The sequence below is a fragment of the Paenibacillus sp. DMB5 genome, assembly GCF_001517085.1.
Classification (GTDB): domain Bacteria; phylum Bacillota; class Bacilli; order Paenibacillales; family Paenibacillaceae; genus Paenibacillus_AQ.
The window spans coordinates 1-99,552 of record NZ_LRAC01000138.1; the positions used below are offsets into that span (position 1 = coordinate 1).

Genomic DNA, 99,552 nt, shown 5'->3' on the forward strand with positions numbered 1-99,552 from the left:
CTCGCGCAGCCGCGAGAGCCATCCGGGCGCCCCGCTCGCGGACGTGGGCGTCCCACGGAGCGGGCCACTGGCCGTGCGGCTCACCGTCCGTGGTGCGCGCAGCGGCACAAGCGGCGGTTTCATCGCGCTTGTCCTGAAGCAGCAGCTGCAGCCGCCAGTAAGGCGACTCCTCATCCGGCTCAAGCAGCTGCAGCGCCGGCCGGAACGGCGCGGTATCAGCCTTCCAGCCGATCGACATCAGCCAGCTCTCCTCGTCCAGGCCGGGCGCGGCCGCGCCGCCTGCACTGAATAGCAGCGGGAATTCGCTGCGCAGATCGCCGGCTTCGGTCTCCGTGCCGTAATAGCGCTGAAAGACCGCTGCCGAGAAGGCGGCTGCAAGACCCGCCGCAAGATCAGGCCGTCCGGCCAGCCCCTCCAGCGCTGCAGCGAGCCCGTCATTGTCTTCAGCCAGCAGCCGCAGTGCCTGCTGGTCCCAGCTCCACTGCAGCTGGCCTTCGCGGTATGCCGTGAAGTCGGGGATATACTGCTTCTCCGCCAGCAGACCGGAAACGGCCGGAGCCAGCTCGGTCAGCAGGGCGGCATCACCCTGCCAGCCCCAGCCGACATGCATGAGCAGCCGCAGCTCAGCAAAGAACGGCACAACCTGTTCTGCTGGCAGGACAACCAGATCCACGCCGTCTGCATTCTGCAAGGTCAGCTCTGTTCCATAATAGGATTCCTCGTGCCAGGCGAACAGCATCTGCTTCAGCTTGACGCCGGGAACATATTCATTCCTGCCGTCAACGGCGTAAATCAGGGCATCGCCGTACCGGGTCAGGGCAAGCTGGATTGTAATATTCTGTATATGCTTGCTCATGGGATCAGCTTTCCTTTCCGCAGCTCTTCCTGCAGGGCGCGCAGCCTGCTGTTCCGGGAGGTGAAGGCATCCAGAAATGCTTCCCAGCGTTCGTCGCGCTTCAGTTTTTTATACAGCTTGGCCAGCCGCTTGATCAGCTTGACAGCGGATTTATAGCTGTGCCGGTTCTTCTCCAGGACGAACCGCTCCACAGCCTGGTGATAGAAGGGCAGCAGCAGCTCCGGCGCGTTCTTCTCCAGCGGCTGGAGATCGCTGACACGGAAGTCGGCCGGCGTCTTGCCGGAGGCGAGCTGGTAATCCATCCATTCCTGATACTTGCCGTGCTGCAGCAGCAGCTCCTCGTAGATTTCCCGCGAGAGGGGCAGCATGGCGACCAGGGTATCCCACATGAGCGGCTCCGTCTCCGGTACATGCCGCACTGCATCCATCCAGTGCCGGGCGTAATCGCCCAAGTTATATAACCGGCTTGTCAGCAGCGGGCCGGTCTCGGCGAGCCAGGCCGCAAGGCGTGACCACTGCCCGTCCCCGCTCAGCGGGGCGAGGAAGCTAAGCAGCTCGTCAGGGTGAATGCCGGGCCGTCCGGAGGCTTTGCGGAGCAGCTCCCATGCCGCCCGGTCATCGCCCAGCAGGAAATACATCCGGCTCTCTGCCAGCAGCAGCGCCTGCCGGGATTGCGGGGCCTCGAGCTCTCCCTCCGCCTGGCGCAATGCCTCCAGCTCATCCAGGTAAAGAGCCGTACTGTCCGCATTAGGGGAGAGCCAGCGTCTCCACAAGAGGTCGTAGCAGGCCGAAAAATAAGGCTGCTCCCGCGAACGGTCCCGCCCCTCCGCCAGCATCTGCCGGCGCAGATAAGATAAGGTTTCCAGCACCCTCGGCCATTCTCCGGGCTCTGCCTGAAGCGGCAGCGGCTGCTGCATCAGCCCGGTGATGTCCGTCTGCAGCTCGGAAACGGCAATGGCCGTGTAATAGCCGAGTGAATAGCCCAGGCCGGCGTTGGCCGCTCCGGGCAGGACAGGCTGCAGCAGCTTCTCCAGAATAAATAGATGGGAATGCAGCCTGAACAGCCTGCCGGCAGCGGGTGAGAGCGGCGGCTGGGCTTCATGAATGGCAGTCAGCGCCCGGCTTGCATACTGGGGATTGCGCACCGCATGATCCAGCGGTGCCGCAAGCAGCTGCATATACTCATGCCACTGGGCTATGGTCGCTTCAGGAATCAGCCCGCTGAGCTTCTTCAGCAGGGCGCTGCGGCCCCCATTGTCTGCCGGATCGGTTGCCGCCGCCTTGGGCCGGTTAGCTGTTGCCTTGGCGTTCGCAAGGAGAGCAACCGACCGTCCCTGGGCATTTGCATAGTGCATCAGCACCGCAGCGATATGCTTGCACAGCCCGTCTGCGGCACAATCACAATAGCCGCCGGAGAATTTGTCCAGATTGATATAAACGCTGAAATCCTGCCCGTCCTCAACCACTGCGCGCATTTTGCGGGGTTCGCTGATCGAGAAGGTCTGAACGCGCTTTTGCTTGAAATATTGAAATCCCCGTTTCAGGGTCAAATCATCGAAATAATGGGCCGCATCTGAAATAAGCTTCTCCCATTCGGCCTCATCCAGAACATAATTTGGCTGCATCACAATTGGTCTCCTGTAGGCAAAAATGTGTGGTTCAATTTGTTCCCCCCATTATACCATCTCTGCGAGAGTTGCCTGTTATCTTTCACGTACCTTTTACAGGGTGCCAATATGTATATTTTTCAATAATTAAAGCGAATCTATGACAATTTAATTTAAATTTTTAAAAAAAGACGCCGGATATGACATGCCCCATATTGCAGCAGGGCCATCCATGCTACTCTAAGGTTCTGAAACTTAAGGGAACTAGCGGAAGGATGAAGCTGTAACGATGCTGCGATTCAAACTGAAGTACCTGCTGAACAACAAACAGAACCGGCTGATTCTGTTTCTTACCATAAGTGTCTCACTCTGTATTACACTGATCGGCTTATTCTCCTACCGGGAATACCGCCAGGCGCTTGATACGGAGCTGAACACGCCGAACGTCGAGCTGCTGCAGATTAATGTGGATGTGACGAACCGGGCGTTCCGGGAGGCGGACAACAAAGCGGTCGACCTCTCCTTTAATCCGGCTGTGCTGGCGTTCCTGTCTGCAGATGCGGATCATGCGGCGGAAGCGGCTGCGCAGCCCCAGAATGTGCTGAGGGCGCTGGTGTCGGAGCCGGACATTCATGACATCAGCGTCATTAATTTTCAGGAACACTCTGTAGTGTCAAGCCGGTATGGCTACAAATCCGACTGGGAGGAAGCGCCGGAGCATGACTGGAGCGGATGGCTGGAGGAAATTAAGGAGAAGCCGCTTCTGATTAAAAGAAGGCTGTACACCGGTTCCGATACACAGCTGAGCAATACGGAGCTGCTCTCCCTGGCACGTCCGGTCATCCGGAACGGGAACGTTACCGGGGCAGTGCTGATCGACCTTGATTACGATACGCTTTTCTCCAAAATGTACACCCATTTATCCAGCTACCAGTTTGTATACAATCTGGAGGGGGAGCTGATTTATCCCAAGATCAATCTGCCTGTACCGCTTGAGGAGATGAAGGACGTGCTGACGGAGATTGATGTAAGCCCGTTTGCCCATGTCAAAATAAACGGCCAGGCTTATATGGCCAACCAGGCCTTCTCCAACGTCACCGGCTGGCGCCTTGTTTCGCTGGTTCCGATGGAGCAGCTGCTGAAGAATGTAACGACAGCCCGCAATATGATGCTGATGCTGTCGCTGATCTCGATAGCTGTCGGCTGGTCTGCGATCTACTATTATAACTTCGCCGCCTTCCGGCCGCTCAAGCGGATCAACAGGCTGCTTAGCCCGGAGCAAAAAGGGGCGGGACACGGCAATCTCTACGATCTGGAGCCTGTCATCAGCAAGCTGGTCGGCGAGTTCCGGAGCAAATCGCTGGTGGCTGACTGGAGCCTCCCGGAGCTGCGCTCCAAATTCCTCGGCGATCTGATTACCCGGAATATGGGCAAGCAAGAGACCGGGACGAAATGGGAGCATTATTTTGCCGGCTGGCAGCAGGGGCCATTTGAGATGCTGGTCATTTCCATCGACCGCCATTCACAGTGGGTGGCTGCTTATACAGAGGAAGACCAGCAGCTGCTCAAGTATGCGATGAACAATATGGTATCCGAATTCTTCAGTTCATCCTGGCGGACGGTTACGGCATCACCGCGCAAGGATAGCCTGGTTCTGCTGCTTCAGTCTGCTGATGGGGAGAATGCGCGGAGTCTGTACGAAGATACCCTGAAGCTGGTTGGCATTGTGTCCGATGTGCTGGGCATATCCGTGTCTGCCGGAATCGGTTCACAGGCAGCGAAGATCAGTCAGGCTGCCCGCTCCTATACGGAGGCAGAGGTCGCTTTATCCTACCGTCTGTACGACGGATACGGGCGTGTCCGCCTCTATTCCGGGCTGGAGAACAAGCTTGATGAGAGCAGCACAGCAGCCGATGACACCTGGCAGCAGGAGGTGCTGCAGGCCCTCAAAAGCTCAGACGCCGTTACCGGGCGCCAGCGGGTGCACAAATGGGCGGCAGATGTACGCAAGAGAGGTCTTCAGCCGCAAAAAATGATCCGCATACTGGATGATCTGCTGGAGGAAATTATCCGCATTGCCGCCGCAGGAGGACATGTTTTGCCTCCGGAGCTGGCTGACTATACCATTCACCAGGTATCTACACTCGATTTGACGGATATTGAAGAGATGCTGTGCCGTATCATTGAGCAGATGGCGCATGCACTGGAAGTGCACCGGCAGTCCAAGGAGTATGTGCTGGTCCAGCAGCTGATTGCTTATATGGAGGAGCATCTGCAGCATAATATTGGCCTGCAGGATATCGCCGCCCATGTTAATCTGGGGGTCTCCTCGGTCAGCAACCTCTTCAAGGAAGAGACCGGAACAACTCTGTATGACTATTTGACCAACCTTAGAATCGAAAAAGCCTGTGAACTGCTGCAGGGCAGCAGCCTGAAGGTGGCCGAGATTGCACAGCTTGTCGGCTATCAGAATGAGAACAGCTTTATCCGGGTCTTCCGGAAGAGCAAGTCCATTACACCGGGCAAGTTCCGGGAGAACAGCAAATCTTCCAATCAGTATGCAGATCTGCCAAAACCGCATGGTTCCGGCATTTCTGACGATTCAAAATAAGATAATACGATTGCTGCATACCCTCTGAATGCTTTAGAGTTCTATTTGAGAAAACTTTCACATCCCCGCACGCTGCGGCTGATGTGCAAAATATTCAGGGGGTGGAGCGCTCTATACAGACTAAGAAAGAGGGATAGCCGTTGAAACGGACAACAAGGATCGCGTTAGGAATAGCAGCAGTTATGATAGCTGCACTTCTCTTTATTGGAGCCCGCATAACCGGATATCGGGGCGACAATGGCGTCAGCGCCGATTTTCCCGATAAACCGATCACCCTGATCGTGCCTTATGCCGCCGGCGGAGGAACAGATACAACCGCACGGGCTTTGGCTAAAGCTGCGGAGAAGGTGCTCGGCCAGCCGGTAATCGTACTGAACCGGACAGGCGGCGGAGGTTCCGTCGGACTGATGGAAGGTGCGAATGCTAAGGCTGACGGCTACACGGTCACTTTTTTGCCGGCGGAGCTGACGATTTTGCCGCATCTGGGACTGCTGCCGATTACTTATGAGAAGTTTAAACCGATCGCCCAGACGAATTTTGATCCTTCCGCCATTACCGTAAGAGCCGAAGCGCCATGGCAAACTGTGAATGAATTTCTCGACTTTGCGAAAGCGCATCCAGGCGAATTGAAAATGGGAAACGCAGGAACGGGGAGCATATGGCATTTAGCTGCCGTAACATTGGAACGGGAAACAGGTGTGAAGTTCGCCCATATCCCCTTTGAAGGTGCGGGGCCGGCTGTCTCAGCTTTGATGGACGGCTTTGTCGATGCGGTACCTGTAAGTCCGGCCGAGGTGAAGAAGTATGTGGATGAAGGAAAGCTGCGGACACTGGCAGTCAATGCCGACAAGCGCTCAGAGGCGCTGCCTGATGTGCCCACACTGGAGGAACAGACCGGAGTACATGTGAACTTTACCGGTACGTGGAGAGGGCTTGCAGTACCTAAGGATACGCCGGATGCCATTTCGGAGCTGCTGGCAGAGGCCTTTATTAAAGGGACGGAAGACCGTAACTTTCGCGAAGCTATGACAATGAACGGGCTTGGACTGCTGGTTAAGGACGGTAAGGCGTTCTCGCGGCAGCTCAAGGAAAGCGATGATTTATTCTCACGGATGATTCCGGAGCTTGGACTGAGCCGTAACTGATATAAAGGTGCGGCCGGGCAACAACATAAGATGAAAGGTATGATTAATTAATATGAAAATTAAAAAGACGCTCGACCGGATTCCCGGCGGCATGATGCTGGTACCGCTGTTCCTGGGGGCAATTATCCACACGGCTTTCCCTAATGCGGGCGAATATTTCGGCGGTTTCACCAAGGGGCTTATGACCGGTACGGTGCCGATCCTTGCTGTATGGTTCTTCTGTATGGGCGCAGCGATTGACGTGCGGGCGACTGGAACGGTACTGCGCAAATCCGGAACACTGGTATTGACCAAAATTGCTGTGGCCTGGGTTGTGGCCATCATTGCCATTCAGTTCCTTCCTGAAGGCGGCGTTAAGAACGGATTCTTCGCCGGCTTGTCAGTGCTTGCTATCATCTCGGCAATGGATATGACCAACGGCGGCTTGTATGCCTCCATTATGCAGCAGTACGGCACCAAAGAAGAATCCGGCGCGTTCGTGCTAATGTCTCTGGAATCCGGGCCGCTCGTAACGATGCTGATCCTCGGCAGTACCGGTGTAGCCGTATTTGAACCGCATGTATTCGTAGGTGCTGTGCTTCCGTTCCTGGTCGGCTTCCTGCTGGGTAACCTTGACCACGATCTGCGCGCTTATTTCGGAAAAGCTACACAGACCCTCATTCCGTTCTTTGGCTTCGCACTCGGCAGCTCGATTGACCTTGGCGTCATTCTGGATACAGGTCTGCTGGGTATTCTGCTCGGTCTCGCTGTTATTGTAATCACCGGTATTCCGCTGATCTTTGCCGACAAGTACATCGGCGGGGGCAATGGTACAGCAGGACTGGCCGCATCCAGCACCGCCGGAGCAGCTGTCGCGAATCCTATGCTGGTGGCTAACCTCAAGCCGGAATTCCTGCCTGCGGCCGAAACCGCAACAGCGCTTGTAGCCGCATCTGTTATTGTGACCTCCATTCTGGTTCCAATCATTACGGCCTACTACTCCGATTATATGAAAAAGAAGAAACCGCCGGTGTCAGAAGGGCCTTCTGATGTTGGAACTCCGAAAGCTGCTATTTAAGTAATTCTTATAACAACGCTAATAATATACTTTATAAATTGGATCTATTTGCTGAACAACCCTCCGTACGCATAATGGCGTGATGCGGAGGGTTCTTTTTGTGCCCGGTTACCCCCTGTTAAAGTTGGTACAGCCGCTTCAGCCTGCACTGTCGTAATCTTGCTCTCCTGTTCCGGAAACCTGCATAAGCCGGGGGCAATCGTTTATACTGGCGGTATGAGGTGATGAGATTATGGAGCAGGCATTATTTGAGCGTATTTATGCTTCAGTAGTTAACCGCGAGCCCACCTATGACGGTGTTTATTATACGGCAGTGCTAACGACCCGTATCGTCTGCCGCCCGTCCTGCCGGGCCAGGACGCCTAAAGCGGAGAATGTGGAGTTTTATCCGTCTTTGGAAAAAGCAGTCCGGGCGGGCTTCCGCCCGTGCAAGCGGTGCCGGCCCGAGGAAGGGGGCGTCCTCCGCCCGGATGCGGTGCTCGCCGCCCGGGCGGATGCCGTTATGGAGGCCCGGCTGGCTGAGAAGCTGACGCTGGCGAAGCTGGCTGAGGAACTTGCGGTCAGCCCGTTCCATCTGCAGCGGACGTACAAGCAAGTGGCCGGTTGCTCGCCGGCCGCGCGGCTGGACCAGCTGCGGTCGGATAAAGCGTGCGAGCTGCTGGCCCGTACAAATATGCCGGTTGCCGAGATCGGCAGGGCGGCGGGCTTTCAGGGCGCATCGCATTTTGCCGCCTGGTTCACGCGCAAGAACAGTCTGTCACCAACGGAGTACCGTAATCAGATTAAGGGAGGGAAGGCTCATGAGCGGAATCACGAATAAACCGGAAACGGCCGGAAACCGGAGGAAGGCTGCTGCCCGGCCAGTCACAATCTATCATCATACCGTGAATCTTGGAGGCAGGGCATGGACGCTTTGGGCAAGCGCGAAGGGGTTGATCCGCGTTTCTTATGAACAGGATCAGGGTCAGCTTCCGGCAGGCTGGCTGAACCTCCATGCCCCTTCCGCAAAGGTTGAGGAGAATGCAGGCGTTTTTGCGGAGATGGGTGTTACGGGTCTGCTTGAACGCTATTTCGCGGGTGAAGCTGTCAGCTTCGGCAGTCTGCCGCTTGACCTGTGGGGAACCGCCTTTCAGCAGGAGGTCTGGAAGGGACTGATGCAGATCCCGCACGGGCAGCTTGCTACCTATAAGGAGCTTGCGGTACAAATCGGCCGTCCGCTTGCGGTGCGTGCCGTAGGTGCGGCCAACGGACAAAACCCGATACCGGTTATTGTGCCGTGCCACCGGGTAATCGGGGCTAACGGCACCCTGACCGGCTACCGGGGCGGGCTGAAGCTGAAGCAGGAGCTGCTGGAGCTGGAAGGAATTACACATGTGGGGGCGCAGGGACATGAACGATTTGCTTTTTGAGCTGCCGCTGCCGGATTATTTTGACTTGAATGCCTGTCTGGCCTATATGAACCGCTCCCCGCTGGAGTGCCTGTTCCGTCCGGACAATGATGGGGTTAACCGGCTGTTTATGCCGGAAGGGAAGCCGCTTTTGGTCCGTCTGACAACGGCGTCGAACAGCCTCCGCGTCTGCAGGTTACACTGCTGAGCGGGGCTGTTCCGGGAGTGGAGGCCACGGCCGGGCTGATCCGCTATATAATGGAGTGGTTTGATCTGGACCGTGATCTGGCCCCGTTCTACGGGATTGCGGACCGGGACCCGCTGCTTCAGCCGCTGGCGGTTAGCGAGCGGGGCCTGCGGATTATCGGCATCCCGGATCTGTTCGAGGCCTTGTGCTGGGCCATTCTCGGCCAGCAGGTCAATCTGGCTTTCGCTTACAGGCTCAAGCACCGGCTCACTGCCGAATACGGGACTTCATTAGTATATGAAGGACACACGTATTATCATTTCCCTGCACCTGAGGTGTTCCTGACGGTGACCCAGGAGGAGCTGTGCAGCCTGCAGCTGACCCGCAACAAAGCGCGGACGGTGCTGGAGGTTGCTGCCCTTATCGCCGGAGGCGGGCTGAGCCGGGAGGAGCTGCTGGCCCTGCCCTCGCCGGAGGAAGCGGAGGCGCGCCTGCTGAAGCTCCGGGGAATCGGCCCGTGGACCTCGCAATATGTGCGGATGCGCTGCCTGCGCGATACAACCGCTTATCCTACAGGCGATGTCGGCCTGCAAAATGCGGTCAAATTCCTGACCGGTATGGACCGCAAGCCTACGCCTGCGGAGCTGCTGGATTTAGCGGTGCCCTGGAAGGGCTGGGAAGCCTACGCCACCTTTTATTTGTGGCGGGCGCTTTATTGAGCCAAGCCCTGCTAACCCGGCCAGGCGTTTACTTCAGCAGCGGCTCCGCCAGCCGGACCATCTCTTCCTTGCTGAAGAACTGCCCGCTCATCTCGTCTATCTGGTATTGATAGGTAGCCCCATCCGTGCCTCAGCAGTCCAGGTCAGGCTGTTGCCGCCTTTGTAGCGGGTGTAGATCAGATCAGTGCCTCCGGAAGTCAGCTTCTCGGCGGTGAACGCAACCTTTTCATCTACGTATGCTGTAGCTGTTCCTTCCGTTTTGCTTATGCTAACAGTGACTTCGTCATCTCCCTGCCGGTAAGCGGCTTTCACGTTAAGCAGCTGATCTGACAGCCCGACAGGCTGCATGGCATAGCCCTTACCTGACTCTTCTGCCTGCTTACGCAGCTTGTCTGTTATAGCTGCCGCTTCTTCAGGAGCGGGCTTGAGCGGCTCATATCTGACAGTGGCGCTGTGGAAGGCGTAGCCGTCCGGAAGCTGCTCGGCAAGTCCGGTCTCCTGTCCGGCCAGCTTGGCCTGCAGTACAGACCAGTCATGATAGACCACCGGCTTAAACTGCGTGTCTGTTACCCCTTCCGGGTTGTGCGCAGTGACATAAAAAATCGCCGCCGTACCGTCCTGAAGCAGCTGCTCCCCGAGCTCACGGGTGTAATCCAGCCGCTGAACAGCTTCCTCCTGCTGTGCAGGAAATTCTGAAGCCGGCTTAACCTGATAGGTCAGCTCTCCGTCCTTATTCTTCAAACTTTGATAATGTACTGCGGCAAATCCGGAGGACGCTGTCAGCAGCAGCCCCGTCATAACCAGCACGCCTACTTTGTATTTCACAAAGAACCTCTCCTTCGTCTGCTTAGTGGCATATAACCGTTCCATCACCCTGCCGGACACATCCATTTCTGCTGGTGCGGCCTTAAGAAGGATGTCTTTCAATTCCTTGTCGTTGTAAACCGGCATAGCGGTCCTCTCCCTTCGCATTTGAATAGTATTTGCGGAACTTCTCCGCTGCGCGTTCGTACTTCTTCCGCAGCCGGGCACTGTTCTGCTGCAGAATCAGGCTGATATCCTGATAGCTCATCTCCTCCACCGAGCGCAGGATAAGCAGGTTGCGTTCCTCTGCCGACAGCTTGGCCATAGCCCGCTGAACCTTTTCGTCCAGATACTTGGCTTCAATCTGCTGGTCTACCGGCCTGTGCTGCGTCTCATCCTGATAAAACAGCTTGAGCGCCTTGCCCAGCTTCCGTTTGCGGAGCACATCAATGCACTGGTTGTAGGCGATTTTGTACAGCCAGGCTCCAAAAGGCACTTCGGGATTATACTTGTCCAGGGAGCGGTAGGCTTTGAAAAAAACCTCCTGAACGCTGTCCTCTGCCTCCGGATGAGAGCCGAGCATGTGATAGCAGTAGAGGATAATCGGTTTCTGGTAAGCAAGCACGATGCTTTCAAATTTTCCGGTATCCCCGGCCAGAACCTCACCGACCGTCCGCTGCAGTTCTGTATTTTCCAAGGCTGTTCACCTCCTTTCAATCTGTACAACGGAGCAGGCAGCGGGAATGTGACATTTTTTCTGAAAAGCATATCTGCATTTGCACAATACTGTAGTCGTTTTAAACGAACTTTAAACTTTCAGCGCTCCGGATTTTAACCTTACTCTTATACACTAAAGAAAAGAATGGGGATAAGGAGCAAGGGATGCAATGAAAACGAAAAAAAGATTTAAATGGATGAGGCTCATCCGAAACATCATACTATCCGCTGGTGCAATTCTGCTGCTGGTAATGTCGTTTAACTGGTTAATGACCCGGTATGAGCACAAACAGTATCCGGCATGGGGCCGGTATGTAGAAGTGAAGGGTAAGAAAATGCATGTGTACACCAAAGGGACGAAGGGCAACACCATCGTAATGTTGCCGGGACTGGGGACGGCTGCACCTGTGCTTGATTTTGAACCTTTGATTAACGAGCTGTCCAGGCAAAATAAGGTTGTAGTGGCTGAGCCCTTCGGATATGGCTGGAGCGATTTGACCGATGAAGAGCGGACGGTGGACAACATAGTGGAAGAACTGCGCAGCGCACTGCGGCAAGCGGGCATCGAGGGGCCGTATACCCTGCTGTCTCACTCAATGTCCGGTATTTACAGCATGTATTATGCCAATAAGTATCCGGATGAAGTTGAAGCGATTGCCGGGATTGATATTACCCTGCCTCAGGCCGTGGAGTATTTCGGGGAATCTGTCCCGCAGATGCCTGGATATATGAGTCTGATTGCGCCCGGTGGTCTGGCAAGAATGGCTGCGTATATCATTCCGTCAGAGATCGTCCCGATTGCAGAAAGCGGCACTTATTCCGCCAAGAATCTAAAGCTGACCAAAATACTCACGGCCTGGAAGGCTTACAACAGCAATGTAGTCAATGAAGCCAATCAAATTGAACATAATATCCGTGTCGCGCAGGAGATGGCTTATCCGCCCGATCTGCCAGTGATCCTTTTTGCAGCAGAAGCAGATAAAAGCAAGGTAAAGGCGGACGGCAAATCCAATATCACCTTCTATGAATTACAGCTCAGGAATGTACATCACCATAAGCTGATCACGCTGAAAGGGCATCATTATCTGCACTGGACGCACTATAAGAGAATAGCCGATGAGGTGAATGCCTTCCTTAGAGATTCTTTGGGGCACACTGGTTCATTGAGCGGCAAGTAAACGTAAAAAAAGACGACCTTACTCCCCGGGAGGTAAGAGCCGTCTTTTGCTGTATTTGTTTACCCCTGCCGCTTCGTGAAAATCTGGAAGGTTACGCCGAACTTGTCGGTCACCATGCCGTAAGCGGGGCTGAAATACGCCGGTCCCAGTTCGATGTCAACCTGTCCGCCTTCTTTCAGGACGCTATACAGCTGCTCTGACGTTTGCGCCTCACTGGTGGAGATGCACAGATTCAGGCCGTTGCCGGTCTGCCGCGTCTGTCCCGGTTCCAGGTCTGCTACGAACATTGTGGTTTCACCGATGCGGAGCACGGAATGGGCAATCCGCGCCTTGTCTTCGTCAGACAGAGGCGTATCGTGATCAAGCGGGCCTTCCCCCACAGTCTGCATAAAAAGCAGCTTCGCGCCAAGACTCTCCTGATAAAAGTTAATCGCCTCGCGTGCTGTTCCTTCAAGCATAATAAACGGATTTACTTCTATAGACATTATAAATCGCTCCTCCGGCGGTAGATTTGCCCGTCCATCCGGGCTATGCTCTTATTGTAGGCTGTGATAGTGACAACTATTGTCACAAATAAAAAAATAGGAATGGAGATTATGTCATGTCCAAATCCAAAAGGCTGCTGGACCTGATGATGACGGTCAACCGCAAACGGAAATTCAACGTCAGGGAGCTGGCCGATGAATTTGGCGTGTCCACCCGGACCATTCTCAGGGATCTGCAGGAGCTTGGCGAGCTGGGTGTTCCGCTGTATTCCGAGACAGGACCGCATGGGGGCTACCAGGTGCTGAATGAACGGATTCTTCCGCCGATTGCTTTTACGGAGGAGGAGGCGGTGGCGATTTTTTTGCCAGCCATGCCCTGCGCCATTATGAGTATCTGCCCTTTAAAGAAGCGTCGGTCACCGCATTGCGCAAATTTTATCACTATATGCCCGGCGATGTGCGGGACCGCATTGATGAGCTGAAGAACCGGATTGATTTTGTAACCCCTGCGCGTCAGGCGGAATTCCCTTACCTGTCTGTCCTGCTGGAAGCGGCCATAGACCAAAAGGTGCTGCTTATCGGCTATGAGTCAAGGGGAGAGCGCAGGCTGCGTCCGGTTCAGCCGGTCGGCATTTATGCGAGCAACGGGCTGTGGTACTGTCCGGCCTATTGCTTCCTTCGCGGAGGAATCCGCGTGTTCCGCTGTGACCGGATTGATGCCGTAGAGGAAGAGGCTTCCGGCTATGAGCCGCTTGATCTGCGACAGGTTCACTTGGGGAACAGGCATGAGTATACGGCAGAGGGGCAGCCGGGAGGACAGTCTGATGGGGCGGAAGCGCAAAAAAACCGGAACAAGGTCCGGCTATACGCAGAGCTGACAGCTGAAGGGGTGCAGGCCTGCGAGGCGGAGCTGTGGTCCGCTTCACTGCTGCATATCCGTGCCGATGGCACCGGCTGGCTGGAGGGAGAGGCGCCGGCGCAGGATCTGCGCTTCTTCGCCCGGTTCTTTACCGGGCTGGGCAATGAGGCGACGGTCCAGGAGCCGTCTGAGCTGGTGGAAGAGCTGAAGACGATGCTGGAAGAGATGCTGCGAAAATACAGCTGAGCGGCCGGACGCAAGACAAGATAATGCAGCACAGCAAGCTGGGCGGTCTGTTCAGCACAGCCATACCTCAGCCAGCCGGCGGATGCCTTCGCCGATCCGTTCTTCCGGGATTGCCCCGAAGCCCAGGATAAATTCAGGGGCGTCGTTCCTGTGCGCCTCTGCTCCGGATTGCCCCCACCACGTATACGACATCGGGGTCACGCGAATTCCGGCAGCTGCAGCGGTGTCTGCCAGCAGGCGTGAGTCACCTTCGCGGTTCAGCCGGAGCAGGAGGTGAAAGCCTGCTCCCTGCCCGCGTATTGCCGCCTGCTTCCCGAAGTGTAGATGGATGGCCTGCAGCAGAGAATCATGCTTCTTCTGGTAGAGCAGCCGCATCCGCCGCAGATGTCTGGCGAAATGCCCGCGCTCCATGAAATAATGCAGCGCGATCTGGTTCAGCCGCGAAGCGGAGTGCTCCAGGTAAAGCTCCCTTGCCAGGTTACGGTAAGCCGGAAGCAGCTCCTCCGGCAGCACCATGTAGTGTACGCAGAAGGCCGGGGCAACCGATTGGGCAAAGCTGCCCATGTAGATCACCCGGCTGTTCTCCATAAGCCCCTGCAGCGAGGGAACAGGCCTGCCGTGATAACGGAATTCGCCGTCGTAATCATCTTCTATGATGTAGCCGTCCGTGGCTCTGGCCCAGTCCAGCAGGGCATGGCGCCTCGCTATGGACATAATCATCCCGCAAGGAAACTGGTGGGAGGGCGAAATGTATACAGCGCCAGCGCCGCTGGCACGCAGCTGTTCTATATCAAGCCCGTCTTCCTGCAGCGGAACAGGAATGATCTCATAGCTGTTTCTGGCAAAAGCGGCCGGCAGCAGATGGTAGCCCGGATCTTCAATGCCGAGCCGCCGGTTACTGCCCGGCAGAATATGGCACAGCAGCGTGCAGAGCAGATGCTGGTCACCGCCGATCACGACCTGCTCCGGGGTGCAGCGCAGCCCCCGGAACTGCCGCAGATGAGCTGCGATACTGCCGCGCAGGGCCGGCTCGCCCTGCGGGTCCCCATACTGCAGCAGATCGGGATTGGCCAGCTGCTCCTGAAAGAGGCTGCGCCAGATTTTGTGGGGAAACAGCGAGAAATCATTTTTGGAAATATGAAAATCATAGAGGTACGGCTGCGGGTCACGGGGTGTGATCGGCGGAGCAGGCAGGGAGGAGCGGCCTGCGTCCGCATCTGCAGCATCTGCTCTTCCGCTCAGCACATGCATCGGCTGTACAGCATACCCGCTGCGCGGCCGGCTGGCGATAAAACCTTCGGAAACCAGCTGCTGGTAGGCCAGCTCAACCGGAGTGGCGCTGATATTCAGCTGTCCGGCCAGGGCGCGGATGGAGGGCAGGCGTGTGCCTGCAGGCAGTGCGCCGCCGAGGATCTCTTTTTTGAAATAGTCATACAGCTGGATGTAATACGGAAGTTTGCGGTCTTCGCCAAGCATGGGGTTTATCAGCATAAGGTCTCACATCTGTCCTTTATAATTAGCTTGTTTTGTATATTTTACAGAATACAGTTTTGCAATACCATAGAGCTATTAATGAAGACAGGGGATGACCGAATGGGCAAGCATTCAGGGTTATTGACAGGAGAACGGGTGTATCTGCGCCCGCTGAACAGGGAGGATGCCGAGGTATATTACCATATGTTCTTCGGGGAGGAGACACGCCGGCTTACGGGAACGCAGAAGCACATCAACAAAGAGCAGATCAGTGCCTATATCGACCGCAAGGCGGGAGATGACAGCGGGGTGCTGCTGCTGATTGCCCTTAAAGAGAACGATGAGGTCATCGGCGACATTGCAATACAGGATATGGACCGGGGCAACCGGACCGCCAATCTGCGGCTGGCTATCGGTGAAGAGCGGCATCAGAACCGGGGATACGGGCGTGAGGCGCTGCTGCTGATGCTGGAGTACGGGTTTGGCATTTTGAATCTGCACCGGATTGAGCTGGAGGTCTACACCTTCAACAGCCGTGCTGAGCATGTTTACGAGAGCGTCGGCTTTGTACGGGAGGGCGTGCGGCGGCAGACGCTTTTTTATAATCATGAGTACCATGATGTAGTAATGATGAGCATGCTGGAGCAGGAGTACCGCGAGCGATATGTACAACAAAGGTCAAAATAGGTCAAAAAAGTTGAATGGTAAAAATAAGCTTTGAAAAACAAGCCGAAATGCCGGAATTTCCCGGTTTTTCGGTTTTTTCCGGTTTTGAGCCTGCGCCGGGAGCGCGCTATAATAAAGCCATAAGAAAGATCAAATAAAGTCAAAGTCAAAAACAGCAAACAAAAGTCAAAGAGAGGAGAATGAAACATGTTTGATTTGGTCCCTTTTGGAAAACGCAGAGATGATGTATTCGGTGCACTCACAAAGTCTTTACATGATGTCTTTAACGATGAGTTTTTTGCCCCGATGACCGGCGGCAGCGCCCTGTCTTTCCGGACAGACATACGCGAGAGTGAGCAGGCCTATCTGATTGAGGCTGAACTGCCGGGCTTCAGCAAGGACAACATCGACATTGATTATTCGAGTCCTTATCTGACGATCAAGGCGGTACGCAAGGAAGAAAGCAGCCGGGAAAATGAAGACCAGCAGGTTGTGCGCCGGGAACGCCGTTATGGTGAATATATGCGCCGCTTCTATGTACAGGATATTAACGGGGATGAGATCCGGGCTTCACTGAAGGACGGCCTGCTGAGACTTGAAGTGCCTAAGCGGCAAAAACCCTCGGGCAAGCGGATCAAAATTCAGGATCACGGAAACGCCGGGCAACAGCTTCAATAAGCTGTCCAAGTCTGCGCGGAGTGCTGAAGAAGTACGGGGTGCGGGATAGCGGCTGTATGCCGGATGTCCCCTCTGGGCTCCGCAGCATCAGCGGCTTCACCGGGCTTTTTATATAGCAGTTCATACAAAGGCGCATTGTAGTGGGGATACCGGCTATAGTGCGTCTTTTCTGAATAAGCTGAAAGAGATGAGATACAGAGTTTTGAAAGGAGCGGATTGCCTTGGCGGCCAAAAATTACTACGATGCGCTTGGCGTAAGCAGGCAGGCGGGCAAGCAGGAGATTAAAAAGGCTTACCAGAAGCTTGCGAAGCAGTGGCATCCCGATGTGAACAAGGCTCCGGAGGCGGAGGCCAGATTCAAGGAGGCCGCGGAAGCCTACGAGGTACTGGGCAATGAAGAGAAGCGGGCAGCCTATGATGAGGAGCTGCGCTATGGAGCTGCCGGCAGCTGGCGTGCCGGCGGTCCGTCCCCGGGCCGGCAGTCCGGCTGGGAGTCTGCGTTCGGGTCAGGCCGGGGAGCTGCGTATTCCGCTTCCGGCAGCGGGATTGATGAAGAGGACCTGTTCGGGATGTTTTTTGGCAGCCGGGGGGCGGCGGACCGGGCAGGGTTTGATTTTTTCGGCGGTTTTGGCGGAGGCCAGGGAATGGCCCAGGCCAGCTGGAGATTAGTCTTGAGCAGGCCTATAAGGGCGGCAATGTAACCGTGCAGGTCGGCGGCCGGGAGGTGACGGTCAGCATTCCGCCCCGCTCATCCGAGGGAACTGTCATCCGTGTACCCGGCAGGTCCGGCCAGAGCGATGAGCTGCTGATTGTCCTGCAGCTTGCTGCTCACCCTATCTACGAGACGCAAGACGGGGATCTGCACGGCACGGTTGAAATTGCGCCATGGCAGGCTGTGCTTGGCGGGGAAGCCAAAGCGCCGCTGCCCGACGGCAGCAGCATCAGGCTGAAGATTCCGGCCGGAACGGCAGGCGGCCATACGCTGCGCATACCAGGCAAGGGGCTGAAGCACAAGAACGGAACGAACGGCGATATCCTGTTCCGGCTGGAGATTGTCATTCCGGCGGAAACCGGCGAGGCGGAGAAGGCGATCTACCGGAAGCTGGCTGATGCAAGCAGCTATCAGGCCGGAGTTAAGCGCGGCAGCAGCGGGAAACGGCGGCAGAATGCGGCTAGGGGCTGACCGGCCGGGCAATGATTATAGAAGGAATAAGGATCGAATGACATAAGAAATCGTTCTCTCATGAAAGGTGATGAAGGCATATGGACTTTAACAAGCTAACCCAAAAGCTGCAGGAGGCGGTTGCTGCAGCCCAATCGCTGGCGGCTGCTGCCGGGCATCAGGAGATCGACAATCTCCATCTGCTGAAGGCACTGCTCCAGCAGCAGGAGGGCCTGCTGCCAAGGCTGCTGCAGAAGCTGAATGTTCCCGCAGCCGAGCTGCTGCGCGGTACCGAAGAACTGCTGCAGCGGAAGCCGAGCGTGAGCGGCTCGGGCGCCGGCACCATGCGGCGCTATGCGTCAGCCTCCTTAATTGAAGTGCTGGAGCAGGCGGAGAAGGAAGCGGCCGCGATGCATGACGAGTTCGTGGCCGTAGAGCATGCCGTGCTGGCAATGGTATCGGATACGGGCAGCGGCAACCGGGAGCTGCGCGGCTTATTTACCAGCCGGGGCATTACGCGTGACAAGCTGCTGGCTGTACTGGCGGAGATCCGCGGCCACCAGCGGGTGACCAGCAGGGAGCCGGAGGCTACCTATGAGGTGCTGGAGAAGTACGGCCGTGATCTGGTCGCCGAGGTGCGGGCCGGCAAAATCGACCCCGTTATCGGCCGCGACGGCGAAATCCGCCGGGTAATCCGCATCCTCTCCCGCAAGACGAAGAACAATCCGGTGCTGATCGGGGAGCCAGGGGTCGGGAAGACGGCGATCGTCGAAGGCCTGGCCCACCGGATTGTCCGCCGGGATGTGCCTGAGGGCCTGAAGGACAAGACGATCTTTTCGCTGGATATGAGCGCGCTGGTCGCCGGTGCGAAGTACCGGGGCGAGTTTGAGGAGCGGCTGCAGGCCGTGCTCAAGGAAATCCGCGAGAGCAACGGGCGGATTATTCTGTTCATCGACGAGCTGCATACCATCGTCGGCGCGGGCAAAACCGAAGGCGCGATGGATGCCGGCAATATGCTGAAGCCGATGCTGGCCCGCGGCGAGCTGCACTGTATCGGTGCGACCACGCTGGATGAGTACCGCAAATATATTGAGAAGGACCCGGCGCTGGAGCGCCGCTTCCAGCAGGTGCTGGTCAGTGAGCCGGACGTTGAGGACACCATCTCCATTCTGCGCGGGCTGAAGGAGCGGTTCGAGGTGCATCACGGGGTCAAAATTCATGACAGCGCCCTGGTCGCTGCGGGCGTGCTGTCGAACCGTTATATCACCGACCGCTTTCTGCCGGATAAGGCGATTGATCTGGTGGATGAAGCGTGCGCGATGATCCGCACCGAGATCGACTCGATGCCGGGCGAGATGGATGAGGTCACCCGCCGCCTGATGCAGATGGAGATTGAAGAAGCGGCGCTCAAGAAGGAAACGGATGACGCAAGCGCACGCCGGCTGGAGAATCTGCAGCGGGAGCTGGCCGATCTGAGGGAGAAGCATCTCACCATGACCGCCCGCTGGGAGAAAGAGAAGTCGGCCATCCAGGGCATCCGCGACCTGAAGAAGAAGCTGGAGCAGGCCCGCAAGGAGCTGGTCGATGCCCAGGAGGTCTACGACCTGAACAAGTCGGCCGAGCTCAGCTACGGCATCATCCCGGAGCTGGAGAAGCAGGTGAAGGCTGCGGAAGAAGCGGCGCAGCAGGATCAGGAGAGCCGGCTGCTGCGCGAAGCTGTAACTGAGGAGGAGATCGCCGATATCGTGTCCCGCTGGACCGGAGTCCCGGTCAGCAGGCTCGTAGAAGGCGAACGGGATAAGCTGCTGCGGCTGGAGGAGACGCTGCATGAGCGGGTTGTCGGCCAGGAGGAGGCCGTTTCGCTGGTGGCCGATGCCGTGCTGCGCGCCCGGGCCGGGATCAAGGATCCGAACCGTCCGATCGGTTCGTTCCTGTTCCTCGGGCCGACCGGGGTCGGCAAGACCGAGCTGGCGAAGGCGCTGGCGGTCTCGCTGTTCGACCGGGAGGACGGCATGATCCGCATCGACATGTCGGAGTACATGGAGAAGCACAGCGTCTCCCGTCTCGTGGGCGCACCTCCGGGCTACATCGGCTATGAGGAAGGCGGCCAGCTCACCGAGGCGGTCCGCCGCCAGCCGTATACGGTTGTCCTGCTGGATGAGGTCGAAAAGGCCCACCCGGATGTGTTCAACATCCTGCTGCAGCTGCTCGATGACGGGCGGCTGACCGATTCGCAGGGCCGGATTGTCGATTTCAAGAACACGATCGTCATCATGACCTCCAACATCGGTTCACCGCATCTGATCCAGGGGACGGATGACAACGGTGATCTGACCCAGGCGGTCAAGGACCGTGTGATGAAGGAGCTGAGCGGCCATTTCCGTCCGGAATTCCTCAACCGGGTGGACGACATTGTCATGTTTAAACCGCTGACGATGGCGGAAATCGGCCAGATTGTCGTCAAGCTGGCTGACGGCCTGCGCCTGCGCCTCGCTGAGCGCGGCATCGGGCTTACGCTTAGCGATGCCGCTGTGCGCTTCATCGCTAAGGAGGGCTTCGACCCGGTATACGGGGCCAGACCGCTGAAACGGTTCATCCAGCGCAGCCTGGAGACACCGGTCGCGCGGGCGCTGATCGCCGGGCAGGCGGAGGAAGGCTCGGTGCTGGCCGTCGATGAGGCGGACGGCCAGCTGAAGGTTGCTATCCGCCAGCCGGAGCCTGCTGGGGCTGCGGGCAAGGTGTGAGCGGGCTTATGGCCGGCTGGTGATCGTAGCGGATTTGCGGCTGCCCCGCTGCTGATCTAACGGATATTAGCGGCAGCCCGGCTGGTGATCGTACCCTGCGCCTGTCCGGCTGGAGAGCAGCCGCAGGGTACAGGCCGGGAGCTGGAGGCACCGGTTTCTTCTGACTTTTATGGTAAGGAGATTCCTGCTTTCTATTGTAGTGAATAGTTGAGCAGTCCATGGAAACGGCGGGGGTAACGTACACTCCGGTAGTTTCCATGTGGAATAGCTGCATTTTATACAACTAAACAGGCTGTAAACCCGGCTCATTCGGATATAACTGCACTCCGTGCAGCTATTCCTGGAGTTTTCAGCCCAAAAAGCCCGTTAGCGATACTTTAATTGCACAAACTGCAATAAAAGTCCGCTGCGGGCTTGTTTTGGTTGGGAATAGTTGCACAGAGTGCAGCTAAGTTGCAGATTAGGGTGATTGGTCCGCCGTATTAAGCGATACGTGGCTGGCCGATACCGTCATTCCACCCAGGGAACCAGCTTGGGCTGCTGGTCGAGGATGGACTGATACTGCTCCTTCCAGCCGTATTGGCCGTCGGGGTCCAGCAGCATGTAGCGCAGGTACTTATCGAGCCGGTACTCCGGCTTGGACCAGCCCAGATGCTTAAGCCGCAGGTTGCTGAGCTGATGGGGCAGCTCAAAAATATTCTCCGGCAGCCGGCCGCAATGCTGCGGTGTATCATTCCAGACATAGGCGAACTCCTCCCGGTAACGCAGCAGGAACGGCCGGTAGCTCTGGTGGGAGCGCCAATAATTGTCCTCGCGGTAATGGTTGTCGTCCCAGAAATCATACAGCCGGAAGCAGAACAGGTCGCAGCTCTCCTCCTGCAGCAGAAGCCCGATGTCACGGGCGAACCGGTCTTCAAACACCTCGTCGGCATCGAGGCTCAAGATCCATTCGGGATTGGTTTTGATAACTTCCTCCCACTGCTGCATGCGCAGTGCAGCTTCGTTATGGAATTTGGAGACATCATTGCGCACCAGATGAAGCGGGATACCATGCAGCACTTCACGGCAAATGTCAGCCGTATTGTCGGTGCTGCCGTCATCAATAATGACGGCCTCGTCAATATATTTGCGGTGTTCCAGCAAAACCTGCCGCAGGAAGCGCCGGCTCTCGTTTTTGACCACCATCGTCAGCGTGAGCTTGGGCCGTCCGGCTGCCGGCGGGGCATCTCCGGCTGCCGCCGGTTCCGCCGTCCCGTCCGGACTGTCCGCCGGGGGAGTCTTGCGCAGCTGCTCTTCAGCCTCTGCCGCAGACCATAACCCGTCAGCGGACGCAGCCTCCCGCTTCAGCGGCGGTTCCGCCGCAGCGCAGCTGCCTCCACCCCCGTCAGCCGGGCCAACTCCGCCATCCGCCTTGCTTCCACCCCCGTCAGCCGTGCTAAGGCCATCCGCCTTGCCCCCGCCTAACATGTCACCGCTGTGGGCAGCACTAGATCCGCCCGCAGCGCCTTACGCCCTGTCTCCTCCATACTGTCGCTGCCTGCGGCCGCTTCACGCCCGGCCTTTTCCATACTATCCCCGCCCGCCGCCAGCCCCGCTGTTGTCTGCCGGATATAATCCGCGACCTTCTCCAGGTCGCTGTCCCGGTACAGATGCAGCGCCGGGTAGTGGGTGTCCACATACAGCGGGATGCCGAGTGCAGCGGCGCGGATGCAGAAATGGCGGTCCTCGCCCCAGTACGAGATGTTGCGGATCATATCATAGCTGACCCCGGAGCTGATCGCCCGGCGGCTGATCAGCGTGCAGGCGCCGAGGCCGCCGACCTCATAGATTCCCGGCAGCTGCAGCTTGGCCAAAAAGCGTGAAACCGCCGGTTAATCTCCGCCTGGCTGGGCTTCTCTCCCGGCAGGATCTCCCACTGGTTGTATTCATCGTGCATCCAGACCTGCGGCTGCAGCATCGTACCGGGCTGCCACTGGGTCCAAAAGACCTCCGAGATGATATCTTTACCCGTCCCGATCAGATGCAGCAGGGTATCGGGGTGGAGGATCAGATCGGAATCGATCAGGAACAGATGGTCATAGCCAAAGGCGTCGGCCCGGCGGATCATCAGATTTTTAAACCCGGCGACCTTCCAGACCAGATCGGAGTTCCAGTAATGGGTAGTGTCATTGCGGATATAGGCATCATGGAAGCCTGAGGACTGCAGAAAAACCTCACTGCCGGGCGGGGCGAACTGCTGCAGCAGCAGGCTGGAGGCGCTATCCTCGTTGTCATCGATAAAATAAAAATCCAGCGCTATTCCGTCACGGCGGAGGCGCAGAAGGGAGTTCAGGAACTGCTCCAGGACTTGCGGTTTCTGATGAATCGGGCTGCCCAGCAGCACGCGGATATTCGTCTCACTCATGGCCTGGCACTCCAGTGCAGGGTTATCATAATTGTACATCCCCTCGTATATGCAAATAGATGATATGAAATATATGTATTCAATATATTGAGAGAAGTACTAGACTAATCCTGATTTTTTGCAGCTGTCAGGAAATTTATGGATTGGTGCTTTGGGAAAGGCTGTTGTAAAATACCGCATAGGCAGACGTGAACCTTACATAGGGATGAGAGGAGTGGGGGGAATGGAGCAGTCACCCCTGAAGGTGGAGCAGCTGATCAAGCTGCTGCTGGCGATGAATCCGCGCGCCGAGGTGTACTGGCATGATGCAGACGGGAAGAACAGGGCGCTTTTGGATGAGGACATAGAAGAGATCTACGCACCGGAGAAGGCGGCCAAGACGATCGTTCAATTCGGTCCCCGCAAGTCCGGGCCAGTGGAGGATACAGTATGAAGCGGGCGGAGATTACGCTGGAAAAAGGGCAGGTTATCGGGCTGGAGCTTTATGAGCAGGATGCTCCCGGTACAGTAGCCAATTTTGAAAAGCTGGCGAACAGCGGCTTCTACGACGGTCTGGCCTTTCAGCGGGTGGTCCGGAATTTCGTAGCCCAGGGCGGATGTCCGGATGGTACGGGACGCGGCGGTACGGAGAAGATTCCCTGCGAAACACAGAACAATCCGCATAAGCATGTACGCGGGGCGCTGTCGATGGCGCATTTCGGACCGAATACAGGCAGCTGCCAGTTTTTTATCTGCTATGACACCTTTGATTATCTGGACCCGTGGCATACCGTGTTCGGAGGCGTGATTTCCGGGATGGAGCATGTGGATGCCCTAAAGCGCGGCGATATTATACGGGAGATCAGAGTAATAAAAAAATCAATGATTGTAATTCCGAGTATTCCGATATATAATTCAAAAACAGCAAGTGATATTGCTCACACTCATGAAGGAGAGATACATATGAAAAGAGGGTTATCCGGAATTGCCGTTCTAATGCTGTTAACATTTTTGATTAGCGCATGCTCCGGCGGAAACAACGCGGCATCGACCAATACAAACGCATCTCCGGCGGCTACTGAAGCAGCTGCCAGCACAGAGCCGAAAGACGGCGGCAGCCTGATTATCGGAGTAGCTTCCGATCCGCAGGTGCTGAATCCGAACTACGCAGGCGACCGTGTCAGCCTGACTATTGACCAGGCGCTGTACGCGCCGCTGTTCCAGGTGAACAATGGGGAGAAAACCTTTTACCTGGCAGAAAGCCTGACCCCTTCGGAAGACAACCTGACTTACACACTGAAGCTGAAGGATGGCCTGACCTGGCATGACGGCGAGAAGCTGACTGCTGATGACGTGGTATTCACGATCGACAGCATTCTGGACGAGAAGCAGAACAGCTTCTTGCGCGCCAACTTCCTGATCAACGACCAGCCGATCACAGCTACCAAGGTGGACGATCTGACGGTTGAGTTCAAGCTTCCGCAGGTCAGCCCGGCGTTCGAAGCAACCCTGGTGCAGGTATCCCCGATTCCGAAGCATATCTTCGAGAATGAAGCCGACATCGAGAAGAGCACGAAGAATGCTGCTCCTGTAGGCTCCGGACCATTCAAATTCAAAGAGTACAAGGCTGGCGAGTATCTGACGCTGGAGCGTTTTGATAACTACTTCGGCGGCAAGCCGCATCTGGATTCCGTAACGTACCGTATTGCCAAGGATGCCAACGCGGCTAACCTGGCCCTGCAGAACGGCGAAATCAATGTGCAGTACCTTGATCCTAAAGATGTAGCGACGATCCAGGCAACCAACAACTTTGAAATTCTGCCTTACAGTGAAGGTCGTCTGGCTTACCTGATGTTCAATGCGAACAGTGATACTGGCGCACTTGCCAAAAAAGAAGTCCGTCAGGCGCTGTCCCTGGCTCTCAGCCGCGATGAGCTGATCCAGACCGCATATACCTCCAGTGAATATGCAGATCCAGCGAAATCGTTCCTGACCCCGGATGCCCTGTACTTCACCAACGACGTAACCACCTTTGATAATGATGCTGCAAAAGCTAAGGAACTCCTGGCAGCTGCCGGCGAAAGCAACCTGAAGCTGAGATATATCGTGCAGAGCGGCAACAAGGCACAGGAGGCCATCTCCCTGTATGTTCAGCAGAAGCTGAAGGAAATCGGCGTTGAAGTTGAGCTGCAGAACATGGATTCCTCCGCATGGGTACAGAAGTTCATCGACCTGAAGGCTACTGATTATGAGCTGGCTCTGACCGGTTACATTATGGGCTATGACCCGGATGCATACCGCATTCTGTTCACAACCGGCGCTTCCTCCAACTACTCGCATTACTCGAATCCTGAAGTGGATAAGCTGCTGAATGAAGGTGCTGGCGAAGCGGATGCAACCAAACGCGGCGAGATCTACAAGCAGGTTCAGGAAACCATCGCTGCAGATGCACCGATCTACCCGATCGCTTATACTAAGACTGTTGTAGCAGTATCCAAAAACTACGGCGGCATCGACGAAGCTGTCCTGAAGCCGGTCGTTATTTTCGAAGACCTGTCCAAGATCTATCAGAAATAAGCACAATACAAAATAAGCACGGCAAAAAATAAGCTGGACCTCCAGCTTATTTTTTTGCCGATCATGAGCTGGGAGAATCACGTATGAGACAACTCATCGTCCGCAGGCTTGCGCAGACCATTCCGATGCTGTTTTTCGTATCGGTTGTCTGCTTTGCCATGATTAAGCTGGCGCCGGGAGATCCGGTGCTGTCCTTTGTTACACCTAATATGCATGCCGATGATATCGAGCGGATCCGCCATAACCTCGGCTTGGACAAACCGGCCTATATTCAATATTTTATCTGGTTAGGCGAGCTCGTTCAGGGAAATTTCGGCTATTCCCTGGTTAACCATCAGCCGGTGCTGGATCAGATTCTGGAACGTCTTCCTGCTACAGCGGGCCTGATGGGCAGCGCAATTGCGCTGGCCGTGCTGCTGGCGGTTCCGCTCGGCCTGATAGCCGGAGCGAACCGCAACCGGTGGGTGGATAAGCTGGTTAATCTGATTGCCTACATCGGCATTTCCGTTCCGCTGTTCTGGCTGGCGATTCTGCTGATGTACCTGTTCGCGATCAAGCTGCACCTGCTGCCGAGCATGGGCATGCGCACGATTGGCGTAGAATCCGCCGTTGACGTGCTGAAGCACGGCATTCTGCCCTGCACCGTCCTGGCCTTCGGCTTCCTTGCAACCTATGTACGCTATATCCGCTCCAGCACAATCGGGCAGCTCAAGGAAGAATACGTGCAGATTCAGTATGCCTTCGGATCGAAGAAATCGACGATCCTGTTCCGGCATGTCCTGAAGCATGTTCTGTTGCCGGTTATCACGCTGCTCGGTATGTCTATGGGTGATCTCGTAGCCGGAGCCATCGTGACGGAGACGGTCTTCAGCTGGCCGGGTATCGGCTCACTGGGAATGACGGCTGTCCGGGGGATGGACTATCCGGTTATTATGGGCATTACGCTGTTCTCGTCGCTGATGCTGATCATCGGCAATCTGGCTGCGGATATTCTCTACAGCTTTGTAGATCCGCGCATCAAATTAAAGGGGTGACCTCATGAATCGCAGTAAATGGAAAAACCTGCAGTCCGAGCTGTTTACGAACGGTCTGGGTGTCGCCGCGCTCGTTATATTGGTTGTCTTTACGCTGGGGGCGATTTTTGCCTTTCTGTCCGGCTATGATCCGAATGCAATGGACGCGATGAACAGGCTGACACCGCCGGGCGGCGCCCACTGGTTCGGGACGGATGATTACGGCCGCGACTATCTGGCGCGTGCGCTCTACGGGGGGCGCGTCTCCCTCTTGGTCGGCTTTGCTTCAATGATTGTTGCCACCGTAATCGGCGTGGCCGTAGGCGTTATCAGCGGCTATTTCGGCGGCTGGCTGGATAATCTGCTCATGCGGATGCTGGATATTATTATGTCGATTCCTTCCTTTCTGATTCTGCTGCTGCTCAGCGTGTTCCTGAAGCCGAGCGTCGGCAATATCATCATTATTATTGCCCTGCTGATGTGGATGAGCGTGGCCCGTGTCATCCGGGCGGAGACGCTGACGATCAAGGAACGTGAATATGTGCTGTACGCCAAGGCCTCGGGCCAGAGCGCTTCCGGCATCATCTGGCGGCATATTCTGCCGGGCCTGATTCCGGTAACGATTGTAGGGGCAACGAACAACATCGCTTCAGCCATTATGATGGAATCCTCGCTGAGCTTTCTCGGCTTCGGTGTACAGCCGCCGAACGCCACCTGGGGCAGCATGCTGAACAGCGCGCAGGGCTATATTGCCCAGGCGCCTTATCTGGCGCTGTTCCCGGGGCTGATGATTCTGCTGACAGTGCTGAGCTTCAATGTGCTGGGCGATATTTTACGGGTCGGCTTTGAACCTAAGCTGATCCGGAGATAAGGGAGTGAAGACATCATGAGTGAGCGGCTGCTCTCTGTTGAGGATCTGCAGGTATCGTTCTCCACCCGTGACGGTGAGAATCAGGCTGTGCGGGGCGTGAGCTTCCATATCAATGCAGGCGAAACCGTCGGGATAGTCGGAGAATCCGGCAGCGGTAAAAGTGTTACCGCTAAAGCGATTATGTCGCTGATTACCGCGCCGGGCCGGATCACCTCCGGCAGGATTCATTTTCAGGGCAAGGAACTGACCGGTCTTTCCGAGAAGGAATGGCGGAAGCTGCGCGGCAACCGGATCGCCATGGTCTTTCAGGACCCGATGACCTCGCTGAATCCGGTCAAGAAAATCGGCCAGCAATTAACGGAAGTCATCCGCAGACACCGCGGATTAAATAAAGCGGACGCCAATAAGGAAGCGGCTGAAATGCTGCGCCAGGTGGGCATCCGTGACCCTGAGCAGCGGCTGAACCAGTATCCGCATGAGTTTAGCGGGGGGATGCGCCAGCGGGTCATGATCGCGATGGCACTCTCCTGCCAGCCGGAGCTGCTGATCGCCGACGAGCCGACCACGGCGCTGGACGCGACCATTCAGGCGCAGATTCTCGACCTTTTCAAGGAGCTGAAGGGCAAGTCGGATACCGCAGTCGCGCTGATCACCCACGATCTCGGTGTCGTCGCACAGGTCTGTACCCGGGTTGTCGTTATGTACGGCGGGCTGGTCATGGAGGAGGGGACGGTCGAAGACATCTTCTACCGCCCGCAGCACCCGTACACGCAAGGGCTGCTGCGCTCTATTCCGAAACGCGGCGGCGGCTCACGCGAGCGGCTTATTCCGATCGAGGGCACACCGCCCGATCTGCTGAACCCGCCTCCGGGCTGCCCGTTCATGGAGCGCTGCCCGCATGCCTTTGAGCGCTGCAGCCAGCGCCCGCCGGTGACCGAGCTGTCGCCCGGGCACCGCTCGATGTGCTGGCTGGCCGATGGAGCGCAGCCGGCAGCGCCGGCTGTGGAAGGGGGCGTTACACGGTGAGTGAGAACAAGATATTAGTAGATGTGAATAATCTGAAAAAACACTTCTCCAAGGGCAAAGATCTGCGCGGACGTGATACATCTGTTTTGAAGGCAGTGGATGGTGTAAGCTTCCAGATCCGCCGCGGAGAGACCTTCGGGCTGGTCGGCGAGTCGGGCAGCGGCAAGTCAACGGTCGGGCGCTGCCTGCTCCGGCTGTACGATTATACGAGCGGTGAAGTATCCTTTGACGGGCAGCCGCTCGGCCGACTGGGCGAGAAGCAGCTGAAGCCGTTCCGCAGACGGATTCAGTCTATTTTCCAGGACCCGTACTCCTCGCTGAACCCCAGTCTGAATGTGCTGGATCTGATCAGCGAGCCGATGAAGATTCATGGCGTATACCAGGGAGATGAACGCAAGGAAGCGGTAGCTGCGCTGCTCGAAAAGGTAGGCCTGAAGCGGGAGCATCTGTACCGCTATCCCCATGAGTTCAGCGGCGGGCAGCGCCAGCGCATTTCCATTGCCAGGGCGCTGTCTGTAAAGCCGGAGTTCGTCGTCTGCGATGAGCCGATCTCGGCGCTTGACGTCTCCGTCCAGGCCCAGGTGGTCAACATGCTGGAGGATTTGCAGGCCGAGTTCGGGCTGACCTATCTGTTCATCGCCCATGACCTGTCGATGGTCCGGCATATTTCCGACCGGATCGGCGTTATGTACGGCGGGCGGCTGGTTGAGGTGGCGGACAGCGATGAGCTGTATGACAACCCGCTTCATCCGTACACCAAAGCGCTGCTGTCCTCCATTCTGGAGACAGACCCGCTTAAGGCGACTGAGCGGATTCATCTGGACGGCTTCTCCGTCTCACGGGGGCAGGGCGAAGCAGCGCCGCTGCAGGAAGTAAGCCCGGGCCACTTTGTAGCTTATGATTTCAAGGAATAAACAGGGGGTAATGAAATGACGGAATCAGTGGGTATAGTCAAATTATCGCAATGGGATGCCTTGCTGCTTGAGTCGCTGCGCGGACAGGGCTGGTCTGATGAGCAGCTGCTCGGGATCACTTCCGCAGCAGAGCTGCCGGAGGACAACAGCCCGTTTGAATTCGATTATAAGCAGCTGGCAGCCTTTGCCGCAGAGAAGCCTGCGGAATACCGGCAGGCTGTAACGGAAGGATACCAGATCAAGTACAACACCATCCGCGGCATCCGCAGCTGGATTCTGGTTGCGCTTGGCAAGGAGCCGAAGCTGGAGCTGGAAGAAGGCAAGGAAGCGGTGGAGGCTGAATTGACTGCCGATGAAAGAACCCGTGTCGAGCAGGTTCTGTCCTTCGGCTGGACGATCAGTCACGCTGATCGGCAGACGGACGGCGTTTACCGGATTGAACCGGTCCAAAGATAAATAACAATATAAACGGCCCTCCGGCAATTATGCCGGAGGGCCGTTTATATTACAATTCTGTTGCAGACACAGGAAACAGGGATAAACACAGCCGGGGATGCATGAAATAGACTAAGGGAAAGAGTCGGCTGGCGCCACAGCTACATATTCAGCTGAATCTTGCGGGTGCTGAGCACGCCGTCCAGCCCGGTTGGGTCCGCGCTAACCTTATGGGCTACAAAGGCTTCGGCCCGCTCCGAAGTGCGGATACGCACCGGCTTCGTCTCCATATGCACCAGCTCCCACATCACTTCGGCTACCGACTCCGCCGTCTGCGGCTCCACATTACGCTGCAGAAAGGCTGCGGTGTAGGCATCGATTACCGGCTTATATTCATCCTCCAGAATACCGCCGGTGCCCGCTACGTGACCCATTACTGTTTTGGTGAATTCGGTAGCAATGGCTCCCGGCTCCAGCAGGGTTACATCGATGTTGAATTGCGGCTTGTAATAGGTAGCCAGGCTTTCGAGCAGCCCTTCCACCGCAAACTTGCTGGCACAGTAAATTTCGTTCATCGGCTGGCCGACAAGCCCGCCTACACTTGAAGTGGCGACAATATGCGCATATCCGCTCCTCTGCAGCAGCGGCAGCGCTGCCCGGATGGTGTGCATCACCCCGTACACATTGGTGTCGAATACGCGGTGGATGTCTTCCACCGGCGCCTGGCCGAGGGCACGGAGATAGCCGAAGCCGGCATTGGCGAACAGCACATCCAGTGAGCCCTGCTCAAGCGTAATCCGGTCAATGACAGCCTGGATGCTGGCCGGATCGGTAACCTCCAGCTCCACGAAATGCAGATTATTTTCCTCACGGTACAGCTCGCGATCGCGCTCCGGATTGCGTGTCCCGGCGTAGACAGTCCAGCCTGCCCGGGCGAAACGAAGAGCTGTTGCCAGACCGATTCCGGAGGATGCACCGGTAATACAAATGATTTTTCCCATATTCCATTTGCCTCCTGAATATAAGTTGAGTTACAAATTTTTACACATTGCAGCATAAAGCGGGTGCAGCTTTCTTAAGTTTACATAAAGACTGCATTTTCGCGTGTTTTTGCAGACACCTTATGTTGTAGGATCGTTTTCATTACGGTAGACTATAAAGGAGTCTATAGTTGTAAGCGAATGGAGAGGAACAATGGAAGTGTTTAAGCGTTATTATGCAAATTTGACGGTCCGGCGCTTTGGGATTCTGGTGCTGATCGGTCTGCTGCTCTACAGTATCAGAGATATGCTTAATTTGGTGCTTCTGACGTTTTTGATTGCTTATGTGATGAACAGCTTTCAGGTTCTGCTGACGAAGCGGATCAGCAAGTTTATCAAAGTGAACAGCAAGGTCATTATTGTTATTTTGTATCTGGCGCTGATCGCGATGATTGTGCTTGCCCTGGTTAAATATTTGCCCAAAGTGTTCGAGCAAGTCAAGCAGTTAACCTTTTATTTAACAAATTTGTCCTCTGCAGACATTCCGCAAAACGAGATTACCCAGTATCTGTTCAAAACGCTCAAGGAGCTCAATTATGAGTCCTACCTCAAGGGCGGTATTGATTATGTGTTCAAAATTAGCAACTGGGGTACCACCTTCGTATTATCCACCATTCTGAGCTTTGTTTTCATCCTGGAAAAAGGCCGCATTGTCAGCTTTACTTCCCGCCTGAGAGAGAGCAAGATTTCCTGGTTCTACGTCGAGCTTGAGTATTTCGGCAAAAAATTCATTTCCTCCTTCGGTAAGGTCATTGAAGCGCAAATTCTGATCGCACTGTTTAATACCGTGTTTACCGTGATAGGGCTGTGGATTCTGGGCATGTTCTTCTCACCGTTTCCTTACCTGTTCGCGCTTTCCATCATGATCTTCCTGCTCAGTCTGATCCCGGTGGTCGGCTTTGTGATCTCGCTGGTTCCGCTTTGTATTATCGGCTATAATATCGGCGGACTGGAAATGGTCATCTATGTACTGGCTATGATTGCCGTGCTTCACTTTATGGAGGGCTATTTCCTCAATCCGAAGCTGATGTCCTCGAAGATGAATCTGCCGATGTTCTACACCTTTATCGTGCTGCTCTTCTCGGAGCATTATATTGGCGTATGGGGGCTGATCCTCGGGATTCCGATCTTCGTCTTCTTCCTGGACATTCTGGAAATTACCCGTGATGAGCCTCCCAAGCTTCTGAACTGACCGGAAGTAAACCGCATCTATAAGAAAAAGGCAACCCGTAAGCAGAAGCTTCCGCCGGGCTGCCTTTTTTGCATGTTTATTAATAGGTTCGGTCTAAGTACGGGAATGCTAGCTCTAAGTATCCGGATCAGCCGAAGGTGGTTGCGACGCTCTGAGTTACAAGCTCTCTCAGCTCGGCTTTTTGAGCTATGTACTGCTCAGCCGAAATACTGCCGCTGGCCAGCCGCAAATTCAGCTGTTCCGTCAGCTGGGCGATCTGCAGGTTAATGACACTGTCGATATTGCCGCCGCCTTCTGCTGCGATATCCTTAAGAGATTTGCCTTCATATAACGATTCATACAGCTCTTCATCTGAGGACTGGTTCAGTGCGTCCAGCAGTTCATCCTTGTCAGCCACCGGGGTCGAAGTGGACCATTTGGCTACCGGTGAAGCAAGGGCGGCGGTTCTGCCCCAGGCGGTTCCTCCAAAAGACATGGCGACAATCATTGTCCCGACAATCATTACTCGTTTTATATTCATGTAAATATCCTCTTTTCATAATGTAATATATCGGTAAGGGGTCATAGGCTGGGTCAGTTAGGATAAGTATGCTTAAGTGCATTATAACCGGCAAAGCTGAGGCTAAGCTTAAGTCCGGTTAAAGATTACCTAAATAATGGCGCTCCGCTTGGGTCAGGTGAGTGAACCAAGGTATACTGTCAGGAGGAACGCAGAACGGTTATTACGAGAAGCAGGGCCAGATAGTAAATAAACCATAAGGGTAAGGGGTGAACCGCCCGTGAATAAAAAAGTGCTGGTTGTCGACGATGAACAGAGCATTTCCAGCGCAATTGCCTACGCACTCCGGCGGGAGGGCTATGAGGTGGATACGGCAGGCGACGGTGAGGAGGCGCTCTCCAAGGTGCAAACCTTCCGGCCGAATGTGCTGGTGCTGGATGTAATGATGCCGAAGCTGAACGGCTATGATGTATGCCGGCGGCTTGAGGACCGCGATGATATCGGAATTATCCTGCTCACGGTCAAAAATGATATTGTTGATAAAATCGTCGGCCTGGAGCTGGGCGCAGATGATTATATGACCAAGCCGTTTGAAATCCGAGAGCTGCTGGCCCGGGTAAAGGCGCTGCTGCGCAGGCTGGAGAAGAAGACGGGCGAGACTCCCGCGGAGCTGCTCGAATACGGGGAGCTGCGCGTCTATCCGGAGCGGCGTTCCGCTGAGCTTAAGAAGGAGGAGCTGGAGCTGACGCCGAAGGAGTTCGATCTGCTGCTGCTGCTGCTCTCCCACCCGCAGCGTGTATATATGCGGGAGGAGCTGCTGGAGCAGGTCTGGGAGATGGATTATGCCGGCGGCACCCGCACGGTGGATATCCATATCCAGCGGTTGCGTAAAAAGCTTGGCGAGCCCTACCAGAACATGCTCCAGACCGTGTACGGGGTGGGCTATAAAGCGGTGCCGGCCGGGAGCTACCCATGAGATTCAGCATCAAGCTGAAATTCAGCCTGTTCCTGGGGCTTCTGCTCATTCTGGCGGTCAGCGTGCTGAGCTATCTGGTGCTGCGCGGGGTAGAGCGCAATGAGCAGGTACAGGCGGAAGCCTCGCTTGCCCAGCATGTCAAAACGGTCAATCTGCGGGTGAAGCAGGCCTATTATACCGGCGTGCGCCTTGAGCCGCAGCAGTTCCTGCAGCGGCGCGGACGCGAGCTGGCCGCTGAGCTGGCCGGCTTTACGGGTCTTGAAGTCACGCTTTACGATGCGGAGGGCGGTCAGGTAGGAACCTCGGTGCAGGGTGTGCCTGCGTCCGGAAATCCAGGCATAGCGGATGCACTGGCTTATGCACTCCAGGACAAAGTCGCCTATCAGAGCAAGGGAGACAAGCTGCTGTATCTGGCACCGCTGCAGGGCCCTGAGGCACAGATGGGTGTAGTGCAGCTGCAGTATTCGCTGAAGAGTGCCCAGGCCTTCCAGCAGACGCTCCGTAATCTGTTCCTGACAACCGGAGCGGCTGTGCTGCTGCTCAGCTTCATTACCGGTTATCTGTATTTCAGCCGTGCGGCGGCGGCGATCAGCCGGCTGAAAAGGGCGGCGGAATCGATCCGTCACGCCGAATATATCTCCGCCCCGCCGGTGAAGCGCAAGGATGAGCTGGGCGAGCTGGCGGAGGGGATTTATTACATGAGCCGGGAGATTGAATCCAGCATCGCCGCCAAGGATGAGGAACAGCGCAAGCTGCAGCTCGCCATAACCAAGCTTCAGGCGCTGGAGCAGCAGCAGAAGCAGTATATCGGCAATATCAGCCATGAGTTCAAGACGCCGCTGACCTCAATCAAGGCTTATGTGGACCTGCTCAATATGTATGACGATGATCCCAAGCTGCTGTTTGAGGCCAAGACCAACATTGCCAAGGAGACAGAGCGGCTCTATGAGATGGTGGACAAAGTGCTGCAGCTGACTGCGCTGGAGAAATATGATTTTGAATCACAGGCAGAATTGCTGGAAGTATCCGAAGGGCTGCGCGATATTTGCGGGCGGATGAACGGCAAGGCGGAACGGTTTGGGCTGTCGCTTACGCTGGACGCTGAGCCTGCACATATCTGGATCGATAAAGAAAGCTTCATGCACATCTTCATCAATCTGATTGACAATGCAATCAAATATAATGTTCCGGACGGGGCAGTCAAGCTGCACAGCAAGGTGCGCGGGGAGCAGGTGGAGATTACAGTCAGCGATACCGGCATCGGTATTCCGGCAGAGGCGAGGGACAAAATTTTCGAGCCGTTCTATACGGTCAACCGTGACCGGGCCCGCGCATCAGGCGGCACGGGGCTCGGGCTGTCACTGGTCCGCAATCTGGTGGAGAAGCAGGGCGGCAGCATTGTTCTAATGGAGGCGGAAGGCGCAGGTACGGTGTTCCGGCTTTCTTTTCCGCTGGTGAAATAAAGTTTACAAGTTGGAAACATCCTGCGGCGGTTTGGAAATAACTTTCGGGTATTGTAGGTGCATCAACATTGTAGGGGGAGCGATCATGAACAGACAAACGGTCGGCAGGGTGGTTCATACGGGGCTGCTGGCAGTAGTGGGCCTGGCTGTTGTACTGTCTGTGACGCATGCCGTTCAGGGGATACAGAGGCACGGCAGGTCATTGAGAAGGCCGGCACAAAGATTACGGTGATGGATAACACCAGTGAATCTGTCTATACCAAGCTGCAGCTGGAAGGCATTGATAAGGTAGGGGGAGTGCGCGGACTGGATTGGGTCAGTGAGGACGTCATTGTGGTTGATAAGGAAAACAAGAGCCTGGCCCCGCAGCTGATTGAAGGTACCGAGCAGTATCCGCATAATCTCTATCTGCAAAATCTTTCTACCGGGGCGGATACGCCTCTGCAGGAAGGGGACCAGAATTACGGTGCCGCGCAGGTGTCTCCGGATAAAAAATATGTTTTTTATAAAGAAACCAATGAAATGGTAGGCCTCGGCTATATCCTTGGTCTGGAATCCGGCTCTCCAGTCAAGGTGGATGAAGCACCGTTCCGGGTAGAGGAAGGGGAATGGGCGGATGAGGGCCATGTTATTTTCCCCGGCATGGACGGGATTATCTACAGAACAGATGTGCAGGGCACAAAAGAGACGGTAGTAGAGACCGGTGAGTCCTATGTGCATGAGGTAATGCAATCCGGCAATATCATCTACTATGTGACCGGCGAGGATATGCAGCTGACCGCTTATGACACCGATTCGAAGCAATCCAAGGTGCTGAAAAGTAGCGTGGTCTGGGTCATTCCCTCTCCGGACGGCAGCAAGCTCGCGATTGTGAAGCGGACGAAGCCAGGTGAGATGGTGCTGGTACTCTGTGACAGCGAGGGCAACGAGCAGGCGGAGCTGGCCTCGGGCCAGCAGGTCTTCGGAACCAGCTGGTCTCCTGACGGCAGCAAGCTGGCTTATTCGTTAACCGCCGAGAATCCGGCGGATGACCAGAACGGGGTATTCATTACCGAGCTGGACAGCGGAGAACAGACACAGCTGCTGGGGGATATTGAGATTGCGACCAGCTGCGCTGGAGCCCTTCCGGCAAGAAGCTGCTGGCTTCAGCCTCTGTGCTGAAGGATAACAGATACGAGTTCACGACTTATGTGATCAGACTGTCGTAATGTTAATAAAAAGCGCCTGCGGTATGGCTTTCGCTCATACAGCAGGCGTTTTTTGCTGTTATTGCGGAATCAGCTGGCTGATCTCGTTCAGCAGACCGTTGATCTGATTAATCGTTTCCGGAATGCCTGTCGATTCGAAGGCGGCCTTGCCTTCCTCAAGGTTCGTCGCGGCCTGATCCAGGCCCTGCTGGAGCTTATCGTTATAGCTGACAATCGACTGATGCAGCTCGGCTGCATATTCCGGAACCTGAAGACTGGCATATGCGGAAATCTGCTCCTTCAGGGCATTAAGCCGTTCCATCAAAGCTTCTTTGGCCTGCGGATCTGTCGCTGCATCCGTCGCCAGCGTCTCCATCTCCTTCCCGAATTCGGTTAAGGCCTGCATGTATGAAGAGGTGTCTGCAGCAAAGGTGACGCTGTTTTCCACCTTTTCGGCAAAACCGCAGCCAGGGACAATCAGCAGGACGAGCAGCAGCAGGCTTAGTCCGTATTTCTTCATTTGCTTCACTCCTCTTATTAAGTATCGTAGGTGCTGGGTACTCTAGTTCATACGTCCGTCCGGTGAAGAGGGTTACGGGAAATCATCATGAAATTACGATGAAAATACTATGAATTTAAATTTAAAGTGACAGAGAATTAAATTCTTACTTGACAGGTGGGATTAAAGGGGTATATGATAGCACCAATAGTTCACCACTAATTAAATGAACAGTGAAATAATCACTTGAGCCGATTGGACCGCCAAAGGCTCCCGCAGTACTACCCTATGGAGGGAGTCTGCCGGGAGCCTTTTTTGTTTGGCCGATGGAGGAAGGCAGGGATGGTATGACAGATGGGCAATGGGAGCAGCTGGAGGAGGCTGACCATTTGTTCCGCAGAATGGTGCGGAGATTCGTAAAGGAACGCGACCGGGTGAATGTGGAGGGCATTGCCCTGCCGGGCATGCTGATTCTGAACAAGATTATCCGTGACGGTGAGCAGCGGCTGGGCGATCTGGCCGGGGAACTTGACTTCACCTCCGGTGCGATCACGGCGCTTAGCGATAAGCTGGAAGCCGGCGGGTTCACGGTCCGCAGGCGTAAGGAAGATGACCGCAGGACGGTGCTGCTGGATATTACAGCGAAGGGCCGGGAACTGGTTCAGCGCAACAGGAGCGTTGGTGAGCGATGTATTACGCTTCTGTTCGAGGGCTTTACAGAGGAGGAGCTTGCCCAGCAGAGCCGCTTCTATGAGCGGATTACCCGGAATCTGGAGGGATTCTCGGATACACTGCTGGAGCTGGCCAAACAAAAGGCCGAAGCGCCCCCGCCTCCGGCTCCTGAACAGAAGCGAAGAACTGCGCCGGATAATAGATACCTGAGTTACTGATAACAACGATAGATAGACAGACGTGAATAGAGCGTATGCTGCAAAACTAAGCGCGGGCTAGGAGAAGAGTTTTTACGAAGACTGCTTGGAGTTTGGAGTGTATCACCACAAGAATGTTGATTAGCTAACGAGTGTGGAAATGAGAAATTGGATTGGCTCCATAGGATGGCTTGCCGAGCAAACTAAGTGGAAATTAGTCATCTATTTCAGGGTCAGCCGACGAAATGAGGAGATTAGGTGGAAAAAAGCTACTTAGTTTTAATGTTTTCGGGCTTACGGGAGGTTTGTAGTCCAAATAAGTGACGATTTTCCACCTAGTCAGCACAGATGGTATGAAATGACGGAATTAGGTGACGAATATCCAACTAGATGTTGCCTCTGGAGGCCAGGAGGAGCTTATGCTCACAGAAAACTAAGCAAATGCTTCCGAAGCGAGTTTTTGTTTGAAGTAAACACAGGAAGCATAAGCTCACAAAAACTAAGCAAATGCTTCCGAAGCGAGTTTTTGTTTGAAGTAAACGCAGGAAGCATAAGCTCACAAAAACTTTTAAGGAGAGATCATATATGGGACACTCAACTATTTATCCGACAGGAGCTACCTTATACAACCCGGCCAAGGCATGGAGCGGCTATACCGTCTATCAGGCAGGCGAGGAAGGGGTCGTGCTGATTGATATGAACGGCAAGGAGGTCCATCTGTGGCAAGGGCTGCTGGGCTTCCCGGCCAAGATTCTGCCCGGCGGCTATGTGCTCGGCAGCACAGGCAGAAGAGATCCGAAATTCGGCATCCAGGATAATGTCGATCTGGTGCAGGTGGACTGGGACGGCAATATAGTCTGGAAGTTCAACGGCTACGAGCACATCGAGGACCCTGGTTATGAGCCGCTGTGGTATGCCCGCCAGCATCATGACTACCAGCGGGAAGGCAATCCGGTAGGCTATTACGCTCCGGGGCTTGACCCGCAGGTGCATGGCGGCAAGACGCTGATCCTGGCCCACAAAAACCTGCATAACCATGAGATTTCCAACAAAGAGCTGCTGGATGACACGATCCTTGAAGTGGACTGGGACGGCAACATCGTCTGGGAATGGAAGGCCAGCGACCATTTCGCCGAGCTTGGCTTTGATGAGGCGGCGCGCAATGTGTTGTTCCGTGATCCGAATACCCGCTCCTTCGGCCATCTGGGCGGCGGTGTAGGGGACTGGCTGCATATCAACTCGGCTTCCTATGTAGGCCCGAACAAGTTTTACGATAACGGGGATGAACGCTTCCACCCGGACAACATTATCTGGGATGCCCGTGAGGCGAACATCATCGCCATCACCGACAGAGCGACTGGAGCTATTGTCTGGCGGCTCGGACCGGACTATTCCCTGCCTGACGTGAAGCATATCGGCTGGATTATCGGCCAGCATCATGCCCACATCATTCCTAAAGGCCTTCCGGGCGAAGGGAATGTGCTTGTATTCGATAACGGCGGCTGGGGAGGATACGGCCTGCCGAATCCGGCATCCCCTTTTGGCCAGAAAAATGCCGTGCGCGATCATTCGCGGATTCTGGAGATCAACCCGGTTACTTTTGAAATTGAGTGGCAGTACACCTCGGCAGAGGCCGGCTTCTCCGTTCCGACGGATTCCTACAAATTCTACAGTCCGTATATCAGCTCTGCCCAGCGCCTGCCGAACGGCAATACACTGATTACAGAAGGCTCAAACGGCCGCCTGTTCGAGGTAACCGCAGAGCATGAAATTGTCTGGGAATACGTCTCACCTTACACAGACCGCCGCAATACCAACATGGTGTACCGTTCCTACCGCGTGCCTTACGCCTGGGTTCCGCAGCTTGCGAAGCCCCAGGAAGCGGAGATCGAGCCGATTGATGTAACAACCTTCCGGGTGCCGGGTGCAGCGCCAAAAGGCTCGGATTCTGTAGTAAGTGTAGCGACAACTCTGCCGTTCGTGGAGGGGGCCGCTTGCGTGGCTACGGCGGATGAAGGTGTGCTGCAGCGCAAGGGTTAGCCCATTAATATAACGAAGAGGTGCATTGTCCATGAAAAAAACAGGAACCTGGTACGGAACGGTTATTCTGCTCTTATCCCTTTCCCTTGTTACTATTCTTTCCGGCTGCAGCTCCAAGGGGGATGCGGCGGCTTCAGGAGAAGCGGGGGGCGGCAAGTCCGCAGCCCTGAAGATCAAAATCGCTGACACCAATACCAATCCGGTGTTCCGGGTGGCGGCGGACAAGGGCTTTTTCAAAAATCATAATATTGATGCAGAAATCGTCACCTTTGCCTCGCCGGCCGAGGGGGTAAACGCCCTGTTCATCAAGCAGGTGGATGTGGCTTACGGCGCAGACTTTCCGGTGCTGAACGCGGTATCCAAGGGCGGATATTCCATTATTGCTTCTGCGGGGCAGGCTACCGATCAGGCGGCTGCAGCCTGGAAGCTGTACGTAAGGGATGATATCCAGTCGGCGGCTGACCTGAAGGGCAAGAACCTCAGCTTCATCCGCGGTACCTTTATCCCGTATCTGTGGGATGAATATCTGAAGGAGCAGGGAATTGCGCTGAGCGATGTGACGTTGACCGGACAGGGCGGATTTGATGAAGCTTTTATTGCCCTGAAGCAGGGTGATATTGATGCAGCCTGGGTCATCGGCTCGGCGCTCGTTGATAAGCTGGCTGCCCTGGAGAATGTACACGAACTGAGCGATATGTCCAAAACCCCGGTGCGGCTCGGCATGGGCATTGTGAGCAGTGACGAATTCATTGCTGGGAATCCGGATGGAATCGGCAATTTCCTGGCGGCGGTTGATGAAGCATCGGCATATGCCCAGGAGCATCCTGAAGAGGTGGCTGACCTCATGTATGACGAAGTGAAGCAGCCCAAAGAAAACACACTGAAGGATCTGCCGCTCAATCCGTGGATTATCGGCTTTACACCGGCTGCTTATGACAGCCTGGCCGGACAGAAGGCCTATATGATCAGTGCGGGAATCATTGAGAAGGATTTTGACCTGAAGGCGACAATCAATCTGGAGCCGCTAAAAAAAGTGCTGCCGGATACCGTAACTTACGGGGAATAACGGACTATTTTAACGGTGATTAATTTCTTTAATTCAAAAAGTTCAGGAGGTGCCTTGGATGTCCTCACTATCTAACCGTCATGCGATTCAGATTGAGCAGCTCCGCAAAAGCTACAGCGCCCAGACAACAGGAGATGTTCATTACATTATTAAAGACGTTAATCTGGTGATCAAAGGCGGGGAATTCTTCGTTCTGCTCGGACCGAGCGGCTGCGGCAAATCGACGCTGCTTAATATGATCGCCGGGTTTGTCTCGAAATCGGGAGGTAACCTGAAGGTGGATAACGTCGAGATTGACCGGCCGGGCAGAGACCGTGCGGTAGTCTTCCAGCAGGCCGATTCCTCCCTGTTTCCCTGGCTGACGGTGCGGGAGAATGTCGAGTTCGGGCTGCGGATGAAGAAGACACCGAAGGCCGAGCGTAAGCAGATTTCAGACCGCTTCATCCAGCTGGTCGGCTTGTCCGGTCATGAGAAGAAGTTCCCGAAGGAGCTGTCTGGCGGTATGAAGCAGCGTGTACAGCTGGCCCGGGTACTGGCGAACGATCCGGCCATTCTGCTGATGGATGAACCGTTTGGCGCCCTGGATGCGATGACCCGGCGGACGATGCAGAAGGAGCTGGTCAATATCTGGCGCGAGACGCATAAGACCGTTATTTTCGTCACCCATGATATTCAGGAAGCGCTGCTGCTCGGGGAGCGGATCGGCATCATGTCGGTCGGTCCCTCCTCCAACATCACGGATGTTTATGACAATCCGCTGCCTTTTCCGCGGGACGTGGCTTCCCCTGAGTTCTACTCGCTGTATAACAAGATTCAGGGACATTTTGAAGAATAGATAAGGGTGTGACAGATGATGAAATGGGTGGAGAAAAAATGGGTCTCCGTCACGCTGCTGTGGCTGGCCGCCTTATGCATCTGGCAGCTTGGTGCGCTGATATACGGCCCTGACGTTATTCCGGGACCATGGGCCACCCTGCAGGGCGGCCGGGAGCTGATCAGTGACGGTACCCTGATGCAGTACATCGGGATCAGCTTTTACCGGGTGCTGGTGGGCTGGGTGCTGGGCAGCCTGCTGGCTGTTCCGGCCGGGCTCATTATCGGCAAAGTGAACATCATCCGGATTTTTGCAGAGCCATTCTTGAACTTTATCCGCTTTATTCCCCCGATTGCCTTCATCACGCTGTTTCTGGTGTGGTTCGGGATCGGGGAGCAGTCCAAAATAGCCCTGATCATGTACGCCACCTTCTTCATCGTGGTGCTGAATACGCTGACCGGCGTGATGTCGGTGGAGGAGGACAAAATCCGCTCCGCCCGCAGCATGGGGGCCAGTGAATGGCAGATCCTGCTGCATGTCATCGTTCCGGCGACCACACCGTATATTTTCACCGGAATCCGTCTGGCGATGGGCACCTCCTATATGGCCATTATCGGGGCAGAGATGATTGCCTCGAATGAAGGTGTAGGCTATCTGATCTGGAACTCACGGCTGTTTTTCCGCACAGACTGGATTTTTGTCGGGCTGTTCTGCCTCGGCTTCATGGGCTTCTTTACAGACCGCCTGTTTAACTGGTTCGGCCGCAAGGTGCTGTACCGCTATGGGGTGGTGAGTGTGGCGGCGCGCAAGCGCTAGTCAGCCAGGCTGCACAGAGCGGCTTTCAATCCTCCATGCTATAATGTAAGGGCAAGAGCACAGCAGACAGGATTTGAAAGGGGCGGCAGCCTGATGGAAGTTACCGCACAGGAAGTAGCGGAGTGGATGGTCAAGGAGATCCGGTTTACCGGGACCCTGCACCAGACCGCCGCGATTGAATATGTTAAGGCCAACTTCGGCGAGCAGTTTGTATTTGTGAACGAGAACGGAAATGCTTCGCTGGCCAAGGATGTAAAGAAGGCGTTCCGCAAGCTGCACGGCGGACGGATCGCCTGGGACCGCGATGCTTTTCTGTGGGCCTGGACGTAGCACAGCAAAAAGGACCATTGCCCGGTGCGGGTAGTGGTCCTTTTCATATTGAAGGCAGCTCTGCGTCCTCACTTCAGAACTGCCGAACTGGGAAGCCGTGAACCCCCTGCATGAGCTGCAGGAAAAGGCTGGAATATCACTGGGAACTGAGCACAGGAATTTGTGCCTTGACTGACGACAACCCGGGACACCGGTAGCAGGCGCTCCACAAGGCGCTGCCGACCGGGATAGCCTGGCATGGCGCAGACGCTGCCCTGCCGCCGGCTTATACAGGCACCTCCCGGGTGCTTTTCTCCATCGGGGAGCTGCACAGCGGACAGGGCTTGGAGGCCAGATGGTCCTCGGCCCCGCCGGCCTTCATCCGGGTCCAGCCTGGGCAGCGGGCGCCGGTGCAGTTCCAGACAGGAACCTTATGGGTCCGGGCGTTCCCTGCTGTGCCGGAGGTATGCACCCTGGACACTCCGATTCTGCTCACGGACACGGTGGAAGCCGTGGAAGCGACAGGTCTGGACGGGACGCAGCGGAGCGGAAGGCGGACAGCATGAAGCGGGACACCTGCGCCTTCTTGCCCCGGTGCCTTGCGGGCGAGCTGATGAACAGCTCCTCCCGGGCTCTGGTGACGGCGACGTAAGCGAGCCGCCGCTCTTCTTCCAGCGCTGCAAAGCCGGAATCGCTGCCTGCCCTGAAGCTGCCGGCAGGCGGAAGCTGGGCCGCCTTGCGGTCCTTCAGCCGGTCGCCCTCCAGCGCCGAGCTGTGGGGCAGAATGCCCTCCGAGGCGCCGAGCAGGAAGACAACGGGGAACTCCAGTCCCTTGGACTTATGGATGGTCATGAGTGCAATCCGGTTACCCTGCTCCTTCAGTCCGCTCTGGCGGCTCAACTCATTGCGTTCGGTAATGCTGGCAATAAAGTCAAGGAAGACAGGAATGCTGTCGAACCTTTCCGCTGAGGTTTCCAGCTCGTCCAGCATTTCCTTCAGCGTCTCACGGTGCAGAGTAGCCTGATGCCGCTCATTAGCCTCTATGAAGTAGTCATAGAAGCTTGTCCGGATGCGGCGGATCGCCTGCAGCGGCGTCAATGCAGCCAGGCCGCGGATCAGCTCCAGCCGCTCGCGCAGCTTGGCGCCCTTGAAATCCTCCATTCCCGGCAGGGAGAGGAGATGGATCAGCGGGCCCTGCTTGGGCTGGACGGCTTCCATCCGGCGGATATGCTCCATGCCTGTTTCCCGGTTCATGTAGAGAGTCGGCAGGATGCTCTCCATCGCGGCGAAATTGCGCCGGTTCAGTGACAGCCGCAGATGGTCCAGCACCGGCAGGATCAGCCAGTGCTCGTAGAGCAGCTGTCCTTCACCGTAATCAATATACGGAATATCCCGCAGCAGCAGCAGCTCCAGCACGGCCCGGTTGCTGCTGGAGGCCCGGTACAGCAGGGCAAAATCGCGGTATTCCCGACCGCCGCCGCCGACCTCATTTACGATATGGTCGACAATCTGCTCGGCTTCCTCATCCGCCGTCTGCGGGCGCAGATAACGGGGCTGCGCACCGCCGGTTCTGGCCGCCTGCAGCGTTTTGGAACGGCGGCGCAGGTTATGGCGGATGATGCCGTTGCCAAGGCCGATAATGGCCGGACCGGAACGGTAGTTAATATCCAGGGTAATGACCTTTGCCCCGGGATACAGCTTTTCAAATTCAAGGATGAATTCGCTGCGCGCCCCGTTAAAGGAATAGATCGTCTGGTCATCATCGCCGACAACCATCAGGTTGTTCTGCGGGTAAGCGATCATTTTCACCAGTTCATACTGCAGCTCATTTGTATCCTGGAACTCATCGACCATGACATACTGGAACTTCTGCTGCAGCTCCTGCAGCAGATGGGGCTGCTCAAGCAGCATTTTATAGGCGATCAGCAGCACATCATCAAAGTCCATTTTGTTATGATCCTGTTTCCACTGCTCATAGAGGGTCAGAATCGCCTTCATTTCCTGCTCGGCGGTATTCGTCTCGGGAAGCGTATCCGCATCCCTCATGTTCATCTTGCAGGAAGACAGCAGGGCCAGCAGCGTCTCCGGCGGATAGGCATCCTTCGGCAGCCCCAGCTCCCGCATAATCTGCTTCAGCAGAATGTGCTGGCGGCGGGTCTCATGAAAGATGTCCTGCCGCAGCCCCTGACGCCGGAGAAAATACAGAAAGAAAGAGTGGAAGGTACGGGCCTGCAGGCGCGCGGCATCGCCCTCGGCGACTCCCGGCAGCACAGCGATCCGCTCGCGCATCTCCGCCGCCGCTTTGCTGGAGAAGGTAAGCAGCAGCATCCGGCTGGGGGAAATCCTCCGCACGGACAGCAGATACCCGGTCCTGCAGATCAGCACCGACGTTTTGCCGGAGCCTGCGCCCGCCAGTGTCAGCAGCGGTCCCTCGTGATGCCGTACCGCTGCAATCTGCGGCTGGTTAAGCAGAATCCCGCCCTCCTCAAGCCGGCGGAAATAAGCGGCATCGCCTTCCCCCGGCTTCACCGTGTCACGGCTGGTCCGGGCTGAGGCAATTGCCGCCTGGGGGATACGTTCACCGCTTGCACCAAGCGGTATATTATGAAATAAAAGCTTGTTCATCAGATTCACCTTCAATATAAGTCCATTAGCCAATCTACAATATAACACTGCACTCCCTATATAGAAAAGCGGTTCCCCTGTTTACTTTATTTTACCAAGCAGGGTATTCACTTTACGTTCATATTGGCGGGGCTTGTTCTCACGGATTTCCTCCAGCAGAAAAACAAGCGCCTGCTTCACGCGGGGAGACATGCCTTTGGCAATAGCGGTGTATTCCTTCCTGAACAGACTGTCATTCAGAATCCGCTCGTTGAGCACGATTGCCCAGCCCCTGGCAGGCTCCAGCATGTCCGGCAGCGACTCCAGCAGCTGGGTCAGGTACATTTCCATGTGGCAGCTTTCAACATAATGAACAAGGCTGAACATCATTTCCTCATGCTCGGTCTCATCGTCAAACACTTTGAAAATCTGCTGGATTACGGCATCGTCTGTATCGCCGGCCAGCCCTTCCAGTGCGAGGTCAAACAGCTCGCATTCCAGCTCTGTCCGCAGCAGCCGGTTGTTGTACAGCTGGGCAATTCCCGGATACAGGTTCATCACGGGCACCGCCTATTTCTTATCGAGAAGATGCCGGATTCCGGCAGCCACACCATGCTCTATGTTAGTGAGTGTCACATAATCCGCGGTTTCCTTGAGGAGCTCGGCGGCATTGCCCATGGCAATCTTGTAGCCGGCCCGTTCAAACATCGGCAAATCGTTATAGCTGTCGCCCATCACGGCTACCTGATCTTCAGGAATACCGTAGTGTGCAGCAAGCTTTATGACACCTGCCCCTTTATTGGCATCCTTGTGATTAATTTCGATATTGCTCTCATGAGAGGCTGTGATAATAAGACCGGGGATCTCAGCGAAGCGTGTGGAGGCTTCCTTGAGCACTTCACGGTTCAGCGAGAAAGCAAGCGCCTTGTAAATATGCTGATCTTCCTTGCTCCAGATTTCCTCCATGCTCTCCACATAAGTTACGGCAGCCTGGCGGAACTGCTTGGCGATCATTGCCTTCAGCAGCCAGCCGAAGCCCTCGGGGATCTCTTCGTCCTTGAGCTCTGCCAGCTTCTCCAGACGGACCCGCTTGTCCAGCTCCACATATACATTGTCCTCGGTATACACCTCGTAATACAGCTCAGGAACCTCATTCATCCAGCGCAGTACAGGGATGATATCTTCTTTATCCAGCGGCTGGCTCACTGCCTGGGAACCGTCCGGCAGGATCAGCAGGGCCCCGTTCATAGCGACAACAGGACAATTCAGATCGGCCAGGCGCAGCTGCCGCTCGGCATCCATATAAGAGCGTCCGGTGGCAATCGCCACAATATGGCCCAGACTCTGGGCATGGATAATCGCTTCGCGGTTCTCCGGACTGATATTTCCATTCTCGTTCAGCAGTGTTCCGTCCATATCAAGTGCAATCAGCATAATGTTGTTCTCCTTTTTCTGTAGGTTCTAATCCGCACCTCAGGGACTGTGAAAATCATTTCCTGTATTTTATCATTAATTCTCTGCAAATTAAAAATTCCTTTTCATGGGCTTGCCGGAATTTCCGGAATACAGCCCGCCCGTGTTACAATAAAAGACAGACTATTGATGACCGCCGGAAAATGGAGGATTAATAATGAAATCCAGGAATTTAGCCACAATATCGCTTGTTGTAATGGCATGCGGTTTTCTGATTACGCTGTTCTTGCCGGATACGATTCCTTTTGAGCTGCTCAGGGGCGGCTTTGAAGCCGGTCTTGTCGGCGGGATTGCCGACTGGTTTGCCGTGACGGCGCTGTTCCGGCATCCGCTGGGACTAAAAATTCCGCATACCTCACTACTGCTCAAAAACAGGAACAAAATCGTCCAGTCTCTAATCTCTGCGATGGAGAACGAGCTGCTGAATAAGGCGAGCATTGAAAACAAGCTGCGCGGCATCCGCATGGTTAAGCTTGCCGGCGGCCTGCTGACCAAATTTATGTCCAGAAAGAAAGTAAGGGCGGAAATTCTGGAGCAGCTGGGCACCTTTGTGCTGCGGCTGCCTGTAGAACAGGCGGTGCCCTATCTGCAGAAGACCGCTGCCGATTATATCCGTGAAGCAGAGCTGGGTGAGGCCGCAGACAAAATAGCCACAAGGCTGATGAATGACGGCAAGGACATAGCTGCTCTGGATTATGCGCTCGAAGGCGTGTCCGGCTGGACCGGACGTCCGGAGACGCGGGCCATGCTGGGCAAGCTGGCCGGTGAGAAGCTGGCCGAAGTGAAGCTCGGCGGACTGAAGGGAATGGCCTTCCAGGCCTTTGTCGGCTTTGTGGATGCTGATATGCTGGGGGAAATGCTGCAGGGCATGATCCAGTCGGGAATCCGCGACTTCCGAGAAGCGGATAATCCGTACCGCGAGCAGATCATACGGGAGATCCGCGTGGCTCTGTTCCAGCTTGTAAATGACGAAACGAAGATTGCTGCTCTGAAGGAATGGGCAGAGGGCAGCGTGCAGGGGGATGAGGCGGCGGTCTTTCTGCAGAAGCAGCTGGAGGTTGTCCGCAGCAAGGCGGTTGCCATGCTGGATGAGGACCGGGTAGGCGGCGGCCGGAAGCTGTTTAGCCTGTACGCCCTGCTGGTCCGCCGTTTAAGCAAGGAGACGGATCTTATCCAGAGCTGGGAGGAGCGTATCCGCGCTTCACTGATTGCCCTGGTAGAGGCCAATCACTACCGTATTGGTGTTCTGGTCAAAGAAAACCTGGATCAGATGGACGATGACAGTCTTGTAGCGATGCTGGAGGAGAAGGTCGGCAAGGATCTGCAGTGGATCCGGGTGAATGGCGCAGTATGCGGCTTCGTAGTAGGTCTGGTACTGACACTCATTCAGCTGATCTGAGCAGGATAACCGGTAAGCAAAGGGACAGCAGGTGCCTGACTGGCGGATGATCCGTCTCTCAGGCACTCTGCTGTCCCTTTTAACATAAATTCATATTCATTATTAGGGCAGGCTACAGCAGGTTTTTGCCGTTGCTGATCGTGAAGGCTTCCATGACTGGCAGCACGAAAATTTTGCCGTCACCGAAGGAGCCTTGTTCCCCTGTTCTGGCCGTTCTCATAATAATGCTGATGACATCGTCCTTCTCTTCATCTTTAATGACGATCATCAGCATTTTTTGGAAATTTGATTGTAATAGTTGGTTCCGACCTGAATTCCTTTTTGTTTGCCGCGGCCAAGCAGATCCATCTTACTAATGGAAGGGAAGCCGGCAAGCATCAGCTCAGCCATCACTTCATCTGCCTTCTCGGGTCTAATAATGGCCTTGATCATTAACATAAGGATGCACCCTTTCTACAGCGAATAGTTTGTTGTAGGGGGTTGCCAGCATCTTGGTGGCGGTACAAGTTAACAGAGTATGTTATTGGCAACGCTTACAATAACAGTATAATGGCAGCTGCAGGCAACATCCTGCGAGAAGGGTCACAAAAACCTTTATACACATTGTCGCAAATCAGAGGAGCGTGCATTCAGGCAGACTCCCCTGTCAGCCATGAAGAAGCGACTGATATAATGCCTCTAAACGGTACGCGGTATGACTCCATTCGAAAGTGCGCAGAGCATCGCTGCGGCCCTGCAGTCCGATCCTGGCTGCCAGCGCCGGATTACGGCCGAGCCGCAGCAGCAGTTTGGCAAAAGGCAGTGCTTCCCGGTATCTGCCGGCCAGATAGCCATTATGCCCTGAGCGGATAATCTCCCGGATTCCCCCGATATCGGAAGCGATGACCGGGAGGCCTGAAGCCATCGCCTCCACATTAACCAGTCCGAACGATTCATGTCTCTGAGAGGGGCAGACGAAGCAGTCGGCAGCCTGATACAGGCCGTGAATCTGTTCATGGGCAATCCTGCCGGGGAAGGATACGGATACGCCCAGTCTTCTGGCAAGAAGCTTCAGCTGGCGGATATACGCCGGCTTGCCCTGCCCGGCCACAACCAGATGGGCAGGCATGCGTTTGTTCACATGATACATTGCCCGGATGAGCACCGGCACTCCTTTGCGGGGGATGACTCTGCCTGCGAACAGCACGGTAAATACCTGTGGCAGCCGGTACTGCCGGCGCAGCCGCTGACGCTCCTGCGGCTCCGCCGGTGTGAACCGGGAGAGATCCGCTCCCAATGGAATAACACTCAGCTTCCTGTGTAACCCGGGAAAGCGCTTCGACAGCCTCTCCAGCAGGGAGCGGCTGTTCACCGCAATGCCGTCAGCGCGGGCAAGGCTGCGTGCTATTCTGCGCTCAGCCGGAACAAAGGTCAGGGAATGAAGATATAGCAGGACCGGGGTACCGGGGTGCCGCTCTTTTACAGCGGCCATAAGCAGGGGACGGTTATCGACCTGGATGATATCGAATGACTCCTCTTCCAGGAATTTGAGTACGGAAGCCTGATAGAGACGCGGAGTGCCGGAGGACAGGCGGATAATCCGCACCTCTTCCAGCTCTGCGGAGTCCGGAAGCTGGGCCGTTGTCCGGCTGACTACAGTTACACGGTGTCTCCCGGCCAGACGCCTGGCTATGGCCCAGATGCAGATTTCTACAGAGCCGTCCCCCGGCAGCGGGAACTGCTCCGGTGCAATGATACAGATATGCATAGATCAAGCCTCCTCCGGCCGGCTTTTATAAGAGCTCTCTACCACCATATGCACTCTGGCAGGCTGAAGACACCCTTATGGCCATTCAGGAGCTGATCAGCTTGAAAGTTGCTGCAATAACGGCGGCAACCTTTTGTTCCAGCTCAATGATCTTCTGTTTGCTTACAGCGATCTGCTTGTAGCCTGAAACAAGCGAGCTAAGGGACTGCCCGGCCAGGGCCGGATTCTGCTTGCGGATGGCTGTCTTGAAGCTGCTGAAGTCAGCGGTGATCCGCTTGTTAAGCGCAGCGGCGGCGCTTTTCTGGGATTTAATGGAGGCCTGGGGGCTTTCGATACCCGAAAGGGTGTTGCGGGCGGCGGTCATCTTACGGGTACGCGCCTCCTTGGCGGCCTTCAGCACCGCTTCCTTGTCCCTGATATCCTGGCGGGCAATCTGGACAGTGATTTTCATAGCATCAGCCTGAGCCTTGAGAACAGCGTTCAGTGTCTTGTCCTTCAGCCCTTTAACCAGTGTAATCCGGCTGTTCAGGGCGCTGTACTGGTCAAAAAGAGGCTTGTAACGCTCCTTGGCGCTGGTGACGGTTGCAGTAAGCTTGGTTACGGCAGCCTGGTCAATCGCCGTAATTTGCTTGCGGACCAAAATCAGGGCCTGGGCATTGGCTTCATGCAGGACGCGGATCTGTTCTTCCCTGCTGTCATATTGTGCCGTCAGGACGGTCAGCTCGCTGTACTGGCTCTTCAGCCGGCTCCGGTCCTGGACAGCGGCGGTTGCCGCAGTCAGATCAAAGGCCGCCTGAATGGACGGGGTTAGTACAACGGCCGCTGCGGCTGCCGTACCGGCTGACGAGAATAAGGGCATCAGCAGAATGACTACGGCGGTAAAGGCTTGGACAAGCTTGTTCACTTTATTCCTCCTCCTGATATCACTGTTAACCGGCATAACAAAAAGCACCCGCAGTAAAGGCAAATAAGCCTTTATTACGGGTGCTTCCGGCGTAACAGGTCAGTTTAATATATTATTAATCCAAACTTTAGTGGAATTACAGGGCACCGTCAATATTTTAAATTCGGTATTTATATCCTGTACCGGTGCTATACATTTCTTCCGTTGTTCACTTGTCGTATACTGTAGAAAGAGTTAACAGAGAGTCTGCATAGGAGCCGGCTCGTGATGAAGGAGGCCCTGAATAGATGGATTACTTGGCAGAGAATCACAGTATTCTGGATCAGGCATTCATGATGTCCCCGGTAGGAATGGCTGTGTGGGCCATAGAGGCGGAAAAATGGATCAAGGTCAATTCCGCATTATGCGATATTTTGGGCTGCAATGAAGCTGATTTTCTTCACAACAAAGTGTGCGGGAGCCTGATTGCACGCCGGCGGAGCAGGAGGGGCTGTCATTTAAAGAAACTGTAAATCCGCGCTCTCTCGCGCCGGGGGCCTCTTCTGTAAAGGAACTGAAATTCTACAGCCGTGCAGGCCGTCCCTTATGGCTGTCCCTTACCTTTGTACGTCCTGAAATCGGACAGGACTCCCCGCATATTATCGTATATGCAGCGGATATAACAGACCGGAAAATTGCGGACCAGCTCACCGTTGACAGCCGTGATTTATACGATTTATTTATAAAAGACGACCAAAGCATGATTTCCTTCTCCCAGCCTGATGGCGTCCTGAGCTTTATTTCCCCCTCTTCGCTGAAGCTTATCGGCTACAAGCCGGAGGAGATCATCGGCAGGAACCGTCTGGAATTCTACCATCCCGATGATAGCAGGAACATAAATTTGGCGGACGGGCTGCTGGAAAATGACACATATGTCCGCCGTCTGCGCCATAAGGACGGGCACTATATCTGGTTTGAAACGTCGTTTCATGCGGTCCGGAATGAAAAAAATGAAATTACCAGAATTATGGGCATCGGCCGGAACGTGACCAGCCGCAAACAGAATGAAGAGGCTCTGGCTGCCGCACAGAGAGTTGCCCGGATCGGCTCCTGGAGCTGGGATCTGGTGAAGGGAAAGCTGTCCTTCTCGGAAGAGCTGCAGCGGATGCTGCATATCAATGCAGGGAAGGATGGAATGGATCACCAGACGTTTCTCGAGCTGGTTCATCCTGATGATACCGGCTATCTCTATGATAATGTTGCCCAGGCGCTGGCCAAGGGAACATCCGGGGAGGCTGCTTACCGGCTGATTCTAAAGGATCATAGTGAGCTTACGGTCAATATTCAATGGGATGTCATCCTTAATCCGGCCGGTGAGCCGATTCAGCTGATCGGCATGATGCAGGATATCACCGAACGCCAGCAGATGGAGCAGCAGCTTAGAGAGAGTGAGCGTAATTTCCGTCTGATGTCGGAGAATTCTCTGGATCTGATCTCGCGGCATGCGATCAAGGACGGCATCTTCCTGTACTGCTCTCCCGCCAGCCGCTCGCTGCTCGGCTATGAACCGGAGGAGATGATCGGCACCAGCGCCTACGACTACCTGCATCCCGATGATCTGGCGATGATGCAGCAAAAGATGGCAGAAAGCGTAAAGACTAAATTCATTCCGCCGATTTCCTTCCGGTACCGCCACAAAAACGGCAGCTATGTCTGGTTTGAGACGAACAGCCGCTATATTTTTGATGAGCAGGGGCAGATCGCAGAGATCATTGCCGTAGGACGAGATATCACCGAGCGCAAGCAGTTTGAGTCCAAGCTTCAGGAGAACGAACAGCGCTACAAATCGCTGTTTGAATATAATCCTTCAGCGGTATACTCCATGAATCTTCAGGGCGAATATTTAACTGCAAATGCTATTCTTGAGGAGTTGTCCGGGTACTCCATGGAGGAGCTGATCGGCAATTATTACGGGCCGCTTGTGCATGAAAAGGATGTCCAAAAGACGAAGTACCATTTTGAGATGGCCGTCCGGGGTGTGCCGCAAAGCTATGATCTGACGCTGATTCATAAATCAGGGCATCTGGTGGAGATCAATACAACCAACATTCCTATTATTGTTGACGACAAAGTAGTCGGGGTCTTCGGCATTTCCCGCGATATTACAGAACGTACCCGTTATACCGAGCAGATTGAGAAGCTTAGCAATGACTATACGCTGATTCTCAATGCGGTGTCCGAGGGCATTTTTGGGCTGGATACGGAAGGCAGAGTGACCTTTATCAATCCCGCCGGAGCGCATATGCTGGGCTTTGCCCATGGTGAAATTATGGGTCAGCCTTACCTCAGATATATTCAGCAGACGGCGCTGGACGGCAGCTACACGCGGCCTGAAGAATCTCCGCTGATGCAGGCTGTGCGGGCGGGAGAGTCGCTTCAGAGCAATGATGCGGTATTATGGCGGAAGGACGGGTCAAGCTTTTTGGCCGAGTATCAGGTAACCCCTTTGTTTGATAAAGGCGAGCGTATCGGAGCGGTTGTCGTCTTCCGTGATATTACCGATGAGCAGGAGATCATCCGCGCTAAGGAGTCGGCCGAAAAGGCTGATCAGGCCAAATCGGAATTCCTCGCCATCATGAGCCATGAGCTGAGAACCCCGATGAACGGAATTATGGGCATGACCGACCTGCTTGCGGAAACAGAGCTGAATGAGGAGCAGCGCGGGTACGCTACGATTATCAGTGAGAGCAGTGCTTCACTCCTGTATATTCTGAATGAAATCCTGGATTTCAGCAAAATTGAAGCCGGGAAAATGACGCTTGTCCAGGAGCCGGTGAATCTGGAGTGGGTGATGGAAAGTGTAACGGAGCTCTTCCTGCCAAAGGCCCGGGAGAAAAATATTGAGCTGACCTGCCGGATCGCCCCGGACGTGCCTAAGCTGATTACCGGAGATGCAGACCGGCTGCGCCAGGTGTTGGTGAATCTGGTCAGCAATGCGGTCAAATTTACCGAGCAGGGATCTGTCGCTATTACCGTGGATACGGAATTCTGTCCCAGCCGGCACAGGATGACCCTGAAATTCAGCGTGCAGGACACTGGAATCGGTATTCCTCCGGAGAAGCAGTCCCTGTTATTCCAGTCCTTCTCCCAGCTGCATCCGGCCATAAACCGCAAATATGGCGGAACCGGGCTGGGCTTGTCGATCTGCAAGCGGCTTGTGGAGCTTATGGGAGGAGCTATTGCAGTGGACAGCAGGGAAGGGGAAGGCTCCAATTTTTATTTTACCCTGCCTATGCATGTTGATGCTGAGACGTATAAGGACTCCGGAGAGGCGGATAATGCAGAGCCCAAGGATCATGATTCGCTAAAAGCCGGAACTGCCGGCAGCGCCACATATGCATTGCCGGGGCCGGGGGAGACAAGCCTGGCCTCCGGGGACCAGGCGGAGGTGGAGCCCAAATACGGACCGCTGCGGATTCTGGTGGCCGAGGATCATCCGGTCAACCAGAGGCTCCTGCTGACCATGCTCAAGAAACGCGGATATGCTGCCGATCTGGTGGCCGACGGCCGGCAGGCGCTGCATAACGTGATGCAGAAGCCGTACGATCTTGTGTTTATGGATGTGCAGATGCCTGTGATGAGCGGGCTTACCGCCGCAGCCCGGATCCGGGAGCAGCTTGCTCCGGACAGCCGTCCTTATCTGGTAGCTGTAACAGCTTTTACCAGACCGGAGGACCGGGAGCGTTGCCTGGCTGTGGGCATGGAAGATTTCATCGGCAAGCCATTTCAGGCCTCGGATATTGAACGTGTGCTGCAGGCAAGGCAGGAGCGGATCGCATTATGAGCAGGACACCACAGAGCCGGATCCTTGCAGCAGAACCATATACACAGTGGGAGCCGGGCGTTCATTCGCCCGGCTCTGCGTGCGGGCCGGCCACTCTGGCGGCTATGATGGAGTACTGGCATACGCGGCAGGGAGCGGACTTTATTCCCGGCAGCAAGCATTTTGGGACCAAAGCGGCACATATAAATTACATATACAGCCGGCACAGCGGGAGGGCCTGGGGGATGAGCGTGCGCAGCTTCGTCCGGGCTGCTAACGGGTATATCCGTTCTGCTTCCGGGAAGGATGGGAATACAGGCCGGCAGCATCACGTAGCGGTATTCAATGATATGGACCGTTATAAAGCGGAGATAGATGCCGGCCGTCCCGTTGCGCTCAAATTCGATAAATGGTTCAGCTTCCGCTGGCAGGGGAAATACGCCTATGACTATCACTGGGTGCTGGGAACTGGTTATGAGGAGCCTGCCGGCGGCTCAGGCCCTGTGCTGCTGGTGCAAGACAACGGCCTGAAGCTTAAGGACGGCGGCTACCGGCAGGGGCAGGAGCGGCGTATCCCCTATAATCCCAACCGGGCGGTTATTACAATGGTGAGTTTGAATATTACCGGTTTTTAACCCTGCTGCTAATACAGCCGATATACGAAATAGAAATCCTTCTAAAAAATCCTGTACAAACGTTTGCGCAATTGGGATAATGACTCTATAATTCCAGTTATTAAAGGGTAAAGGAGACAGGTTGCCTTGTCCGTACAAAAAGAAATGAAAGAACCGATTCATTATGGTGATCCGGCGGCCACCGGCGGAATATCCGTGTTTGACCAGGAGTTTGATAATCTCTTCAGCTATGACGGCAATGATCTAGGCCTGAGCTATACACCGCATCATTCATCCTTCTGCTTATGGGCACCTACTGCCTTTGAAGCGGAGGTTGTGCTCTACTCTGCCTGGCAGGATGCCGAAGGTGAGCATTTGCCGATGACCCGCGAAGTGCGCGGTACCTGGAGGCTGAATGTGCCCGGTGATCTGGAGGGCAAGTTTTATACTTACCGGGTGCGTGTCGGGGAGCAGTGGAACGAAGCGGCAGACCCCTATGCCCGGGCTGTAGGGGTTAACGGTGACCGGAGTGCCATTCTGGATATGTCAAAGACCAATCCTGCACGCTGGACGGAAGACAAGCCGCCGCTTGCCGATCCGGTCGATGCCGTTATTTATGAGCTGCATCTGCGTGACTTGTCGGTACATCCGGCAAGCGGTATTGCCCACAAAAGCCAATATCTCGGCCTGGCGGAGGAGGGTACCCGCGGTCCCGGCGGAATTGCCACCGGACTGGATCATATCGCCGGTCTCGGGGTAACGCATGTGCAGCTGCTGCCGATTTATGATTATGCGACAGAGAGCGTTGATGAAACCCAGCTGGATCAGCCCCACTATAACTGGGGATACGATCCCAAAAATTATAATGCGCCTGAGGGCTCCTATGCCACTAATCCTTATGCGCCGGCTGTGCGTATCCGTGAACTGAAGACGATGATACAGGCGCTGCATGACCGCGGGCTGCGTGTCATAATGGATGTCGTCTACAACCATGTATACGACGGCTTCCGTGTGAACTTCACGAAGCTGGTTCCCGGTTACTATCTGCGCTACAAGCCGGACGGCAGCCTGTCCAATGGCTCGGGCTGCGGAAATGATGTTGCCACCGAACGGCTGATGGTTTCGCGCTTTATCGTGGAATCCGTCTTGTATTGGGCGAAAGAATATCATATCGACGGCTTCCGCTTCGATCTGATGGGGCTGATGGATGTAGGGACGATGCAGGAAATCCGCCGCCGGCTGGACGACATGGACCCTTCGATTATGACGATCGGCGAGGGCTGGATCATGGACACCGAGCTGGCACCCGAGAAGCTGGCCAGCCAGAGCAACGCGGATGTGCTGCCAGGTATCGGCCATTTCAATGACGGCTTCCGTGATGCGGTGAAGGGAAATATTTTCCGCTATGAGGAGCGGGGATTTGTCAGCGGCAAAGGCGGCCTGGAGCAGGCCGTCAAGACCGGCATTACCGGAGGCGTAGTCCATGGACAGGAAGCGGGGCAGTTTGCCGATGAGCCGCAGCAGTGTGTGAACTTTGTGGAGTGTCATGATAACCACACGCTCTGGGACAAAATTGTTTTGTCCACCAAGGGGGAGAGCGATGCCGACAGGACAGCAATGCACCGTCTTGCATCAGCAATGGTGCTGACCAGTCAAGGGATCCCGTTCTTGCACGCCGGTCAGGAATTTATGCGCACCAAGGACGGAGTCGAGAACAGCTATAAGTCGCCGGCTGAGGTCAACTGGATGGATTGGGAGCGCTGCGCTGCGCATACCGCTGATGTTGATTACATGAAGCGGCTGATAGCGCTGCGCAAGGCGCACCCGGCCTTCCGTCTGCGCACCGCAGAGGAAATCCGGGCGTCACTGATGTTTGAGCAGGCGCCGGCCGGTACAGTGGCCTATACACTGCGCGGGCATGCCGGCGGAGATGCTGCAGAGCATCTGTATGTGCTCTATAATGCCAATCCGGACGGCGCTTCCCTGAAGCTGCCAGCCCTTGGCGAATGGGGCATTCTGTTCGGCGAAGAGCTGGCCCCGGGGCTTGCCGGCGGGAAGCTCACAGTCAAGGGAACAGGTATGGTTGTACTCGCTGTACAGCCGTAGCTGTACATTCTACAAGCTCTGATAAATAAACAACGGATGCTGCTCCTGAATAAGGAAGGGCATCCGTTTTTTTGCCTTCACAAGCCTATTTTATGGAAAAAGTACTTCACCTGTCGTAGTAACTGTGCTACAATTCAATTACTACGACAGATGAAGTAAAAGCAAACCGCTAAGGAGGACAAATCTTGATCAGCAGTGATGTTATCCGGGGATACAATGATACGCTTATTCTCTACATGCTGCTTGATGGCGAATCTTACGGATATGAAATATCCAAGAACATCAGGAAGCTGTCAGACGAGAAGTATGTGATGAAGGAGACCACCCTTTACTCCGCATTCACCCGTCTTGAGAAGAATGGCTATATCGATTCTTTTTTTCAGGATGAGACGTTTGGTAAGAGACGCACTTATTACCGCATCACCCCGCTGGGGCTGGCCTATTACCGGGAGAAATGCGCAGAGTGGAAGGTTACGCAAGAGGTCGTCAACAAATTTATAAAGGAGCTGTAGTGACATGGATACAATAGCCGCATATTTGAATAATATGTTCGCATCCCTGCCCAGGACAGAGCAGACGTTCAATCTGAAGCAGGATCTGCTTGCGAATATGGAGGAGAAATATCATGAGCTCAAACAAGAAGGGAAGTCGGAAAATGAAGCGGTCGGCATCGTTATTTCTGAGTTCGGGAACATTGATGAGCTGATTGATGAGCTTGAACTGGCCAAGGGCGGAGAGGATACGCTGCTTCCGCTGCTTGCGCCCGAGGATACCTGGAGCTACACGGTGGCGAAGAAGAAGGCCGGGTTCATGGTGGGAGTCGGAGTCATGCTGTGCATGATCGGCCCCGCGCTGCTGATGGTTCTTGTTACCCTTGCGGAATTCGGATTTCTGCGCGGTGTGCTCTCGGAGGATGCCGCCGGAATGATTGGTGTAAGTATACTGCTGGTACTGATAGCTTTTGCGGTCGGCCTGTTCATTTACAGCAGCTCTATGATGGACAAATATAAATATCTGCAAAAAGGCTTTAATCTGCCCTACTTTTTGCGCACAGAGCTTGAGCAGCGCAGCCGTGCATTTACTCCCACGTATACCTTGTCGCTGACACTCGGCATTTGTCTTTGTGTAGTATCACCGGTTCTGGTTATTGCCTGGGCTGCCGTCAGTGAGGACACCACGGCTTATGGTGCGGCTATCATGCTCCTGCTCATCGCACTGGCAGTCTTTCTGTTCATCTATTATGGAACGATCAAGGAGAGCTTCAGCTTCCTGCTCAAGGAAGGAGAATATATCGAGCTCACTCCTGATAAAACAGAAGAGAAGCGCATCATGGGCTCAATCGCTTCTATTGTCTGGCCGCTGGCTACCTGCATTTTTCTGATTAGCGGCTTTGTTTTCCAGCGCTGGGACATCAACTGGATCGTGTTTCCGGTAACTGGCATTCTGCTCGGCATATTCGGCTCGGTATATAATCTGGTAAAAGCCCGTTAAGGCGGTCATAAACCTGCTTTACCCATCCCCGTAATTTTAATTAAAAAAGTGACATTGCTCATTTAGGCGGCAAAGAATCGATGATAATATATAGGCACTACTTTGCTGCTTTACAGTATCAAATGATCAGCCGGTGACAAAGAGTAACCATCTTTTTGGCGCCGAATGGGCAACAATGCCGCTTCTATGATGTTAACGGCGGCCAATCAGAGAAACTCGGAGGATGACTAGGAATGGGTAAAGCAACCGGATTTATGGAATATCAGCGGCAGACGGCCGCAGAGTGCGAGCCGCTGCAGCGTATTAAGAACTGGGATGAATTTCTGCTGCCGATGGATGAAGATAAACTGAAGGAGCAGGGCTCCCGCTGCATGGATTGCGGAACACCGTTCTGTCATGTGGGGCGCCTGCTCTCCGGGATGGCCTCAGGCTGTCCGCTGCATAATCTGATTCCCGAATGGAATGACCTCGTATACCGCGGCAACTGGCAGGTTGCCCTCAAGCGGCTGCATAAGACGAATAACTTTCCGGAATTTACGGGACGTGTCTGTCCTTCCCCGTGCGAAGGCGCCTGCACTGTTGGAATGAACGGCAGCCCGGTCACGATCAAGACGATTGAACGCTCCATCGTTGACCGCGGCTTTGCCGAAGGCTGGATCGTTCCTGAGCCGCCGCTGGTGCGTACAGGCAAGAGAGTGGCCGTTGTCGGCTCCGGTCCCGCCGGACTCGCCTGCGCCGCCCAGCTCAACAAAGCCGGACACACGGTAACCGTCTATGAGCGGGCTGACCGGATCGGCGGACTGCTGACCTACGGGATTCCGAATATGAAGCTGGATAAGAAGACCGTTCAGCGCCGGGTCGATCTGCTTGCCGCTGAAGGCATCACCTTCGTAACCCGGACAGAGATCGGCAGGGATATTGCTGCCGCACAGCTGCAGGAAGAGAATGATGCTGTTGTCCTCTGCGGAGGCTCGACCCAGGCGCGTGACCTGCCGATCGAGGGCCGCGAACTGCGCGGAATCCACCAGGCGATGGAGTTCCTGACTCTGAACACGAAGAGCCTGCTCGATTCCGGTCTGGCTGACGGCGAATACCTGTCTGCGGCAGGCAAGGATGTTGTTGTCATCGGCGGCGGTGACACCGGTACTGACTGTGTCGCGACTTCCATCCGCCACGGCTGCCGCAGCGTAATCCAGCTGGAGATTATGCCGCAGTCCCCGCTGACCCGCCAGCCGGGCAACCCTTGGCCGGAATGGCCCAAGGTGCTGAAGGTAGACTACGGCCAGCATGAGGCAGCAGCTCTGTATAAGGAAGACCCCCGCCGCTATCTCGTATCCTCGAAGCGTTTTGTCGGCGATGACGGCGGACATGTGCAGGAGCTGCATACGGTGCGCATTGAGTGGGTCCGTAACGAGCAGGGCCGGATGGTGGCGCAGGAGGTTCCGGGCAGCGGGGAAGTGCTCAAGACGCAGCTTGTACTGCTGGCACTGGGCTTCACCGGACCGGAAGACACACTGCTGAATCAGCTTGGAGTTGAGCGTGATGAGCGCTCCAATGCCAAGGCTGAATTCGGAGTGCAGGCAACCAACATCGACGGGGTGTTTACAGCCGGAGACATGCGCCGCGGTCAGAGCCTTGTAGTCTGGGCGATTCAGGAGGGGCGTCAGACCGCCCGAGAGGTAGACCGTTATCTGATGGGCTCCTCCAACCTGCCTAATTGAACGGATATCAGATAAGCTGCAGGACGCCGGACGGCGTCCTGTTTTGCATGCTCCTGCAGGGAGAGATAAGATAACCATGAGAAAGAATTGTTAGGAAGGGAAGTCTGTACAATGAAATTGATGTTTATCTCCGATATCCACGGCTCGCTGTATTGGCTGGAGAAGGCTCTGGCCAAGACCGGAGAGGAGCAGCCGCATACGCTTGTTATCCTTGGTGATTTCTTGTATCATGGCCCGCGCAATCCGCTGCCGGAGGGATATGATCCTCAGGGAGTGGCCGCCCGGCTCAATGCCTACGGCAAATCACTGGTTGCTGTACGCGGCAATTGTGATGCCGAGGTTGACCAGATGCTGCTGCAGTTCCCGATGATGGGCGATTATGTGCTGATCCTGCACGAAGGGCGGAAGATTTATGTGACCCACGGACATGGCTTCAGCATCGAACAGCTGCCGCCGCTCGCGCCGGGTGATATTTTTATCCAGGGGCACACGCATCTGCCGGTAGCAGATGTAAAGGAAGGGGTTTACGTGCTGAATCCGGGATCCATTGCTCTTCCCAAAGAGAATAACCCGCATTCTTACGGCATTCTGGCTGACGGGGTATTTACGATTAAGGATTTTGACGGAAAGGCATTAAAGCAAATTCAACTGTAAATTAAGTGTCCCCTGCAGGGCTTGGTGAGAAAACTGAACTTGCATGCCGACACAAAGAAGGGGCCGCGCAATAGCGCGGCCCCTCGTTATGTCCATTTCAGGTCATTCATAGCCATACAGCTGATGGCCGGATGAAGTATGGAATGGATTGCAATAAGTATATTTATCCTCCCCAGCCATGCGTAAGCGGCTGATATATTGCTTCAACAACATTGCTGGTGGAGACCAATACAATTGCCAAGCTAATTAGTGACATCAATAAGGCCATCTTTTTTTTCATTGATTCTGTACACCTCGCTCATTGAATTTGAATACCTCTGAATGTACTCCGGTAAGGCGGACGGCCGGTATTTTTCGAAAATTCCGACACATCTGACGATGTTGGAGTCACTTTTTATAATAACAGATGATTCCAAACCTTCTAGAAGGTAATGAAAGCCAGCAGAAAAATTATTGTGTCTTAAATAATACAATGCCAGCTCCGTCATAAACCGTGTATGCCTGTCACCGGTTAATTGCTGCGTGAACTTTCCCAGGCGGCTTTGCTGTTCTCTGTAGGTCCTGTGATTTTTGAACCGCTCCAGAATCTCATCAATGTCGAATTGGTAACGGTTGGCAGCCTGAATGATTTTGTACAAGGCCGAAGGGATTTCGTTCTCCTTATTCTCGATATAGCTGATGTACTCAGGCAGCACCTCTACTTCTCCGGACATCAGGCGGTATAAATAGGTGTTGGCATGGGCCCACTCATGGAACTGATCGACGACCCGCTGCTCTTCCTGGCTTAAGGGTGGCTTCATCCAGCTAACATCGCTATATAATGAGGTGTAATATAAAGCTTTTTGATAATCACCGCGCTCATCGCAGACCCCGGCTTTGGATAAATAAGCATATAGTATATAGTAAATCAACGGCCGGCCTGGCTGCTTCTGCCTGGATTCCTGCTTGAGGTGCTTGTATTGCAGACTGGCCTTTTGTCCGAGGAGTTCGGCGAGCTCATCGACCTTTTCCCAGCGGTGCATAGAGGCATAGACATCTGCCAGATGCTTAAGCGCATCAAGCTGGTCGGCTTCGTCCAGGCGCTCTACGTAGGGCTCGAACTGATTGGCGGCATGGAGATTGGCTTCCTGGTTATCACCCAGTCCGATGGTAAACAGTCTGTACCGGCAAAGCGCCAGACGCTCAGAATGCTGGAACCGTTCACCTTCGGCGACGCTTTCATACATTAGAGCGGCGGCCGCCAAACGTCCCTGGGCGTACAGTTCTTCTGCTGTATCAAACAGCATCGGTGCATAGATCAGCTTGTCCATAATATGCTGGACTATGCGGTGGATCGCCTCCAGCTTATTCAGATCCGCACAGCGCTGAAGCAGTGGCCCGATCCGCCGCCAGTCCGGGGCACCGTTTATAATATAGTTATCAACGTACATTTCATAGAAATATCCTTCAGGCAGATTCATGGCCAGAGTAATCCGGTCCAGCTGCTGCATGGCAATTGGGCGGTGACCCTGAATGACGTTACTGAGTGTGCCGGAGTTCATCCCGGAACGCGCAGCAAATTTAGATATGGTTAGAGCTTCACGCTTCATATAATCTTCAAGCTCTGTTAGGATCGTGGATGCAGCTTCCAAATGATAACCACCTTTCACGCTGTGGAACCGGTAATAAATATACATCTTCCAGTATTATACATAATTTAACGCTGGTCAATATTAGAGTTACGGCGTATATGTGAAAACATGCAGATTTCTGCCAATTGAGCGTACTCCTATATTATTGTATGATGGGTAAGGAGCATTTTTGCATGTGCAGGCTGCTTCAAATATAACTGACAGAGGTATCTAACGAATGTATCCTAAAGAATTAAACTATACAATGCCGGCGGAATGGGAGAAGCATGAACGGACCTTCATTTCCTGGCCGGTGCAAGCCTCTATGGTGTTCCCGGATAATTATAAATCCGTAAGCGAAGGGTATGCTGAAATTATAAAGGCAATTGCTGAGTTTGAGCCAGTTACAGTAATTGTAAACCCTGAGGAGCTGGAAGCGGTAGAGGTTTTTAATCTTGGCGCAAATGTAACCCTGCTGCCGGTCCGGCACAATGATGCCTGGCTGCGTGATAACGGGCCGACCTTTGTTGCTGCGGGAGACGGAAAGCTCGCCGGGGTGAACTGGAAGTTCAATGCCTGGGGCGGCAAATATATGCCTTGGGATCTTGATGATGCAGTGGCTCCCCAGATCCTGGAATCCCTGCAGGTTGAGCGTTTTGATGCACCGCTGGTCATGGAGGGCGGTTCCATCCATACTGACGGTGAGGGGACGCTGATTACTACCGAGGAGTGTCTGCTTAATACCAACCGCAATCCGGAGCTGAGCCGCTCAGAGATTGAGGAGTATGTGCGCCAGTATACCGGCACAGAGTCCATTATTTGGCTGAAACGGGGCCTCAGCGGTGACGAAACCGACGGCCATGTCGACAATATTGCCTGCTTCGCTGCACCCGGCAAGGTAATTATCCAGGTCTGCGATGATAAGGAAGATGAGAACTACGAAATAACCCGGGAGAATCTGCGTATTTTGGAGAATACGGTGGATGCTAAAGGGCGCAAGCTGGAGATTATCCAGATTCAGCAGCCCCCGCGTGTCGATTATGAAGACAGCCGGCTTACGCTCAGCTATCTGAATTTCTATTTTGTGAACGGCGGCATCATCCTGCCGGTGTTCGGCGGTACGGCAGCTGAGACGGACAAGCTTGCCGAGCAGCAGCTCGCAGCCCTGTTTCCTGACCGTAGAATCCGTACTGTAAATGGTATGGCTGTAATCGGTGAAGGCGGAAATGTACACTGCACCACCCAGCAGATGCCTGCACGGAAATAACTGAATTTGCAAGGAGGACTAAAATAGTGAGAAAAGTAAAAGTAGCCGCAACACAAATGAGCTGTTCCGGTGACATTGATGAAAATATCCGCAAGGCTGAGGTTTTGGTAAGGGAAGCGGCAGCGCAGGGAGCGCAGATTATTCTGCTTCAGGAGCTGTTCGAAACCCCGTATTTCTGCCAGAAGGAGAAATCCGACTATTACGCGTATGCGACCGAGCTTGAGAACAATAAGGCAGTGAACCATTTCAAAGCGATTGCCAAAGAGCTGCAAGTAGTGCTGCCGATCAGCTTCTATGAGAAAAAGAACTACGCGCGCTACAATTCGCTGGCGGTCATTGATGCCGACGGTACAGTGCTGGGCAAATACCGCAAGAGCCATATTCCGGACGGTCCTGGATACGAGGAGAAGTTCTACTTCAATCCGGGTGACACCGGCTTTAAGGTCTGGAATACCCGCTATGCCAAAATCGGCGTAGGTGTATGCTGGGATCAGTGGTACCCGGAAGCGGCACGCGTCATGAGCCTGATGGGAGCGGAGATTCTGTTCTACCCGACGGCCATCGGTTCAGAGCCGCAGGATGGCTCGATTGATTCCAAGGATCACTGGCAGACCTGCATGCTGGGGCATGCGGCCGCTAATCTGATTCCTGTGGTTGCCTCCAACCGGATCGGTGAGGAGAGCGACGAAGAGTCCAGCATCAACTTCTATGGTTCTTCATTCATTGCAGGCCCGCAGGGCAACAAGGTTGTTGAAGCCGGACGCGATGAGCAGGCGGTGCTGGTCAGTGAATTCGATCTGGACGCGCTTGAGGTCGGGCGGATCGAGTGGGGGATTTTCCGTGACCGCCGTCCCGAGCTGTACCGGTTGATCGCTTCCTATGACGGTGATCTGACTTTCTAATCAGCCATAAAATTGCAAAGATACGAGGCTGTCTCTTTTGGAGACAGCCTTTTTTGTGTTTCTGATACCCTCCAGCTCAACTGCAGCCGGCAAATAGAGCAGGAAATGTTACAATTCCTTGATAACATGTCATGTAAACTAACATATTGGAGAAAAGTTAATTGTCACCACCACTTTAATCTGATAAAATCTCTATAAGTATTTTACAAAAATAGTAGGGGGATTGGAGTATGGGGATCGGGAAGAAATGGGCTATGTCAGCTTTAGCTGCATGCTTTATGCTGACAATGGCGGGCTGCGGCTCAAATAACGATGCGGGCGGTAATGCAGCTGCGGGAGAGACCATCAAAATTGCGACCGATGCAAGCTACGCGCCGATGGAGTATATGGATACGGACACAATTAAGGGATTTGATATTGATTTCATCAAGGCGGTAATGGAAGAAGCCGGAGTGAAATACACAATCACCAATACCGGCTGGGATACAATGCTCACCAGCGTACAGCAGGGAACAGAATATCAGGCTGGCGTGTCTTCGGTATCCATTACAGACGAGCGTAAGGAAACCTACGATTACTCCATTCCTTATTTTGAATCTACCAATATGATCATGGTTAAGGAAGGCAGTGACATCAAGAGTGCCCTGGACCTGAAGGATAAGGTTGTGGCCGTACAGGGCGCAACAACTGCCGATGATCTGATGAGTGGTATTATGGGTGTCGACAATACGAATCTGAAGCGCTTTGACAGTAACGCTGTGGCACTGATGGAATTGAATGCAGGCGGTGCGGATGCGGTCGTGGCTGATATTGCAATCGTAAATGAATATATCAAGAACAACCCGAACGAGAAGCTGGTAGGTATCCTGGATAAGGAAAACTTCGGTTCCGAATATTACGGTGTCCTGTATCCGAAGGGCAGCGAATGGAAGGCTAAGCTGGACCCGGCCATCAAAACGGTTATCGAAAACGGCAAATATGCGGAAATTTATAAAGAATGGTTCGGTGAAGAGCCGGATACGGCTGCACTGCTGAATGCGGAATAAGCATTACCCGGTAAACATCAAAGCATGCGTAATGATTGCTATTGCGCATGCTTCTTTTTTGAAGAAAGCTAAAGAGAGACAAGAAAGAAGCAGAAGAGAAGGGGCGAGTTCTATGGACTTCAGATTTGACATCATTGTGCATTATTTACCGGTCTTTTTAAGAGGGACGCTGTTTACGATCGGGGTATCGATTGTATCCATCCTGATCGGCTCTATCCTGGGACTGGGCATCGGATTCGGCAAAATGGCGCCAAAGGCCATCTACCGCTGGCCGTTTCATTCCTATATCAACTTTTTCCGGGGAACGCCGCTGTATGTGCAGATTCTGATCGTGCACTTCGGGCTCATTCCGGCCTTTTACGGGACAACCAATGTCCTGATGACCTCTTTCGTAGCGCTCTCCCTGAACTCTGCCGCCTATTCCGCAGAGATTTTTCGTGCAGGCATCCAGTCCATCGATCCCGGACAGCGTGAAGCTGCCCTGTCACTGGGCATGACCAAATGGCAGGCGATGCGGTTTATTATTCTGCCGCAGGCGATCAAGCGCATGGTTCCGGCCTTCGGGAATGAATTTATCGTCCTGGTCAAAGATTCCTCCCTGCTGGCGCTGGTGGCGGCACCTGAAATCATGTTCTGGAGCAACACCATGAAAGGCCAGTATTTGCGGATCTGGGAGCCGTACCTGACTGCAGCGCTTATCTACTTCATCCTTACTTACTCCCTCAGCAAGCTGCTCAATTATATTGAACGGAAGGTGTAATCCTGTATGGAGCCTATCATCAAAGTTAGACATTTAGATAAATTTTTTGGAGCACATCAGGTGCTGACCGATATTAATGCAGACATTCACAGCCGTGAGGTTGTGGTGGTTATCGGGCCTTCAGGCTCGGGCAAGTCCACCTTTTTGCGCTGTCTTAACCTGCTGGAGCAGCCGCAGGGCGGCGATATTATAATTGAAGGCACCTCCTTGATGGACAAAAACACAAGGATTAATGATATCCGTACAGAGGTTGGCATGGTGTTTCAGCAGTTCAATCTGTTTCCGCACAAAAAGGTGATCGAGAATATAATGCTGGCTCCTGTGCAGGTCCGTAAATGGCCTGAGGATAAAGCGCGGCAGAAGGCGCTGGAACTGCTGCAGAAGGTAGGCCTGAGCGATAAGGCGGAGGTGTACCCGGCCTCACTGTCCGGCGGTCAGTCACAACGGGTAGCAATTGCCCGGGCGCTTGCGATGGAGCCCAAGATTATGCTCTTTGACGAGCCGACGTCGGCGCTTGATCCGGAGATGGTCGGCGAAGTGCTGGCGGTCATGAAGGACCTGGCGCGTGAAGGGATGACAATGGTTGTGGTAACGCATGAAATGGGCTTCGCCCGTGAAGTGGGGGACCGGGTTCTGTTTATGGAACAGGGGGTCATAGTGGAGGAGGGAGCTCCGGAGCAGCTGTTCGGCAGTCCATCCCATGAGCGTACCCGCGAATTTCTCTCGAAGGTGCTGTGAAAATCTGGCAAACTAGAATATTCCAATTCAATAGGTTATATTAGAGTGGTAGGCTGAATGCCGCTGAATACGGCAAATATCTGTCGAAATGACGGGGAGGAGGCTCTCTGCTATCTTTAATTTTATTATCATTTAAATGATAGAAGGAGAAGACAATGAGCACTTTCAAAAATTGGCTGAACACCACCAAAAGCGGACTGACTGAACAGGTAAAGAAATTTAAAAATAAAGATTTCATGAATGCGGTAGTTGCAGGCTGTGCCCTGGTAGCTGCTGCTGACGGCAAGATTGAGGAAGCTGAGAAGAACAAGATGGCGGGCTATATGAACCTCAGCAATGAACTCAAGGTATTTGATATGAGAGATGTGATTACCCAGTTCAACTTTTATGTCAGCAATTTTGACTTCTCTCCGGAGATCGGCAAGCAGGAAGCGCTTAAGGCAATCGGCAAATTTACCGGCAAGCCTGAAGTCGGCCGTGTCATTGTAGGCGTCTGCTCCGCGATCGGAGCGGCTGACGGTGATTTTGACGAGAACGAGAAGGCTATTGTCCGTAACATCTGCGGGGTGCTGGGACTTAACCCGGGTGAATTCAGCCTTTAAGCGGCGCAGATATTTTATCGGACTCTTTGAAACGAAAGGGAAGCTGGACCGTATCACTGATAGAACAACCTCAGGCTGGACTTGCAGGCTGTGATTCTTTTTGGGAACGGAGGTACTTAAAGTTGGCTGGAATTAATCTCGTAAAAGGACAGAAAATTGATCTTACTAAAGGAAATGCCGGACTGACTAATGTTGTTGTAGGCCTGGGCTGGGACCCGGCTGAGCCTGCACGCGGATTCTTCGGGGTGAAGAAGCAGGCCAACGTGGACTGTGACGCTTCGGCCATTCTGCTGAGCGAAGGCGGCAAGCTGCTGAACAAAACGAATCTGGTATGCTTCCATAACAAACAGAATCCCAATAATTCGGTTATCCACTCGGGTGATAACCTGACCGGCGACGGTGAGGGTGACGACGAGCAGATCAAGGTCAATCTGAAGGCGATTCCTTCCGATGTGCACAGGGTTCTCGTAGTCGTGAATATCTATGATGCCGTCAACCGCAAGCAGGACTTCGGAATGATCAAATCGGCGTATATCCGTATTATCAACGCATCCGGTAACAATGAGCTGGTGCGGTTTAACCTGACTGACAATTACACAGGCTTTACAGCACTTATTTGCGGGGAGCTCTACCGTCACGGCGAGGAATGGAAATTCGCGGCCGTCGGTGAAGGCGCCCATGCAGCACATATCAACCAACTGGCTGAACGATATATCTAAAGTCAATAATTTTAATAGAAGAGAGGTTTTTATCCATGGCAATTAACTTATCCAAAGGGCAAAAGATCGATCTGACGAAAACTAACCCGGCTTGTCCAAAATTAAAGTAGGTCTCGGCTGGGACACCAACAAGTATGATGGCGGCAAGGACTTTGACCTTGATGTATCCGTATTCCTGACTAATGCAAACGGTAAGGTTGACAAAGAAACCAACTTTATCTTCTTCAATAACAAGCAGAACGAGAACGGCTCTGTGGTTCATGCCGGCGATAACCGCACCGGCGCAGGTGACGGCGATGATGAAGTAATCGATATTGACCTGAAAAACATCCCTGCTGATGTTGAGAAGGTAGCTTTCACCATTACTATCTATGAAGCTGAGCAGAGAAGCCAGAATTTCGGACAGGTCTCCCGTTCTTATGTGCGTATCGTGAACGAAGAAAGTAATGTAGAGCTGATCCGCTTTGACCTCGGCGAAGATTTCTCTATCGAAACCGGCGTCGTTGTCGGCGAACTGTACCGCAATGCCGGCGAGTGGAAATTTAGTGCAATCGGCAGTGGCTACAAGGACGGCCTGGCCGGCCTTACCCGCGACTACGGGCTGCAATAAATAGGAAAGAAGGTATAGCCGGTGACAATCAGTCTTTCCAAAGGACAGCGGATTGACCTGACCAAGACTAATCCGGGTCTGACGAAGGTGGTAGTCGGACTGGGCTGGGATACGAATAAATACAGCGGCGGTAAGGATTTCGATCTGGATGCCTCTGCATTCCTGCTGTATCAGGACGGCAAGGCCAAGGGCGAGGATGACTTTGTTTTCTATAACAATCCGAGCGGCGGCGCAGGCTCTGTGACGCATACTGGTGATAACCGGACTGGTGCCGGCGACGGCGATGATGAACAGATTGTTGTTGATTTCAGCAAGGTCCCGGCCCAGATTCAGCGTGTCGGTATTACAGTAACCATCTATGATGCGGAGAGCCGTGCCCAGAATTTCGGACAGGTCTCTAATGCATTCGTGCGTGTGGTGGATGCTGTAAGCGAACGTGAGGTGCTGCGGTTCGATCTCGGTGAAGATTTCTCGACAGAGACGGCGGTTGTATTCTGTGAATTTTACCGCCATGGCGCGGACTGGAAGTTTCAGGCCGTGGGCAGCGGCTTTACCGGAGGACTGGCGGCATTGTGCCGGAACTATGGACTTGACGCGCAATAGCAATAACAGCTTTATCGCTTCAAAGGCGGGATCCCCAGTGATCCTGCCCTTTTTAAATCATATCGAATTTATTTAAAAAATGGACACTCCTAGCCGTAACTTACAGCTAATGTTTAAAGGTGGTTTAAGCATATGGGCATAGAGGCAGTGAAAGGTCAGAAGGTTGATCTGACGCGCGGAAATCCCGGACTGGCGTCTCTGACCGCAGAGATCAGCTGGCATGCTCCGGCTGATATGGAAATTGATGCTTCCGCATTTTTGCTGGGAGCACAGGCGAAGGTGAGCAGTGATGATGATCTGATCTTTTATAATAATCCGGTTACGCCCTTTATCCGCTATAAGGATATGCCTGCCGGCGGATCAAGCGGCCTGAAGCACTTCGAAATTGAACTGGACAAGGTCCCCTCTGAAACGATGAGGATCGCATTTGCAATCACCCTGTATAACGGTGAGAGCCGCAGGCAGACATTCGGGCAAATGAGCAATGCCTACTTCCGGCTTCTGAACCGGATGACCGGCGAGGAAATCATGCGATGTAATCTTGGAAATCATTTCTCTGTGGAAACGGCTGTTGTAGTAGGAGAATTATATAGATATAACGCAGACTGGAAATTTAGCGCCATTGTAGCCGGTTTTGAAGGCGGACTCAAGGCGTTATGCGGCAATTACGGCATTGAGGTGGAAGACGAGCCGGCTCCTCCAAAGATGGAGAATCAGCCGCCGCGTCCGTCACCTGTACCACCACCGCCAGCGCCGTCACCTGTACCAGCGCCGGTTCCGGCACCGCCAGCGCCGCCTCTTAATCTTAACTTGAAGAAGATTGAGCTGAAGAAGAAGGGGGATTCGATTAATCTCAAGAAATCGGCCTCCGGCCTTGGTGAAATTTTGATTAATCTGAACTGGAACCAGAGGCAGGGCGGGGGATTATTCAGCCGTAAAGGCGGCGTAGATCTGGATCTTGCCTGCCTTTATGAATTAAAGGACGGCAGAAAGGGTGTTGTCCAGGCGCTTGGCAATGCGTTTGGCCATCTTCAGCAGGCTCCCTATATTATGCTTGATGGAGACGACCGGACAGGCTCGGTGAAATCGGGCGAGAATTTACGGATTAACGGCAGCAAGGTTGCCGAAATCAGACGGGTTTTGATTTTTTCATTTATCTATCAGGGAGTTACCCACTGGTCTGAAGCGGATGGCGTCGTTACCATTCACCAGGACGACGGGCCGGATATCATTGTTAATCTGGACGAGCATAACAACCGTAAAGGAATGTGCGCGATTGCGCTTATACAGAACGTCGGTGATGAAACGTTCAGTATCGAGCGGCTTGTGCAATATTTTGGCGGCCACAGGGAAATGGATCAGGCCTACGGCTGGGGATTGCGCTGGGTAGCGGGCAGTAAATAATTATATTTTGCGGAGGCGCATTATGGATGGGTTGGTTAAGTGAGTTTTTTAGAAGCATCAGTGACAATTATGGTCATTTCTTCTCCTGGGGCGATATAGCAGCAACGCTGTCCGATCCGGTGAGCTGGGGGATTATCGGCAGTCTGGTTCTGCTGGAGGGCCTGCTCTCTGCTGATAACGCGCTCGTACTCGCGGTAATGGTACGGCATTTGCCGAAGGAACAGCAGAAGAAGGCGCTCTTTTATGGGATTCTAGGCGCGTATATCTTCAGATTCCTGGCAATAGGACTCGGCACCTATCTGATCGAGTTTACACTGGTCAAAGTTTTGGGAGCCTTGTATCTATTTTACATCGCTTATAAAGGATTATTTAAGGGCAGCGGAGAAGAAGGACATACGGAGAATAAAGGCGCCTCCTTCTGGAAGACGGTACTGCTTGTTGAATTAATGGATATTGCTTTCAGTATTGACAGTGTCATCGCAGCCTTCGGTCTGAGCAGCGAAGTTTGGGTGCTGTTCCTGGGCGGTATTCTCGGCGTACTGATGATGCGCGGAGTGGCGCAGGTATTCCTCAAGCTGATCGCGAAATTCCCTGAGTTGGAGCAGGCGGCATTCCTGCTGATCGCTATTATTGCCGGCAAGATGCTTGCGGGGGCCTTCGGATATGAGCTGCCGCACGCCATTTTCTTCACCGTTCTGATTGCGGTCTTTGCAGGAACTATGCTGTATAGTGCTGCCAAGAAGAAGAAGGAGATGGATAAACAAGCTTAATAGTCAGAGTTCTATAGGTGGGAGGCCTTCGCAGGGAAGGTGCAGGCCTCTATGTCCGGTAATCGTATATGTAATAGTATGGCCTTTGCTTGTATTTGAGAAAACCGGCAGCCGTCCCCGACAGGACGGCTTAAGCGGTTCTGCAGCTCTTTATAAGGAGAGGCCATTCTGTTATTGTTTTGCCTCGTTTTGCACAACTATTAGGGGGAACGGCCTTTGAAATATTTCGATTACCTGACTAAGGAACAAGAAACGTCATTATTCTACTCTCCGCCTGTTACGTTTAATCAATATTCCGCCAAGGAGCTGCTGGCCTATGCGGTTGGTGCAGCACTGTATATGCCGGCTACCCGTACCAGTGTAGCTGAGGATATCCTTAAGCTGAGGGAATCTGGACTTGTGACGGTCATTATTGACCTTGAGGATGCCATTGGTGACGGGGAAGTCCGGTTTGCCGAGGAGTCTGTGGTCAGGCATCTGTCCTTCTTATCCGCTTATACAGAGAATGACCACGATCCTGTACACAGCCTTCCGCTGATCTTTATCCGTGTACGCAATCCTGTCCAGCTGCAGCAGCTGATCTTCCGGCTGGGCCCGCTGATAACAATGCTTACCGGGTTTGTCTTTCCTAAATTCACGGCTGAGAACGGGGCGGATTTCTTCGAGGCTATTGCCGATTATAACAGCTCACGGAGTTACAATACGCCCGTTCTGTACGGCATGCCGATTCTGGAGAGCGCGCCGATTATATACCGGGAGAGCCGGCTTGACAGCCTGCTGGCCATCCGCAATCTGCTGGGCGACTACCGCGATTATGTACTGAATGTAAGAATCGGGGCAACCGATTTCTCCAGTCTGTTCGGACTGCGCCGCAGCCCGGAGATCAGTATTTATGAGCTTGCACCCATCCGGGACTGCATCTCGGAGATCCTCAATATATTCGGCAGGGTGGAGGAGGGCTATGTCATTTCAGGCCCGGTATGGGAGTACTTTGGCAATAAAGGCCGGCACAGTTTACGGCCACAGCTGCGGACGCTGCCTTTTGAAGAGTCCTTTGGCAGGCCGGCGCGGGAAGCCGGCTATTATTCCAGCGCAGCTGAGGGCCTGATCCGCGAAGTGAAGCTGGACAAAGAAAACGGCATTGTAGGCAAGACGATTATCCATCCGTCCCATCTCAGACCCGTACAGGCCATGTATTCGGTCCGGCATGAGGAATATGTGGATGCGCTAAGCATTGTTGAGAGCAATGACGGCAGCCGCGGCGTGTTTAAAAGTGAATATTTTAACAAGATGAATGAAATCAAGCCGCATTTGAACTGGGCGAAGCGTATTTTACAAAGATCTCAAGTATACGGGGTGTTACATGAAGAACAGCATTTTGCCTGCCTACTACCCGAAAACGAATATACACACGTTTAATATTGTCGACAATCTGCAGGTTACAGTAACAGAGACGGCTAACCCTTTTCAGATGCCGGTTGATTCCCTGTTTTCGATGGCAGCCCGGATTAATAAGAAGCGTTCCTTCCTTTTTGTCAGCAGGGTGCTGGGCAAGCATATTCCGGTCAATCCCTATACTCCGCTGCTAAGCGGGGCAGCGCTGGGGCTGCTGCTATACCGTCAAATGGACGGAGAGGGCTCCGGAACCTTGATGGACAAGCTGCTGGATCAGGCGGTACATGGCCTGGTTCATCCGCAGCATGCGGAGGAGGCTTACCGCACACTGCTGGCGGCCCGGCTTACCCTTCCGCATCCGGCCGTCTTTATCGGCTTTGCCGAAACCGCTACCGCCCTGGGCCACAGCATGTACAACCTTTTTGCCGGCGGAGCGTCTTATATTCATACTACCCGTGAGAATATACCGGAGCTCACTTCCGTGATCAGCTTTGAGGAGGAGCACTCTCATGCGGTAGATCATCTGTGCTATGCGCTGCACCCGGAGCTGCTGTCCGGTAATGAACCGGTCATTCTGGTCGATGACGAGATTACAACCGGCAATACTGCCATCAACATTATCCGTGATATTCAGGCCAAATTTCCGCGCAGGGAGTATGTGGTAGCTTCACTGCTGGATTGGAGAAGCCCGGCAAATATTCAGGCCTACCGGGATTTGGAGCAGGAGCTGGGCATTGAGATAACCGCTCTATCGCTGCTGCAAGGAACCATTGAGGTGAGCGGAACACCACTGCTGGATACAGATGCGGGTAAGGACAAGCAGGATGAGGACAATGGAGTACCTGTGGTAACTACTTATATACAAGACGGCCTTGAGCGGCTTAAGGTCACCTCCGCCGATTCCTGCGGAGAGATTAACACATCCCCTTATTTGAAGCTTAGCGGGCGTTTCGGTCTTGCTTCAGGTGACAATGCTGCAATAGACGAGGAGGTTGCCGCGGTAGCGGCAAAGCTCCGTGCGTTGCGTGAAGGAGACCGTACACTGGTCATGGGGGTTGGCGAATTCATGTACCTCCCGATGCGTATTGCAGCGGAGATGGGAGAGGGCGTATGCTATCAGTCCTCCACCCGCAGCCCGATCTATCCGCAGCACAGGCCGGATTACGGAGTTCGCAGCGCAGCAGGGTATCCGTCTGCCGGCGACCCGTCAATAACAAACTATATCTATAATGTTGAGCATGGGCAGTATGATGATATTTTTGTGCTGCTTGAGCGTGATGTTCCGGGCCGGCGGATTAAACCGATGACTGATATTCTGAGGGGGCTTGCCGGAAGCAAGGTGCATCTGATTGTACTTGCCCCCCGGGAGGAAGCGGAAGGAGCTGCAGATGATGGAAAAGGATAACCTGGACACTGTTCTGGGCCCGCGGATAAATCCGCCGGTTCCCATGGGCAGCTATCCCCCGTCTGACGTTACTTTTCTGCTGAAGGATCTCGGCGGGGTGCCGCTCGAGCTGGGGATGGCCGAACGGGAGAAGGCCATTCAATCCGGGGTGAGCTATTCGGAGATGCTGCCGGTGGAATACCAGCCTACCGAGGAATATATCGGGCTGTTCCGGAAAACGCTGCAGGAATCGGCAGCCAAGGTGCCCGGGCCGTTGCCGTTGTCTCCGAGCGGATTGTGGCTAAGCGGGGTACTGAAGGAACCGTGCTGGTTTCTCTGGCCCGGGCAGGGACGCCGGTTGGCGTGCTGATCCGCCGTTATATCGCCAAAATGTACGGGGTGGAGCTGCCGCACTACAGCGTGTCCATTATCCGCGGTAAAGGACTTGATCTGAACGCCATCCGCTATATTCTGCAGCAGAACGGCGCAGGAGCCAAGCTGCAATTCGTAGACGGCTGGACAGGCAAGGGGGCAATTACCAGGGTGCTGTCCGAATCCTGCGAGGATTTCTACAGCAGATACGGAGTAAGGCTCAACGATGATCTGGCTGTACTGGCCGATCCCGGGCATTGCTCGGCGACCTTCGGAACAAGGGAGGATTATCTGATTCCCAGTGCCTGTCTTAATTCAACGGTGTCAGGCCTGCTGAGCCGCACGGTGCAGCGGAACGATCTGACCGGGCCGGAGGATTTTCATGGCGCGAAATTTTATAAGGAATGGCTGGATCAGGACTACTCCAATGTCTTTATAGATGCCATTACTCCTTATTTCACGTCTGTAAGAGAAGAGGCCGTTGCTGTTGCCGGAGAGATGGAGAACTCGCCTCCGGAGATCTCCTGGCGGGGAATGCATGATATTACGGCCTTGCAGGAGCACTTCGGAATAGACAATATCAATCTGATCAAGCCTGGTGTAGGGGAAACCACCCGTGTGCTGCTGCGCCGGGTACCCTGGAAAATTATTGTCGATACTAGAGACAATCCGAATCTGCGCCACATTCTGCTGCTGGCGGCAGAACGGGACGTTCCGGTTGAGGAATATCCGGGTCTAGCCTATTCCTGCTGCGGAATCATCAAGCCGCTTGGGGGAGGGGAATCAGAATGATCTATGCCAGTGATCTGGACCGGACCCTGATTTATTCGCTCGGAGCGCTCGGCGTTCCCGAGGATACTCCGGGGCTGGTGCCAGCGGAGATTATTGAGGGAGTAACAAGATCATATATTTCGCGCGGGGCGCTGGAACTGCTGCAGGAGCTTACGGCAGACATCATCTTTATGCCGGTGACCACCCGCACGATTGCGGAATACAAACGGATTAACCTGTTCCAGGAGACGCTCATTCCTGATTACGCGGTTACAAGCAACGGCGGCAACATTCTTGTCAATGGTGTGGTTGACCAGGAATGGCGCAGTCATATCGGCAGGCTGGTTGTGCAGCATTCGGCTGAAGCGGAGGAAGTCAGGCAGATCGTCCGGTCTGTAGTGCGTACAGAATGGATAATCAGTGAACGTTACTGCGATGAGTTATTTTATACGTATATGGTTTACCGGGACCTTCTTCCGCTGGATGAGATTAATCATATGTCTGAGCGTCTGCATGGGTTAGGCTGGAGAGTGTCCCTGCAGGGCCGCAAGCTGTATGTGGTGCCTGAGGCCGTGAACAAAAGCGATGCCATCATTCATGTAAGGCGCACCGTACGCTCTGAGCCGATGGTGGCCTCCGGTGACTCGTTGCTGGATAAAAGCCTGCTGGAAAGCGCCGACTACGCCATCGCCCCCTGTCACGGAGAAATATTTGCCGAGCAGCAGGCGACTCAAGTAAAATTAAAGTATCCTTTTACGGAGTGCAGAGGTGTCTTCGCGGGTGATGAAATTATGCGTTATGTGCAGAAGATTTATCATAATCTATCGACATTGGGAGTTGGGCCGCAATGAAAAAGGTAAATATTTATTTTAACCGCTGGTTTTCCGTGGCTTATCATTATATGAATCTCATCCGCAATAATGAGGACGGCGTGCCTGTACAGATTTTTGCTACCCACCCCGATATTAAGCATATGTCGCTTCAGGGCGCTGATATCGCCGGAAGTGAACCTGCGGTTACAGGTATAGAATATGTGCAGTTCTGCGTTGACTTCTGCCGCCGCAATGAGATTGATATTTTTATTCCCCGCCTGCATATGATGGATATCGCCCTGCATGCAGCGCAGTTTGATGCAATCGGCACGAAGGTGCTGGTCTGCCGTGATCTGGACCTGCTGGAAATGATGCTGGATAAGGGCAAGTTCTACGAGAAGGTTAAGGAAACCGGGATTATGGAGATTCCAGAGTACCATGTAGTCAGCAATGCGGAGCAATTCAAGGCAGCGTATGAAGACCTGGTTGCCAAGGGACTCCGGGTCTGCTTCAAGCCGACCGAAACGGAAGGGGGCCTCGGCTTCCGGATTATCAACAACAGCCGCAGTCCGCTGCAGGAGCTGTTCGGCTATGTAACCCAGCATATTTCCTTTGACGATGCTTACCGTATTCTGTCCGGTGTGGAGTCCTTCCCGGAGCTGATGGTGATGGAGCTGCTTGAAGGCTACGAGTACAGTATTGATTGTCTGGCTGATGCTGACGGCAGGCTGCTGGCCGCTGTTCCCCGGCGTAAGGATACCGGACGCCTGCGGGTGATGGAGCATATTCCCGAGCTGGAGCATATTGCCCGCAGAGTGGCTGAGACGTTCAAGATTCCGTTCAATTATAATATTCAGATGAAGTATGGCGGTGCCGTTCCCAAGCTGCTGGAGATTAATCCGCGGATGTCGGGCGGCCTGCATGTCTCCTGCCTCTCTGGCATTAACTTCCCGTACTTGGCTGTCAAAAGCGCACTCGGCGGCAAAGTTGAGCCTGTCCAGTTCGGTGAAGATGTACTTGCGAGCCATATCGAACAGCCGATGATTATGAAAATCTTCGCTGAATCCGCCATTCCTGATGCGGTGAATTAAGCGAAATGCAGCAAGCCTGCAAGAGGTGAGAAAATGAACACAAAGTCTAAAGTGTTGCTGTACGCGGCCGCGGCTATGTAGTGGCTGTGCTGACCAGCAGCTTTCTGCCGGAGCTGATCTCTCTGCTGCTGCCGGTTGCCGGCGCAGGAGCCGCCCTCATGGGCGGCAAGCGCACGCGGGTTAACCTGCCGGCGGAGGTGCTTCCGGCCAGCCAGGCTCCAGCGGCGGCTGCGCTGCACAGGCGCCTGCTGCTGCCCGTCCTTCAGCCGGCGGCGCAGCGGTGACTGGTGCCGTACCAGCGGCTCCTTCCGCCAGAGTGCCGGCTGAACCGGCTGCCCAGGGTGAGTTCGCGTCTGTTGTAGAGTATCTTGTCATTCTGGAGGACATGATTATTTCAGAAGGCCAGAAGGACACACTGGACAATGAGATTGTCGAGAAATCTCTGGCGCTTTTCGCCAGACTGCAGCGTGTGATCCCGCTGCTGCAGGAGCTGGGCAACGGTGAAATCAATCATACGGTCCGCAGACTGGTGATGAAAGACCTGAATGGGGTCATTAATCCGTTTCTGCGGCTCGGCGGCGAAGCCAAAACGAAAAACCGGAGAATGCTGCTGAACGGTCTGCGGGATGTCGATTCCAAAATATCGGAAATCGCCTCAACGATCGAGCATAAAGACCTGATGGAACTTCAGACCAAGGCGGAACTGATTCATCAACGGTACAGCAGTTCCGAATTATAGGAGGGAAACCCATGTCCACGCAGTTAATTCAGCTCAAGAAAGAAGATGAGCAGAAGGTAGTCGAGGAAGCCTCGCAGTTAATTGAACAGGTAGCCAAGACGGATACCGTCGCATTGGACTCTCTGATGGATGACATCGGCAAGCTGGGAGTTAAGACGCAGGAGAAGGCCGGGCAGACTCTGAAGCTTCTGGATCGTCCGGTCAATGACCTTATGTCAGGCAAGCGTGTTGAAGTGCCGAATATGATTATGAAGCTGCGCAATGAGTGCGAGACCCTGCAGCAGAGCAAGAATGTCAGCTTTTTTGGCAAAATGCTCCGCAAGAGCCCGCTGAAAAACTACGTCTATAAATATCAGTCTGTCCGCACGAATATCGACGCTATTGTGACCGGTCTGCGTGACGGCCGCGATACGCTTGAAGAGAGTATCGTCAATATGCGCCAGCTGAAGCGCACCTCGATGGAAGAGATCTACAATTTGCAGACCAAAATTGCCTTCGGCAACAAGCTGAAGGAGCTGTTCGAGGTGGAAATTGCCAAGCCTGAGAACGAGTTCCGCAAAGCCTATCTGGAACGCGGCCTGCGTAAGGTTATGGTCCGCATTCAGTCCATGACCGAGATGATACTGCTCTACAACCAGGCGATCGCCGCTACAGATATTATTAATGACAACAATGATAAGCTGATTGATTCGGTTAACAACGCTATTGATAAAACCTCCAATCTGATCACCGTATCAGCCATGATTGCTATGTCTCTGGCGGACCAGGAAAATGTCATTTCCGCGGTGGAAGCGACCAACAAGACGATCGAGGACCAGTTCAAGGAGAATGCCCGGCTGCTGCGCACCACAACCGAGAAGACTACAGAGCTTCTGTCCAAGCCTTCGATGTCGCTTGAGGCGGTTAACCAGGCCATCGGCGATCTGCTGAGTGCTCTGGACACCTCCGAGCAGTCCAACCGCCGGATTATCGAGAGCTGCCAGGATTACACCGCCAAGATGACGACAATCAACACCCAGCTTAATAACCGCCTCGGCTTGAACGAAGCCTCGCAGCCGCAGGCACTGAAGCAGGCAGAGAATGACAGCCGGCTCAGCAGCTTTTTAAATTAACATCTGCGCCCGAATATGATTCCTATTTAAGCCCGCCGGGGTGACTGGCGGGCTTTGGAATACCGCTCATAATCCTCTGACTCCCGGCATAAGTTCTTACGGAGAAACGGGGGTCAGCGGATGATACTTGGATGCTTGATACTGGCGCTTATCGTCGTTGCCGGCGGTAATAAGGCCGAGTCGGTTGCCGGGCTGAATGAAGCGGATAAGGACGGCAGTTAAGCAAGCGGTGTTGCTCTCTCCAGAGGACAGAATTTTCTTTCGATTTCATGGTTCAAGTAATTTCCAGCGGTTTATTGGGTATAATAACCCGAGGCTGCAGAAAGCCGGGATAACTGCTGAAAATACAAGCTTATGCGGAGGTCATATGGAGAACGAGGCACTGCTGCAGGTTGAAAAATTGGCACTCAAGAAACAGAAAATTTTTGATCAAAGTGTACTTCGCTATATCGCCAGGGCGATGCTGGCCAGTATGTTCATCGGCTTCGGCGTCATAGTAGCCTTCAAAACAGGCAACTTCTTCTACATGGAACATTCACCAATGACCTACCCGATGGCGGCCATTACCTTTGGTGCTGCGATCATTCTTATCTCTTACGGCGGCGGGGACCTGTTCACCGGGGATACGTTTTACTACTCGTATGCCGCTCTCAGAAAAAAGATGCAGTGGACCAAGGTCGTCCGGATGTGGGTGATCAGCTATATCGGAAACATTCTTGGCGCTTCGGCGTTTGCATTGCTGATTTTTTTGACCGGACTGTACGATGATTCGAGTGTTAACAGTTTTCTGCTGAATGTCGTAGCCCACAAAATGGAGGCGCCGGCGCTTCAGCTGTTCTTCCGGGCCATCCTCTGTAACTGGCTGGTCTGTCTGGCGTTTTTTGTGCCGATGTCGATGAAGCATGACGGAGCCAAAATGTTCGCAATGATGCTGTTCGTTTTCTGCTTCTTTATTTCCGGGTATGAGCACAGTATTGCCAATATGTGTACTTTTGCTATTGCGCTGGTGCTGGATCACCCCGGTACGATCTCCTGGGGCGGTGTGGTGCATAATCTGGTGCCGGTTACGCTCGGCAATCTGATCGGCGGCGGTGTACTGATGGGCGTCATGTACTATTATGTGAATAAGCCATTTCTGGACAAGGACCCCGGGGATTTGCACTAAGATCCGGATAAGTCCTGATTCACAAAGACCTTGCCCCAATAAGGGGCAAGGTCTTTGTTGTTTGTCCTGACAGGCCTTCCGCTTGCCGGAGAGAGGAACGAAAGATGGAATGCTATACAAAAAGCCCCCGCGCGAATCAATCGGCACGGGGGCTTAAATCGGTCTACCACTTGGAGCCGCCGGAATTGCGGCCTGACTTGCCGCCGCCCCAGGAAGAGCCTCCGGAGGAACGCCCGCCCCCGCCCCAGGAGGAGCCTCCGGAGGAACGGCCGCCGCCGAAACCGCCGGAGGAAGGCGGGCCGGAGGACATCCGCTTCCGCGCCTGCTCTCTGCGCTGGCGCTCCCGCATCATCGCGAGCTGGGCCTGACGCTCTGCTTCTTCCTTCTGCCGTACCAGGCGGTTCGCTTCTTCGACAAATGAGGAGATCTGGGCTGCGTAGGAGCGTCCCAGCGACTCCAGCTCATCCAGGTTGTAAGGGCGTGAACTCAGCCTTGATTCAAGCTGCCCGTATTCAGGCAGCAGGCTGGCCTGGAATCTGCTGCGGCCCGCTAATCCTCTGCTCTCCAGCAGCCGCTGGGCTGAGTCTGCCGTCCCAGGCCATCCTGGAAGAGGCGTTTCACGCCTTCCAGCCGTTCGTTCAGCTCATCCAGGCTGTGCGAGACGCTGCTGAACTGCTTGGCCGTCTCCTCCTGCAGCGTGAGCAGACGGTCAAGCCCGCTGCGCGCATTGTCGTACTCTCCGCGCTCGTCGCTGGCCCACGTTTCGATCTGCGGCACCTCACCGGCACCCTCGCGCAGCCGGGCGCCGGAGGAATCCAGCACCCCGGCAAGACTTGCGAGGTGCTGCTCGGCGAACCGGGTCCGGGCTTCAGCCAGCCGGCTCTGCAGCCCGATCAGCCGCTGGGTCAGCCCGCTCCAGCCGCTGCGGACCGTCTCCAGATCACGGCGATTGCTCTCCCGGATCTGCGCCTGCCGTTCAGTCATGGCCACCGCCTCCTGAACCAGCATATCCATGGTTGCAGCAATGCTGCGCACCTGATCCATATCTCCGCTGCGCAGCGGGGCCCGTAGCGTCTCTGCTGCAGAGCTGGCCTGATCAAGGTTGACGTAAGGCTTAACCTTCATATTGTGCAGGGCGTTCTGTTCAATGATCCCGGCAATCTTCGTACGTGCCGCAGCAAGAACACCCGGGAAGCCCTGAAGCTTGTCGTCATAGACATCTACATCGCGCAGATCCTGTTCAATCTGCTCCTGCTGTTCCTGGGCCTCTTCCGTAATATCCTGAGCGGCAATCGGGTCGAACAGCTCGAGCTGATCTGCTTTGGCAGTCGCCTCGGCCAGCTCTTTCAGATCCTCGGCGATTTCCTGCAGCTCATAGCCTGTGTCTTTGACTGCCTCCTGCAGCTGGGTGTCCAGCTCAGGGGTGTCCTTTTTGAGCTCGGTAATCTGCTGTTTAACATTGCGGTCAGCGTCCGTGATCAAGGCAATCTGCCGCTCTTCATCCTCAAGCCGGGTGCGGAAGGCGGCAGCAGTCTGCTCTGCCTGGCCGATTGCCGATTTGAGCGCGGCAAGCTGATAGAACGCCGGCTTCGGGCTGCGGCCTGTGCCCTGCAGAGCTGAAATCTCCACCAGCTGGGCATCCAGCCGTTTGGAGATGCCTGCAACCATCTCGCCGGTCTTGCCCTGTACGATGCCCTGGAACGGCTGCAGCGTCTCAATGGCCCGGTTCGTCCGTACAAGCAGGTCAGCCAGCTGGTCCTGAAGCACGCTGAGCTGCTTGCGGCGGCGCTGGCCGGTGACCAGCACATACAGTACCAAGGCCAGCAGCGCCGCACCAGCAGCTATGGCCCCCAGGGTCAGCAGCGGCAGGCCGGAACTGCGGGACGCGGTCCCGCTTCCGGCTCCCGTGCTGCCCGGTCCCCCGGAACCGCTAACCCCGCCGCCTGCGCTACCAGTACCAGTGCTTCCCGAGCCGCCAACCCCGCCAGCACTTCCGTTGCCGGTACCTCCGGAGCCCTGCGTACTGCCAAGAGATTGCAGCTCTGTAATCAGAGCGCTGATGGCGCCCGCAAAATCGCCCTCTCTGGCGGAGGGGATGAAATAGGCGTCAATAATACCGGTGATAGCTGCGCTTCCTGTTCCTCCGACCTGGTTCTGCGACCAGCTGTTAATGGCATTCTGCAGCGAAGTGTTGATGAAATTAAGCTCAACCTGCTGGTCACCTGCGGAGATCAGCAGAAGAATATCCTGGGAGGATAATCCCCAGCTGTCATATACGCTGCTTGCAAAGTCTGTGGCGTTGGCGCCGTCCAGTGAATCTATAGTCAGCACGTGGAAGGTATAACGCCCGTCTGCAGCAGCTTTGGCAATAGCTGCTGCCTCCTGCGAAGTGAGCATGCCTGCTTCATCGGTAACCAAACCCTGCTGTGCGGGGAATCCGGCAGCTTGAACTCCGGTCATCCACAGCACGCTGAGGATCAGGAATAGAGACAATATCTTTTTCAATTTGAGCACACTCCGTTCTAAGGGACTATGGCCCGGTTTATTATTGTGATTATACCCTATTAGGCGAGTGAAATCCCAGGCGGTGCAGGATACGGTGCTTAAAGAGTCTTTGTGCTGGCTCTGCCAAGCCCGTTTAAACAAAAAAACGCATCCCCGTAATACGGGAATGCGCAATCAGAATGTCTGCTATCTGGTCTGCAGGCAGAGTATATATTGCAGGCGGGATTTAATTTCCTTTTGCCATTTCAGGTCTCCGACTTTAACGGCAAGATTGAGCAGATCCAGATAATCGTCAACCTGTAATGCTGTCCGGGTAGTGGCTGCGTTCATGGGTGTTCAGTCTCCTTTTGGCTCAATATAGTGAAGGGATAGAATGTTTATAATTCAATAATGATAATCATTATCACTGGTTATTGTTATTATCCACATTTTGCTCCCAAAAAGCAATATAAAATTATAGGCTCTAACTTTTTTTCTTTGGAATCGGGCCTACATATGAACACAGTTGCACATTTTATCACATTTAGAGAGGGAATGGGCAGGAACCCTACCATATTTTGTCGAATAAAACTTGATAGGATAGCCCTTAGCTGATTTTGGGGAAGAAGGAGAATTGCAATGAAGCGGTGTAAATGTTTAGTTCTGATTAGCATCTTGCTTATGCTGGCACCGCCTGCTGCCGCCCGCGCTGAAAGACAGGATATCAAGTACCAGGCAGAACTGGATTACCCGCCTTTCAAGTATATTCAGAACGGTTATTTAACCGGATTTGATATTGATCTTACAAGCATGATTTTTGAAAAGAAGGAATATCTGATCCGCTACAGCACCGGAGACTGGGAACAGACTTACCAGCTGCTGACCAGCGGGCAAATTGACACAACCGGACTTATGGCAGTAACAGAGCAGCGGAAAAAAGATATTCTTTTCTCCACCCCGGTATTCAAGAGTTACGTTTCTGTATATTCGCGGCAGGCGCTCAAAGACAAGGTAACTCTGGGCACACTTGAGAACTACAAGATTGGTGTAGGACATAGCCAATATACTGCAGCGCTGCTGCAGAGTAAAGCAGGCGTTTCGAAATACATAGAATATCCGACTGTACCGGATGCGCTGGAAGCTCTCGAAAAAGGTGAAATCGACCTGCTGTTTGAGAATCAGGGGGTTGTTGACTACCTGATTGTCGAGCAGGGACTGACGGGCAACGTAATCCGCAAAATTAGCAACCTTTACCCGGTAGATGTGGCTTATGGAGTAAGCACCTCATCTCCGGAGCTTGTCCCGTATATTAATGCAAGGCTGGAACGGCTTCAGCGTTCGGGTGCCTTCGAGGAGCTGTACCAGCAGTATTTCTTCACACATTCGGCCGGTTACACCGCCATGATAAATGACCGGATTATATTTGGGATTGTTATTGGTTTATGTCTGCTTCTCTTCGGAATTGTATCCATCAGAATGTATATCCGGCGGCTGAGAAGGACGATTCATTCGGGGCAGGAGTTTTTTGAAGATGTGATTGAGCATACCGGAATGATTGTATGGGCGGTATCCGGGGATGGGCGGGTTACGCGCTTCAACCAGTTTGCTGAGAAGATGACCGGGCTGAAGGAACAAGAGGTGCTTGGCAAAAAGCTCAGCGAGCTTCCCGGGCTGGACGGCGATGTTTCGCTTCTGCGCGATCTGCTGACCAGGGCGGTCTATCAGGATTTTGTCAACAATGTAGAGCTGAAGCTGCCGGAGCACTCGCCGGAGGCGAGGTTCTTCTCCATCCGGACCACGCTGATCAAAGGAATGGATGACCAGGATGAATCTGTCTATCTGCTGGTGGGGCTGGATATCGATGACTGCAAGCAGAATGAGCTGAAGCTGCAGCTCAGCTATGAAGAGCTGGAATCGACTTACGAGGAATTAACGGCGACGGAGACCGAATTACAGGAGCAGTTGTACAGGCTGAGTGTAAGTGAACGCCGGCTGCGCCTGACCTCTGAGGGTTCTGGTGCTTATATGTGGGAGCTGGACTGGAAAACCGGGTTCTACAAGCTGTCGGAGCGCTGGTACGAGGTGATGGGGTATACGGAGGAAGAAATTAACGGGATGGAAAACGGGGTTCTCAGCATCATTCATCCCGATGATCAGGCGTCAGCCAATAAGGCGAGGCAGGCGCACCTGAGCGGAAAGACTCCAATCTATGAGACCGAGTACCGCATGCGCACAAAAGACAATCATTACATCTGGTTTGAAGTAAGAGGGAAGGCTATTGTTGATCCTACGGATCAGCTCAAGCTGTTCAACGGCTCGCTCATTGATATCAGCAGGCGTAAGCAGGCGGAATTCAAGCTGAATAACAGCTACCAGGAGCTGGAAGCAACGTATGAACAGCTTACGGCGACACAGCAGGAGCTTGTAGAGCAGTATGATATGCTGCTGGAAAATCAGAAAAACATGCACCGGCTGGCCTATATGGACTCGCTAAGCAATCTGCCGAACCGCATTTCCCTGCTGGAGGCAATGGAGAATTATTTCCGGCGGCCGGGCGGCAAAGCGGCGCTGATGTTCGTGGACACCGACAATTTCAAATATATCAATGATACACTGGGCCATAAATCCGGTGATATTCTGATCCGTAAGGCAAGTGAACGGCTCCAGTCGCTTGTCCAGGGCAAGGGAATGCTTTCCAGGCTTGGCGGGGATGAGTTCGTCGTCTTTATCGAGGATGCCGAAGACCGCAAAGCGGTGCTTACGCTGGCGGACGATATTATGCGGGCTTTCCGCAGGTCGATCCTGATCGGGGAGAGCAACCTCTATGTGTCGGTCAGCATAGGTATCTCCTTCTACCCGGAGGACGGGGAGACGACGGAGGAGATTCTCAAGAATGCCGATGTGGCGATGTACCGGGCCAAAGAGGAAGGCAAGGGCACCTACGTTATTTATGACAAGTCGATGCATACCGCATTCAATGAACGGATGCATATTGAAAAGCATCTGCGCAGCGCAATGAACAACAATGAATTTGAACTGCACTACCAGCCGCAGGCAGACATCAAGACAGGAGAAATCACCGGATTCGAAGCCCTGATCCGCTGGAACAGTCCCGTGCTCGGCTTCGTATCTCCGCTCTCCTTCATCAAGGTTGCCGAGGATTCCAGGCTTATTATTTACATCGGGGAATGGGTTCTGCGGGAAGCCTGCAGCTTCATGAAGAGTATACATGAGCGTACCGGAAGGCTCTATAAAATATCCGTCAATATTTCTATCATCCAGCTTCTGCAGGATGATTTCGTCGAAATCGTGCTGGACAGCCTGAAGCAAAGCGGGCTTGCACCAAGCTGCCTGGAGCTGGAGATTACAGAATCAATCTTTATGGAGTCGTTCGAGAGTACAGTCAGCAAGCTGGAATTCCTCAAGTCACGCGGTATCCGGATTGCCCTTGATGATTTCGGAACCGGCTATTCCTCGCTGAGCTATCTGCAGCAGCTGCCGATCTCTACGCTCAAGATGGACAAAATCTTTATCGACTCCCTGGCCGATCAGGCCTACAGCGAATCCTTCGTCCAGACCATTATTGTGCTTGGCCATAAAATGGGGCTGGATGTCGTGGCCGAAGGAGTCGAAGATGACAGCCAGCTGGCATTTCTGAACGAATCGGGATGTGACAAGGTCCAGGGTTACCTGATCAGCAGGCCTGTGCCCCCTAGGGGGGTGTGGGAACTGCTGGAGCATTAGAAGACGAAGGTGAACAGAACAAAACGATCTGCGTGTATTACGCAGATCCGTTTTGTTGTAATACAGGGGTTATTTCAGGACGATCTTGTTTTTGCCCGTCTTCTTGGCTTCGTACAGGGCGTCGTCTGCCTGCTGAAAGGTGTAGCTTTTCGTATCGGAGACCGAAAACTCATGCATGCCGATGCTGACGGTTACAGATCCGCCGTTCATTTCTTCAATCGGCATGCCGGCTATACCTGTCAGAATCCGCTCCATGATCTCCTGTGCTTCCTTCAGCTGCTTGGCGGTCAGAATGACTACGAATTCCTCTCCTCCATACCGGGCGGCGAAATCATCGGTGCCGATATTCTTCAGCACTACAGCGGCTACCTGCTTGAGCACAATATCGCCCACCCAGTGCCCGTACTGGTCATTCACTTTTTTGAAATTGTCGATATCCAGGACAGCCAGCTGCATCGGGAAAGGGTTATTCTGCTGATGATCGATCAGCCAGCCGAGATATTCGTGAAACGTCTTGTGATTATACAAATCGGTCAGCGGATCAATCTTGGACAGCCGGTCCATGATGATATTCTGAATGCGCAAATCCTGCTCCGCCTTCAGAGAATCCTGAAGGGACCGCATAAGATCCCGCCCGCGGCCGATCACTCCGAATCCGGCCAGTGCGGTGCCGGCAAAAATCAGCGCAATCATAATATGCTGAATCCGCAGCGTATATTCGTAGACCGGTGTATTCATGAACAGCATGACGGTGTAGAGCAGACAGATCAGTGATGATGCCTTCATATAGCTGCTTTTGAGATAGATCATGGATACAAGTAGCGGAAGAAGCATGATAAGCGGCTTGACCTCGTACTCGGTACTGAGATTGGTGATAATCAGGATAGCGTAGATATGACTTGCGACAACAATCGAGAATTCCGAGAATACCGGCCTCCACCTGTAGATGGCCTCCAGAGTGAGGATCAGAACAAGGATAACGGAGTCTGGTATCAAAACATGGGTCACGAAATATTGTCTGTCTGTGAATTCAGGTCTATGGCCCCACATGGATAGTGAGATGAACAGCTGACTAGCCAAATATACGAGGAGAACCATCCAGAAAGTATTGAGGAGTACCCGGTTCCAGTAGCTTTGGCGAGGAGTTGGCGGTGGGATGTGCATAAACATTTCCTCATTTCCAGTGGCAATATAACTATATATTCGACAAATATCCCTTCGATCCTTCCATCTACTGTAAACAATATAATGTTCGTGTTTTGGCGTTAATTTTGTTTATTTTATTTACAATAAGCTATATATATAATTAAAACACGAATTATTACAGAGATAAACTATTGACACATTCGCCTGTTTTCTGTAAAATTCCTATTGGCTCATATAATAAGTGAAGCTGTTCGTATATCCCCGGAGATAAGGTTTGGGGGTTTCTACAGGGAACCGTAAATTCCTGGCTACGAATAGGGTGCATTTTGCATACCTGTGAAGAGCCGGGATTTTTTGTGTGTTGCGCTATAAAATCGCAGAAACGGCGGCTGAGAACGCAGCGTTTCTTCCTGGGAGGAACAAGAGAACAGATGAGTAAATATGATGTGATTGTTGTAGGCGCCGGCCCGGCCGGAATATTTGCCTGTTATGAACTGACCCGTAAGGCCCCTGACCTGAAGATATTGCTTGTAGATAAAGGCCATGACATTTACCGCCGCAGCTGCCCGATCCTGGAGGAAAAAATCAAGCTCTGTCCGCCTGCTGCAGGCCGCAAGGAGTTCGCAGGCTGTCTGCCTGCCTGCTCTATTACTGCCGGATTCGGGGGAGCGGGAGCTTATAGCGATGGGAAATTTAATATTACGACTGAATTCGGCGGTTGGATGACCGACTATCTGGCACCGTCCAAGGTGCTGGAGCTGATCGAATATGTGGATGCGATCAATCTGGAGCATGGCGCAACCCCGGCCATTACCGATCCGACAACGGACAGCATCCGCAGCATCGAGCAGCGCGGCTACGCCGCCGGACTCAAGCTTCTGCGGGCGCAGGTGCGGCATCTGGGTACTGAACAGAACCTGGAGATTCTTAAATCCATATATGAATACCTGAAGACCCGGATTGATATGCAGTTCAAGACCGAGGTGCAGGACATTATAACCATTAAGGAAAACGGCAGCCACCGGATTACGGGCATTGAACTCAAGAACGGGGATATCCATGAAGCGGATCAAGTCATGATTGCTCCGGGCCGTGACGGTTCTGCCTGGCTGACTGATGTGCTGAAGAAGCGCCGGCTCAAAATGTACAACAATCAGGTCGACGTCGGTGTCAGAGTTGAAACCTCCGATGTAGTAATGCGCGAGATCAATGAACATCTGTATGAAGGCAAATTTATATTTAATACCTCAGTGGGTACCCGTGTCCGGACATTCTGCAGCAATCCGTCCGGCCATGTAGTCGTAGAAAATCACAGCGGGGTAATGGCGGCTAACGGACACTCCTATAAAGACCCGGCGCTTGGCTCGAAGAATACGAATTTCGCCCTGCTGGTGTCCCATACCTTTACAGAGCCGTTTGATAAGCCGAATGAATATGCCCGGGAAATCTGCAAGCGGGCTAACGATTTGTCGAATGGCGGTGTCATTGTCCAGAAATACGGGGATATCCTGCGCGGACGCCGCTCTACAGAGACCCGGATCAAGGAAGGGTTCCTGGAGCCGACACTGAAGGAGGCAGTTCCTGGCGATCTTGGCCTCGTACTGCCATACATCACCATGAAGAGTCTGATTGAAATGGTCGAGGCACTGGAAAAGGTAACTCCGGGCATTGCCTCTGAGCATACGCTGTTTTACGGCGTGGAGGCAAAATTCTATTCGGCGCGTCCGAAACTGACAGAGCAGCTGGAAACGAAATTTCCGGACTGTACTGCGGCGGAGACGGTGCAGGCATTACCCGCGGATTGGCCCAGGCCGGTGCTGCCGGGGTGTGGATTGCCCGCGGCATGCTGGAACGGGTAGCGGCACACGTATAGTATAGACTGACTGCTGGCGGGCTGTCCTATCGCAGAGTTTTTGCGTAAGGGCAGCGTTTTTGGAAGAATTTTGTGATGAAAGTACTTCCTTTATTTAACTACACTGATATAATGTTAGAATACATAACATGATAGAGTGGAGTGGAAGCGGAAAATGCGGGTTCACCGGAGTAAATATGTTCTGGTTGTGCTGCTGTTACTGGCAGTTGGTCTATACGGGTTGTGGATTGAAATCAATTGGCTGCATAAGCTGGTATACCTGGTGCTGATGGCAGCGCTTGGCGGACTCGCGTGGCATACATACCGCAGTGGAATTTATAGAGACAGGCTGCTTGAAGAGGCGCGGGAGCAGATCGAGGGGCTTGGTAATGAGATAGTTGTTACCTCGGACAAGCTGCACGGGGCGCTGGAAGAAATCAGCCGGCATACTGAGGGCCTGCAGCAGACAGCTGATTATTCCCATGCCTATGAGGTGGATCTGCAGATACGCAGTAATGAGGCCAAAGCCAATATTGAGGGTGCTTTTGCGACGATGGGCGGTGTAGCTGAAATGACTGCCCACATCAAAGCCCTCACGGAGCGGCTGGGAACTGGCATGCAGGATGCGCGCCGGCGGACAGCGGAAATGGTCAGCTCGCTAGAGAATACGGATGAAGTTATGGCTGAGCTGCAGGAGAGAAGCGGGGATATGCTGGATAAATTCACCGCCCTAAGCGGCCATATTGCTATAGTAGAGGAGATTAACTCCCTGATTGTCGGGATTGTAAATGAGACCTCTTTGCTGGCGCTCAATGCTTCAATTGAAGCGGCGAGGGCCGGAGAACAGGGCCGGGGGTTTGCTGTGGTGGCCGCCCGGATCAGACAGCTGGCGGATCAGAGCAGAAGCTCGGTGGAGCGCTCGTCAGAGGTGCTCCAGGACATCAATAACAGCGTCCGGCAGGTGCTGGAGTCTGTGGTTAAAGAGCAAAAGGCGGTCTCCCAAGGTGTACATGAGGTAGCTACGGTGAAGCTCCGGCTGTCCGATGTGTCGGCAAGAATTGAAGAGGTCGGGACTGCCGTGACGGATACGGTTGATGCGGCTTCCAGGCAGGGCAGCCTGATTGGAGCGGCGACAGGCGAGCTGAGCGGTGCGGTCGGCATCGTGAATGAAACCATCGCCGGGGTAGACCTGACGCTGGAGCAGGTGACAAGGCAGCGGTCGCAGATCAGCCAGCTTAACGAGATCAGCGCCAGCCTGCTCAGCGAGTCGCAGGCTCTGCAGCAGTCGGTGACCCGGATTGCCGGCAGCGGAGCTGCCGGGACAGAACAGTACACAGCCCGGCTGCAGGAAATGCAAAGCGTGCTGCAGGAGCTTGCCGCCAGGCAGGAGCTGTACATGCCGGATACGGCAAGCCACGGCAGCGTGCTTACGGCCTGCATGCAACGGGTGCCGGAGGTACAGGCCATCTGGTCGAACCGGACGGACGGGACGTTTATTTTCTCCGAGCCGGCGGCCGGACTGATGAATGCGAAGCGCAGGGAATGGTGGAGCGGAGCGATGAACGAAGGCGAATATGTCTCCTCGCCGTACGTATCGGCTATTACCAAGCGCTCCTGCATCACCTTGTCGCGGGCGATCAAGAACAGCCGGGGAGAGACGGTCGGTGTGGTGGGAATCGACCTGGCGGTATAGAAGGAATCGGGGCACAGTTATGTGGCCGGTCGTAATGTCAGCAGTGCGCGCATGGACGGACATAACCGGAGAATAGCCATACAAGAAGCAGCAGCCGGCCCCACTGGAGGGCCGGCTGCTGCTTGTTCATGATTGAGCATGAGGCTATGAATCGAGCGGCTAATCTCCGGAAGGAGGAACAATCTGCAGCTGAGGCCAAACCGCCGGCCAGTTCTTTTTGGCAACCCTTTGCCTGTAGACGCTTTGAAGCTTAGGGGTTGCTGTGAAATGGGGAGACGGCCGGACGACCAGATGAATGACATCCTGTATGCCATGAGGCGCAGATAGAATCAGATCCTTCTCTGCACTGAGAGCCAGTCCAAGCGCAGTAGCCGTTTCCGGAAAATGGGCCATTCCGTCCGTTGAGGAGGTATAAGGTGCCAAACCGTTAACCGTATGCATCCTGGCCTGATTCTTGACGGACCAGGGAGTGGCACCGTCTATATCCCGCAGCCGGGCTTCCCAGATCTTTTCAGTCTCCTCGCGCAGATCAGCCGGATCATAATAGATTACATCCACATCGGCAAGCGGAGTTCTGCTGCTGAAGCCGTGCTGAATATCCCACACTTTGGAGCGTACAAATCCGGCGCAGACCCAGCAGTCCGGCAGTCCAAGAGTGCGTACAGCAGCCAGTACCTCCATCATCCAGCGGTCTTCTTTTACAGCCTGCAGCAGCTCCTGCTCGTTCGTAATACGCAAACCAAACACACCTCCGTAATCTTGTTCAGCCAGTCAAAGAGCGGTTCGGGCTCCCGGCAGTAATCCTTTTATTATAAGGGTTAATAGGTCAGGAGGATATGCCGGATAACTGCGGCGTCAGATTGCTAAGAGGGAGGGCACACTCTATAATGTACCTTTAGATTGACCATGGGAGGCGTAATTGTGCATTATAACCTGACGATTCTGCTGCAATTGTTCGAGCGGGCGGCGCTGCTGCTGATGTGCCTGTTCGTGCTGACCCGGCTGCCTCGGTTTAAGGAGATTTTTATAAAAGGGGCTTACGCTCCGCAGGAACTGGCTATGGTAACTGTAGTGTTCAGCCTGTTTGCCATTTTGGGGACGTATACGGGGATTAATGTGGAAGGGTCGCTTGTGAACGTGCGGATCATTGCCATCGTTGCCGGCGGGATTCTGTTCGGACCCTGGGTAGGCATGATTACCGGCCTGATATCCGGGGTGCACCGGTTTCTGATTGATATCGGCGGTGTGACTTCGGTGCCCTGCCTGATTACAAGTATTACAGCTGGTGTTGTGTCCGGTGTGATCTACCGACGAACTTCGCCTGACAAACGCTGGATCGCCGGCATTCTGGCCGGCATGATCTGTGAAGCGCTGACGATGGTGCTGATCCTGGTGATGGCGAACCCGGCTTCGCTTGGTGCGGACATTGTGTCAAAGATTGCTTTTCCGATGATTGCCGGTCAGATTTGTGTCGGGTTCATTGTTATGCTGGTGCAGAGTGTGGAAGGGGAGAAGGAACGGATCGCCGCGAAGCAGTCCAAGCTGGCGCTGGATATTGCGAACAAGACGCTTCCGTATTTCCGCAATATCAACCCCCAGTCGCTACGGACCATATGTGAAATTATCAAAGACGATATCGGGGCTGATGCCGTCGCCATTACCGATACCGGCCACATCCGCGCTTATGTCGGCGTTGGTGAGGAATACTATACCGATACGGATGAAATTATCAGCGAAGAGACGAAGAAAACGATCAGCAGCGGGGAAATCACCATCCGTGATGATGATACGGAATACATGAACCGGGCGATCCGCTCGCTGATCATCATTCCGCTTAAGGAGAAGGGTGAAGTGACCGGGGCACTGAAAATTTATTACACCAAAGCCCACAAAATCACCTATTCCCTGCAGGCCATGGCCGTCGGTCTTTCGCAGATCATCTCAACGCTGATGGAGGTATCGCGGGTCGAAGGGATCAAGGAGATGGCCAACAAGGCGGAGCTGAAGGCGCTGCAGACCAGCATTAACCCCCACTTTCTGTTCAATGCGCTGAATGCGATTGCTTCGTCAATCCGCATTGATCCCGATAAGGCGCGGGAGCTTATTGTCAATCTGTCCGGCTATATGCGCTACAATCTCGAGCTGACCGATGAATTCATTGATATCCGGCGTGAGCTGCAGCAGGTTCAGCAGTATGTGGAGATCGAGAAGGCGCGTTTTGGCAGCCGGCTGGCAGTGGAGTACGATATCGACGAGGTCGAGGTGCGGATTCCGAGCCTGATCATCCAGCCGCTGGTGGAAAATGCGATCGTACACGGTATTCTGAAAGCGCGGGGCCAAGGTACAGTAACGATTTCGGTAAAAGACCTGGGTAAGGCGGTGCGGGTCGGCATTGCCGATACCGGTGCCGGGATCAGTGAGGAGACGATTGAGCGGGTCTACAGCGGCAATATGCCGGATAACAAAATCGGGCTATACAATGTACACCAGCGGGTGAAGCTGATTTACGGACAGGGTCTTACCATCCAGAGGCTGGATAAAGGGACGGACATCTATTTTGACGTCAAAAAGGAGCAGCGATGAAAGCGATAATTGTAGAGGATGAGGTGCTGGCCAGGCAGGAGCTGGCTTTTCTGATAGGAGCGCACAGCAGCATGAGGATCGCCGCCGAATTTGAGGACGGGCTGGATGCGCTGAAGTATCTGCAGACTGAAGAGGTTGATGTCATTTTCCTCGATATTAACATTCCCTCGATTGACGGCGTGCTGCTGGCCCAGAATATCAGCCGGTTCTCTGTTAAGCCCTATATTGTGTTCATCACCGCGTACAAGGAGCATGCGGCCGAGGCGTTTGAGATCGAGGCTTTTGACTACATACTGAAGCCCTACAGCGAAACACGGATCAAGGCGATGCTGCACAAGCTGGAGGGGGCGTTTGCGGCGCGCGGACGTCAAGGTGAAGAAGAACGTACGAAGCTCAGCGATAAAGTGAACTTGTGGAAAAATGAAAAGATCATCGTCGTCGATGCCGACGAGATCTATTATGCTTCGGCGCAGGAGAAAACGACGAGCGTTATCACCAAGGGTGAGGAGTACAGTATGGCTCTAAGCATCAGTGAGTTTCACAGCCGGCTGGCGCAGGACCGCTTTTTCCGCTGTCACCGCTCCTATCTTGTGAACCTGTCCAAGATTAAGGAAATCATTCCCTGGTTCAACAATACTTATCTGCTGCGGCTGCGTGATCTGGATGCTGAAGTGCCTGTAAGCCGCGGCAAGGTGAAGGAATTCAGGCAGATCATGCGCCTCTAGCGGCAGTTCATTCCCCATTACTGTCATCTCATTCCGGATTTCTCTCAAGAAAGCGTTATTTCGCTACAATGAGGAGGCAAAGAAGACCTCAAGCGACTTCAGAGAGAAAGAAGGAATCATCCATGACAACGGCTATGCCAGGCAATAAAAAATGGCTTATCGTTCTAGGTACAGTAATCATGCAAATGGGACTGGGTACGATTTATACATGGAGCCTGTTCAATGCACAGCTTGTCAGCAAGTTTGGCTGGGAGCTCAGCTCTGTTTCCATAACGTTTTCCATTACCAGCTTTGCCCTGGCCTTTGCGACGCTGTTCGCAGGGAAGCTGCAGGACCGGTTCGGCCTCCGCAGACTGACAGCTGCCGCCGGGATTATGCTGGGGCTTGGCCTGATCCTGAGCTCGCAGGCCAGCTCTCTCCCGATGTTTTATCTGCTGGCTGGTGTGGTCGTTGGTTATGCGGACGGTACAGCTTATATTACCTCGCTGTCCAATCTGATCAAATGGTTCCCCAAAAATAAAGGGCTGATCTCCGGGGTGTCCGTCGGGGCTTACGGTACTGGCAGCCTGATCTTCAAATATATCAACGGCAATCTGATTGAGTCCCAGGGCGTATCCGGTGCTTTTCTGTACTGGGGCATCATCGTGATGATCATGATCGTCATCGGTTCGATGCTGGTGAGGGAAGCTCCGGTTCCGGCTCCTGCTGAGGCAAAAGCTGTCTCCGGCAGGGCGGCGGCTGCAGGCGGTGCAGGAATACCGGCCAAAGACTATACGGTAAAAGAAATGCTGCGCACGAAGGAAGCTTATCTGCTGTTCGTCATCTTTTTCACGGCCTGCATGAGCGGCCTTTATCTGATCGGTATCGTGAAGGACATCGGCGTGACACTGGCTGGTCTGGATGTGGCGGCTGCAGCTAATGCGGTAGCGATGATTGCCATCTTCAACACAGCGGGACGCCTGATTCTCGGCGCACTGTCAGACCGGATGAGCCGGCTGAAGCTGCTGAGTATCACCCTGGCTGTAACAGCCGCAGCGATGTTTACCCTCAGCTACGCTGCCTTAAACTACGGTCTGTTCTTCGTCTGTGTAGCTGCCATTGCGTTCTGCTTCGGAGGCAATATTACCGTGTTCCCGGCAATCGTCAGCGACTTCTTCGGACTGAAGAACCACAGCAAGAACTACGGTGTTATCTATCAGGGCTTTGGAATCGGCGCACTGTCCGGCTCGTTCATTGCAGCGCTGCTCGGCGGATTCAAGCCTACCTTTATTATTATCGGTCTGCTGTGCATCCTGGCCTGCCTCATTGCGGTCTCCCTGAAAGCACCGGGACAAAGACGGGCAAGAGAAAAGGGAATGAGCCTGAAGCCTTCGCGGCATACGGCTTAACCATATATAGCAGCATGTCGGCTTAAGAAAGATACAGACAAAGAGGAGGCTGCCTATAAAGCAGCCCGGAAGAGAGATATTTGCCTCCGTTTATGCGGCGGCGGGTATCTCTTTTTGGCATGTTCGCACTGCGGGGGAGGACTGGGGAGCAGGCGGTCGAAATGCTATAACAGGGCCAGACAAGCGGATCAGGGTGAAAAGGATGATAAGTTCAATTTACATAGCTGAAAATAATTTGCCGGAAACAGGCACTTTTTGGACGGGTCAATTGTTATAGAGATATACATGGAAAGGAGGTGCTGGCGACGTCACAGGAGCATTTGCATGATAAGGAGCAGGTGGAGGCTGTAGTAGCGCAGGTCCAGCAGGGCAACCGGGAGATCTATGCCTGGATCGTCGGACAGTTTCAGCAGCCGCTGTACCGTTATTGCTGCCGTATGCTGGCTAACCGGCAGGATGCGGAGGATGCCTTGCAGGATATTCTGGTCAAAGCCTACCAGTCTATCGGAAGGTACAGGCAGGAGGTCAGCTTTTCTGCCTGGCTGTACCGGATTGCAGGCAATCATTGTCTGAATCTGCTGCGCCGGCGGCGGATGCAGGAGCGCATCCTGCGCCTGTTCCGGCCGGAGACGGTGAGCATAGGCGCGGAGCAGCAGATGGAGGCCCGGGTATTCAGCCCGGGTCTGGGAGCGGCACTCGCGTTACTTACACCGGAGGAACGGAATATTCTGGTGCTGCGGGTGTTTGAGGAGCTGACCTTTCAGGAGATGGGGCAGATTCTCGGCAGCAGTCCCAATGCGCTGCACAAGCGGATGGAACGGATCAAGCGGAAGGTCAGGAATACCATGAAGACAGAGGAGGAGATCTCTTGGAACGAGCCGGAATCCATAGCGGGCACCAAGATATAAAAGGAGCTGCAGTCCATGAGGAGCTGCTGCCGGGCATTAATGTGACAGATCAGGTCATGACGCGTATACGGGAAATGGAGCCGGTACGGAAACGCGGCGGAATCCGGTTTGCCGGCAAAACAGCTGCGACCTCAGGGATGCTTGTTGTAACGCTGCTGATTGCAGCATCAGCCTATGCAGCCACAGAGTATATTCAGATCCGCAACAAGGCGGGAGAGGTTAAGGTGCAGCATATTTTAAAAACAGAAGAAGAACAGTTGCAGGGGGTATCCCCTTACCATAGTTATGCACCGAAGCTGATGAATTTTGCTAAACCGGGTGAGCAGGTTGTGTATTTTGTTAGAGGAGAGCCAATTAATGCTGGAGGAAGCATGCTGCAGTTTACACATAAGCAGCAGCGGATCACCGAATATGCTGCATTCCTTGATCAGATGAAGGCTAAGAGCTCACCTTTCATTTTTCCGGAGACAGCCGGAGGGTATAATTTTAAATACGGTGAAGTACAGCCCCTATATCCAACCAAGGATGTAATAGATAACGACCCGGTCTATCAGCAGGCATTAAGCGAGTTGATCGGGGAAGCCAAAAAGGATAAGACGCGTAATCTATTTATGAAGGTAATGCCCTGGACTGAAACCGGATCGCTTAATGCACAATATATGAAAGGCGGAGCTTTCATCAATCTTTGGGCGTTTATGATGAACGGCGGTAACATGACGGTTCCACAGAAGCCTGCAGATAAGGCGGAGAAAATCAAGGTAGAGGGCAGGGAGGTCATCTACAATTATGTTGATTACGGACCGAACTCATTTTTTTACCTGACTTGGTACAATGAGCCGAAGGATGCCTATATCCAGCTGAATTCCTGGGGCGACCGGGTAATGACCAAGGAACAGCTGCTGAAGCTGGCCGGGGAGCTTATTAAGGGCGGTTTGTAGAGGGAGAGTTGAAAGGCTCGTAGAGCTGTAAAATAAATGTGTGGTATGGATAACCTGGTTCCGCTTGTAGCGGGCCGGGTTATTTGAATGCAGCGCCGTGTGTCTGTACAACAAAGGTACAGGAGGTGGGGCAGGTGCGGTTGATGAAAGGGTAGGTTTGAGAGGACTCTAGTGGATTGATTGCGGGTGGGATGGGGCGGTTTAAAGGGAAAAAGTCCATTAAGTCGGCTGTTGGCGGGTGGAATGAGGACAAGTAGAAAGGGAGGCAGGAACATTGGATGTTCCTGCCTCCCTTTTAGTTTATAACTGCCGGTCTGATTAGAGAACGTTCAGTTATGATGAACTAACACAGTTAGCCAGCCGTTGGTCTGGAGTCCAGCGGTAGTCCGGCATCCCGCGCTGAAGCTGTTGTTATTGCCGGCAGCTTACCCCTCCAGCAGCAGCGCTTCCGGATCTTCAAGCAGCTCCTTGACCTTGACGAGGAAGCTTACCGCCTCCGAGCCGTCTACGATCCGGTGATCGTAGGACAGGGCGATGTACATCATCGGCCGGTTGACGGTGGTTTCTTCGTCCAAAGCGATCGGACGGAGCTGGATCTTATGCATGCCGAGAATACCGACCTGCGGGGTATTCAGGATTGGCGTGGAGAGCAGGGAGCCGAACACGCCGCCGTTCGTAATTGTAAAGGTTCCGCCCTGCAGCTCAGGCAGGCTGAGCGTGTTGGCGCGGGCCTTGGAGGCCAGCTCAAGAATCTGGCGCTCAATTTCCGGGAAGCTGAGCCGTCCGCATCGCGGACCACAGGGACGACCAGACCTTCCTTGGCGGAAACGGCGATGCCGATGTCATAGTATTTTTTGATCAGCAGCTCTTCGCCGTCTATCTCTGCATTCAGCAGGGGATAGGCCTTGAGCGCACCGATCACGGCTTTGGTGAAGAAGGACATGAAGCCGAGTCCGACATCATGCTTCTCTTTGAATGCATCCTTCCGCCGCTTGCGGATGTCGAGAATTGCCGTCATGTCCACCTCGTTGAAGGTGGTCAGCATGGCCGCCGTCTGCTGCGCTTCGACCAGGCGGCTGGCAATCGTCAGCCGCGGCGCGACATGCGCTTGCGCTCGACGGCCTTGCCGTCCT

General features: G+C 54.0%; 88 protein-coding genes, 9 pseudogenes and 1 riboswitch. Of the genes and pseudogenes, 70 read left to right on the forward strand and 27 right to left on the reverse strand.

Features of this window, described 5'->3' with window-relative positions; all coding sequences use genetic code 11:
• Both AWJ19_RS21790 and AWJ19_RS21795 read right to left on the reverse strand, forming a co-directional pair.
• Positions 1–856: pseudogene (locus AWJ19_RS21790) on the reverse strand (ATP-dependent helicase); the annotation flags it as partial.
• On the reverse strand, positions 853–2,484 hold the full coding sequence (locus tag AWJ19_RS21795) for an SWIM zinc finger family protein (RefSeq protein WP_198536615.1): 1,632 nt from the start codon (positions 2,482–2,484) through the stop codon (positions 853–855). The pseudogene AWJ19_RS21790 and the gene AWJ19_RS21795, both read right to left, overlap by 4 nt.
• Before the next feature lie 268 nt (positions 2,485–2,752).
• Here AWJ19_RS21795 and AWJ19_RS21800 point away from each other — a divergent pair, with 268 nt between their 5' ends.
• The 7 genes from AWJ19_RS21800 (at position 2,753) to AWJ19_RS21825 (ending at position 9,570) form a co-directional block, all read left to right on the forward strand.
• Positions 2,753–5,074 carry a helix-turn-helix domain-containing protein gene (locus tag AWJ19_RS21800; protein WP_068727009.1) on the forward strand — a complete coding sequence of 774 codons (2,322 nt, stop codon included), beginning with the start codon at positions 2,753–2,755 and terminating at the stop codon, positions 5,072–5,074.
• 182 nt (positions 5,075–5,256) lie between these two features.
• Positions 5,257–6,219 (forward strand): tripartite tricarboxylate transporter substrate binding protein, encoded by a 963-nt coding sequence (locus AWJ19_RS21805; protein WP_068727011.1) that lies wholly within the window; start codon positions 5,257–5,259, stop codon positions 6,217–6,219.
• A gap of 52 nt (positions 6,220–6,271) precedes the next feature.
• Positions 6,272–7,276 (forward strand): 2-keto-3-deoxygluconate transporter, encoded by a 1,005-nt coding sequence (gene kdgT, locus AWJ19_RS21810; protein WP_039869149.1) that lies wholly within the window; start codon positions 6,272–6,274, stop codon positions 7,274–7,276.
• Between the two features lie 232 nt (positions 7,277–7,508).
• On the forward strand, positions 7,509–8,096 hold the full coding sequence (locus AWJ19_RS21815; RefSeq protein WP_068727012.1) for an Ada metal-binding domain-containing protein: 588 nt from the start codon (positions 7,509–7,511) through the stop codon (positions 8,094–8,096).
• A complete protein-coding gene (locus AWJ19_RS37380; protein ID WP_082708058.1) occupies positions 8,077–8,685 on the forward strand; it encodes a methylated-DNA--[protein]-cysteine S-methyltransferase in 609 nt (202 codons plus the stop codon). The genes AWJ19_RS21815 and AWJ19_RS37380 overlap by 20 nt, the downstream gene beginning before the upstream one ends.
• On the forward strand, positions 8,666–8,872 hold the full coding sequence (locus tag AWJ19_RS36805) for a hypothetical protein (RefSeq protein ID WP_241781837.1): 207 nt from the start codon (positions 8,666–8,668) through the stop codon (positions 8,870–8,872). The genes AWJ19_RS37380 and AWJ19_RS36805 overlap by 20 nt, the downstream gene beginning before the upstream one ends.
• 17 nt (positions 8,873–8,889) lie before the next feature.
• A complete protein-coding gene (locus AWJ19_RS21825; protein ID WP_241781838.1) occupies positions 8,890–9,570 on the forward strand; it encodes a DNA-3-methyladenine glycosylase in 681 nt (226 codons plus the stop codon).
• Between the two features lie 96 nt (positions 9,571–9,666).
• On the opposite strand, the gene AWJ19_RS21830 is transcribed toward AWJ19_RS21825, so the two are convergent.
• Positions 9,667–10,521, reverse strand: coding sequence for a hypothetical protein (locus tag AWJ19_RS21830; RefSeq protein ID WP_068727014.1), 855 nt, complete (start codon positions 10,519–10,521; stop codon positions 9,667–9,669).
• Positions 10,478–11,071 carry a sigma-70 family RNA polymerase sigma factor gene (locus tag AWJ19_RS21835; RefSeq protein WP_068727016.1) on the reverse strand — a complete coding sequence of 198 codons (594 nt, stop codon included), beginning with the start codon at positions 11,069–11,071 and terminating at the stop codon, positions 10,478–10,480. Before AWJ19_RS21835 ends, AWJ19_RS21830 begins: the two co-directional genes overlap by 44 nt.
• Positions 11,072–11,261: 190 nt before the next feature.
• Between AWJ19_RS21835 and AWJ19_RS21840 the strand changes: the two genes are divergently transcribed.
• Positions 11,262–12,269, forward strand: a complete 1,008-nt coding sequence (locus tag AWJ19_RS21840) for an alpha/beta hydrolase (protein WP_068727018.1) — start codon at positions 11,262–11,264, stop codon at positions 12,267–12,269.
• 59 nt (positions 12,270–12,328) lie between these two features.
• Here AWJ19_RS21840 and AWJ19_RS21845 read toward each other — a convergent pair whose 3' ends face one another.
• Positions 12,329–12,754: a VOC family protein gene (locus AWJ19_RS21845; RefSeq protein WP_068727020.1), complete on the reverse strand. Its 426-nt coding sequence runs from the start codon at positions 12,752–12,754 to the stop codon at positions 12,329–12,331.
• 116 nt (positions 12,755–12,870) lie between these two features.
• Here AWJ19_RS21845 and AWJ19_RS21850 point away from each other — a divergent pair.
• A pseudogene (locus AWJ19_RS21850) lies at positions 12,871–13,859 on the forward strand (YafY family protein).
• A gap of 51 nt (positions 13,860–13,910) precedes the next feature.
• Here the strand turns inward: AWJ19_RS21850 and AWJ19_RS21855 are convergent.
• The gene (locus tag AWJ19_RS21855; RefSeq protein WP_068727021.1) at positions 13,911–15,350 is read right to left on the reverse strand and encodes a PLP-dependent aminotransferase family protein; all 1,440 of its coding nucleotides are present in this window, start codon (positions 15,348–15,350) and stop codon (positions 13,911–13,913) included.
• Between the two features lie 102 nt (positions 15,351–15,452).
• Here AWJ19_RS21855 and AWJ19_RS21860 point away from each other — a divergent pair, with 102 nt between their 5' ends.
• The 5 genes and pseudogenes from AWJ19_RS21860 to clpB all read left to right on the forward strand — a co-directional run bounded on the left by AWJ19_RS21860 (position 15,453) and on the right by clpB (position 20,582).
• Entirely contained in the window at positions 15,453–16,019 is a 567-nt protein-coding gene (locus AWJ19_RS21860; RefSeq protein WP_082708059.1) for a GNAT family protein, read from the forward strand.
• Between the two features lie 186 nt (positions 16,020–16,205).
• Complete coding sequence (locus AWJ19_RS21865; RefSeq protein WP_068727025.1) at positions 16,206–16,676, forward strand: Hsp20/alpha crystallin family protein; 471 nt, start codon at positions 16,206–16,208, stop codon at positions 16,674–16,676.
• A gap of 221 nt (positions 16,677–16,897) precedes the next feature.
• Positions 16,898–17,119 (forward strand): annotated as a pseudogene (locus AWJ19_RS36810) (DnaJ domain-containing protein); the annotation flags it as partial.
• Positions 17,120–17,379: 260 nt separating this feature from the next.
• Positions 17,380–17,859, forward strand: coding sequence for a DnaJ C-terminal domain-containing protein (locus AWJ19_RS21875; RefSeq protein ID WP_068727029.1), 480 nt, complete (start codon positions 17,380–17,382; stop codon positions 17,857–17,859).
• Between the two features lie 80 nt (positions 17,860–17,939).
• Entirely contained in the window at positions 17,940–20,582 is a 2,643-nt protein-coding gene (gene clpB / locus AWJ19_RS21880) for an ATP-dependent chaperone ClpB (RefSeq protein ID WP_068727031.1), read from the forward strand.
• A 510-nt stretch (positions 20,583–21,092) separates the two neighbouring features.
• Here the strand turns inward: clpB and AWJ19_RS21885 are convergent.
• From AWJ19_RS21885 to AWJ19_RS21895, 3 genes are read right to left on the reverse strand one after another with little or no spacing between them, the layout of a single operon-like run.
• Positions 21,093–22,049 carry a glycosyltransferase gene (locus AWJ19_RS21885; RefSeq protein WP_068727033.1) on the reverse strand — a complete coding sequence of 319 codons (957 nt, stop codon included), beginning with the start codon at positions 22,047–22,049 and terminating at the stop codon, positions 21,093–21,095.
• The gene (locus AWJ19_RS21890) at positions 22,043–22,435 is read right to left on the reverse strand and encodes a hypothetical protein (RefSeq protein WP_068727034.1); all 393 of its coding nucleotides are present in this window, start codon (positions 22,433–22,435) and stop codon (positions 22,043–22,045) included. The genes AWJ19_RS21885 and AWJ19_RS21890 overlap by 7 nt, the downstream gene beginning before the upstream one ends.
• A complete protein-coding gene (locus tag AWJ19_RS21895; RefSeq protein ID WP_068727036.1) occupies positions 22,375–22,986 on the reverse strand; it encodes a hypothetical protein in 612 nt (203 codons plus the stop codon). Before AWJ19_RS21895 ends, AWJ19_RS21890 begins: the two co-directional genes overlap by 61 nt.
• A gap of 223 nt (positions 22,987–23,209) precedes the next feature.
• Here AWJ19_RS21895 and AWJ19_RS21900 point away from each other — a divergent pair, with 223 nt between their 5' ends.
• From AWJ19_RS21900 to AWJ19_RS21930, 8 genes and pseudogenes are all read left to right on the forward strand, one after another.
• Positions 23,210–23,419: a hypothetical protein gene (locus AWJ19_RS21900; protein ID WP_068727038.1), complete on the forward strand. Its 210-nt coding sequence runs from the start codon at positions 23,210–23,212 to the stop codon at positions 23,417–23,419.
• A pseudogene (locus AWJ19_RS35940) lies at positions 23,416–23,829 on the forward strand (peptidylprolyl isomerase); the annotation flags it as partial. The gene AWJ19_RS21900 and the pseudogene AWJ19_RS35940, both read left to right, overlap by 4 nt.
• Before the next feature lie 99 nt (positions 23,830–23,928).
• The gene (locus tag AWJ19_RS21905) at positions 23,929–25,542 is read left to right on the forward strand and encodes an ABC transporter substrate-binding protein (protein ID WP_068727128.1); all 1,614 of its coding nucleotides are present in this window, start codon (positions 23,929–23,931) and stop codon (positions 25,540–25,542) included.
• Between the two features lie 83 nt (positions 25,543–25,625).
• On the forward strand, positions 25,626–26,576 hold the full coding sequence (locus tag AWJ19_RS21910) for an ABC transporter permease (protein ID WP_068727040.1): 951 nt from the start codon (positions 25,626–25,628) through the stop codon (positions 26,574–26,576).
• Between the two features lie 4 nt (positions 26,577–26,580).
• Complete coding sequence (locus AWJ19_RS21915; RefSeq protein WP_068727042.1) at positions 26,581–27,426, forward strand: ABC transporter permease; 846 nt, start codon at positions 26,581–26,583, stop codon at positions 27,424–27,426.
• A gap of 15 nt (positions 27,427–27,441) precedes the next feature.
• Positions 27,442–28,452, forward strand: a complete 1,011-nt coding sequence (locus tag AWJ19_RS21920) for an ABC transporter ATP-binding protein (protein ID WP_068727044.1) — start codon at positions 27,442–27,444, stop codon at positions 28,450–28,452.
• Positions 28,449–29,366, forward strand: coding sequence for an ATP-binding cassette domain-containing protein (locus tag AWJ19_RS21925; protein ID WP_068727046.1), 918 nt, complete (start codon positions 28,449–28,451; stop codon positions 29,364–29,366). The genes AWJ19_RS21920 and AWJ19_RS21925 overlap by 4 nt, the downstream gene beginning before the upstream one ends.
• A 15-nt stretch (positions 29,367–29,381) precedes the next feature.
• Positions 29,382–29,822, forward strand: a complete 441-nt coding sequence (locus AWJ19_RS21930) for a hypothetical protein (protein ID WP_068727047.1) — start codon at positions 29,382–29,384, stop codon at positions 29,820–29,822.
• 140 nt (positions 29,823–29,962) lie between these two features.
• On the opposite strand, the gene AWJ19_RS21935 is transcribed toward AWJ19_RS21930, so the two are convergent.
• On the reverse strand, positions 29,963–30,802 hold the full coding sequence (locus AWJ19_RS21935) for an SDR family oxidoreductase (RefSeq protein ID WP_068727049.1): 840 nt from the start codon (positions 30,800–30,802) through the stop codon (positions 29,963–29,965).
• Between the two features lie 193 nt (positions 30,803–30,995).
• Between AWJ19_RS21935 and AWJ19_RS21940 the strand changes: the two genes are divergently transcribed.
• On the forward strand, positions 30,996–32,033 hold the full coding sequence (locus AWJ19_RS21940) for an AI-2E family transporter (protein WP_068727051.1): 1,038 nt from the start codon (positions 30,996–30,998) through the stop codon (positions 32,031–32,033).
• Between the two features lie 127 nt (positions 32,034–32,160).
• Here the strand turns inward: AWJ19_RS21940 and AWJ19_RS21945 are convergent, their stop codons facing one another.
• Positions 32,161–32,553, reverse strand: a complete 393-nt coding sequence (locus tag AWJ19_RS21945; RefSeq protein ID WP_068727053.1) for a hypothetical protein — start codon at positions 32,551–32,553, stop codon at positions 32,161–32,163.
• Positions 32,554–32,812: 259 nt separating this feature from the next.
• On the opposite strand from AWJ19_RS21945, the gene AWJ19_RS21950 reads away from it, so the two are divergent.
• From AWJ19_RS21950 to AWJ19_RS21960, 4 genes are all read left to right on the forward strand, one after another.
• Positions 32,813–33,508, forward strand: coding sequence for a response regulator transcription factor (locus AWJ19_RS21950; protein WP_068727055.1), 696 nt, complete (start codon positions 32,813–32,815; stop codon positions 33,506–33,508).
• A complete protein-coding gene (locus AWJ19_RS21955; RefSeq protein ID WP_068727056.1) occupies positions 33,505–34,971 on the forward strand; it encodes a HAMP domain-containing sensor histidine kinase in 1,467 nt (488 codons plus the stop codon). Before AWJ19_RS21950 ends, AWJ19_RS21955 begins: the two co-directional genes overlap by 4 nt.
• An 85-nt stretch (positions 34,972–35,056) precedes the next feature.
• A complete protein-coding gene (locus tag AWJ19_RS36815; protein WP_241781839.1) occupies positions 35,057–35,203 on the forward strand; it encodes a hypothetical protein in 147 nt (48 codons plus the stop codon).
• Positions 35,203–36,132 carry a hypothetical protein gene (locus tag AWJ19_RS21960; RefSeq protein WP_241781840.1) on the forward strand — a complete coding sequence of 310 codons (930 nt, stop codon included), beginning with the start codon at positions 35,203–35,205 and terminating at the stop codon, positions 36,130–36,132. The genes AWJ19_RS36815 and AWJ19_RS21960 overlap by 1 nt, the downstream gene beginning before the upstream one ends.
• A gap of 105 nt (positions 36,133–36,237) precedes the next feature.
• On the opposite strand, the gene AWJ19_RS21965 is transcribed toward AWJ19_RS21960, so the two are convergent.
• The gene (locus tag AWJ19_RS21965) at positions 36,238–36,678 is read right to left on the reverse strand and encodes a DUF6376 family protein (RefSeq protein WP_068727058.1); all 441 of its coding nucleotides are present in this window, start codon (positions 36,676–36,678) and stop codon (positions 36,238–36,240) included.
• A 326-nt stretch (positions 36,679–37,004) separates the two neighbouring features.
• Between AWJ19_RS21965 and AWJ19_RS21970 the strand changes: the two genes are divergently transcribed.
• From AWJ19_RS21970 to AWJ19_RS21995, 6 genes are all read left to right on the forward strand, one after another.
• Positions 37,005–37,547: a MarR family transcriptional regulator gene (locus AWJ19_RS21970; protein ID WP_068727130.1), complete on the forward strand. Its 543-nt coding sequence runs from the start codon at positions 37,005–37,007 to the stop codon at positions 37,545–37,547.
• A 564-nt stretch (positions 37,548–38,111) separates the two neighbouring features.
• Positions 38,112–39,566 carry an aryl-sulfate sulfotransferase gene (locus AWJ19_RS21975; protein WP_068727060.1) on the forward strand — a complete coding sequence of 485 codons (1,455 nt, stop codon included), beginning with the start codon at positions 38,112–38,114 and terminating at the stop codon, positions 39,564–39,566.
• A 31-nt stretch (positions 39,567–39,597) separates the two neighbouring features.
• Positions 39,598–40,632, forward strand: coding sequence for an ABC transporter substrate-binding protein (locus tag AWJ19_RS21980; RefSeq protein WP_068727061.1), 1,035 nt, complete (start codon positions 39,598–39,600; stop codon positions 40,630–40,632).
• 58 nt (positions 40,633–40,690) lie between these two features.
• Positions 40,691–41,467, forward strand: coding sequence for an ABC transporter ATP-binding protein (locus AWJ19_RS21985; RefSeq protein ID WP_068727063.1), 777 nt, complete (start codon positions 40,691–40,693; stop codon positions 41,465–41,467).
• An 18-nt stretch (positions 41,468–41,485) separates the two neighbouring features.
• Entirely contained in the window at positions 41,486–42,262 is a 777-nt protein-coding gene (locus AWJ19_RS21990) for an ABC transporter permease (protein ID WP_068727132.1), read from the forward strand.
• 93 nt (positions 42,263–42,355) lie between these two features.
• The gene (locus tag AWJ19_RS21995) at positions 42,356–42,592 is read left to right on the forward strand and encodes a hypothetical protein (RefSeq protein ID WP_039869189.1); all 237 of its coding nucleotides are present in this window, start codon (positions 42,356–42,358) and stop codon (positions 42,590–42,592) included.
• A 265-nt stretch (positions 42,593–42,857) separates the two neighbouring features.
• On the opposite strand, the gene AWJ19_RS36820 is transcribed toward AWJ19_RS21995, so the two are convergent.
• From AWJ19_RS36820 to AWJ19_RS22010, 4 genes are all read right to left on the reverse strand, one after another.
• Positions 42,858–43,052 (reverse strand): cold-inducible protein YdjO-related protein, encoded by a 195-nt coding sequence (locus AWJ19_RS36820; RefSeq protein WP_241781841.1) that lies wholly within the window; start codon positions 43,050–43,052, stop codon positions 42,858–42,860.
• Positions 43,053–43,063: 11 nt separating this feature from the next.
• The gene (locus AWJ19_RS22000) at positions 43,064–45,196 is read right to left on the reverse strand and encodes an ATP-dependent helicase (protein ID WP_241781842.1); all 2,133 of its coding nucleotides are present in this window, start codon (positions 45,194–45,196) and stop codon (positions 43,064–43,066) included.
• 81 nt (positions 45,197–45,277) lie between these two features.
• Entirely contained in the window at positions 45,278–45,733 is a 456-nt protein-coding gene (locus AWJ19_RS22005) for an Imm30 family immunity protein (protein ID WP_068727065.1), read from the reverse strand.
• A 12-nt stretch (positions 45,734–45,745) separates the two neighbouring features.
• The gene (locus AWJ19_RS22010) at positions 45,746–46,609 is read right to left on the reverse strand and encodes a Cof-type HAD-IIB family hydrolase (protein WP_068727067.1); all 864 of its coding nucleotides are present in this window, start codon (positions 46,607–46,609) and stop codon (positions 45,746–45,748) included.
• A 196-nt stretch (positions 46,610–46,805) separates the two neighbouring features.
• On the opposite strand from AWJ19_RS22010, the gene AWJ19_RS22015 reads away from it, so the two are divergent.
• Complete coding sequence (locus tag AWJ19_RS22015; protein ID WP_068727069.1) at positions 46,806–48,047, forward strand: DUF445 domain-containing protein; 1,242 nt, start codon at positions 46,806–46,808, stop codon at positions 48,045–48,047.
• Positions 48,048–48,159: 112 nt separating this feature from the next.
• On the opposite strand, the gene AWJ19_RS35945 is transcribed toward AWJ19_RS22015, so the two are convergent.
• From AWJ19_RS35945 to AWJ19_RS22030, 4 genes are all read right to left on the reverse strand, one after another.
• Positions 48,160–48,315, reverse strand: coding sequence for a P-II family nitrogen regulator (locus tag AWJ19_RS35945; RefSeq protein ID WP_198536616.1), 156 nt, complete (start codon positions 48,313–48,315; stop codon positions 48,160–48,162).
• Entirely contained in the window at positions 48,315–48,485 is a 171-nt protein-coding gene (locus AWJ19_RS35950; protein WP_198536617.1) for a P-II family nitrogen regulator, read from the reverse strand. The genes AWJ19_RS35945 and AWJ19_RS35950 overlap by 1 nt, the downstream gene beginning before the upstream one ends.
• A gap of 208 nt (positions 48,486–48,693) precedes the next feature.
• The gene (locus AWJ19_RS22025; protein ID WP_068727071.1) at positions 48,694–49,794 is read right to left on the reverse strand and encodes a glycosyltransferase family 4 protein; all 1,101 of its coding nucleotides are present in this window, start codon (positions 49,792–49,794) and stop codon (positions 48,694–48,696) included.
• 85 nt (positions 49,795–49,879) lie between these two features.
• The gene (locus AWJ19_RS22030; RefSeq protein ID WP_068727072.1) at positions 49,880–50,698 is read right to left on the reverse strand and encodes a hypothetical protein; all 819 of its coding nucleotides are present in this window, start codon (positions 50,696–50,698) and stop codon (positions 49,880–49,882) included.
• 287 nt (positions 50,699–50,985) lie between these two features.
• Between AWJ19_RS22030 and AWJ19_RS34870 the strand changes: the two genes are divergently transcribed.
• The 8 genes from AWJ19_RS34870 to yfcE all read left to right on the forward strand — a co-directional run bounded on the left by AWJ19_RS34870 (position 50,986) and on the right by yfcE (position 61,086).
• Positions 50,986–51,210, forward strand: coding sequence for a hypothetical protein (locus tag AWJ19_RS34870; protein ID WP_128083665.1), 225 nt, complete (start codon positions 50,986–50,988; stop codon positions 51,208–51,210).
• Positions 51,150–54,521, forward strand: a complete 3,372-nt coding sequence (locus AWJ19_RS22035) for a PAS domain S-box protein (protein WP_068727074.1) — start codon at positions 51,150–51,152, stop codon at positions 54,519–54,521. Before AWJ19_RS34870 ends, AWJ19_RS22035 begins: the two co-directional genes overlap by 61 nt.
• Entirely contained in the window at positions 54,518–55,135 is a 618-nt protein-coding gene (locus AWJ19_RS22040; RefSeq protein ID WP_068727076.1) for a C39 family peptidase, read from the forward strand. Before AWJ19_RS22035 ends, AWJ19_RS22040 begins: the two co-directional genes overlap by 4 nt.
• Positions 55,136–55,261: 126 nt before the next feature.
• On the forward strand, positions 55,262–57,220 hold the full coding sequence (gene pulA / locus AWJ19_RS22045) for a type I pullulanase (RefSeq protein ID WP_068727077.1): 1,959 nt from the start codon (positions 55,262–55,264) through the stop codon (positions 57,218–57,220).
• 185 nt (positions 57,221–57,405) lie between these two features.
• A complete protein-coding gene (locus AWJ19_RS22050) occupies positions 57,406–57,732 on the forward strand; it encodes a PadR family transcriptional regulator (protein ID WP_068727078.1) in 327 nt (108 codons plus the stop codon).
• Positions 57,733–57,736: 4 nt separating this feature from the next.
• Positions 57,737–58,711, forward strand: coding sequence for a permease prefix domain 1-containing protein (locus AWJ19_RS22055; protein ID WP_068727080.1), 975 nt, complete (start codon positions 57,737–57,739; stop codon positions 58,709–58,711).
• A gap of 233 nt (positions 58,712–58,944) precedes the next feature.
• Positions 58,945–60,432 (forward strand): glutamate synthase subunit beta, encoded by a 1,488-nt coding sequence (locus AWJ19_RS22060; RefSeq protein WP_068727082.1) that lies wholly within the window; start codon positions 58,945–58,947, stop codon positions 60,430–60,432.
• A gap of 111 nt (positions 60,433–60,543) precedes the next feature.
• Complete coding sequence (gene yfcE, locus AWJ19_RS22065; RefSeq protein ID WP_068727083.1) at positions 60,544–61,086, forward strand: phosphodiesterase; 543 nt, start codon at positions 60,544–60,546, stop codon at positions 61,084–61,086.
• A 242-nt stretch (positions 61,087–61,328) separates the two neighbouring features.
• On the opposite strand, the gene AWJ19_RS22070 is transcribed toward yfcE, so the two are convergent.
• A complete protein-coding gene (locus AWJ19_RS22070; protein ID WP_068727086.1) occupies positions 61,329–62,717 on the reverse strand; it encodes a helix-turn-helix transcriptional regulator in 1,389 nt (462 codons plus the stop codon).
• A gap of 217 nt (positions 62,718–62,934) precedes the next feature.
• Between AWJ19_RS22070 and AWJ19_RS22075 the strand changes: the two genes are divergently transcribed.
• From AWJ19_RS22075 to AWJ19_RS22165, 20 genes and pseudogenes are all read left to right on the forward strand, one after another.
• The gene (locus tag AWJ19_RS22075; protein WP_068727088.1) at positions 62,935–63,963 is read left to right on the forward strand and encodes an agmatine deiminase family protein; all 1,029 of its coding nucleotides are present in this window, start codon (positions 62,935–62,937) and stop codon (positions 63,961–63,963) included.
• A gap of 26 nt (positions 63,964–63,989) precedes the next feature.
• Positions 63,990–64,865, forward strand: coding sequence for an N-carbamoylputrescine amidase (aguB, locus tag AWJ19_RS22080; RefSeq protein WP_068727090.1), 876 nt, complete (start codon positions 63,990–63,992; stop codon positions 64,863–64,865).
• A gap of 287 nt (positions 64,866–65,152) precedes the next feature.
• On the forward strand, positions 65,153–65,911 hold the full coding sequence (locus AWJ19_RS22085; protein ID WP_241781845.1) for a transporter substrate-binding domain-containing protein: 759 nt from the start codon (positions 65,153–65,155) through the stop codon (positions 65,909–65,911).
• Positions 65,912–66,023: 112 nt separating this feature from the next.
• Positions 66,024–66,671, forward strand: coding sequence for an amino acid ABC transporter permease (locus AWJ19_RS22090; protein WP_068727093.1), 648 nt, complete (start codon positions 66,024–66,026; stop codon positions 66,669–66,671).
• 15 nt (positions 66,672–66,686) lie between these two features.
• Complete coding sequence (locus tag AWJ19_RS22095) at positions 66,687–67,409, forward strand: amino acid ABC transporter ATP-binding protein (RefSeq protein ID WP_068727134.1); 723 nt, start codon at positions 66,687–66,689, stop codon at positions 67,407–67,409.
• A gap of 155 nt (positions 67,410–67,564) precedes the next feature.
• The gene (locus AWJ19_RS22100) at positions 67,565–68,011 is read left to right on the forward strand and encodes a tellurite resistance TerB family protein (protein WP_068727094.1); all 447 of its coding nucleotides are present in this window, start codon (positions 67,565–67,567) and stop codon (positions 68,009–68,011) included.
• A gap of 122 nt (positions 68,012–68,133) precedes the next feature.
• On the forward strand, positions 68,134–68,730 hold the full coding sequence (locus AWJ19_RS22105) for a TerD family protein (RefSeq protein WP_068727096.1): 597 nt from the start codon (positions 68,134–68,136) through the stop codon (positions 68,728–68,730).
• Between the two features lie 35 nt (positions 68,731–68,765).
• Positions 68,766–69,340, forward strand: a pseudogene (locus tag AWJ19_RS22110) (TerD family protein).
• A gap of 21 nt (positions 69,341–69,361) precedes the next feature.
• A complete protein-coding gene (locus tag AWJ19_RS22115) occupies positions 69,362–69,943 on the forward strand; it encodes a TerD family protein (RefSeq protein WP_068727098.1) in 582 nt (193 codons plus the stop codon).
• A 132-nt stretch (positions 69,944–70,075) separates the two neighbouring features.
• Positions 70,076–71,347: a TerD family protein gene (locus AWJ19_RS22120; protein ID WP_068727100.1), complete on the forward strand. Its 1,272-nt coding sequence runs from the start codon at positions 70,076–70,078 to the stop codon at positions 71,345–71,347.
• Positions 71,348–71,373: 26 nt separating this feature from the next.
• Positions 71,374–72,117 carry a TerC family protein gene (locus AWJ19_RS22125; protein WP_068727101.1) on the forward strand — a complete coding sequence of 248 codons (744 nt, stop codon included), beginning with the start codon at positions 71,374–71,376 and terminating at the stop codon, positions 72,115–72,117.
• A 216-nt stretch (positions 72,118–72,333) separates the two neighbouring features.
• Positions 72,334–73,536: an HpcH/HpaI aldolase/citrate lyase family protein gene (locus AWJ19_RS22130; RefSeq protein ID WP_068727103.1), complete on the forward strand. Its 1,203-nt coding sequence runs from the start codon at positions 72,334–72,336 to the stop codon at positions 73,534–73,536.
• Positions 73,537–73,612: 76 nt separating this feature from the next.
• A complete protein-coding gene (locus AWJ19_RS22135) occupies positions 73,613–74,917 on the forward strand; it encodes a phosphoribosyltransferase family protein (RefSeq protein WP_068727136.1) in 1,305 nt (434 codons plus the stop codon).
• Positions 74,904–76,060 (forward strand): annotated as a pseudogene (locus AWJ19_RS22140) (cysteine protease StiP family protein). Before AWJ19_RS22135 ends, AWJ19_RS22140 begins: the two are co-directional and overlap by 14 nt.
• Entirely contained in the window at positions 76,057–76,890 is an 834-nt protein-coding gene (locus AWJ19_RS22145) for an HAD family hydrolase (protein ID WP_068727105.1), read from the forward strand. The pseudogene AWJ19_RS22140 and the gene AWJ19_RS22145 overlap by 4 nt, the downstream one beginning before the upstream one ends.
• Entirely contained in the window at positions 76,887–77,942 is a 1,056-nt protein-coding gene (locus AWJ19_RS22150; RefSeq protein ID WP_068727106.1) for an ATP-grasp domain-containing protein, read from the forward strand. The genes AWJ19_RS22145 and AWJ19_RS22150 overlap by 4 nt, the downstream gene beginning before the upstream one ends.
• Positions 77,943–78,022: 80 nt before the next feature.
• Entirely contained in the window at positions 78,023–78,226 is a 204-nt protein-coding gene (locus AWJ19_RS34875; protein WP_128083667.1) for a hypothetical protein, read from the forward strand.
• A gap of 59 nt (positions 78,227–78,285) precedes the next feature.
• Positions 78,286–78,681: pseudogene (locus tag AWJ19_RS34880) on the forward strand (hypothetical protein); the annotation flags it as partial.
• A gap of 11 nt (positions 78,682–78,692) precedes the next feature.
• Positions 78,693–79,793 (forward strand): toxic anion resistance protein, encoded by a 1,101-nt coding sequence (locus tag AWJ19_RS22160; protein WP_068727108.1) that lies wholly within the window; start codon positions 78,693–78,695, stop codon positions 79,791–79,793.
• A gap of 367 nt (positions 79,794–80,160) precedes the next feature.
• Positions 80,161–80,958 (forward strand): formate/nitrite transporter family protein, encoded by a 798-nt coding sequence (locus tag AWJ19_RS22165; protein WP_068727110.1) that lies wholly within the window; start codon positions 80,161–80,163, stop codon positions 80,956–80,958.
• Positions 80,959–81,121: 163 nt separating this feature from the next.
• Here the strand turns inward: AWJ19_RS22165 and AWJ19_RS22170 are convergent, their stop codons facing one another.
• The 3 genes from AWJ19_RS22170 to AWJ19_RS35955 form a co-directional block, all read right to left on the reverse strand.
• Positions 81,122–81,310, reverse strand: a complete 189-nt coding sequence (locus AWJ19_RS22170) for a hypothetical protein (protein WP_068727112.1) — start codon at positions 81,308–81,310, stop codon at positions 81,122–81,124.
• Between the two features lie 197 nt (positions 81,311–81,507).
• Positions 81,508–83,463: a TPM domain-containing protein gene (locus tag AWJ19_RS22175; RefSeq protein WP_068727113.1), complete on the reverse strand. Its 1,956-nt coding sequence runs from the start codon at positions 83,461–83,463 to the stop codon at positions 81,508–81,510.
• A gap of 186 nt (positions 83,464–83,649) precedes the next feature.
• On the reverse strand, positions 83,650–83,793 hold the full coding sequence (locus AWJ19_RS35955; RefSeq protein ID WP_167336675.1) for a hypothetical protein: 144 nt from the start codon (positions 83,791–83,793) through the stop codon (positions 83,650–83,652).
• Between the two features lie 288 nt (positions 83,794–84,081).
• Here AWJ19_RS35955 and AWJ19_RS22180 point away from each other — a divergent pair, with 288 nt between their 5' ends.
• Positions 84,082–87,186 carry an EAL domain-containing protein gene (locus tag AWJ19_RS22180; RefSeq protein WP_068727115.1) on the forward strand — a complete coding sequence of 1,035 codons (3,105 nt, stop codon included), beginning with the start codon at positions 84,082–84,084 and terminating at the stop codon, positions 87,184–87,186.
• Between the two features lie 69 nt (positions 87,187–87,255).
• Here AWJ19_RS22180 and AWJ19_RS22185 read toward each other — a convergent pair whose 3' ends face one another.
• A complete protein-coding gene (locus tag AWJ19_RS22185) occupies positions 87,256–88,350 on the reverse strand; it encodes a GGDEF domain-containing protein (RefSeq protein ID WP_198536618.1) in 1,095 nt (364 codons plus the stop codon).
• 213 nt (positions 88,351–88,563) lie between these two features.
• Positions 88,564–88,663, forward strand: a riboswitch (purine riboswitch).
• Positions 88,664–88,763: 100 nt separating this feature from the next.
• Between AWJ19_RS22185 and AWJ19_RS22190 the strand changes: the two are divergent.
• Positions 88,764–90,205, forward strand: a pseudogene (locus tag AWJ19_RS22190) (NAD(P)/FAD-dependent oxidoreductase).
• 154 nt (positions 90,206–90,359) lie between these two features.
• Positions 90,360–91,877: a methyl-accepting chemotaxis protein gene (locus tag AWJ19_RS22195; protein WP_068727118.1), complete on the forward strand. Its 1,518-nt coding sequence runs from the start codon at positions 90,360–90,362 to the stop codon at positions 91,875–91,877.
• A gap of 159 nt (positions 91,878–92,036) precedes the next feature.
• Here AWJ19_RS22195 and AWJ19_RS22200 read toward each other — a convergent pair whose 3' ends face one another.
• Positions 92,037–92,615 (reverse strand): nucleotidyltransferase family protein, encoded by a 579-nt coding sequence (locus AWJ19_RS22200; protein ID WP_068727120.1) that lies wholly within the window; start codon positions 92,613–92,615, stop codon positions 92,037–92,039.
• A gap of 183 nt (positions 92,616–92,798) precedes the next feature.
• On the opposite strand from AWJ19_RS22200, the gene AWJ19_RS22205 reads away from it, so the two are divergent.
• The 5 genes from AWJ19_RS22205 (at position 92,799) to AWJ19_RS22225 (ending at position 98,419) form a co-directional block, all read left to right on the forward strand.
• Positions 92,799–94,460 carry a sensor histidine kinase gene (locus AWJ19_RS22205; protein WP_277815832.1) on the forward strand — a complete coding sequence of 554 codons (1,662 nt, stop codon included), beginning with the start codon at positions 92,799–92,801 and terminating at the stop codon, positions 94,458–94,460.
• Positions 94,457–95,185, forward strand: coding sequence for a LytTR family DNA-binding domain-containing protein (locus AWJ19_RS22210; RefSeq protein ID WP_068727122.1), 729 nt, complete (start codon positions 94,457–94,459; stop codon positions 95,183–95,185). Before AWJ19_RS22205 ends, AWJ19_RS22210 begins: the two co-directional genes overlap by 4 nt.
• A 122-nt stretch (positions 95,186–95,307) precedes the next feature.
• Positions 95,308–96,573 carry an OFA family MFS transporter gene (locus tag AWJ19_RS22215; protein ID WP_128083668.1) on the forward strand — a complete coding sequence of 422 codons (1,266 nt, stop codon included), beginning with the start codon at positions 95,308–95,310 and terminating at the stop codon, positions 96,571–96,573.
• A 296-nt stretch (positions 96,574–96,869) separates the two neighbouring features.
• Positions 96,870–97,481, forward strand: coding sequence for a sigma-70 family RNA polymerase sigma factor (locus AWJ19_RS22220; protein ID WP_068727123.1), 612 nt, complete (start codon positions 96,870–96,872; stop codon positions 97,479–97,481).
• The gene (locus AWJ19_RS22225; RefSeq protein WP_068727125.1) at positions 97,442–98,419 is read left to right on the forward strand and encodes a hypothetical protein; all 978 of its coding nucleotides are present in this window, start codon (positions 97,442–97,444) and stop codon (positions 98,417–98,419) included. Before AWJ19_RS22220 ends, AWJ19_RS22225 begins: the two co-directional genes overlap by 40 nt.
• A gap of 425 nt (positions 98,420–98,844) precedes the next feature.
• Here the strand turns inward: AWJ19_RS22225 and sucB are convergent.
• Positions 98,845–99,552 (reverse strand): annotated as a pseudogene (gene sucB, locus AWJ19_RS22230) (dihydrolipoyllysine-residue succinyltransferase); the annotation flags it as partial.

Bases quoted from the DNA above. Each gene is read 5' to 3' on its own strand.
- AWJ19_RS22075 (WP_068727088.1), top strand. From the start codon at position 62,935: ATGTATCCTAAAGAATTAAACTATACAATGCCGGCGGAATGGGAGAAG.
- AWJ19_RS21915 (WP_068727042.1), top strand. From the start codon at position 26,581: ATGAATCGCAGTAAATGGAAAAACCTGCAGTCCGAGCTGTTTACGAAC.
- AWJ19_RS22120 (WP_068727100.1), top strand. From the start codon at position 70,076: ATGGGCATAGAGGCAGTGAAAGGTCAGAAGGTTGATCTGACGCGCGGA.
- AWJ19_RS21805 (WP_068727011.1), top strand. From the start codon at position 5,257: ATGATAGCTGCACTTCTCTTTATTGGAGCCCGCATAACCGGATATCGG.
- AWJ19_RS21980 (WP_068727061.1), top strand. From the start codon at position 39,598: ATGAAAAAAACAGGAACCTGGTACGGAACGGTTATTCTGCTCTTATCC.
- AWJ19_RS21975 (WP_068727060.1), top strand. From the start codon at position 38,112: ATGGGACACTCAACTATTTATCCGACAGGAGCTACCTTATACAACCCG.
- AWJ19_RS21965 (WP_068727058.1), bottom strand. From the start codon at position 36,678: ATGAAGAAATACGGACTAAGCCTGCTGCTGCTCGTCCTGCTGATTGTC.
- AWJ19_RS21905 (WP_068727128.1), top strand. From the start codon at position 23,929: ATGAAAAGAGGGTTATCCGGAATTGCCGTTCTAATGCTGTTAACATTT.
- AWJ19_RS22085 (WP_241781845.1), top strand. From the start codon at position 65,153: ATGGCGGGCTGCGGCTCAAATAACGATGCGGGCGGTAATGCAGCTGCG.
- AWJ19_RS22210 (WP_068727122.1), top strand. From the start codon at position 94,457: ATGAAAGCGATAATTGTAGAGGATGAGGTGCTGGCCAGGCAGGAGCTG.
- AWJ19_RS21840 (WP_068727018.1), top strand. From the start codon at position 11,262: ATGAAAACGAAAAAAAGATTTAAATGGATGAGGCTCATCCGAAACATC.
- AWJ19_RS22040 (WP_068727076.1), top strand. From the start codon at position 54,518: ATGAGCAGGACACCACAGAGCCGGATCCTTGCAGCAGAACCATATACA.
- AWJ19_RS21895 (WP_068727036.1), bottom strand. From the start codon at position 22,986: ATGAGTGAGACGAATATCCGCGTGCTGCTGGGCAGCCCGATTCATCAG.
- AWJ19_RS21935 (WP_068727049.1), bottom strand. From the start codon at position 30,802: ATGGGAAAAATCATTTGTATTACCGGTGCATCCTCCGGAATCGGTCTG.
- AWJ19_RS22100 (WP_068727094.1), top strand. From the start codon at position 67,565: ATGAGCACTTTCAAAAATTGGCTGAACACCACCAAAAGCGGACTGACT.
- AWJ19_RS22005 (WP_068727065.1), bottom strand. From the start codon at position 45,733: ATGAACCTGTATCCGGGAATTGCCCAGCTGTACAACAACCGGCTGCTG.
- AWJ19_RS22165 (WP_068727110.1), top strand. From the start codon at position 80,161: ATGGAGAACGAGGCACTGCTGCAGGTTGAAAAATTGGCACTCAAGAAA.
- AWJ19_RS21985 (WP_068727063.1), top strand. From the start codon at position 40,691: ATGTCCTCACTATCTAACCGTCATGCGATTCAGATTGAGCAGCTCCGC.
- AWJ19_RS22215 (WP_128083668.1), top strand. From the start codon at position 95,308: ATGACAACGGCTATGCCAGGCAATAAAAAATGGCTTATCGTTCTAGGT.
- AWJ19_RS21815 (WP_068727012.1), top strand. From the start codon at position 7,509: ATGGAGCAGGCATTATTTGAGCGTATTTATGCTTCAGTAGTTAACCGC.
- AWJ19_RS21855 (WP_068727021.1), bottom strand. From the start codon at position 15,350: ATGCTGATAAACCCCATGCTTGGCGAAGACCGCAAACTTCCGTATTAC.
- AWJ19_RS21960 (WP_241781840.1), top strand. From the start codon at position 35,203: ATGGATAACACCAGTGAATCTGTCTATACCAAGCTGCAGCTGGAAGGC.
- AWJ19_RS21955 (WP_068727056.1), top strand. From the start codon at position 33,505: ATGAGATTCAGCATCAAGCTGAAATTCAGCCTGTTCCTGGGGCTTCTG.
- AWJ19_RS22025 (WP_068727071.1), bottom strand. From the start codon at position 49,794: ATGCATATCTGTATCATTGCACCGGAGCAGTTCCCGCTGCCGGGGGAC.
- AWJ19_RS21830 (WP_068727014.1), bottom strand. From the start codon at position 10,521: ATGCCGGTTTACAACGACAAGGAATTGAAAGACATCCTTCTTAAGGCC.
- AWJ19_RS21845 (WP_068727020.1), bottom strand. From the start codon at position 12,754: ATGTCTATAGAAGTAAATCCGTTTATTATGCTTGAAGGAACAGCACGC.
- AWJ19_RS22195 (WP_068727118.1), top strand. From the start codon at position 90,360: ATGCGGGTTCACCGGAGTAAATATGTTCTGGTTGTGCTGCTGTTACTG.
- AWJ19_RS36805 (WP_241781837.1), top strand. From the start codon at position 8,666: ATGAACGATTTGCTTTTTGAGCTGCCGCTGCCGGATTATTTTGACTTG.
- AWJ19_RS21945 (WP_068727053.1), bottom strand. From the start codon at position 32,553: ATGAATATAAAACGAGTAATGATTGTCGGGACAATGATTGTCGCCATG.
- AWJ19_RS22055 (WP_068727080.1), top strand. From the start codon at position 57,737: ATGGATACAATAGCCGCATATTTGAATAATATGTTCGCATCCCTGCCC.
- AWJ19_RS21800 (WP_068727009.1), top strand. From the start codon at position 2,753: ATGCTGCGATTCAAACTGAAGTACCTGCTGAACAACAAACAGAACCGG.
- AWJ19_RS22145 (WP_068727105.1), top strand. From the start codon at position 76,057: ATGATCTATGCCAGTGATCTGGACCGGACCCTGATTTATTCGCTCGGA.
- AWJ19_RS35945 (WP_198536616.1), bottom strand. From the start codon at position 48,315: ATGATCGTCATTAAAGATGAAGAGAAGGACGATGTCATCAGCATTATT.
- AWJ19_RS22010 (WP_068727067.1), bottom strand. From the start codon at position 46,609: ATGCTGATTGCACTTGATATGGACGGAACACTGCTGAACGAGAATGGA.
- AWJ19_RS22150 (WP_068727106.1), top strand. From the start codon at position 76,887: ATGAAAAAGGTAAATATTTATTTTAACCGCTGGTTTTCCGTGGCTTAT.
- AWJ19_RS22135 (WP_068727136.1), top strand. From the start codon at position 73,613: ATGGCAGCCCGGATTAATAAGAAGCGTTCCTTCCTTTTTGTCAGCAGG.
- AWJ19_RS22125 (WP_068727101.1), top strand. From the start codon at position 71,374: ATGGGTTGGTTAAGTGAGTTTTTTAGAAGCATCAGTGACAATTATGGT.
- yfcE (WP_068727083.1), top strand. From the start codon at position 60,544: ATGAAATTGATGTTTATCTCCGATATCCACGGCTCGCTGTATTGGCTG.
- AWJ19_RS21990 (WP_068727132.1), top strand. From the start codon at position 41,486: ATGAAATGGGTGGAGAAAAAATGGGTCTCCGTCACGCTGCTGTGGCTG.
- AWJ19_RS22160 (WP_068727108.1), top strand. From the start codon at position 78,693: ATGTCCACGCAGTTAATTCAGCTCAAGAAAGAAGATGAGCAGAAGGTA.
- AWJ19_RS22170 (WP_068727112.1), bottom strand. From the start codon at position 81,310: ATGATGCGGGAGCGCCAGCGCAGAGAGCAGGCGCGGAAGCGGATGTCC.
- AWJ19_RS36815 (WP_241781839.1), top strand. From the start codon at position 35,057: ATGAACAGACAAACGGTCGGCAGGGTGGTTCATACGGGGCTGCTGGCA.
- AWJ19_RS21865 (WP_068727025.1), top strand. From the start codon at position 16,206: ATGTTTGATTTGGTCCCTTTTGGAAAACGCAGAGATGATGTATTCGGT.
- AWJ19_RS21920 (WP_068727044.1), top strand. From the start codon at position 27,442: ATGAGTGAGCGGCTGCTCTCTGTTGAGGATCTGCAGGTATCGTTCTCC.
- AWJ19_RS21860 (WP_082708059.1), top strand. From the start codon at position 15,453: ATGGGCAAGCATTCAGGGTTATTGACAGGAGAACGGGTGTATCTGCGC.
- AWJ19_RS21970 (WP_068727130.1), top strand. From the start codon at position 37,005: ATGACAGATGGGCAATGGGAGCAGCTGGAGGAGGCTGACCATTTGTTC.
- AWJ19_RS22180 (WP_068727115.1), top strand. From the start codon at position 84,082: ATGAAGCGGTGTAAATGTTTAGTTCTGATTAGCATCTTGCTTATGCTG.
- AWJ19_RS22000 (WP_241781842.1), bottom strand. From the start codon at position 45,196: ATGAACAAGCTTTTATTTCATAATATACCGCTTGGTGCAAGCGGTGAA.
- AWJ19_RS34870 (WP_128083665.1), top strand. From the start codon at position 50,986: ATGGATTACTTGGCAGAGAATCACAGTATTCTGGATCAGGCATTCATG.
- AWJ19_RS35955 (WP_167336675.1), bottom strand. From the start codon at position 83,793: ATGAACGCAGCCACTACCCGGACAGCATTACAGGTTGACGATTATCTG.
- AWJ19_RS21995 (WP_039869189.1), top strand. From the start codon at position 42,356: ATGGAAGTTACCGCACAGGAAGTAGCGGAGTGGATGGTCAAGGAGATC.
- kdgT (WP_039869149.1), top strand. From the start codon at position 6,272: ATGAAAATTAAAAAGACGCTCGACCGGATTCCCGGCGGCATGATGCTG.
- AWJ19_RS22060 (WP_068727082.1), top strand. From the start codon at position 58,945: ATGGGTAAAGCAACCGGATTTATGGAATATCAGCGGCAGACGGCCGCA.
- AWJ19_RS22185 (WP_198536618.1), bottom strand. From the start codon at position 88,350: ATGCACATCCCACCGCCAACTCCTCGCCAAAGCTACTGGAACCGGGTA.
- AWJ19_RS21910 (WP_068727040.1), top strand. From the start codon at position 25,626: ATGAGACAACTCATCGTCCGCAGGCTTGCGCAGACCATTCCGATGCTG.
- AWJ19_RS21900 (WP_068727038.1), top strand. From the start codon at position 23,210: ATGGAGCAGTCACCCCTGAAGGTGGAGCAGCTGATCAAGCTGCTGCTG.
- AWJ19_RS21930 (WP_068727047.1), top strand. From the start codon at position 29,382: ATGACGGAATCAGTGGGTATAGTCAAATTATCGCAATGGGATGCCTTG.
- AWJ19_RS22090 (WP_068727093.1), top strand. From the start codon at position 66,024: ATGGACTTCAGATTTGACATCATTGTGCATTATTTACCGGTCTTTTTA.
- AWJ19_RS21885 (WP_068727033.1), bottom strand. From the start codon at position 22,049: ATGTTAGGCGGGGGCAAGGCGGATGGCCTTAGCACGGCTGACGGGGGT.
- AWJ19_RS21940 (WP_068727051.1), top strand. From the start codon at position 30,996: ATGGAAGTGTTTAAGCGTTATTATGCAAATTTGACGGTCCGGCGCTTT.
- AWJ19_RS35950 (WP_198536617.1), bottom strand. From the start codon at position 48,485: ATGTTAATGATCAAGGCCATTATTAGACCCGAGAAGGCAGATGAAGTG.
- clpB (WP_068727031.1), top strand. From the start codon at position 17,940: ATGGACTTTAACAAGCTAACCCAAAAGCTGCAGGAGGCGGTTGCTGCA.
- AWJ19_RS37380 (WP_082708058.1), top strand. From the start codon at position 8,077: ATGAGCGGAATCACGAATAAACCGGAAACGGCCGGAAACCGGAGGAAG.
- AWJ19_RS22015 (WP_068727069.1), top strand. From the start codon at position 46,806: ATGAAATCCAGGAATTTAGCCACAATATCGCTTGTTGTAATGGCATGC.